Source organism: Caballeronia sp. GAFFF2 (assembly GCF_023631485.1).
Classification (GTDB): domain Bacteria; phylum Pseudomonadota; class Gammaproteobacteria; order Burkholderiales; family Burkholderiaceae; genus Caballeronia.
The window spans coordinates 57,672-165,386 of sequence record NZ_JALQDA010000012.1; the positions used below are offsets into that span (position 1 = coordinate 57,672).

Below are 107,715 nucleotides of genomic sequence, written 5' to 3' on the forward strand. Positions count from 1 at the left end.
GATTGATGCGGTACTTCGACAGCGCTTCGGCGCATGCCGGATGATCGCGCAGCAGCAGATGCCCGTTGTAATGGAAGTCGCCGACGAGCGGCACGGACACGCCCATGCGGTCGAGCTGATCGCGGATGTGCGGAACTTCCGCCGCCGCTTCCGGCGTATTCACCGTGATGCGCACGAGTTCGGAACCCGCCTGCGCCAGTTCCTTGATCTGGATGGCGGTTCCGATGGCGTCGGCGGTGTCGGTGTTGGTCATCGACTGCACGCGCACCGGTGAGTCGCCGCCGATGGTGACGAGCTGACCGCCCCAGCGCACGTCCACCGCATGCGATGCACGACGCTTCGACGAGCCGCCGAACACCGGTTCGGTCGAACAGATCTTGCTGCTAATCAGGGATTGAGCTTCGGATTGCATCGAAAAACCCTTTGGCCACCAGGCGCCGCGTGCAAGCGGCGCGACGGTGCGAATATGGAACCTTGAACGGGCATCACGGCAAAAGCCGGAATGCCCATGACTTGCACGCGCGCTGAACCTCCGACTCCGACACCGCTACGCGCCGCCGGTTCAGGGCAGCGTGAAGCGCGCGACGTTGCCGCGTGCGGAAACGTATTTCTTGGCGTCGACCGGCTGATCGTCAAACGAGATGGAATCGACGCTCTTCGCGTTGCCGACGGTCACCTTGAACGGCGCTTCGCCCTGCACGCGTTGCGTGCTTCCCGCGTGGACGAGACCGGAGAAAACCTCCTTGCCGTCCTTGCCGCGCACGCTGAACCAGCTATCTTCCTTCACTTTCAATTCGACTGCGCTCGCGCCCGTGCCGGCGACGACCGGCGCGGATGCGGCGGCGCCAGCGGCCGGCGCCTGCTTGGCTGCGGCCGACGCGCTTGCGCCCTGCAACGCCGCAATGGTCGACGACGAGGCCGGCAACGCGTTCGTGCCGAGCGGACGTGGCATCGGCTGTTCGCCGGGCGCGGCGGCCACTTCGGGCAGCGAGGCGGCTTCGCCGGTGTTCGCCGCGGCGGCTTCATCAGGCGTGGAAACGACGGAAGCGGACACCGTGTCGCCCGGCGCGGCCGTGCCAGCGCCCGTGCTCGACTTGAGGCGCGCGAGCCACGCCGACGAATCGCCGCCGGTATGCCACATCACGAGCGCGGCCAGCACCACGACGACCGCCGCGATGCCCCAGAGCCACGAGCGTTTCTTGCCCGACGAACCACCGAGTGGCACCGACACGCGCTGTCGCGGCAGACCCGTACCCGCCGAAGCCGGCACCTTCAGATTTTGCCCGACCGCCGCGCCCTCGCGACGAAAAGCCTGCGTGAAAGGCGCGGGATCGGTACCGAGAACCTTGGCGTAGCTACGCACGATACCCGCTGCGAACGTGCGATCGGGCAATTGACTGATGTCGCCCGCTTCCAGCGCGAGCAGCTTGTTCGGCGAGACCTTGAGACGCGCTGAAATGTCGTCGATCGACCATGACTTCGCGTGACGAAGCTGCGCGAGCCGCGCGCCGACGGCGGCAATCGAATCCAGAGGCCCCGTCTGGCTCGCGTTCGATGCCGCCCCGCCAGTGCCCGCCTGACTGTCATGCTCATTGACAGGAAGACCCCCGGTATGACTGCCAAAAGGCGTCGGGTGCTGCGGCTCACTCATCCCAATTTCCTCGCATCGATTCTTTTATATAGCGCGGCTAAGCCGGCGGATTGCATCAAAACGTGAACGATACAGCCCCGGCAATGTTGCAGACCGCTTTATAACAAAATGTTCGGCTTTGCGCGCCGGCCTGGCGCGACTTCCGTCTTTTCGGACTTGTTTTTCTTCGCTGTACGGCGGCAATGCGTCAGACCGCGCGCACCTCGATCACCTTGCCTGGCGCGCGACCCATGCGTTCCACGAGGCGCGTGCGATCCTTCACCTCGCCCGCCAGCTGCCCGCAAGCTGCGTCGATGTCGTCACCGCGCGTCTTGCGCACGGTGGTGACGATGCCCGCGTCCATCAGAACCTGCGCGAAGCGCTTGATCCGCTCGTTCTTCGAGCGAGTCAGACCTGATTCCGGGAACGGATTGAACGGAATGAGGTTGAATTTGCACGGCACGTCGCGCGTGACGGCCAGCAGTTCGCGCGCATGGGCTTCTGTGTCGTTGACGCCGTCGAGCATGCAGTATTCGAACGTGATGAAATCGCGCGGCGCAACCTTCAGATAGCGCTGGCACGCAGCCATCAATTCACGCAGCGGATACTTCTTGTTGAGCGGCACCAGCATGTCGCGCAGCGGGTCGTTCGGCGCGTGTAGCGACACGGCAAGCGCCACTGGCAGATCCGCGGCGAGGCGGTCCATCATGGGCACGACGCCGGAAGTGGATAGCGTCACGCGACGGCGCGACAGGCCATAGGCGTTGTCGTCGAGCATCAGACGCATGGCGGGCACGACGGCGTCGTAATTCAGCATGGGCTCGCCCATGCCCATCATCACGACATTGGTGATGACGCGCTCGCCCTTTCCCGGGCCGCCGACTTCGCGCCCGAGCGACTTGCGCAGCGCGAATTCGGCCAGGCGCAACTGCCCGATGATCTCGCCAGTGGTCAGATTGCGGGAGAATCCCTGCTTGCCCGTGGAACAAAACCGGCAGTTCACCGCGCAGCCTGCCTGCGAGGACACGCACAACGTGCCGCGCGTTTCCTCGGGAATGAACACGGTTTCGACAGCGTTACCGTTGCCTACGTCGATCAGCCACTTGCGCGTGCCGTCGGTGGAAACGTGATCGCGAGAGATGTCGGGCATAGCCAAACTGGCGCGACCCTTGAGTTTTTCGCGCAGCGATTTCGCGAGGTCCGTCATGCCGTCGAAGTCGTCGACGCCATATTGGTGGATCCAGCGCTGCAATTGCTTGGCGCGAAACGGCTTTTCGCCAAGGCTGTCGCAATAAGCGACGAGCCCGGCGGCGTCGAGATCGAGAAGATTGACGGTGCTGCTGTTCGTCATGTCGAGTCCTGCCATTTCAGATTGCGAAGCTCGGGAGCTTTTGCCCGAGACCGTTCGCGCCAATTCCTGCATGTTCCAGCTTTTCAAGCGATGCCGGCGCGACAGCCGCATGATCCGGCGCACTGCCTCGAGGCGCGGACCGATGCGGCAACCAACGCGCGACTTAACGCGAGTAGACGTTCACCTGCGGAAAGAAGAACGCGATTTCTTGCGCTGCCGTTTCCGGAGCGTCGGAACCATGCACGGCGTTTGCATCGATGCTGTCCGCGAAATCAGCGCGGATCGTGCCCTTGTCTGCCTTCTTCGGATCGGTCGCGCCCATCAGGTCGCGGTTCTTGATGATCGCGCCTTCGCCTTCCAGCACTTGGATCTGCACCGGACCGGAGATCATGAATTCCACGAGGTCCTTGAAGAACGGGCGTGCAGCGTGCACTGCGTAGAACTTTTCCGCGTCCGCGCGCGACAGATGCACCATGCGCGAAGCAATGATCTTGAGTCCAGCACTCTCGAAACGGCTGTAGATTTGGCCGATAACATTCTTTGCCACTGCGTCCGGCTTGATAATCGACAGGGTGCGCTCGATTGCCATGAAAAACTCCAAAAAATTAACGGTTTACGGATTAAAAGGAATCGACAATTGTAGCATGAAGCAGGGTATGATTGCGATTGAAACCTTACGGCGCCGTAAGGGTCGAACCGTCATACGTCAGCGTGCCTCAAGCGTGTATTGCGCCGAGAAACGTCGGCGCCATTGATTTCGGACCGTGCGGCAGTCATATTGGAGTCGAGCCGCGCTTTGCAACCGCCTCGCGACATCAGGCACTGCACGAAACCGGAATGGCGCGGGCAACGGCCTCATAATCGCTTAAGTATTCCTACCGTATCATTCGTGTATGACGGATGTAGCGCGGGTCGACGACAGACAATTTGAAGCAAGGAGAAACCATGAACGAATCACCCTACAGTTTTGGACGCAACGGCAGCGTCACTTCGGTCGAGGTGCGCAACCGCGTGCTACGCAACACTTACTGGCTGCTGGCGCTTTCCATGGTGCCGACGGTGCTCGGCGCATGGGTCGGCGTCGCGACGGGCTTTTCCCTGTTCGCGGCCACCAGCCCGGCAATGAGCTTCATCGCGTTCATGGCGATTGCGTTCGGCTTCATGTTCGCCATCGAGAAAACGAAGAACAGCAGCATGGGCGTGATCGTCCTGCTCGGCTTCACGTTCTTCATGGGCCTGATGCTCTCGCGTCTTCTGAGCTTCATCCTCGGTTTCTCGAATGGGCCGCAGCTCATCATGATGGCCTTTGGCGGCACGGGCGTGATTTTCGCGGCCATGGCGACCATCGCCACGGTCAGCAAGCGTGACTTTTCGGGCCTCGGCAAGTGGCTGTTCATGGGCGTGATGGTCATTCTGCTGGCTGCAGTCGCGAACATTTTCCTGCAACTGCCGGCGCTCATGCTGACGATCTCCGTGCTCGCCATCGTCATCTTCTCGGCTTACATGCTGTTCGACGTGCAGCGCGTTGTGAATGGCGGCGAGACGAACTACATCAGCGCGACGCTCGCCATCTACCTCGATCTGTACAACGTCTTCACGAATTTGCTGGCACTGCTCGGCATCTTCGGCGGCAACCGGAACTGATCGAACCGGTGCTTCAAACGAAAAACCGGCCTTCGGGCCGGTTTTTTTTTGCCTTCTTAAATAAAAGCGCTTCAGTCGCGTTCGAACAATGCAATGGATTCGACGTGCGACGTATGCGGGAACATGTTGACGACGCCCGCGCCCTTCATCCGATACCCCGCCTCGTGGACGAGCAGGCCGGCGTCGCGCGCGAGCGTCGCCGGGTTGCACGACACATAAACGATGCGCTTCGGCAGCGAACCCTCGCCGCTTTGAGCGATGTCCGCAAGCGCCTTCGCCACCGCGAGCGCGCCCTCGCGCGGCGGATCGATCAGATATTTGTCGAAGTGCCCGAGCGCGCGCAGATCGTCGGCAGTCACTTCGAACAAATTGCGGCAGGCAAACGACGTATGGCCGTCCACGCCATTGGCCTGCGCGTTTTCCAGCGCGCGCGCGGTCAGCGCTTCGCTTCCTTCGATACCCACCACTTCGCGCGACACGCGCGCAAGCGGCAGCGTGAAGTTGCCGATGCCGCAAAACAGATCGAGCACACGATCGTTCTGTTCCGGCGCGAGCAGGCTCAACGCGCGCGCCACGAGCACGCGGTTGATCTGATGGTTCACCTGCGTGAAATCAGTCGGCTTAAATGGCATGCGGATGTGAAACTCCGGCAGCGTATAAGCCAGTTCGCTCTCGAGCGGATAAAACGGATAAACCGTGTCGGGACCTTTCGGCTGCAGCCAGAATTGCACGCCGGCGTGTTCGTCGGCAAAGGCGCGCAAAAGCGCTTCGTCGGCGTCGTTGAGCGGTTCGAGAATGCGCAACACCAGCGCCGTCACGTCCGCGCCAACCGCAAGCTCGATCTGCGGCATGCGGTCACGAATCGACAAACCGGCTACCAGATGCCGCAGTGGCACGAGCATGGCGGAAACGTGCGGCGGCAGCACCTCGCAACTCGTCATGTCGGCGACATAGCTGCTCTTGCGTTCATGAAAGCCGACGAGCACGCCGCCCTTTTTCTCGACGTGCCGCACCGTCAGGCGCGCGCGATAGCGATAACCCCACGACGGCCCGTGAATCGGCCGGAACATGGTTTCCGCGCGCAGTTTCGACAAATGCTGGAGATTGTCCTCGAGCACCCGCTGCTTCACGGCAATCTGCGCGCGCACGTCGAGATGCTGCATGGAACAACCGCCGCACGTGCCGAAGAACTGACACTTCGGCTTCGTGCGGATGACCGCCTCGCGCAACACGTTCACCACTTGCGCCTGCTCGAAACTCGGCTTCTTGCGATAGCTCGAATAGCTCACTCGTTCGCCGGGCAGCGCGCCTTCGACGAAGATCACCTTGCCCGGCTCGCCGTTCTCGTTGACCGTGCGGCCGACGCCGCGCGCGTCCATGTCGAGTGACTCGATTTCGATTTCGGGCGCGGCGAATGACGGATCGGGCGTAACGGTTTTGGCCGGCGCGGCGCGGCGGCGATGCGAATTTTTTCGAGCGGCTTCAGACACCTGCGTACTTCCTGACTGACGTGTTGGCAAAGGCGAGATTGTAGACGAACGTCACGGCCTCGCACTCACCGGCCGAATGCGGCGAGATATTCGGCCCAATGCGGCGACGCTTCCAGCGCGAGCGCGTTCTTCACGAAGTTGATCTCGTCCGCGTACTCGTCCGGCGTGAGTCCGCCACGCATCATCTGAAAGCGGCAATACATAAGGTAAGTGTTGACGACATCCGTTTCGCAATAGTTGCGGATCTCGTCGATCTGACCATCGCAATAGGCGTCCCACACCTTGCCGCCGTCCATGCCCAGCTTGCCGGGAAAGCCGCACAGTTTGGCGAGTGCATCGAGCGGCGCGTTGGCGCGCGCCTGATACATCGCGAGCACGTCCATCAGGTCGAGATGCCGCATGTGATAGCGGCTGATGTAGTTGTTGAACCTGAACTCGCGATCGTCCTGGCCCAAGTCCCAGTAACGCGGCGCCGCGATGCCATGCACGAGCGCACGATAATGGAGCACGGGCAGATCGAAACCGCCGCCGTTCCACGAGACGAGTTGCGGCGTGTATTTTTCGATCACGCGATAAAACGACTGGATCAGCGATGCCTCGCCATCCGTCTTCGTGCCGAGCGAGCGCACGCGAAAACCGCTGTCGTCGCGAAAGACGCAGGAGATCGCGGCAATGCGTTGCAAATGATGCGGCAAGAAGTCGTTGCCTACGCGCTCGCGGCGCGCGGCGAACGCGTGTTCGGCGACTTCGCGCGCGGACAGATCGTCGGGTAAGTCTTCGAGACGGCGAATGCCGTCGACATCGGGAATGGTCTCGATGTCGAATACGAGAATCGGTGTCATTGAATTCTGGAAACGCGGCACTCTTTCGAACGCCGCTTTGGAGCGTTAAAGCACGGCGTCCTTGCGCACGCCGTTCGAGGCGAAGAAGCGTTTGAGCCGCACGAGCGCCTCTTGCTGGATTTGCCGTACGCGTTCGCGCGTGAGGCCCATTTCATCGGCCAGTTCTTCGAGCGTGGCGGGTTCGATATGGTTCAGCCCGAAACGCCGTTCGATCACATGCCGATGTTTGTCCGACAGACGCGAAAGCCAGAGCCGCGTGAGCGTTTCCAGTTCGCGGTGCTGAACTTCGGCATCCGGCGACTGGCTTTGATCGTCCGAAAGGAGATCGAGCAGGCTGCTGCCGGGGTCGAGGTCGAGCGGGGCATCGAGCGAAGCCGTGTGTTCGTTGAGCGCGAGGATATCGGTGACTTCCTCCGGCGTCTTGCCGGTGAGATACGCAATATCTTCGATGCTCGCGTCGCGGCGCTCGGGCGCGACGGGATCGGTCGAATTCGCCGAGTTCTTTTCCAGATGACGCTTCGCGCGCAACACTTGATTCAGTTCGCGAATCACATGCACCGGAAGGCGCACCGTGCGCGCCTGATTCATGATTGCGCGCTCGATGCTCTGGCGAATCCACCACGTGGCGTAAGTCGAAAAACGAAAACCGCGCGTGGGATCGAATTTCTCGATTGCGTGCATGAGACCGAGGTTGCCTTCCTCGATCAGATCGAGCAAAGGCACGCCGCGATTGAGATAACCCTTAGCGATACTCACCACCAGCCGCAAATTGCGCTCGATCATGACCTGGCGCGCCTCGAACTCGCCCGCCTTGGCAAGACGCGAATAACGCTGCTCTTCCTCTACGGTGAGCAGCGGTTTCACGCTGATGCGATTGAGGTAATGCTGAATGGTGTCGGCCGTCAGTTCGGCCTGCAAAAGAGAGCGAAAGTCGTCGGGTTCGGGCGCGGAATCGTTTGCGCCTTCTCCCGACTCGTCGCCACCCTTTTTACGGTTTTCGCCTTCTTCGTCGGAATCGATATCGACGTCGATGTTTTCGGCATCGTCGTCTCGGGTCGAAGCACCGTCTTCCACCGACACTTGCAACGGTCGGCTGATGGTCTCAGTCTCGGCTTGCGGCTGGCGGCGCTTCGTTTTTTGCATGATGGCTCGCTTTATTGCGGCGGCAAATACTTCAGTGGGTCAACAGGTTTTCCCTGCCGGCGAACTTCGAAATGCAACATCACACGGTCTGAATCGCTGTTGCCCATTTCGGCGATTTTTTGACCTTTGGTCACCGCGTCTCCTTCTTTTACCATCAAAGCGCGGTTGTGTGCGTACGCAGTGAGAAAAGTCGCGTCGTGCTTGATGATGATGAGATTCCCGTAGCCGCGCAAGCCATTTCCGGAGTAGACGACCCTGCCATCCGCCGATGCATTGACCGCATCTCCCGGTGCACCGCCAATGTTCAAACCTTTGTTCTTCGCGTCGTCGAATGTGCCGAGAATCGGACCACGCGCCGGCCAGATGAAAGCCGGTTGAGCCGTTGCCGCGCTGTCCACGCCCGGCGCCGGCGTGGTGCCCGCGAGCGCACCCGATGCAGCGCCCGGCGCGGCGCCCATGCCCGACGACGGACCGTAGTACGGCGGCTGCGTCGTTGCACCCGACTGCGGCGTACCATAGACCCCCGCGCCGCCGTTAAGCGGTTGCGTAGCCACCGCGCCACCCGCGATCGGTGCGGTCGACACGCCCGGCGTCGCCGCTGCCAGATTCGCACCCGGAGGCGCCACGCGCACCAGTTGACCGACTTCGATCTGGTTCGGGTTCGTCAGGTTATTCCAGGTTGCGATGTCGTGATAATTCTGACCGTTTTCCAATGCGATCCGATATAGGGTGTCGCCCGGTTTCACGCGAATATAGCCAGGCGGCGGCGGCTGGTTGGCAAGCGCGGCGGCATCCGTGGCGATAGGCGCGCCCGTTCTGTCGACCACCGGCGCTGAATCCATCCGCGACGCACAGGCCGCCAGCATGGACAGCGCAAGGACGCACACACCGCGCTGCGCCGCCGTCAGGCGAACGTCCGCACGCGTTTCTCGCAAAGCACGCAAGATACTCATCGGTTTCAAATCACTCCGGATTTTAAAGGTACAAAAAAAACGCGATCGAGCTGCGACTCCCGCCATTGCGTGGCCGACACGCGCGTGACGAGCGTGAGCACCTGCGACTGCGCGGCCTGCGAGCCCACCGGCGCGACGAGCCTGCCGCCTATCGCCAGTTGTTCGAGCAAGGCCTGCGGCACGTCGAGTCCCGCGCACGCGATCACGATGGCATCGAACGGCGCCGCGGCAGCCAGTCCGAGCCGCCCGTCGCCATAATGCAGCCGGATGTTCGGCACACGCAGCGGCCGAAGATTGAGCTTGGCGCGTTCGGACAACGGCCGCACGCGCTCGATCGAATAAACCTCGGTCGCGACCTGCGACAGCACCGCTGCCTGATAGCCGCAACCGGTGCCGATTTCCAGCACCTTGTCCAACGTGCGCCCGGCCGCGACCAGTTCGATCATGCGCGCGACCACCGACGGCTTGGAGATGGTCTGATGGTGACCGATCGGCAGCGCGGCATCTTCGTAAGCCTGCGCGGCGAGGCCGGGGTCGACGAACATATGGCGCGGCACGACCGACATGGCGTTCAACACGCGCGGGTCGGTCACGCCGTTCGTGCGCAGGCGTTCGACCATGCGCTCGCGCACCCGTTCCGAGGTGAGCGTCTGCGTGCTGGCGAATGCTACGTTGGGCGCGCCCTTTTTCGTGGCCGTCGATGCCGCGTTCAGATCGCGTCCGGCGGGACGCTGCGCGGTGCGCAATGCACTCGTTCGGGGATGCGGCGCCTGGGCCGGACTGCGATTCGCGCCCGGAACCGGTTTCGCGGTTCCACTTGCCGGTTTGGTAGCGGCCTTGGCGACGGAATTGACGACAGGCTGGGCCACCGAGCGCACCGGAAAAACCGTGGTCGCGGACTTGGCGGATGCCGCCGCGCTCGCCGGATTCTTGAGCGCTGAAGCCGCGCCGCGCACACTGCCCGGCTTCGCGGCAGCGGCTTTCGTGGTCGATACCGCCACTGACTTGGCGCGCGCGTCCTGCGTGCGGCCGGCCGGCTTGCGCGGCTCGCGCACGAGGTCCGCGAGCGCCAGCGGGAAGCGCTTGGCGCGCTCGTCGCTCATGAGCGACGGCTCCCGGCTTGCGCCCATTCGCGGGTCTCGGCCATGAGTTTCGTGTGAGTCAGGTCGAGCTGCAGCGGCGTGATCGAAACGAAGCCGTTCGCGACTGCGTGAAAGTCGGTGCCTTCGCTGGCGTCGAGCGCGTCGCCCGACGGGCCGATCCAGTAGATCGGGTTGCCGCGCGGGTCGGTCTGGCGAATCACCGGCTGCGACGGATGCCGCTTGCCCAGACGCGTGACCTTCCACTCGCGCAGTTGGTCGTACGGCAGGCTCGGAATATTGACGTTCAGAAGCGGATGACCCGGCATGGGGTGATCCAGAAAATGCGCGACGATTTCGGCGGCCACGCGCGCCGCATCTTCTAGATGCAGCCAGTCACGCCCGACGAGCGAAAACGCGATCGCCGGAATGCCGAACATGAAGCCTTCGGTGGCGGCCGCGACCGTGCCGGAATAGAGCGTGTCCTCGCCGACATTCTGGCCGTTGTTGATCCCTGACACGACGAGATCGGGCCGCGCTTCGAGCATGCCGGTGAGCGCGATATGCACCGAGTCGGTTGGCGTGCCGTTCACGAAGTTGAAACCGTTAGCCGACTGATGCACGCTCAATGGCCGCGACAACGTGAGCGAGTTGGACGAGCCGCTGCAGTTCTGCTCCGGCGCCATCACCGTTACTTCGCCGAGCGGCTGCAAGGCGTCGTGCAGCGCGTTGATGCCGCGCGCCAGGTAGCCGTCGTCGTTGCTGAGTAGGATTCGCATCCGGCGATTGTAACCGAGGAAACATGACGCGCCCACGCTTTGCGGGGTCGCGCACAGACAGCCGTCTGCCCTACACTTGGCGCCAGCCCATCAAGGAGGACACATGCGCGCCGTTCGATGCAACCAACACGGATTACCCGATACGCTCACCGTCGAAACGCTGCCGGATTTGCACCCCGAAGCCGGGGAAATCGTCATCGATGTGAAGGCCGCGAGCGTGAATTTTCCCGATGTACTGATCATCCAGAACAAGTACCAGTTCAAACCGCCGCTGCCATTTACGCCGGGTGCGGAACTCGCGGGAATCGTGCGTGAGGTGGGTGCGGGCGTCATGCGCGTGAAACCTGGCATGCGCGTCGCGGCTTACACCGCGCAAGGGGCATTCGCGCAACAGGCGCGTGCTCGGGAAACGGATTGCGTCGTGCTGCCCGACGACGTCGACCTCGCGCTCGCCGCGGCCTTCACGCTTGCCTACGGCACGTCCTATCACGCGCTCGTGGATCGCGGCGCGCTCAAGTCGGGCGAGACGCTCCTCGTGCTCGGCGCGGCGGGCGGCGTGGGCGTCGCGGCAATTCAGATCGGCAAGATTCTCGGCGCGCGCGTGATCGCGGCGGCATCGAGCGCGGAAAAGCTCGCGTTCTGTCGCGAGCAAGGCGCGGATGAAATCATCGACTATCGAAACGAAGACTTGCGCGAGCGCGTCAAGGCGCTCACCCATGGCCAAGGTCCCGATGTCATATTCGATCCGGTGGGCGGCGCCTACGCCGAACCGGCGTTTCGCAGCATCGGCTGGCGCGGGCGTTATCTCGTGGTCGGCTTCGCCAACGGCGAGATCCCGAAGCTGCCGCTCAACCTCGCGTTGTTGAAGGGCGCGAGCATCGTCGGCGTGTTCTGGGGCGATCACATGCGCCGCGAACACGCGATCGCCGATACCGAATTTGCCACCATGGTCGACTGGATCAAGGCCGGCAAGTTGCTGCCGGTGGTGACCAAACGCTATCCGCTCGATGCAACCGCGCAAGCCCTCGATGACATGATGAACCGGCGCGTGACGGGGAAGATCGTGATCGAGCCTTGAGGCGCTTCGAAGGTTGGTCGTGGGCCACGGTGCATGCGCGACGCCCTGCCCCATGCGCAAGCCGGCACCGGTGTCGCGGCCATCTTCGGGCCGCCGCGAGAGTTCGCGTTTTTTACGCGTAACGACTTCCTCAGATCACGTTCGCCGCACGCAACCGCGCGATGTCGTCCTCGGCATACCCAAGCGACCGAAGCACTTCATCCGTATGTTCGCCGAGTTGCGGCCCGAGCCAGCGCGTCTCGCCAGGCGTCTCGGACAGCTTCGGCGTCACGTTCGGCAGCGTGATCTCACGGCCGTCCTGCCACGGAAAACGCTGCAGCATTTGACGCGCGATGTACTGCGGATCGGTGAACATGTCGGCTACGCTGTAGATACGGCCAGCGGGTACATCGGCGGCGTTGAGCACGGCGAGCGCCTCGTCGATACTGCGCGTCGACAACCACGCGGCGATGGCATCGTCGATTTCCTGCGTGCGCGGCACGCGGCCATCGTTCGAAGCGAGCGCGGGATCGTCGGCGAGATCGGCGCGGTCGATTGCCGTCATCAACCGCTTGAAAATGGGATCGCTATTGCCGCCAATGACAATGCTGCCGTCGCGGCACGGATAGGTATTCGACGGCACGATGCCCGGCAGCGACGCGCCGGTGCGCTCGCGCACCATGCCATAGACGCCGTACTCGGGCACCACGCTTTCCATCATGTTGAAGACGGCTTCGTAGAGCGCGACATCGACCACCTGCCCTTTGCCGCCATTCACCTGCCGATGATGCAGCGCCATCAACGCGCCGATCACGCCGTGCAGCGCGGCAATGGAGTCGCCAATGGAAATGCCGATGCGCGGCGGCGGTAACTCGGGATAGCCCGTGATATGACGCAAGCCGCCCATCGATTCGGCGATCGCGCCAAAGCCCGGTCTGTCGCGATACGGCCCGGTCTGGCCGTATCCCGAGAGCCGCACCATCACGAGACCGGGGTTTTCGGCAGAAAGCACCTCATAGCCGAGCCCAAGTTTTTCGAGCAAGCCCGGCCGAAAATTTTCGACGACGATATCCGCTTCTTTCGCCAGCCGCCGCACGATCTCCTTGCCCTCTTCGGCCTTCAGATTGATCGTCACGGACTTCTTGTTGCGCGCCTGTACCGCCCACCAGAGGGACGTTCCGCCCACTTCAGGGTAAAGCTTGCGCCACTTGCGCAGCGGATCGCCGCCCTTCGGATCTTCGATCTTGATGACATCCGCGCCGAATTCGCCCATGAAGCGCGCCGCGAACGGTCCCGCGATGAGCGTGCCGAGTTCCAGCACCTTGACGCCGGCAAGCGGGCCCGTCGATGCGGTCATGTCGTTCGTCTCCGCCAATTTTTAAAGTGGGATGTCGAGTGGCTTGAAGCGCGGCGTGCCGTCGGCAAGCGTCTCGTTGAACATCGCGGCGGGCCGGACCCATAAACCGCGATCATGCGGCCAGAGATGCTCGTAGACGATCATGGCTTCCTCGGTTTCCGAGTGCCGCGCGACGCCGATCACGCGATACAGCCCGCCCTTGTAATGACGATGAGTCGCGAGCGCGAGTGCTTCGGTTTCTGTCATCGATGCAGTCCTTGATCTTTTCTCACACCGAGCGGCGGTCGAGCATCGCGCGGGCGATGGTGCCGGCATCGACGTATTCGAGTTCGCCGCCCACCGGTACGCCGCGCGCGAGCCGCGTGACCTTCAGCCCTTTAGACTTGAGCGTCTGTGCCAGATAGTGCGCGGTCGCCTCGCCTTCGTTGGTGAAGTTGGTGGCAAGCACCACTTCATTCACGGTGCCGTCGAGCGCGCGGTTGATGAGCCGCTCGAAGTGAATTTCCTTCGGCCCGATGCCGTCGAGCGGACTCAGCCGGCCCATCAACACGAAGTAGAGCCCGCGATACGTGAGCGTCTGCTCCAGCATGATCTGATCGGCCGGCGTCTCGACGACGCATAGAAGCGCGGAATCGCGTTCTTCGTCGCTGCATACTTCGCAGATGTCGGCTTCGGTGAAGGTATTGCACTTCTCGCAGTGCTTCAGATGCCCGGTCGCGAACAACAGCGCGTTGCCGAGTTTGTCGGCGCCCGCGCGGTCGTGCTGCATCAGGTGATACGCCATGCGCTGCGCCGACTTCGGGCCGACGCCGGGCAGCGCACGCAGCGCTTCGACGAGCGCCGACAAGGCGGATGGTTGTTTCATGTGTCCTCATGGGCGGGCCGAAAGCGCGGCAAACGCCGCGTGCGCCTTCGGCCACGCGCTTAAAACGGCAGCTTGAAGCCGGGCGGCATGGGCATGCCGGCCGTCATGCCGCCCATCTTTTCCTGCGTGGTGGCTTCGGCCTTGCGCACGGCGTCGTTGAACGCGGCGGCGACCAGGTCTTCGAGCATGTCCTTGTCGTCGGCGAGCAGGCTCGGGTCGATCTGCACGCGGCGCACGTCGTTCTTGCAGGTCATCGTCACCTTGACGAGACCGGCGCCGGACTGGCCTTCGACCTCGATCAGCGCGAGCTGATCCTGCATCTTCTTCATGTTTTCCTGCATTTGCTGAGCTTGCTTCATCAGCCCGGCGAGTTGGTTCTTCATCATGATTCGGCTCCTTGAAACGGATAGTGCGTATGACGGGCAGACGCTCAGGCGAAAATGCCCGTGCGCCCGGTTGATTCGTTCGCGGCGCGGCTTCTGACGGCGCGCCTCGCGGGATGGCTTATCTTACAGAAGACGCGCCCGAAGGATTCGCGCCCGTTGCGGCAACCGGCTTGATCGATCCCTGCACGATGCTCGCGCCGAAATCGCGAATGAGCGATTGCACGAACGGGTCTTGCCTGATTTCCTGCTCGGCTTGCTGCTGGCGTTTCGCGCGTTCGGCGGCGTCGAGCGCGGCGGCGGTGCGGCGTGCGGGCGCAACCGACACATTGACCTCGAGCGCGCGGCCGAGTTTCTCCGTGAGCGCGGTCTTGAGCTTGGCGACTTGCGCGGCGTCCGCGTATTGCGGCACGGGAACGACGAGCGTGAGCGAACTGGCGTCGCAGGCGGTCAGTTCGCTGTTGAACGCGAGCTGGTATGCAATGCCCTTGAGCGGCAGATCGACCGCGAGCGTCGCCCATTCTCCCGCGATGCCGATAGGGTCGAGCGGCACGGCGGGCGGCAGCGGCGTGGCGTCGATCTTCGGCGCGGGCTTCGCTGTGGGCGCGGGTTCGTTGCCGAAGCGCATGTCGTCCGGTGCGCTATCGAACGCGGGCATGTAGCCGTCGTCGGGAGCGGCGGAGAAGTATTCATCCTCCGATCCGGGCGGCGGGTAGTCGTCGGGCGGCATGTCTTCCCAAGGAGGGATGACCTTGGGGCTTGTTTTCGCGTTGGCGTCATTGCCGGCGCGAGCGGCATTGTCGACGCTGGCGTTCGTGTTGGTGTTGATGTGGGCGCTACCGTTGCCCTTGCTGTCGACGCCCACGCCGGTGCTGCGCCCGCGAACGCCATTGTCGAGGCCGACGTTGCTCCCGCCAATGGCATCAGCACCCGCGTTGTCTGCCGCAGGCGTCGCCTGTACGTCAGAGCCCGCGCTGGCGCGCGGCGCGACGCGGCGCGGCGTCGGCACGGGAACCGAGGGCTTCGGCACGGCAGGTTTCGTTGCAGCAGGAGCGCCCGCTGGCGCGGCCGCCGCGCCTCTTCCACCACGATCCGATGAAAGTCGCATGCCCGCACTACGCAATACTTCGAGCGCGTCCCTCGCGCCACCTGCGGCGCTGCGCGGCGCGACTGATCCGGCAGACGGCGACGCGGTTTCGGGCGCGCCATTATTAGAAGCCTCGTCTACAGCTTGCCGAGCCGCGGCAGAAAGCGGCGCCGATGCGACTGGCACTTCGTCAAACACAACGTCTCGTGCATTCCCGACAGCAGACGGCGTATTGGCCTGAACGATCTCTGCTGTGCCTTGCGCGAGCGGCGATTCGGCGGCCTCGGCTACAGAAGGCGAATCGGCAGAGTCGGCCTTCCGCACATCTGAAGATGCGGCGCTCGGCGTGGCCGAATCGAAGTCTTCCTGCGCCACTGCTGCATTGCTTGAAGATGCGATGGTGTTCAGAGGCGCGGCCGAATCGGCAGCGGCCGCGGCAATATCCCGCGCGCCTGGAGGCGTGGCGCTATCTGCAACAGGAGCGGGATTGGCAGTGGCCGTCTGCGCGTCTGAAGATGTGGCGCTGTTCGACACTAAAGCTGAATGACCGACGTCCGCTCTCGATGCGCTTGACAAGCCAGCCGTGTTTGCAAGCGCAGTCGAATCGCCAGAGGTCGCGTTCTTCGCGCCCGAAGGAGCGGCACTTCCTCCGGCGTCCCTCAAGTCCGCGGAACCGGCGTAAGCCGCACGCGATGCCGCATCCGCCATCGCCGATTCTCGTGCATCGGACGCGCCGACTGGCTTCGCGACTGGCTCCGCGACTGATTCAGCCGATTCGACGCTGCGCTTCGCTTCAGCGCCCGCAAGCTCGTCGGATGCGTCACGTGGCCCGACTTTCGCCGAGCTCGCAGACCGTGCGCCGTGCTTATCCAATGTCGAAACAGCCGCTTCACCCGACTCAGCCAACTTTTCAAAAGAACGGTCGCTAATCTGGTGCCGCGCGCCCGCTCGATCCGCCAAAACTCCATCGCGAGCCACCGGTGCCGGCGCCACGGCCCGCTCCGCCATAGCTCCCGCGAGCGCCGCATTGCGCGCGCCCTTCACGCTTTGCGGCGCGCTCACCACGAGCCCGCCACCGCCACCTCCGCCCGGACCGCCAGCGGGTTCGAACGCGAGCATGCGCAGAAGCGTCATGGTGAAGCCCGCGTATTCATCCGGCGCGAGCCCCAGTTCGCTGCGTCCGACGGTCGCGATCTGGTAGAACAACTGAACCTGTTCGGCCGACAAGCCCTCGGCGAATCGACGAATATCTCCCGCCTCCGGCCACTCGTCCAGCACCGATGCCGGCGCGAACTGCGCCCACGCAATCCGATGCAGCAAGCTCGCCAGATCCTGCAACGCGGTCGAGAACGATAGACTGCGCAAAGCCATTTCATCGGCGATGGCGAGCACGCCCGCGCCATCGCTTGCGGCGAGGGCATCGAGCAGGCGGATCAGATAGCTTTGATCCAGCGCGCCGAGCATGCCGCGCACGGCTTCCTCGGTCACCTGATTGGCCGAATAGGCGATAGCCTGATCGGTCAGCGAAAGCGCGTCGCGCATGCTGCCGTCCGCCGCGCGCGACAACAACCGCAGCGCCTGCACTTCGAAAGCAATGCTCTCTTGCTGGAGGATGTTCTCCAGATGCGACACGATATGTCCCGCGGGCATCTGCTTCAGATTGAACTGGAGGCAGCGCGACAGCACGGTGACCGGAATCTTCTGCGGATCGGTCGTGGCGAGAATGAACTTCACATGGGGAGGCGGCTCTTCCAACGTCTTCAACATGGCGTTGAACGCGTGGTTCGTGAGCATGTGCACTTCGTCGATCATGTAGACCTTGAAGCGCGCGTCGACCGGTGCATAAACCGCGCGCTCGAGCAGCGCCGCCATTTCGTCGACACCGCGATTGCTCGCCGCATCCATTTCGACGTAATCGACGAAACGGCCTTCGTCGATTTCCCGGCAAGCGCGGCACACGCCGCACGGCTTCGAGGTCACGCCGGTTTCACAGTTGAGCGCTTTTGCGAAGATGCGCGAAAGCGTGGTCTTGCCGACGCCGCGCGTACCCGTGAAAAGATACGCGTGATGCAGGCGTCCACCGTCGAGCGCGTGCGTGAGCGCACGAACGACGTGCTCCTGGCCGACGAGCGACTCGAACGATTTCGGCCGCCATTTGCGTGCGAGAACTTGATAGGTCATGCGCGAAATTGTATCAGCAACGACTAGCGGCAAACGCCGCCGAAAGCGGCTGTCCGGCGCATCCGGAGCACGCGTAAAGAAGCGGATTCAAGTCGCGTAGATGCGAGCGAATCGACTAAAAACTAGAGGAGAGTGAAGCAGGAAACCGCGGAGATTGAAGCCGGAAAAAGGCAAATAAAGCGGAAGGTGACGAGCCCGACCCTCGGCACTGGTGGAAAGCGGCTGTGGCTGCTTCGTTCCCGACCTGACCAGGTTGACCGCGCCACCATGCGAGGAGGCCCGTCACGTCGAATCATATCACGCCGATAGCCGCGCCCGATAGACCTCGCGAGCACGTCGCCGACTGCATGCGGCTCCGCTTGCATTTGCCCGAATGCGCCTCCAATTGAGCGATGAAGGGCTGCGCGACGGCGCCTATCGGCATCGGCGACAGATAGCAAATTAAGCTAAGATGAGCGTTGAATCACGTGCGGCGCATGCTTCATCGTCCATGCGGCCAGTCCGCAAGGCTCGTCAGACGTGGTAAGCCGGCTTCGTCTCGCCCAAGCGGCGACGAAAATCTTTTACTGTTTTGGTGTATCGTGGCGAGCATTCAAACGCGGGCCTCGAATCAATAGAGGTATTCAGACAATGAGCGAATCAATCAAGCACATCAGCGACGCATCTTTCGAACAAGACGTCGTCAAGTCGGACAAACCTGTTCTGCTCGATTTCTGGGCCGAGTGGTGCGGTCCGTGCAAGATGATTGCCCCGATCCTCGATGAAGTCGCAAAGGATTACGGCGATCGCCTGCAAATCGCGAAGATCAACGTCGACGAGCATCAATCGACGCCGGTGAAGTTCGGCGTGCGCGGTATCCCCACGCTGATCCTGTTCAAGAACGGCGCAGTGGCCGCGCAGAAGGTCGGCGCGCTGTCGAAGTCGCAGTTGACCGCGTTCCTGGACAGCAACCTGTAATAGCTCGACCGGTTCGGAGCCAGCATCGTCGGCCTTTGAACCGCGCTTGAACCACAGCGCCGATGTTGTCCACCGACAACATCGGCGCCAAAGCCCCGCCCCCGGCCAACCTAAGGCTCGCGTCGCGTGTGCTATGCTAGAATTACAAGAGTTCAAGAAGTACTAAGTCCTAGAGCGGTTCCGCTCACCTCTTCTCCCAAATCTTTCTGTCGTACCTCTTCTCCCTGGCGGGAAATCCGTATGCATTTATCCGAGCTCAAGTCTCAGCACGTGTCTGCACTGATCGAGATGGCCAATGGCCTCGAGATCGAAAATGCGAACCGCCTGCGCAAGCAGGAACTCATGTTCGCCATACTTAAAAAGCGCGCCAAGGGTGGCGACACGATTTTCGGCGACGGCACGCTCGAAGTGCTGCCCGACGGCTTCGGCTTCTTGCGTTCACCCGAGACTTCGTATCTCGCGAGTACGGACGACATCTATATCAGCCCGTCGCAGATTCGCCGCTTCAATCTGCACACCGGCGACACCATCGAAGGCGAAGTGCGCACGCCGAAAGACGGCGAGCGCTATTTCGCGCTGGTGAAGGTCGACAAAGTCAACGGGCAGCCGCCCGAGGCCTCGAAACATAAGATCATGTTCGAGAACCTCACGCCGCTGCATCCGAATAAGCCGTTGCCGCTCGAGCGCGAAATGCGCGGCGAGGAAAACGTCACCGGCCGGATCATCGACATGATCTCGCCTATCGGCAAGGGCCAGCGCGGTCTGCTCGTGGCGTCGCCGAAGTCGGGCAAGACGGTGATGCTTCAGCACATCGCGCATGCCATCAAGTCGAACCACCCGGATATCGTGCTGTTCGTGCTGCTCATCGACGAGCGTCCGGAAGAAGTCACGGAAATGCAGCGTTCGGTCAAGGGCGAAGTAATCGCTTCCACCTTCGACGAACCTGCCGCGCGCCACGTCCAAGTCGCGGAAATGGTGATCGAAAAGGCCAAGCGCCTGGTCGAAATGAAGCACGATGTCGTGATTCTGCTCGACTCCATCACGCGTCTCGCGCGCGCCTACAACACGGTCGTGCCGGCCTCTGGCAAGGTGCTGACGGGCGGTGTCGACGCCAACGCGCTGCAGCGTCCGAAGCGCTTCTTCGGCGCCGCGCGCAATATCGAGGAAGGCGGGTCGCTCACGATCATCGGCACCGCGCTGATCGAAACCGGCAGCCGCATGGACGACGTGATCTACGAAGAGTTCAAGGGCACCGGCAACATGGAAGTGCACCTGGAACGGCGTCTCGCGGAAAAGCGCGTGTATCCGTCGATCAATCTGAACAAGTCGGGCACGCGCCGCGAGGAACTGCTGATCAAGCCGGACCTGCTGCAAAAGGTTTGGGTGCTGCGCAAGTTCATTCACGACATGGACGAAGTCGAAGCCATGGAATTCCTGCTCGACAAGATCCGTCAGACGAAGAGCAATTCCGAGTTCTTCGACTTGATGCGGCGTGGTGGCAGCTGATTTGCCATTCGCTTATGCGTCGAGAAAAAACCGCCTGCCTTTGGTCAGGCGGTTTTTTTATGTCGTCGCTGTCGGCTGGTGTCGATTCGCGTTTGCCGGCCACTCTATCCGCGTGGCGACAGCTCCAGCCGATCCCGCAAGCAGCGCATTCTGCCCACGATCCTCCCCCATCCGTACAATCCGGTCTATCGCGCTTCCAACGCCTCGATCGATGACCAATCCCTTCACCCGCTGGTTCGGCGCGCAACGCCGCGAGCGCACGCTGCGCAAATACGCGATCGACGAAAGCCTGTGGCGGCGCACCCTCGATGCCTATCCGTGCTTCGGCCACCTGAATCCGGCCGACCTCGAACGTCTGCGCGAGACCGCGAGTCTCTTCATCGCGCAAAAGGAATTTTCGACCGCGCACGATCTCGAACTGACCGACGCCATGATCGTCTCCATCGCCGCGCAAGCCTGTTTGCCCGTCCTCAACCTCAGTCTCGACCTTTATCGCGGCTGGGTCGGCGTGATTGTCTATCCGGGCGAGTTCGTCATCAAAAAGACGGTGGAAGATCAGGACGGCGTCGTGCACGAAGTGGAACACGATGCCAGCGGCGAAGCATGGGAAGGCGGCCCGGTCGTGCTCTCGTGGGAAGATGCCCAGATGGCCGATGGCGCTGACGCCTACAACGTGGTGATCCACGAATTCGCCCACAAGATCGACATGGTGAACGGCGAGGCCGATGGTCATCCGCCGCTCTATCGACGCTGGCACGCGCCGCTCGACTCGACCGCATGGGCCGATGTCTTCGATAACGCCTATGACCAATTCTGCGCCCGCGTCGACGCGGTGCCGCAGCGCCGTTTCGGCCGCTTCGAGCGCGAATCGCTGATCGATCCCTACGCGACGGATCATCCATCCGAGTTTTTCGCGGTCTGCAGCGAGGCGCTGTTCGTTACGCCGAAACCCTTCGAAGCGGAGTATCCCGAGTTGTATCGCCTGCTTGCGCGCTATTACCGGCAGGACCCGGCGGGCGTCGGCGCCCTCTTCTAAAGCTTCCCAAAAAGATGTCAAGGGTCTGATTTTCTGGCATAATCGCCGTTTTTCGACCCTAGGCAAGTGACTCGCGAGCGCCTTGACTCAAGACGCAACGGGTTGGCTACCGCCAGATACCAGGAAAGACCATGAAAGAAGGCATTCACCCGAATTATCGCGAAGTTCTGTTCGTCGACATGTCGAACGACTTCCGTTTCGTGACCCGCTCGACCATCCAGACGCGCGAAACCGCCGAATTCAACGGTAAGTCGTACCCGCTCGCGAAGATCGAAGTGTCGTCGGAATCGCATCCGTTCTACACCGGTCAGCAAAAGATCATGGACACGGCAGGCCGCGTCGAGAAGTTCAACAACAAGTTCGCTCGCTTCTCCACCAAGAAGTAAGACGGACCACCGCTTCAGCAAAAAGGGCAGCTCTTGGCTGCCCTTTTTTGTCTCTGCCGTTTCCATGATGCTGCACGGCAAAACGGTAAGGGTTGTTGCACGGCGTTACCGCGAGCCCGTCGACACTGACGCACTCCGAGGCGCGCGTCTACAATGCCGGATGCTCTGGCCCCCGCCGCGCTTGCACGCACCTGGCAACCTACCCGCACGCACCAACGCACGGCGCACCGCCCGTTTCTCTCGATAAGCCCTCACGCATGCGATCTGTCGTTCGTCTGACCGCCTCCGCCACCAGCGCCCTGCCGCGCTGGCTACTGCTCGCCATCTGTATCGTCTACGCGTCGTTCGGGCTGTTCGGCCGCGACCCGTGGAAGAACGAGGACGCGGCGGGCTTCGGCGTGATGTGGACGATGGCCAACGGCGACGCGCGCGACTGGCTGCTGCCCAATCTCGTCGGCAAGGCGCTCACGGGCGACGGCCCGCTGATGTACTGGCTCGGGGCATCGTCGATCCGGATCCTGAGTCCGTGGGTCGATGCCAGCAACGCCTCCCGCGTGGTCACGGGCCTGCTCTTCACCATCGCGTGCGCGTTCGTCTGGTACACGGCCTATCTGCTTGGCCGGCGCGACGAAGCCCAGCCATTCAAATACGCGTTCGGCGGCGAACCCGAGCCGCGCGACTACGGCCGCACGCTCGCCGACGGCGCCCTGCTGATTCTCCTCGCCTGCTTCGGGCTCGCCGAGCGCGGTCACGAAACCACGCCGCAGCTCGCGCAGTTCGCCGGCACCGCGATGCTCATTTACGGCCTCGTTCGCAGCATCGACAAGCCGATTCACGGTGCGCTCGTGTGGGGCGCGGCAATCGGCGTGGTCGGCTTGTCGAGCTCGCCCGTGCTGGTGTTCGCGCTTTTGCTATGCACGCTTGCAATGACCATCATCGTGCGTCAGGTGCGCGCCGCGCCGCTGCTGATCTACGGCCTGCCCGTCGCCGTCGTGCTGATCGCCGCGTGGGTGCTGCCGACGCTGCATTTCTTCCCCGACGACGGCGAATGGTGGCTGCGTCAATGGTGGCGCAACAGCTTCGATACTTTCTCCGGGCCGCCGTCGCTCGTATTCGGCTACGCGATGAAGAACCTGCCGCTCTTCACCTGGCCCGCCTGGCCGCTTGCAATCTGGGCCTTCGTGAGCTGGGGCGGCATGCGCCGCTCGCCGCACGTCGCCGTGCCCTTGTCCGTGATCGGACCGCTGCTCGTGCTCGTCGTGCTGCAGGCGCGCGAAACCAATCGCCTCTTCTTGCTGCTGCTGCCGCCGCTGTCCGTGCTCGCGACTTTCGCGCTGCCGACCTTGAAACGCGGCGCGATCAACGCGATCGACTGGTTCGCCATGCTCAGTTTCACGATCATCGGCACGCTCGTCTGGCTCGTGTGGACGGCCGGCATGTTCGGCTTTCCCGCGCCCATGGCCCGCAATCTCGCGCGCCTCGCGCCCGGTTTTCATCCTGAATTCAAACTCATTTCGTTCGTCTGCGCGGTCGCGGTGACGGCGTGCTGGTTCCTGCTCGCGCGCTGGCGGCTTGCACGCCATCCGAAGGTGCTGTGGCGCAGTGTCGTGCTATCGAGCGCGGGCACCACGCTGATGTGGGTCTTGCTCATGACTTTATGGCTGCCGGTCGTCAACTACAGCCGGACGTATCGCGATGTCGCGGAGCAGATCGCCGATCATCTTCCGCCCGACTACAACTGCATCTCGCCCGCACGTCTCGGCGACGCGCAGATCGCCACCTTCGCGTACTTCGGCGGCATGCACTTCGCGTTCGACGAAGATTGCGACGTGGTGCTGCGTCAGGATCGCGCGGATTACGGCGATCCGCCGTCCATCTCGGCGTTCGAATGGAAGCTCGTCTGGGAAGGCCGGCGCGTGGCCGACCGCGACGAGCGCTTCCGCCTCTACGTGCGCATTGCGCGCCCCACGCCGCCGGTCAAGAAGCCGCTGCGTCCGAAAAGCCTGCGCCGGGTGCAATAGCGCATGGGCGCCGCCGTGTCTTCCAAAGCCGCCACGGGCATGCTGAGCGATGTCCGCAAGATCGGCGCGCTTGCCTGGCCCGTGCTGATCGGCCAGCTTGCGGTGATCGCGTTCGGCGTGATCGATACCGCGATGGTCGGCCGCTTCTCCGCCACCGATCTCGCGGCGCTCGGGCTCGGTTCGTCCGTCTATATCTCGGTGTATATCGGCTTGACGGGCATTCTCGTCGCGCTCCAGCCGATTGCCGGGCAACTCTTCGGTGCGGGCCGCGAGGCGGAAATCGGCGAGGAAACGCGGCAGGCGCTGTGGCTCGCTTCGGTACTCATGGTGATCGGCTTCGTGCTGCTCTACTTTCCCGAACCGCTGCTGAGTCTCGCGAAAGCGCCGCCCGCGCTACATGACCGCACGGTGGACTACTTGCGCATTCTCTCGTTCGGGCTGCCCGCGAGTCTCGTGTTTCGCGTGTATAGTTCGCTGGCGAACGCGGTCGGCAAACCGCGGCTCGTGATGTTTCTACAAGTCGGCGGGCTCGTGCTCAAGTTTCCGCTCAATACCTGGTTCATCTTCGGCGGTTTCGGCGTGCCCGCGCTCGGCGGTCCCGGCTGCGCGCTTGCGAGCACGCTCATCAACTGGGCGCTCGCCATCGTCGGAATCACGGTGCTGCTGCGCGTGGAGTTCTTCCGGCCGTTCGGCATCTTCGCGCGCTTTTGCTGGCCCGTGTGGAAGCGGCAGATGGCGCTGCTGCGTCTCGGCATTCCGATGGGGCTTTCGTATCTCATCGAAGTGACGTCGTACACGTTCATGGCGCTCTTCATCTCGCGCTTCGGCACGACCACGCTCGCGGGACATCAGATCGCGGGCAACCTCGGCGCGGTGCTCTACATGACGCCGCTTGCCATCGGGATCGCGTCGTCGACGCTGGTGTCGCAGGCGCTCGGCGCAAAGCGTCTGGACGACGCGGCCTCGATCTCGCGGCACGGCATCGGCATGGCGTGCGTGCTGGCGCTGGTGTACGGCGTGATCCTGCTTGCCGCGCGGCCGCAGATCATCGCCGCCTACACGCCCGACGCCCACGTGATCGCCGCCGCGATGCCGCTCGTCTTCATCATCTTCTTCTATCACCTCTGCGACGCGCTGCAGATCACCACGGCGTTCATCCTGCGGGCGTACAAGGTCACGCTCGTGCCGACCGTCATCTACGCGATCGCGCTGTGGGGCATCGGCCTCGGCGGCGGCTATCTGCTCGGCTTCGATGTCGGCGGCATGGTGCCCGAGTGGCTGCAAGGCGCGCGCGGCTTCTGGATAGCCAATACGGTGAGTCTCGGCGTGGCGGGCGTCGGCCTCTTTCTGTACTGGCGGCGCGTGAGTACGCGGCATCGCAACGTGGCGACGCGCTGAGAATCGCCGAAATGCGTCAACGCAACCGATTCGTCGCAAGAATCGCGTAGGGCTCCAGTAAAATCGCGCGGACAAGAATTACTCGGAACGAGTGGATGAGCCGCGTCATGAAAAAACAAAAATGGATTCTGGCCGCAACCACCCTCATCGCCGCTTTCGGCATGAGCGTCGCGATGTATCGGGCCGATGCCGCGCGCGTCGTGACCGTGTCGCCACAAGGCAAGGTCGCGCAAGTGCGTCAGGTCGTCGTGAAGTTCGACGAAGCCATGATCGCGTTCGGCAGTCCGAGCGCCGCCGCGCCCGGCAAGCTCGCCTGTAGCGGCGCGCCCGCCGCGGCCACCGCCGGCGGCGCGCGCTGGATCGACGAAAAAACCTGGGCCTACGATTTCAACGCGGACTTGCCGCCAGGAGTGCGCTGCGGCATCGACCTCAACAGCGGCCTGAAATCCAGCGCGGGCAACGCGCTGTCCGGTCCCAGCCACTTCGCGTTTCAGACGGGCGGGCCATTCGTTACACGCGTCGAGCCGAGTTACGGCGATATCGAGGAAGACCAGACCTTCGTGCTGCGGTTGAACGGCCCGGCCACGCAAGCGTCGGTGCTCGATCACGTCTGGTGCGAATCGAGCGCACTCGGCAACCGCATTCCCGTAAGGACGGCCGACGACGCCACGCGCGGCGCGCTTCTCAAACACTTCGGACTCGCTAAGGAAAGCGACCGCGTGCTCACGCTCGCATGCGGGCAAACGTTGCCGTCCGGCTCGAAAATGCAGCTCGTCTACGGCGCGGGCGTCACCGGGCCGAGCGGCATGCCCAACGATGTCGAGAAGCGCTTCGACTACAAGGTGCGCGATCCGTTTTCCGCGAGCTTCACGTGCGAACGGGAGAACGCGAACGCGCCCTGCACGCCGCTGCGCCCGCTCAGGCTCATGTTCACCGCGCCGATCAGCCGCGCCGACGCCCAGAAGTTCGCGTTGCGTGGTCCCAAAGGCACGGTCGCGCCGCACTTCGATGAAGACAGCAAGGACGCGGAAGTCGAAGCAGTAGAATTCGCCGCGCCGCTGCCGGAGCGCACCGATCTCACCATCGAGGCGCCCGCCAATCTCAAGGACGTGAGCGGCCGCACGCTCGCCAACGCCGACTTCTTCCCGCTCAAGACCGCGACCGCGCCCATGCCGTCGCTCGCGAAGTTCTCGTCGGGCACGTTCGGCATCATCGAGCGCTTTGCAGAGCCGGACATGCCCGCCATGTTGCCGGTCACGCTGCGCCATGTGGAAGCCGACCTGCACGTGCAAGGGCTCGACTCGGGCACCTCGCAGATCACCAAGCTCAGACTCGACGCCGACACCGACATCCGCCAATGGATGCGCAACGTCGATTTGTTCGACGGCATCGGCATGTCGCGCTCGTCGATCGAAGCGCGCATGCCCTCGCTTTTGAAGAACGGTATCGCGCCCGTCATCGTGCCGGAATCGGACGGCACCGTGAGCCGCGATCCGACCATCGACATTCGCTCGCTTTCGCTCTTGAGAAAGCGCGCGGGCGTCGAAACGCTCACGCTGCCCGCCGCCGATCCCAAGGCGCTGCGTCCCTTCGAAGTCGTCGGCATTCCGCTCGCGAAGCCGGGCTTCTATGTCGTCGAACTGGCGTCGCCGGCGCTCGGCGCGTCGTTGATGGGTCAGAACAAGTCGATGTTCGTGCGCACGTCGGTGCTCGTCACGAACCTCGGCGTGCACTTCAAGCAAGGGCGCGAGAACAGTCTCGTCTGGGTGACGACGCTCGACAAGGCCAAGCCCGTCGCCAATGCGGATGTACGCGTGACCGACTGCAACGGCGATCAAGTGGCCACCGGCAAGACCGATGCGCAAGGGCTCGCGACCATCGGCAAACCGCTCGCGGCCATCCGCGAATGCAACGAGAACAGCTTGTCGTACGGCGGCTTCTTCGTCTCGGCGCGCGTTACCGATCCGGTCACCGGACCCGACATGGCCTTCGTGACCTCGGACTGGAATCGCGGCATCGAATCGTGGCGCTTCAACGTGCCGACCGACATGAGCACGAGCCGCACGGTACGCGCGCACACCATTTTCGATCGCACTTTGCTGCGCGCAGGCGAAACCGTGTCGATGAAGCACCTGATGCGCGTCGAAACGCTCAAGGGTTTCGGCTTCCCGCCGAAGTATCCGACGCGCGTGACGATTCGTCATATCGGCAGCGGACAGACGTGGCACATGCCGCTCGCGTGGAGCGCCGATCACAGCGCCGACTCGAGCTTTGCCATTCCCGCCGCGGCCAAACTCGGCGAATACAGCGTGACGCTCGATAACGGCGCGGCCAGCGACACCAACGACGCGAGCGACGACGACGGCGAAGGCAGCAATGTCACGCAGTCGTACGAGACAGGCAGCTTCCGCGTCGAGGAATTCCGTCTGCCGGTGTTCAAGGGCACGGTCTCGGCGGGCGACAGCAAATCGGCCGGTCTGATCGCCGCGCAAGAAGCGCCGGTCGATGTCCACCTCGAATATGTGCAAGGCGGCCCGGCATCGAACCAGCGGGTGCAAGTGTCGGCGCTCGTGCGCGACACGTCGCCGCCCTTCGCTTCAGACTACGATGCATTCAGCTTCTCGCCGTATCGCAAACCCGCGGACGATGGCGCGAGCGCGCCCGCCGAGGACGAGGACAGCGAGCAGCAGACGGAGACCACGACGAAACTCGTCGCCGACAAGCTGCGCGTCACGCTCGATCGCAATGGCGACGGCAAGCTGATCGTGAAGCCGTTGCCCGCCGTCGATTCACCCAAGCGTCTCGCGCTCGAAGCGAGCTTCGCCGACCCGAACGGCGAGATCCAGACCATCAGCGGCAGCGCCACGCTCTGGCCCGCCGCGGTCGCCGTGGGCGTGAAGGCGGCACATTGGGCGTCGGTCGGCGGTTCGGTGCCGGTGCAAGCGCTTGCGCTCGATTTGCAGGGCAAGCCGCGCGCGGGCGTATCTGTCGAAATCAAGGGCATGGCGCGCGTGATGTCGAGTTCGCGCAAGCGCATGGTCGGCGGCTTCTACGCCTACGACAACCATTCCGAAACGAACGACCTGGGCACGCTTTGCAGCGGCAAGAGCGACGATCACGGCATCGTCTCGTGCGATGCCAAGCTCAAGACCGCCGGCAATATCGATCTGATCGCCGTCGCGAAAGACGGCGATGGCCGCACGGCCAACGCGAGCACGTCGGTCTGGGTCACGCGCGAAGACGAACTCTGGTTCGGCGGCGAGAACACGGACCGTATCGACGTGCTTCCTGAAAAGAACAGCTACGAGCCCGGCGAGACCGCGCGCTTCCAGGTGCGCATGCCCTTCCGCTCGGCCACTGCGCTCGTCGCGGTGGAGCGTGAAGGCATCATCGAAACCCATGTGGTCGAACTGAACGGCAAGGACCCGACCGTCGAACTGAAGGTCGAGCAAGCGTGGGGGCCGAACGTCTACGTGTCGGTGCTCGCGTTGCGCGGACGTATCCATGAAGTGCCGTGGTATTCGTTCTTCACGTGGGGCTGGAAAGCGCCGGTCGAATGGGCGCACGCGTTCTGGTATGAAGGCCGTCAATATCAGGCGCCGACGCCGCTCGTCGATCTCTCGAAGCCCGCGTTTCGTTACGGGCTGGCATCGATCAAGGTGGGCACGGCATCGCACAAACTGGCGGTGAGCGTCACGCCGGACGCGAAGTCGTACACGGTGCGCGCCAAGGCGCATGTGAAGGTCAAGGTCGCGTTGCCTGACGGCAAGCCCGCGCCCGCAGGCACGCAGATCGCGGTCGCGGCCGTCGATGAAGCCCTGCTCGAACTCATGCCCAACCAAAGCTGGAACGTGCTCGACGCGATGTTGCAGCAGCGCGCCTACGGCGTGGAAACATCGACCGCGCAGATGGAGATCATCGGGCGGCGGCACTTCGGGCGCAAGGCAGTGCCAGCGGGCGGCGGCGGCGGACATAGCGCCACGCGCGAACTCTTCGATACGCTCCTGCTGTGGAATCCGCGCGTTACGCTCGATGCAAACGGAGAAGCATCCGTCGATGTGCCCTTGAACGACGCGCTCACGCGCTTTCGCATCGTCGCCATCGCGGCGGTGGGCGCGGGACGCTTCGGCACGGGCAGCGCATCAATTCAAAGCACGCAGGACTTGCAACTCATCTCCGGGTTGCCGCCGCTCGTTCGTGTGGGCGACGCATTCCATGCGCAGTTCACGCTGCGCAACACGACGCAGCGCACCATGCGCGTCGTCGTCACGCCGCACGCCGGTTCGCTCGCGCTCGATGCACGCACGGTGGAACTCGCGCCGGAATCGTCGCGGGAAGTCGCTTGGGACGTGACCACGCCCGACGTGCTCGGCATGAACGCATCGGCGAGTCTCGCCTGGGACGTGAGCGCGGTGGAGCAAGGCAGCGCTTCGGCCACGAAGCCCGCGAGCGATGCCGTCAAGCTGCAGCAGCGCGTCGTCGCGGCCATTCCGGTCACGACGCAGCAAGCGACCATCGCGCAGGTGGACGGCACGTTCAGCGTGCCCGTCGCGCCGCCCGCCGATGCCAGCACGTCGAGCAACGGCGCCGTGCGCGGCGGTATCGCGGTGTCCTTGCAGCCGAAGCTCGCGGACGGCTTGCCCGGCGTGCGACGCTGGTTCGAACGCTATCCGTATAACTGCCTCGAACAGCAGACTTCGCGCGCGCTCGGCCTCATGGACGCAGCGCAATGGCAAGCCGTGCTCACGCGCATGCCGTCGTATCTGGATCGCGACGGTCTCGCGAACTACTTCCCGCCCTACGACGACGAACGTCCGACCGGCAGCCCGACGCTCAGCGCGTACTTGCTCGCGGTATCGGACGAAGCGTCGAAGCTCGACCGCCGTTTTGCGATGCCCGCGGAATTGCGCGATCAGCTCGCCGCCGGTCTCGCGAATTTCGTCGACGGCAAGCTCGAACGCAAGTTCTGGGCGCCGCGCAACGACCTCGACTTCGAAAAGCTCGCCGCCATCGAAGCGCTTTCGCGCTACGGTCTCGCCCAGCCGCGCATGCTCGGTTCGATCACCGTCGCGCCGGATCAATGGCCGACCTCGGCCGTGCTCGACTACTACGCGATACTTTCGCGCGTGGACGGTATCGCCGATCGCGAAGCGAAACGCGCGCAGGCCGAGCAGATCATCCGTGCGCGGCTCACGTATCAGGGCACGCGTCTCACGTTCTCGACCGAACGCGACGACGATCTCTGGTGGCTCATGACTGGCAGCGAAACCAACGCCGCGCGCACCGCACTCATCTTCGCAAACGCGCCCGCGTGGAAGGACGAGATGCCGCGCCTCGTGGCCGGCCTCCTCGCGCTGCAGAAAAACGGCGCATGGCAGACCACGACCGCCAATCTTTGGGGCTCGCTCGCGGTGGGACGCTTCTCGCAAATTTTCGAAAGCACGCCGGTCACGGGACGCACGAACATTGCGCTGGGCGCGGCGACACAGAGCGTGGACTGGAGCGCTGCCGCGCCTGCATCGGCGTCGTCGTCGGCGACCCCGATCACTAAGAGTGTCAACACGCGCAGCAGCTTGCTGCCGTGGTCAACCGGCTCGCTCACGTTGACGCAAGACGGCACGGGCAAACCATGGGCGACCATCGAAAGCCTTGCGGCCGTCGCGTTGAAGGCGCCGTTCGCGGCGGGCTATCGCATCGTGAAGACGGTGACGCCGGTCGATCCCGCCGTGAAGGGCGTGCTCTCGCGCGGCGACATCGTGCGCGTGCATCTCGACATCGACGCGCAAAGCGACATGACCTGGGTCGTCGTCAACGATCCGATTCCCGCTGGCGCGACCATTCTCGGCTCCGGTCTCGGACGCGACTCGGAAGCGGCGACTTCCGGCGAGAAGCCGGATCGCGGTTCGTGGCCGGCCTTCGTGGAACGCGGATTCGAAGGGTATCGCGCGTATTACGACTATCTGCCGAAGGGCAAGCTGCAAGTCGAATACACGATGCGGCTGAATAACGCCGGTTCGTTCGGCCTGCCGCCGACGCGTGTGGAAGCGCTCTACGCGCCGTCGTCGTTCGGCGCATTGCCAAACGCGACGGTCGTCGTGAAGCCGCTCGCCGCCAGCGCGAAGTGACGCCGTGAAGCGCGCCCTGTGCTTGCTGATCGGCTGCGTCGTGGCAACGGCGGCGTGCGCGTCGCCGAGCTTCGACGAGGTGCGCGCGAACTGGCGTAGTTCCGACTGGGTGCTGTTGTCGCGCGATGGCGAACCGCTGCAACGCACGCGTGTCGATACGCACGCGCGGCGCGGCGACTGGGTTGCGCTTGCGGATGTCTCGCCCGCGTTGCGTGAGGCCATCGTGGTTTCGGAAGACAAGCGCTTCTACGACCACGCGGGCGTCGACTGGCGCGGCGCGGCGGCGGCGGCATGGGCGAATCTTTGGAACACCCGCACGCGTGGCGCATCGACGGTGACGATGCAGCTCACCGGACTCATCGACGACGATAACGGCAAGCCGAACGGCCGCCGCAATATCGGCGAAAAGGCGCAGCAGACAGTAGGCGCGCTATGGCTCGAACGGAGCTGGCGCAAGGACCAGATTCTCGAGGCGTATCTGAATCTCGTGCCGTTTCGCGGTGAGATCGTGGGTTTATCGGCGTTGTCGCAGACGCTTTTCAACAAGGCGCCGTCCGGGCTCGATGAACGCGAGGCCGCGCTCGCCGCCGCGCTCGTGCGCGCGCCGAATGCGCGTTATGACAAGGTCGCGTCGCGCGCCTGCGTCATCTTGCGCGACATGCAGGCTTTGCATACGAGCGACAAGACGCACGCGAACGACCCGTGCGTCAACCTGGACAGCTATGTGCAACTGACGCTCACACGCACCGCGTCGGCGCCGGGCTTCGCACAAGGCGACGACGCGCTCGCGCCGCATTTCGCGCGGCGCGTTGCAAGCGAAACGCATCCCAAGGCGGGCGATCGCGTGCGCTCGACGCTCGATGCGCATGTGCAGCGCTTCGCGCGCGACACGCTCGCGCGCACGCTTGCCGAACTCAACGCGCGGGCTCATCCGCGCAATGTGCACGACGCGGCGGCGGTGGTGATCGACAACGCATCCGGCGATGTGCTCGCTTGGGTCGGTTCGGCGGGCGGCTTGTCGAACGCGCCCGAAGTCGATGCGGTGCTCGCCGGGCGGCAGGCCGGCTCGACGCTCAAACCGTTTTTGTATGCGCAGGCCATCGACGAAAAACGCCTGACCGCGGCCACGCTGCTCGACGACGCGCCGCTCGATCTCGCCACCGGCGGCGGCCTCTATATTCCACAAAACTACGATCACGACTTCAAGGGCTGGGTGAGCGTGCGTACGGCGCTCGGGTCGTCGCTCAACGTACCGGCAGTGCGCGCGCTCGTGCTCGTCACGCCGCATCGCTTTGCAAAGACGCTGGTCGCGCTCGGTCTGCCGCTTACGCAAGCGGGCGATTATTACGGCTTCAGCCTCGCGCTCGGCAGCGCGGATGTCACGCTGGCCACGCTTACCAATGCGTATCGCGCGCTGGCCAACGGCGGTGTCGCGCGGCCGTCGTTCGATCTTGCGAGCCACGCTGCCGCGCCTGCGGGAAAGCGCGTGTTCAGCCCGGAGGCGAGTTTCATCGTCACGGACATGCTCGCCGACAACAACGCGCGCACGCGCACCTTCGGTTTCGACAGCGTGCTCGCCACGCGCACTTTCAGCGCGGTCAAGACCGGCACCAGCAAGGACATGCGCGATAACTGGGCCGTCGGTTTCACTTCGCGATACACCGTCGGCGTGTGGGTCGGCAATGCCGATGGCGCGCCTATGTGGGACGTCTCCGGCGTCACCGGCGCGGCGCCCGCGTGGAATGCGCTCGTCGGCTATTTGCATCGGCGAGCCGCCAGCCACGCGCCGACTGCGCCGTCGGGCGTGAACGAAACGCAGGTCGCGTATCAGAACGATATCGAACCGAAGCGCGGGGAATGGTTCGTGCGCGGCACGCAGATGAGCGCTATCGGCATCACGGCGAACGCGGCGGGCTCAAGCGGAGCGAGCGGCAAAGGGGACAGCCAGGCGGCGCGCATCGGAGCGCCGACCAATGGCACCATCTTCGCGCTCGATCCCGACATTCCGCCCGCGCGCCAGCGCGTGTGGTTCGAACGCTCGGGCAATGGCGCGCTCGCGTGGCGCCTCGACGGCAAGCCGTTCGGCCGCGATGCGCGCGTCGCCTGGCTGCCATGGCCGGGACATCACGTCCTCGAACTCGTCGATGCGCGCGGCAACGCGGTCGATTCAATCGCCTTCGAAGTGCGCGGCGCGTTTCTCAAGACTGCTCAAAGGCCGTCGCGGTAAGGCCGAAGCATGCCTTGCAGCATGCAAAATATTGATGCGTCATCCAATCTGCATTGCGCGACGTTAAAGATTGTGCGCTCGTGTGGTGCGCGCGGCGGGGTCGTGCACAATGCGAACCGTCATCGTTCGGGACTTGTTTTTGCCCTATGCTTAACGGCAAAGTCGTTATTCTGTCGTAAGCCCGGACGCATCGATTCATCATTCTTTTCCATTGCCTGGAGTGCCGTCATGCTGAAAAAGCTGCTGATGCTGTGCTTTGCGTTGATGCTGTCCGTCGGAACCGCGTTTGCCGCGGTCGATGTCAATACGGCCGATCAAGCCGCGCTCGATTCCGTGAAGGGCTTGGGTCCGGTGAAGTCGAAAGCGATCGTCGACGAGCGCGCGAAGAACGGCCCGTTCAAGGACGCCGACGATCTAGCGACGCGCGTGAAGGGTCTTGGAACAAAGTCCGTGGCCAAGCTCGAGGAGAACGGCCTAACCATCGGCGGATCGTCGCAGCCGCCCACGGGCAAGACCACGAAGCCCGCCGTGAGCAGCACGCAAGGCGCCGCGCCGTCCAACTCGACGGTCAAATCGTCGACAGCCGCCACGGCGGCGACCTCGCCCGCGGCCACCACCGCGCAAACGCCAGCCGCCACGCCGCAAGCGCCGGCTACCGCCACACCTGCTTCGGCTACGAAAAAGAGTTCGCGCAAGTCCAAGGCCGCAAGCGCGGCGGCGGCTGCAAGCGCGGCGCCGGCAGCGACGACGGCACCCGCCGCGGCAAGCGATGCGAAGCCTTCGAAGCGCAAGAGCAAGAAAGACAAGGCCGCGAGCGCCGCGGCTGCCAGTCAATAAAAGTTAGAAAAGATCGAGGCGAGCAGGCGACGGCCAACCGCATCATGCCATCGCCCTTCAACCTCAAGTACTTCGTCTCAAAGCTCGCGTTTCGCTCTCTTCGCACGATGCAAGCGCGTCACGCGAGCCACCCCACCCCGCAACTTCTCGTAGTGAGACTGCCATGAGCCTAATCGATATCCTCGCCTCCACCCTCGGCAACTCGTCGCAACAAGGCGGCCAACCCGGTCAATCCGGCCAGGCTGCGCTGATCACGGCGGCGCTCGAATTCGTCAACAACCAGCCGGGCGGTATCGCGGGGCTGATCCAGCGCTTTCATCAGGCGGGCGCGGGCGACATCGTGTCGTCATGGATCGGCACGGGCGAAAACAAGCCCATCAGCCCGGACACGCTGAACAACGCGCTCGGCTCGGACAACGTCGGTGCGCTCGCGCAGAAAGCCGGCGTGTCGAGCGATCAGTTGTCGGGCATGCTCGCGGCGGTGCTTCCGCATATCGTCGACCGCGCGACGCCGAACGGCGAAGTGCCCGCCAATGGCCAGATGGATCTGTCGAGTGTGCTCGGATCGCTAGGCGGCCTGGCGGGTCTCTTCGGCAAGAACGAAGCGCCGAAACAAGGCTGAGTCTGATTCATCGCGTTTGTGTTGGACCCCGCGGGCGGTCGCCTTGCGGGGTTTTTGTTTTGCGGGCCGCGGCGTTGGCGTCATCGATCGTTTCCGCTGCCGCCAAACAAAAAGGGCGATGGATCACCCATCGCCCTTTAGAAATCGCCGCCGAAGAACAAGCAGCGATCAACCGCCTTTAGTGCACTACGCGGTCGAACACGAACTTCCCGTCCTTGATATCGACCGGAATGACGTCCTTGGGTCCGAACCTGCCAGCCAGAATCAGCTTGGCGACCGGATTCTCGATCTCCTGCTGAATCGCGCGCTTCAACGGCCGCGCGCCGAACACTGGGTCATAGCCGACCTTGCCGATCTGTTCGAGCGCCGCATCCGACACGTCGAACTGGATGTCGAGCTTGGCCAGGCGGTCGTGCAGACGCTGCAACTGAATCTTCGCGATCGATTCGATATTCGCGCGATCCAGCGAGTGGAACACCACCACGTCGTCGATCCGGTTCAGGAATTCCGGCCGGAAATGCAGCTTCACCTCTTCCCAGACGGCGTCCTTCACCGCTTCGTGCGGTTCGCCGACCATGCTCTGGATGACATGCGAACCGAGGTTCGACGTCATCACGATCACCGTGTTCTTGAAGTCGACGGTGCGGCCTTGTCCATCGGTCATTCGGCCATCGTCGAGCACTTGCAGGAGCACGTTGAAGACGTCCGGATGCGCCTTCTCGATTTCATCGAGCAGGATCACGCTGTACGGCTTTCTACGCACGGCTTCGGTGAGATAACCGCCTTCTTCATAGCCGACGTATCCCGGCGGCGCACCGATCAGACGCGCGACGCTGTGTTTCTCCATGAACTCGCTCATGTCGATACGAATGAGATGATCTTCCGAATCGAACAGGAACGCGGCCAGCGCCTTGCACAGTTCCGTCTTGCCGACGCCCGTCGGCCCCAGGAACAGGAACGAGCCATACGGACGGTTCGGATCGGACAGACCCGCGCGCGAACGGCGGATCGCGTCGGCCACCGCGCCGATGGCTTCGTCCTGACCGACCACACGCTCGTGCAGCTTGCCCTCGATCTGCAACAGCTTCTCGCGCTCGCCCTGCATCATGCGCGACACCGGGATGCCCGTGGAACGCGACACCACTTCCGCGATTTCCTCGGCGCCCACTTGCGTGCGCAAAAGACGCGGCCGCGTCGGATTGTTCTGCTCCTGCGACTCGGCCTGCGTCACTTGCTTGAGACGCGCTTCGAGTTCGGGCAGCTTGCCGTATTGCAGTTCGGCCACTTTCTCGAGCTTGCCTTCGCGCTGCAAACGCGCGATGTCCGCACGCGCCTTTTCGATCTCTTCCTTGAGCTGCGCGCTGCCCTGCACGGCGGCCTTTTCGGCGGTCCAGATTTCCTCGAGATCCGAATATTCGCGATTGAGCCGGTCGATTTCTTCCTCGATGAGTTGCAGACGCTTCTGCGATGCCTCGTCCTTCTCCTTCTTCACGGCCTCGCGTTCGATCTTCAACTGGATGAGACGGCGGTCGAGCTTGTCCATCTCTTCGGGCTTCGAATCGATTTCCATCTTGATGCGCGACGCCGCTTCGTCGATCAGATCGATCGCCTTGTCCGGTAGAAAACGGTCCGTGATATAGCGATGCGACAACTCCGCCGCCGCGACGATAGCCGGGTCCGTGATCTCCACGCCGTGATGCAACTCGTACTTTTCCTGCAAGCCGCGCAGGATCGCGATGGTCGCTTCCACCGAAGGTTCGTCGACCAGCACTTTCTGGAAACGCCGCTCGAGCGCCGCGTCCTTCTCGATGTATTTGCGATATTCGTCGAGCGTGGTCGCGCCGATGCAATGCAATTCGCCGCGCGAAAGCGCCGGCTTCAGCATGTTGCCCGCGTCCATTGCGCCTTCGGCCTTGCCCGCGCCGACCATCGTATGAATTTCGTCGATGAAGACGATGGTCATGCCTTCGTCCTTGGCGATATCGCTCAGCACGGCCTTCAGGCGCTCCTCGAACTCGCCGCGGTACTTCGCGCCCGCGAGCAGCGCCGCCATGTCGAGCGACAGCACGCGCTTGCCCTTGAGCGTTTCGGGCACTTCGCCGTTGACGATACGCTGCGCCAGTCCTTCGACGATAGCCGTCTTGCCGACGCCCGGTTCGCCGATCAGCACCGGATTATTCTTGGTGCGGCGTTGCAGAATCTGGATCGAGCGGCGGATTTCGTCATCGCGGCCGATCACCGGATCGAGCTTGCCTGCGCGGGCGCGCTCGGTCAGGTCGACGGTGTACTTCTTGAGCGCCTCGCGCTGACTTTCGGCGTCCTGGCTATCGACCTGCGCGCCGCCGCGAACCGCGTTGATCGCGGCTTCGAGCGCCTTGCGCGTAAGACCATGCTGGCGGGCTACGCGGCCCACTTCGCCTTTGTCGTCCGCGACCGCGAGCAGGTACATTTCGCTCGCGATGTAGGTGTCGTTGAGTTTCTGCGCTTCCTTATCGGCGTTGTTGAGCAGGCCCGCGAGATCGCGGCTGACCTGGACGTTGCCGTCCGTGCCTTGCACTTGCGGCACACGATTCATTGCGTCGTTGAGCGCGTTTTGCAGTGCCTGAACCTGCACGCCCGCGTGCGACATGAGCGAGCGCGCGGAACCGTCCTGCTGCGCGATCAGCGCGGCAAGCAAGTGAACTGGCTCGATGTACTGGTTGTCGTGACCGACCGCCAGACTTTGCGCGTCTGACAGCGCTTCCTGAAATTTGGTGGTGAGTTTGTCGATTCTCATTATTGAAAGCTCCAATTCGAATACGACCAAAATGAGGCGCTTTTGGCCGGTTTCAAGCCTCGCTTAGCCGTTTGCGCGCACCTTTTCGCTTGATTTCGAGAAAGCCCGCGCGAGCGTCGGCGCATGAGAATGACCTGTCCGTCCGGTTTTCGTTCACCGTCCGGCCGCGTGCAAAGACTGAACCGCGCGTCAGGCAGACGAGCTTTGCATGCGCTCGACCGATACCGGAATCACGCTCACGATGCCAAGCAACTGCGAGAGCTCATCCGCCGGACGCGCGAGTTCGCCGACCGTATGCTTGTCGAGTTCCGCAAGGAAGGCATCGCGCGCCGTCGCGAAGACGCCGCGCAACAAGCAGGCCGACTGAATCACGCATTGCCGGTGTGCCTTGTCACGCGAAAAACAACCGACGATGTCGAAGTCGCTTTCCATTGTGCGCACGATCTCGCCGATCGTCAGATAAGGCGTGCGCTCGCCAAGCCGCAGTCCGCCATGACGCCCTCGCACCGTTTCCACCCAGCCGAGTTCGCCCAATTGCTGGACTATTTTCATCAGATGATTTCGCGAGATGCCATACGCCTTGGATATCTCGCCGATGGTCGAAAGGCGGGACGGGCGCACGGCAAGGTAAAGCAGGACGCGCAGGGTGTAGTCGGTGTAGTCGGTCAGTCGCATGATGTCACGATGATTTTGTGCGCGGAACACGCGCATCGAGAACAACGGAGCCAGAGGCACGCGGGCAAACGAAGAGCAGACGGCGAAAGCGGCGCGACGCGGGATGCGCGGAAAAACACCGCGCGTGCGCCAGCGACAATGACCTCAACGCGCACATAAGGTCTAACATCCTGACGCGGCCCGCCACGAAAAATTGAACGACCGGTCGGATTATCGCTGTTCAAGACGCGACATTTTGCGACAAAACAGCGCCTATCGTCAGCATAATGTGCTGACGCTTGCGTGTAAGCATCCGCATAACATTTATTTGCCATGACCCTTCACGAATCATCTGCCCGCCCGGCTCGCTTTGCGGAACCGGACGAAGCCAACATCCGCACGCTCGTGGAGACGTTTTATCGCCGTGTCGATGACGATTCCCTGCTCGGCCCGATCTTTTCGCGCGAACTGACGGGCCGCTGGGACGAGCATCTCGCCAAAATGACGACCTTCTGGTCGAGCCTCGTGTTGGGAACGAAGCAGTATCGCGGGAATGTGCAAGAGGCGCATCGGCCGCTCGAAGGTATCGCGCCCGAGCATTTCGCACGCTGGCTTACGTTTTTTCTCGACACCGTGGACGCGCGTTACGAGCCGGCCGCCGCCGTGCAGTTCATGGAACCGGCGCTGCGGATCGCGCACAGTTTGCAATTGAGCAAGTTCGGCTGGGATTACAAGATTCCCGACGCGCAGCAGGAACTTCTCGCGGCGCTCAAACGGCAGCGCACCGGCGGCCGGGAAGAGCCGCGTTTCGCAAAGCGGCCATCGGCGGAAGCGTTTCCAGCGAGATTCGTGGGACGTTCGGCGGATACGAAGTGACGCTCGCGGCGTTCTTCCTCGCCGATCACGCTTGTCTTGCCGCCCAAGGTTTTTGGCTTTTACCCGTTTGCGAGCGCTCTTAGCGCGATTTCGCGTGCCGCTTTTGTCTCGCCAGTCACGCGGTAAGCGGTTTGACTTATCCGCGGATCGTCGCCTTTTCCTATGACCATCGCCGCGCTTTAGCTTTTCGGCTTTTGCCAGCGAGCCAGCGCCGTATCATCCGATTCGCGCGCATCGACCCAGCGCTCGCCCGCGTCGGTTTTTTCCTTCTTCCAGAACGGCGCCCGCGTTTTCAAGTAGTCCATGACGAAGGCGCACGATTCGAACGCCTCGCCGCGATGCATCGCCGTGGTTGCGACCAGCACGATCTGATCGAGCGGCTTCAGTTTTCCCACGCGATGCACGATCAGCACGTCCGACCCAGGCCAGCGCGCACGCGCCGACTCGGCAATCTCGTGCAGCGATTTCTCCGTCATGCCGGGATAGTGCTCGAGCTCCATCGTCTCGACCGCGCTGCCTTCGTTCAAGTCGCGCACCGTGCCGACGAAGCACGCCACCGCGCCCACTTTCGGATTGCCCGCTCGCAGCGCGGCGACTTCCGCGCCGAGATCGAAATCCGCCTCCTGTACGCGCACGATCGTCATGTCAACCGCCCGTGACCGGCGGGAAAAACGCCACTTCGCAGCCATCCGTGATGCGCTGCGACGGGTCCGTCATGACGTGATTGCAGGCCATGCGCAACGCACGGCCTTCGGCGAGCGTTTCGGCCCACGCGCCGCCGCGCATGCGCAGCCAGGCGCGTACATCGCCGACATTCACGACGGTGTCCGGCACGCTGACCGTCTCGTTCGCGACACCCAGCGCTTCGCGCACGCTGGCAAAAAATCTCAGTTCGATATGCATTTGATGGCCTTCTACCGCATCAACTCTGAAAAGGGAATGAAGCGCACCGTCTCCCCCGCGCGGATGGCGTGATCCGGCGGATTGTCGATGAGGCCGTCGCCCCACACGGTCGAAGTCAGCACGGCGCTGCTTTGATTGGGAAAGAGATCGAGGCCGCCTGCGTCGTTCACGCGCGCGCGCAGGAACTCGTTGCGGCGGTCGCCCTTCTTCTGGCTGAAGTCGGCACGCATCGAGTAGACGCGCGGCGCGACGTCGCTCGCGCCTGCCAGCCGCAGCAGGAACGGCCGCACGAACAGCAAGAAGGTGCAAAAGCTCGACACCGGATTTCCCGGTAGGCCAATAAAATACGCTTCGCCGAGCGCGGCATCCGAACGTCGCACGTTGCCGAACGCGAGCGGCTTGCCGGGCTTCATCGCGATCTGCCACATGGCGATGCGTCCTTCGGCTTCCACCGCCGGTTTCACGTGATCTTCCTCGCCGACCGATACCCCGCCGCACGTCAGAATCAGATCGTGTTCCCCGGCCGCGTGGCGCAGGGTTTCGCGCGTTGCGTCGAGACGATCCGGCACGATCCCGAGGTCGGTCACGTCGCAACCGAGTTTCGCAAGCAGCGAGCGCAGCACGAAGCGATTCGAGTTGTAGATGGCGCCGGGCGCGAGCGGCTCGCCGGGCATGCGCAGTTCGTCGCCGGTAAAGAAGATGGCGACGCGCACGCGCCGCACGACATCGAGCGCGCCGCAACCGACCGATGCCGCGAGACCCAACGCTTGCGGCGTGAGGCGCGTGCCCGCAGGCAGGATCGCCGAACCGCCGCGGATGTCCGCGCCTTGTTGCGTGATCCATTCGCCAGCTGCGGGCGCGTGCGCGAACGCGACGCTGCCGTCGTCCGCCGCACGCGCCATTTCCTGCATGACGACGGTATCGGCGCCCGGAGGCACCGTCGCGCCGGTGAAGATGCGCGCGGCCGTGCCTGCCGTGAGCGGCGTGGCGGCGTGGCCAGCCGGAATGCGTTGCGACACCGGCAGCGCGCGCGGCGCGGCCTCGCTTGCGCCGGCGAGATCGGCGGCGCGGACGGCGTAACCGTCCATCGAGCTGGTGTGCATTGGCGGAACGTCTAGCGGCGACGTGACATCGGCGGCAAGGACGCGGCCGAGCGACGCCGCGGCATCGAGCGTATCGATGCGCTCGGTGCCATCGACCCGATGCGCGGCGTCGAGGAGAAGACCGAGCGCTTGCGCGGTCGCGAGCATCGGGGGACGAGGAGAAGTGGACATGGAGTTCGTACGGAGCGATGCGCCCGTCAATCGTGAATGGGGAGTAGCTGGCAACGTCAGCCAACCATTGTAGCGAGATGGGCGGTGAGGCGAAGCGCTCTGGCGTTCGCGGTCGTTCGCGTCGTTCGCGTCGTTCGCGTCGTTCGCGTCGTTCGCGTCGTTCGTGTCGTTCGCTTCGTTCGCTTCGTTCGCTTCGTTCGCTTCGTTCGCGTCGTTCGCGTCGTTCGCGTCGTTCGCGTCGTTCGCGTCGTTCGCGTCGTTCGCGTCGTTCGCTTCGTTCGCTTCGTTCGCTTCGTTCGCTTCGTTCACTTCGTTCGCGTCGCCTGCGCGAGTTCCGCCCGACCAACCGATCACGCCCCCGCTTTCCGCCTCACCCGCCCTTCATGACGACCCCCAAGCCGGTGATACACTCGCACCACACTTCCCACGTCCATTTCCATGAAATTCTGTTCCGTCTGCGGCCACGAGGTCGCCCTTTCGGTCCCGCCTGGCGACAACCGCGAGCGCTTCGTCTGCGGCAGTTGCGGCACCGTTCACTACCAGAATCCGCGCAACGTCGTCGGCACGGTGCCGGTGTGGGACGACAAGGTGCTCTTGTGCCGCCGGGCAATCGAGCCGCGCTACGGCTACTGGACCTTGCCGGCAGGCTTCATGGAAATGGACGAGACCACGAGCGAAGGCGCATCGCGCGAAACGCTCGAGGAAGCAGGCGCGCGCGTCGAGATTCAAAGTCTTTTCACGCTGCTCAACGTGCCGCACGTGCATCAGGTGCATCTGTTCTATCTCGCGCGTCTGCTCGATATCGAAATCGACGCCGGCGAGGAAAGTCTCGAAGTGCGTCTCTTCGAGGAAAGCGAGATTCCGTGGGACGAAATCGCCTTTCCGACCGTCGGCCAGACGCTGCGTTTCTTCTTCGCCGACCGCGCCGCGGGCAACTTCACGCTGCACACGGGCGACATCTTCCGCACGCTGCGCGAAGGCTGAGCGCCTCGCGCATCGACTGCTTCGACCATGGTTCCCTGGCTCGCCGACGACGATCCGTTCCCGCCCGTCGAGCGCGCGCTCGGCGCATCGAGCGGCGCGCCGGGTTTGCTCGCCGCGAGCGCGGAGCTCTTGCCCGCGCGTCTCGTCGATGCCTACCGGCGCGGCATCTTTCCGTGGTATTCGGACGGTCAGCCCGTGCTGTGGTGGAGTCCCGATCCACGCATGGTGCTGGTTCCGGACGAGTTCAAGGTTTCCGATTCGCTGCGCAAGACGCTCAAACGCGTGTCGCGCGAGCCGCTCTGGGAAGTGCGCGTGGACGACGACTTCGCCGCCGTGATGCACGCGTGCGCCGACACGCCGCGCGACGGTCAGCGCGGCACGTGGATCACTTCCGAAATCGTTGAGGCGTACTCGACGCTGCATCGCGCGGGCAAGGCGCACAGCGTCGAAACGTGGTTCGACGGGCGGCGCGTCGGCGGGCTTTATGGCGTGTCGTTCGGCAAGATGTTCTTCGGCGAATCGATGTTCGCGCACAAGACCGATGCCTCGAAAATCGCCCTCGCCGCGCTCGTCGCGCACTTGCGCCGCCATAAAATTGGGATGATAGACTGTCAGCAGAATACGGCGCATCTGGCGTCGCTGGGCGGCCGCGAGATCGGCCGCCGCGCGTTTGTCATGCATCTGCGTCACGCGGTCGAAGATGCGCCGATTCCCTGGCGCTTCGATAAATCGGTTCTCGCGGAACTGATCGAGCGCTAGACGACGACGCAAGGACACCGGAACGGAACCAGGCACCGGACAGGCATCAACCAGGCAACCAGAAACCAGCAACGACGAGACGCCCGCGAGACGAGAGCCGCCAACGTGACACATCCGAACGAGCTGCCGCTGTCACCGCTTTCCGCGCTGCAATTCTATGCAACAGCGCCCTATCCTTGCAGTTATCTGGAAGGACGCGTGGCACGCTCGCAAGTCGCGACGCCCAGCCATCTCATCAATTCCGACGTCTACACCGAACTTGTCAAAGCCGGCTTCCGGCGTTCCGGCGTGTTCACGTATCGCCCGTATTGCGACGGTTGCCGTGCCTGCGTGCCGGTGCGCGTGCCGGTGGCGCGCTTCGCCCCGAACCGCACGCAACGGCGCGTCTGGAAGCAGCACGGCAATCTCGTCGCGAGCGTCGCGCCGCTGCATTACGACGAAGAGCACTACGCGCTTTATATGCGCTATCAATCGGCGCGGCACGCGGGTGGCGGCATGGATCGCGACAGCCGCGACCAGTACGAACAGTTTTTGCTACAAAGCAGGATCAATTCGAGGCTCGTCGAATTCCGCGAGCCGGGCAACGCGGACACGCCCGGCGCATTGCGCATGATCAGCATGATCGACATTCTCGGCGACGGGCTTTCGTCCGTGTACACGTTCTTCGAGCCGGGCCTGCCGCACACGAGCTTCGGCACGTTCAACATCCTCTGGCAGATCGAGCAGGCGAAGAGCCTCGACTTGCCGCACGTGTATCTCGGCTACTGGATTCGCGAAAGCGAAAAGATGGCATACAAGGCCAACTTTCGGCCGCTGGAAGGGCTGATCGATGGCCGCTGGTCACCGCTCGATCCCGCAACGACGCTTTCCGCCGGAACCCTGCCGATGCCGGGCCGCATCCACAACGTGAGTCAGCCGAAGTAGCCAGCGCCTCGCGCGCGGCAACCTTGCGCTTGACGTTCGGAAAGCCCCATCGGCAGGAAACAACCGCTTCCCCGGATCGCCGCACCTCGCCGACAAAAACTCGCGCCGCAACCATCCACTCCGGCGCCCTCTTCAAAGCCGCTAAAATAGCGGGTCTCAAAAAACTCGCCGTCGGAGGCGTTCACTTCGTGTTCAGCTCCCTTTACCCGCTCGCGCGCTCGCATCTGTTCAAGATGGACGCGGAAGACGCTCATCACCTCACCCTGCGCATGCTGGGCGCGGCCGGCCGCACCGGACTCGCCGGCATGCTTGCCAAACGCGGCCCCGACTCGCCGCGCAACGTGATGGGCCTCGCGTTCCGCAATCCCGTCGGTCTCGCGGCGGGACTGGACAAGGACGGCGCGTGCATCGACGGACTGGCGGCGCTCGGCTTCGGCTTCATCGAAGTGGGCACGGTCACGCCGCGCGCGCAGCCGGGCAACCCGCGGCCGCGCATTTTCCGGCTGCCGGAAGCGGGCGCGCTGATCAACCGCATGGGCTTCAACAACGGCGGCGTCGAACAGTTCGTCGCCAACGTGCAGGCGGCGCGCTATCGCGGCATCCTGGGGCTCAATATCGGCAAGAACGCCGATACCCCGATCGAACGCGCCGCCGATGACTATCTGTACTGCCTCGAACGCGTCTATCCGTTCGCGAGCTACGTGACGATCAATATCTCGTCGCCGAACACGAAGAATCTGCGGCAGCTACAGGGCGCGGGCGAACTAGATTCGCTGCTCGGCGCGCTCAAGGACAAGCAGCAGCGTCTGTCCGATCTTCACGGCAAGCTCGTGCCGCTCGCGCTCAAGATCGCGCCCGATCTCGACGACGAGCAGATCAAGTCGATCGCCGGAACCGTCCTCACGCACGGTATCGACGGCGTGATCGCCACCAACACCACGCTCTCGCGCACCGCCGTCAGCGGCATGCGGCACGGCGAGGAAACCGGAGGCCTGTCGGGCCGCCCCGTCTTCGATGCGTCCAACGAGGTGATCCGCAAGCTGCGCGCCGAACTGGGCGCGGATGTACCGATCATCGGCGTGGGCGGAATTTTCTCGGGCGAGGACGCGCGCGCGAAGCTCGCGGCGGGAGCATCGCTCGTGCAGATTTATACGGGGCTGATCTACAAGGGACCGGCGCTCGTGCGCGAGTGCGTCGAAGCCCTTGCGTAGGAATATGGAAATAAGCAAACGATCTTACGCATCGCTTGCCTTTTATCTATGATGCCGCACCTGCAAAGCACGGCTCGCCGTCGCGATGAAATTCAAGAGGAATAAAACACGATGAAACTGTCCACGCTCAAGAAAGTGCTCGTCGCCGGTCTGATCGGCGCGTCCCTGTCGGCTGCGGCGCATGCCGAAGACCTGCTCGATTCCGTCAAGCAACGCGGCACGCTGCGCGTCGGTCTGGAGGGCACCTTCCCCCCGTTCAACTCGAAGTCGCCGCAAGGCGAGCTGGTCGGTTACGACGTGGATATCGCCAAGGCGGTTGCCGCCAAGCTCGGCGTAAAGCCCGAGTTCGTGACGACAGAGTGGAGCGGCATCATCGCGGGTCTGCAGGCTGGCAAGTTCGACGTGATCGTGAATCAAGTCGGTATCACCGATGCGCGCAAGGCCACGCTCGACTTCTCGCCCGCCTACACGTACTCGAACGCGCAGCTGATCCAGCGCGCGGATGACAAGCGCGAATTCAAGTCGCTCGACGAACTGAAGGGCAAGAAGCTCGGCGTCGGTCTCGGCACGAACTACATGGACATGGCGAAGTCGGTGCCGGGTATCGATGTGAAGACGTATCCAGGCGCGCCCGAATATTTGCGCGATCTGGCAGCCGGCCGTCTGGACGCCGCGCTCAACGACCGTCTGATGCTCGCCTATCTGCTGAAGAACTCGCAACTGCCGCTGCGCACGGGCGCGAATCTCGACAAGGGCAGCCCGTCCGGCATTCCGTTCAAGAAGGGCAACCCGAAGTTCGCCAAGGCGATCGACGACGCCATGACCCAGCTCGAACAGGACGGCACGTTCACGAAGATCTCGCAGAAGTGGTTCGGTATCGACGTGACCAAGCCCGCAAAGTAAGCCTCGTTCCTGCGCGCCGAAAGGCGTTGCGGACGTTACGAGCGTAACGCGCGGCTCGAGGGCGGCATCGTCTGACGGTGTCGCCCTTGTCTTTTTCGCGCGCGGTTTATGATGTGCGCTTTGCGCGGCAACCTGCCCGCTCTCCTTCCTGCTTCCCCGTTCATGTCCACGACCTCCCTGCTCGTTCAATCGGCCCCGGTGCTGGCGCAAGGCGCGCTACTGACGATCAAGTTCGCGCTTTATTCGATGTTCTTCGGACTCATCGCGGGCGTCGTCCTGGCGTTGATGGGCATCAGCCGCAGCCGCGCGCTCGTCGCCATCGGCCGCTGCTATGTGAGCGTGATGCGCGGCACGCCGCTGCTCGTGCAGATCTTCGTGATCTACTACGGCCTGCCGAGCCTCGGCATCTCGCTCGACCCGACGCCCGCAGGCGTGATCGCGCTGTCGGCGAACGTGGCGGCGTATCTTTCGGAAAGCATGCGCGGCGCGATTCTCGGCATATCCAACGGGCAATGGCTCGCCGCCTACAGTCTCGGTTTGTCGCGCGCCCAGACGCTGCGCTACGTGGTCGGGCCGCAAGCCTTGCGCATTGCGGTGCCGAGTCTGTCGAACAGTCTCATCAGCCTGATCAAGGATACGTCGCTCGTCTCGGTCATCACCGTGACGGAGTTGCTGCGCAGCGCGCAGGAAGTGATTGCGGCGACGTATCAGCCGTTGCCGCTTTATCTCGCGGCGGCGTTCGTCTATTGGGTGCTCTGCAGCGTGCTGGAATTCGTGCAGCGCAGGTTCGAAAGACGCCTCGCGCTGCCGGGCCGGCATTGAGCTGCATGGGCGGCGAACGCTAATCTGCCTCGAACGGGAAGCGCACGTTCAGATCGCGCCGCGCGGCATCGATGATGGCGATCATGCGCATCGACATGGCGTGCGGCATGATCGGGCTTTCGGTGGCGCCCGCGCGCAGCAGCTCGCAGAAGTGCGCGGTCTCGTAGTTCAGGCCGCCGCCGCTGAAAGGCTCGTCGAGTTCGACGCGGCGTCCGTCCGTATAAACGATGCTTGCGCGCGCCGGGTTCCACCAGTTCTCGTGGATCGTCACCGTGCCTTGAGTGCCGCCGATGAGCGCATCGCCACGACCTTGCAGATCGAGCCCGCAGAATATCTGCGCGATGCCGCGCTCGTGGCGCACGTTGAGGCTCGCGAAGACATCCACGCCCGTTTCGCCCACGCGGCCGATCGTCTGCACGTCGAGCGCCTCGCCGAGCCAGTCGACCGCCAGAAACGCTTCGTAGACGCCGATATCGAGCAACGCGCCGCCGCCCGCTTCGAGTGAGAACGACGGATGATCGAGCGGCACGCCGGCTATCGAACAGCCCGCGCGCACGAGTCCGATCTCGCCGATGGGATCGCGCGCAAGATGCTCGCGCAAACGGCGATAAAGCGGATAGAACGGCGGCTTCATCGCTTCCATGAAAAGCAGCTTGGACGCGCGCGCGGCGTCGATCATGGTCTGCAAGGTGCGCGCGTTCACGGCGGCCGGTTTCTCGCAGAGCACGGGCTTGCCCGCCGCCAAGGCACGCAGCGCGTATTCGGGATGACTGTCCTGCATGGTTGCGACATAGACCGCGTCGATCTCGCCGAACATGGCGTCGAGGTCGTCGAAGGCGCGCGCGCCATGCGGTGCCGCCAGCGCGCGAGCGGGTTCGGCGCGTCGTGACCAGACGCCCGCGAGTGCCGCGCCATCGACATGCCCCAGGCTTTCGGCAAAGCGCCGTGCAATGCGTCCCGCACCCACGATGCCCCAGCGGATCGCGTTCGTCTTTCCCGTGTTCGTCGTCGTGTTCGTTTCGGTATTGCTCAAAGCCGGTCTCCCGCGAGATGTTCATCGTGGGAGGCATTGTGCCTCAAGGAACCGCGCGGCCAAATGCAAAAAGCCGGGACAGGTCCCGGCTTTTCACGCGATACGGACGCCGTTACGCGCCTGCCGGAGCATTCACGCTCGGCGGCTGCGCCGGATACTGCGGGCTCGAGCGCTCGAGCGAGAACGCGCGGCCCACTTCTTCCGCCGCGAGATCGACGAGTGCGCGCGTCGCGCGTTCGGCTGCATCGGTATCTTTCGATTCGATGGCTTCGACCACGAGCCGCTGCGCCGCAAGCGTCGCTTCACGCACCGACTCGATGCCGTCGACGATCGGATTCACCGTGACGAGCGCACCGCGCACGATCGCCGTCATCTGGCGAAAGAACTGATTGCCGCTCGCCGCCACGATACGCGTATGCAGCACTTCGTCGGCGGCCTGATATTCCGGCTCGCCAACCTGCAATTGCGAAAGCGCGTCGAAGGCATCGCGAATGCCGGCGATCTCATCGGGCGTCGCGCGGGCTGCTGCCAGCGCGGCGGCACGGGGTTCGATCAGCATGCGGAATTCGATTACATCGCGCAGAAACGTCTGATCGGGCTTCGCGCGAAAACGCCAGCTCACGACATCTTCGTCGATCAGGCGCCAGTCGCTCATCGGCCGGATGCGCGTGCCGGTTTTCGGCCGCACGTCCAGCATATGCCGCGCGAGCAGCATGGAGAGCGCTTCACGCATGACGGTCCGACTTACGTCGAACTCCTTCGAGAGGATGTCCTGCGGCGGCAATATCGCCCCATATTTCTGCTCGACGATCCCTGAGACGAGTCCGTCCATGACCTTCGCCACCAGCGATCGCTCTTTGTTTTCATCCATCTCGCTTCTCCCCTTTGTCGCCTGTCCGTAGCCATGTGTGTTCGTCGTGAACACGCTGTTTGCTCAGAGGCGCCGAGGCACGGCGACAACCGACTGGTCCGGTCGTCGTGCCTGATACGTTGCGTCTTCGTTGCACCGAAAACCAGTTGGGAATTTCCTGACAGGGTATTCCCTCTGACGGGGTGCAATCGCCACGTCGCCGCCCTTCTTGCTGCATGCCCTGAGTGCTGCACTCGCGCCGCGCGCGCGCCGGCATTCGTCAGGGAAACTGAAGAATGGCGACGTCGCAGCGCGGCGCGAGCGTTTTTTTGCGGTCCGTCCGAAATGCGAACCGGTCATGCAAGCATTTGAGCAAGCATCTCGTATGCGTTCTGTGCGACCGCGAACGCTCGCCCGATTCGATACCCCTTTTGTATGACACTCGCGCGCTTTATGCGGTACGTATGCGCGTTTTCGTCGTGCACCACTTAGTTCATTCGTCGGTCTATTCGCTCATACGGCGCCATCGGGCGCGCGCGTGCGACGCGGGCCGACCGGCATCGCGCGCGGCCGTTGCGAAGCGCGTTCCGCGAGCGTTTCCTGATAGATCGTCAGGTATTCGTTGCTTACGCGCTCGACTGAAAGCTGATGCAGATTCTGTCGCGCGCGCGCCGACAGTTGGCCGCGCGCCTGCGAGTCGAGCAGCAGCCAGCGCAGTTTCGCCGCCGCCTCGGCCGGATTGCCATCGGGCACGAGCACGCCCGCCGCGCCGCCATCGAGTAATTCGGGGATACCGCCGATACGCGTGGCAACGATTGCGCATCCTGCCTCGCGCGCCTCGGCGATCACGAGCGGACTCGGGTCCTGAAGCGACAGCAACGCGAAGACATCGGCTTCGGCGAGATACGGACGCGGGTCCGCGACGAAGCCGGTGAAATGCACCGTCGCGCCCAGATCTAGCTCGGCGGCGAGCGTTTCCATCGCGCTGCGATCGGGCCCGTCGCCTACTAGGTACAGATGCGGCTCCGGTATGAATTCCCGGTCGTGCATCGATTGCTCGCGCAACAGCGCGAATGCATGCAGCAAATCGGTAATACCCTTTCTTCGATACATCCCCGCCACGCAAACCACATTCGGATGCTTCAAACGCAGGGGTTTCGGCGCGGGACGGCACACGAGCCGCGGCGCGCCTATCGCACCATTGCGCACGACCGAAAGCCGCTCGGCCCCGATACCGCGGGCGACGAGATCCTTCGCGACCGCATCGCTCACGGCGACCATGCGATCGCCCGAGCGCACCAGCGACGCGCTCTTCTGCAATTCATGGTGCACGGTCGTGACGAGCGCGAAGCGGCGGCGCATGCTGCCAAACCGCGAGATCAATGCGCCCGTCATCATGTGCGCGTGCACGATATCGGGATCGAATCGGTCGATAAGGCGATTGAAGCCCGCGATCATCGAAGGGACGCGCCAAGGCTGGCGCGACTGTTGCAACGGAATATGCGTGATGCCGTGACGTCGCAAGAGCGGCTCGAATCCGCCGCCGGATGACGCCACGATTACCTCCTGCCCCATGCGCGCCTGCATGCAGGCGAGATCCACCATCATGTTGACGGTGCCGTTGCCAATCGTCTGTGCGTGGTTGGCTAGATGGACTATTCGCATGTGGGTTCGGCACGCGCGACCTTGGTCGGCCCGCGTGTCCTGGATTGCCTTTCGTTTTTACAGCGTGGAATTCGTTGGATCGCGCGCGCCGCCTTAACGGCCAAGCAGCGCGCGCAAAGCTGCTTACAGCAACTCGTAGGTGTTGGCGTGCAGTTGCGCCTTGCTGGCGCTCGCCGTTTCGCGCGCCGTCTGACGGCTCTTTCGCGTCAGGCCGATGTACGGCATGCCGTGTTCGAGGAACGGACCTTCGGTCTTGCGAAAGCCGAACGCTTCGTAAAAGCCGCGCAGACTCACAGGCGCCGTGAGACGCACGCCGCGTCCGGGCCAACGTTCCGCGGTCACTTCGAGCACGCGTTCGATGAGCGCATGCGCGGTGCCATCGCCGCGACGCAGCGGGCTCGTCAAGATCTTGTCGACGACGACTTCCGGGTCTTCGGCATCGCCTTCGTGAATGCGCGCATAGGCGAGCACGGGCATCGAACGAGTCATGTCTTCGGCTGCGAAGACATGCACGCCGCTTTCATCGCGGCCATCGGGATCGAGGTGCACATGCGACTGTTCGACGACGAACACCGCACTGCGTGCGCGCAGAATCAGATAAAGCTCTCGCGCAGTGAGCTGTTCGAAATCAAGGGCTTTCCAGTTCATCGTTTTATTCTCCATGCTCGGGCCGGATAAAACCGGCGTGGCGACCATCACACGTTACGTCCCGGTGAGCCAACATTCCGTGCGGCGGCGCACCGACGATAGCCCTTGCAGCCCCGTCAAATAAGGCCAACCGCACGCAAGGCGTCTCGGGGAAAAAGACGCCTTCGAACCTAAAACCGCATACACGGGCCGCGATGCACCGTTCGCCGCCCATAAGTGCATGCAACCGTGCACCCGGCGCGATTTCGTGCATTCGCATGCACCGATAGCGCTCGCTTCATGCGGCACCTTCATGGGAAAATCGAGATGCTTACCGCCGTCGACCGCGACTCGGGCGCGCAAAAAAACGAAAGCAAAAATGACTGCATGCCCGGCCGCACGGGCGGTATCGGACGCCGTCCTTACTGCTCAGAGGTCAACGCATGAGCGCGTTCCACACCGGCGGTGTGACGGGTTCCGACGCAGGCCGTTCGCGCGTCGTGCAACTCGACCCCTTGCGCCTGCGCGCGCGGCGGCATCACGCGCATGCGTTGCATCGTGGCGAGCGCATCTGGCGCGACGGCGCGGGACCCGTCGATCTCTGGATCGAGCTTCTGCATGGCAATGGTCTCGAACCGCGCGCGGCACTCGCGTATAGCGTCGCGCAAGACTTCGAGGACGACCAGTTCACGCTCGGCCGCATTACACCGGAAGACATCGAAAAGCTTTACGGCCTGCAAGTACAGGAGCTTTCAATCTTCCATTCGCTCGAAGAACGCGCGCTCGTGCAGACGCGCCGCGCAAACACCGTGCTGATCGAAACGGATGCGTTCTTCTTGCCCGACACGCGGTCGGCTTCCTACCATCGCGAGCATGCGAAGACGACTATCGGCATCGATGTGATCGATCCCAATGCGCGGCGTCTCGGCTACTTTCATCACACGGGCTACCATCTGCTCGATGGCGATGACTACAACGGCGTGCTGGGCTTGCCCGCCAGCGACGCAAGCACCTTGGCCGCGACACTTTTCCCGCATGTCGAGTTCGTCAAGCGTGTACGTGAACCGCTTACCGGAACGGCCTTGGCGGAAGCATCGGCCGATCTGTTGTGCGCGCATTTGCTGCGACGTCCTTTGCACAATCCGATCACGCGCTGGCGTGCTGCCTTTCCCGAACATGTCGATGCCATACTCGCGCGCGGTGACGCTTACACGCAGCTCTACTTCGCAAACGTAATGCGACAGCTCGGCGCGAACTTCGAACTGCTTGCGCACTACCTGCAATGGATGCGCGAGCAAGGCTTCGACATACCCGTGCAAACGCATACCAGCGCCCGCAAGATCGCAAGCGAGACCATGGTCATGCAATGCCGTCTCGCTCGCTCGCTTTCACGACAACATCGCGAGCTTTGCGAAGCCTCTTTCGATGTTCTCGAAGATGCGTATTCGCGCGTAGTGCCGCCTCTCGCCGCTATCGTCTGTTGAACATTTCATAGCATGATTCATGAGATGCGCCCTTTGCGGCGCCCTCATTTCGAGCCTTATTTCAAGGGGTTTTCTGCTTGCTCCAATCTCTCGGCGACATGGCACGCCAAGTGTGTTAGTCAAATCTCACGCTGCTTTGCGCTGTGTTCAACGCTTCACGCGACACACAAGCGCTCGAAGTTGTCCTCGATGAAACATTTCTGAATTCTTCCCTCCGCGTAATCCGGCGTTGTCGCAAAGCACCAAACCATCAATTGTCACGCAAACGTTTTACGCTGAATCATCGTGATGATGTTCGTTGAAGCATGCTGTGCAAGCCTCGTATGGGCCGATGTAAGCCATCACGGCCGACATGAAGATCGTTCACCGTGATGCTTATCGCGTGAGGTTTCCACATCGCGCAAGAGCCGCAACGTTTTGCCCTTGAACGCGAATCACGACCATGCACGGCTTGCATGTCGCAAAGACATACGCAGCAAGGCTTTGCGGATAAGCAAGCGAATCATCCACGAATGCACGTTCGCTTGCCCACGAAGCCGATGGAACACGGATGAATCAATTTTCAAACTCCCTACGAAAGAGGGAAGGTTTGCAACCTGATGTCTCCTCAAGAGCCCTGTCGCGCGGTAATGCGATATGACCAATCCTTCATTCGGGGGGATCGCAACAATGCTACGTATTGGGTCGCATACGTATTCCTAAGACCAGCAATGTTCAAAACTGAAACAAAAACGCTTCGCTGCACTGCATCACAAACGGCGGATTTGCACTGAGGCCCCGCCCACATTGACGCTCGCCGCATTGGCACAGTCCTCGCTAAAAGAGTGTCGCCACCCGATCGACGCAATCAACCAAATCAACTCATGCGCGACACAGGAGCTACGGGGCTGATGTGAAGGACGGAATGTGTTGGATAACGTTCACATCAGTAAATAAAAGAGTGAAGCGCACTGCGCGAGCTACGAGAGAACAACCATGCTGACCCTCCAGTCCGACCTGCACGGCAACCATTTGCTTGGCGCGCTTCCGGCGCACGAATGGCAAGCACTGACTCCGCATCTCGAGCTCGTTCAATTGCGCACCGAACAGCTGCTGTGCGATTCCGGCCAGCGCATTCATCACGTCTATTTCCCGACGACGGCCATCATCTCGTTGCTGCATACCATGGAAGATGGCGGTTCTGTCGAAATCGCGGCGGTCGGCCGCGAAGGCATGACGGGCGTGCCGGTGCTCACGGGCGGCGAAACCATGCCGACGCGCGTGCAAGTGCAGTGCCCCGGCTTCGCGTATCGCATGAGCGCGCAAGCCCTGCGCGACCAGTTCGCGCGTTCCGACTTCCTGCGCCGCCTGATGCTTCTCTATATGCAAGCGCTGCTCACGCAAGTCGCGCAGACGGCCGCATGCAACCGCCATCATTCGCTCAATAAGCAACTTTGTCGCTGGCTTCTGATCGAAATCGATCGTACGGCGTCCAACGAACTACAAGTGACGCAACAATTAATTGCCGATATGCTGGGCGTACGCCGTGAAGGCGTGACCGAAGCAGCCGGCAAGCTGCACGATGCGGGCCTCATCCATCACAGCCGCGGCTGTATCAAGGTGGTGGACCGCGAAGGGCTCGAAGCCCGCGCCTGCGAGTGCTACGGCCTCGTGAAGCGTGAATTCGACCGCCTGCTGCCGCGCATGCGCGTGCAGGAAAACGTCTCCGTTCCCAGCGCCTGATAATGCAGATGCAAACTAAAAATCGCGATATGTTCGCCCGCTCGGCACGTTGTCTCGACGTGTTCCTGATCATCGCAGGCGGGGTGATTGCGCACTTCATGCGCTTCTCCTCGCTCGATTTCAGCGATGTCGAAAAGTTGCTGATCGCGTTCAATTGCGTGCTCGCCCTCTTGCTGTTTCCGGCGTTCGGCGTGTACGAAGCCTGGCGCGGCAAGCCGTTGCCGGTGATGCTCGCACGCGTGACGCTCGCCTGGGTCGCGGTGGCGGCGGCGGCGCTTTTGCTGGCGTTCACGCTGCATCGGATGGATCTGGTCTCGCGTCTGTGGTTCGCTTATTCCACGCTGATTTCCGGCGCGCTGATCGTCGTCGCGAAGTGCGCGGTCTATCTGAGCCTTAGAGCCATGCGTGGCCGCGGCTTCAACCAGCGCACGGTGGCGATCGTCGGCGCGCAGGGTTTCGCGCGCACCTTGCTCGCGCACCTCAGCAGCACGCCCGAACAGGGTTTTACGCCGGTTTGCCTGCTCGATACGACCGGCGACGAGGAATTGCACGCGAGCGGCGTAGGCAGCACGCTGGGCGCTTCCATGCGCATGCCGGTGCTCAACGACTTCGACGAACTCGTCGAGAAAGTGCGCCGTGAAGAGATCAACGAAGTGTGGCTCGCGCTGCCGCTTTCGCAAGAGCACACCATCTACCGCTTCGTTCACGCGCTGCGCCATGACTTCGTGAATCTGCGTTTGATTCCAGACACCCGCAGCATCTCGCTCTTCAATCATTCGATGACGGATATCGCCGGGCTCGCCACCATCAACCTGACGACCTCGCCGGTCAGCACGCTGCAAATGTGGCCGAAGATGCTGTTCGACCGCCTGTTCGCGGCCGCCGCGCTCTTGGCGCTGTCGCCGCTCATGATCGGCATATCGATCGCGGTGAAGGCTACCTCGAAGGGACCGGTTTTCTTCACGCAGAACCGCAAGGGCGCTGACGGACGGCCGTTCCGCATCTACAAGTTCCGTTCGATGGCCGTGCACAAGGAAACGAGCGGCCACGTGACCCAGGCAACGCGCAACGACCCGCGTGTGACGAAGATCGGTGCATTCCTGCGCCGCACGAGTCTGGACGAGCTGCCGCAGTTCCTGAACGTACTGTTCGGACATATGTCGGTGGTGGGCCCGCGCCCGCACGCGCTCGAACACGACGACTTGTACAAGGATCTCGTCTACGGTTATATGTTCCGTTACCGCATCAAGCCGGGCATTACGGGTTGGGCGCAGGTGAACGGCTATCGTGGCGCGACAGAAAAAGTCGAGAAGATGCAGAGCCGCGTGAAGTTCGACCTGTTCTATATCCACAACTGGTCGTTCTGGTTCGACATCAAGATTGTCGCGATGACCATGTTCAAGGGCTTTATCGGACGTAACGCGTTCTAATTTTGCCTTTGGATAAAAAATGGCCCGGACATTCCGGGCCATTTTTGTTTGAGCGTGCTGCCTTCGAGCGGTTTTTTATGCCGCGTAGTCGATACGTTCGACGCCCTTCTCCGTGCCCAGCAAACACACATTCGCGCCGCGCGCCGCGAACAGTCCGACGGTCACGACGCCCGGCCACGCGTTGATCTGCGCTTCGAGCGCGCGCGGGTCGGTGATGGAAAGCCCCTTCACGTCGATGATCTCGTTGCCGTTGTCCGTGATGAAGGGTGAACCGTCCAGCGTCACGCGCACGATCGGCACGCCCCCGAGCGTCACGAGCTTGCGGCCGATAGCCGTGCGCGCCATCGGCACGACTTCGACGGGCAGCGCGAACTTGCCCATTACGTCGACGCGCTTGCTTGCATCGGCGATGCACACGAACACGTCCGACACCGACGCGACGATTTTCTCGCGCGTGAGCGCGCCGCCGCCGCCCTTGATCATCGCGCCGCTGCCGTCGATTTCATCGGCGCCGTCCACGTACACGGGCAAGTTTTCGATTTCGTTGAGATCGAACACCTTGAAACCATGCGCTTCGAGGCGCGCCGTGGTCGCGAGCGAACTCGATACCGCGCCGCGATAACGCGCTTTCGACTTTGCGAGCGCATCGATGAAGCAATTAGCGGTGGACCCCGTGCCAACGCCGATGATGCAGCCTTCGGGCGCCTGCGCGTCGACATAGTCGGCGGCGGCCTGGCCGACCAGTTGCTTGAGTTCGTCCTGAGTCATGATGGTGTTGCTGCTTTCGAGGTGAGAATTCGAGTCCAAGGGAGCATCTTGCTCCGCTAAGCGAACGCGTGCAGGAAACCGAGCGGATCGTGCGTGCGCGCCACCGAAGCGATGAACGCGAAGACGACGATGGCGAGCACGCCGAAGATTGCCCGCGAGGTTTTGGTGCGGCCGCGTTTGAGCGCAAACGTCCCGAGCACGATATAGACGACGAGGCCCGCGATCTTCGCTGCGAGCCACGCGGCATTCGCGTCGAAGCCGATGATGACGACGAGCGCGATGGCCGAGATGAGCAGCACGGTATCGACGATGTGCGGGACGATTTTTACCGCGCGCTTTTGCAAGAGACGCGAATCCGCGAGCATCCAGATCCAGCGCAGCAAGAAACCGGCGATGCTCAGTCCCGCGCAGGTCATATGGAGCGCGCGAAGCGGCAGAAAGTAGTCGCTCATGTCAGGGCAGATATTTGTCGATGAGCGCGGACGCGATGGCGTCGCTTTCGGCATCCGCGTCGCCCGCATAGTCCGACGGGCGAAAGTGCATCTGGAACGCGCCGAAGACGCGGCGCGTTTTTTCGTCGAGGACACCGTCGGTGGCGACATCGTAGCCGTAACGTTTGAGCTTTTCCTGAAGCGCGCGGACATCCGTGGGCGCCTTCGGCGCACGGCCGGCGAGATGCGCGGCGACCGTGGCATCGTCGGGCCATGCGCCGATGCCCACCTGGTAAAGCGTGTGCCACGGAAAAAGCGGACCGGGATCGATCTTGCGTTGCGGTGCGATATCGCTATGGCCGACGACGCGCGTCGGCGGAATGCGATAGCGCGTGACGATATCGCGCGACAGCTCGATGAGCGCGTCGATCTGCGCGGGCGGATAAGGTTGCCATCCGCGGCCGGACGGCGTGTCGATGGGCCCGAGATTCACGTTCTCGATCCCGATGGACGAAGCGTTGAGTTCCGTCGCGCCTTGCCAGTAACTCAGCCCGGCGTGCCACGCGCGCTGGTCTTCCGGCACGAGTTGATAGACGACCGGCTCGCCTCGTTCGATACGCGGGGCATCGGGGACGACGTAATGCACGCTCACCTGATCGCCGGTCAGGACCGAGAGAGACTTCGCTTCGTCGATCTCGGTGTAGTGCATGACGAGAAAGCGCACGCGAGAGTCGGCGCCTTTTGCGCGGTGCTGAGTGTCGGCGAGGTAGGTGCCGCGGTCGATCATGGTGGTGGTGCAGGCGGTGAGCGCACAGGCGCAGATCAGGGCGGTCAGGCGGGACAACATTGGCACGTTACTTCTTCACACTTCTCTGCCGCACGGCCTCGAATAAACAAACCCCGCTCGCCACGGACACATTGAGACTTTCCACCGCGCCGGCCATCGGGATATTCATGATCTCGTCGCACGTCTCGCGCGTGAGACGGCGCATGCCTTCGCCTTCCGCGCCCACCACAATAGCCACCGGGCCGTCCAGCTTCGTTTCAAAGAGACTCGCTGACGCTTCGCCCGCCGTGCCGATCACCCACACGCCCGCATCCTTCAATTCGCGCAGCGCGCGCGCCAGATTCGTCACGGTGATGTAGGGCACGCTGTCCGCCGCGCCGCTCGCCACCTTCGCCGCCGTTGCGTTCAGCCCGGCGGAACGGTCGCGCGGCGCGATCACGGCATGCGCGCCCGCCGCATCGGCGACACGCAGACACGCGCCGAGATTATGCGGATCGGTGACGCCATCGAGCACCAGCAGAAGCGGCGTGCCGGTCACGCCATCGAGCAATTCGGCCAGATTCTGCGCGAGCGGCAAGTCTTGCCCGCGCGCCACCACGCCCTGATGCTGAATGGTGCCCGCGAGCCCGAACAAGCGCGATTCCTCGGCTGCGATCAGGCGAACGCCCGCTTCCTTCGCGGTCCGCAGAAAATCCTGCATGCGCCGGTCCTTGCGCGAAGGGTCGTACAAGACCTCTTCGATCGACGATGCATCCGCACGCAAACGCGCGGTCACTGCGTGAAAACCGTATAGAACCTTGAGACGTGACATGACTGATCCAAACCTTCGTGAAATCCATAAAAGCATGACGCGGTCCGAAGCTCGTGGCGTCGGACCGCGCGATTGCCAGCTAGCGCCCTGAAGCGCGTCTTATCGTTTCTTGCGCGCCGGCCTGCCCTGCGCCGATGACTTCGACGCCACGCCACGCTTTCTGGCCGCGCCACCGCGCGTGGCCGACGCCACCGCCGCGCCCTTCTTCGTGCCGCCACGCGCACGCGTGCCGGTGACGTCGTCGTCGAAAGCGCGGATGCGCGGACCGCCCGCATCGCCGCCCGATGCATGCTCGGCGCCCGCATTCGCGGACGGACGCGGCGCCGGCGGTTTCACCGGCGTGTCGCGCACGAGACGGAAGTCGATCTTGCGCGCATCGAGATCGACGCGGCCCACCTGCACGCGCACACGATCCGACATGCGATACCGGATACCCGTGCGTTCGCCGCGCAGTTCGTTCTTGATCTCGTCGTACTGGAAGTAATCCGAGCCCAGTTCGGTGATATGCACGAGCCCTTCGATAAACAGCGAATCGAGTTGCACGAAGATGCCGAACGACGTCACGCCGTTCACCATGCCGCCGTATTCCTCGCCGAGCTTGTCGCGCATGAAATAGCACTTGAGCCAGGCTTCGACATCGCGAGAGGCTTCATCGGCGCGACGTTCGTTCGACGAACAATGCAGCCCGAGTTCTTCCCAAATCGCGACGTTGTTGCGCGAACGGCCGCGGGACTGATCGTCGTTCTTCTGCATCTCGCGCGCGGCTTTCGTGAGGCCGGTGCTGAGCGATGTGTCGTGACCCACTTCGGGCAGATACTTCTTGCCCTGCAAAATGGCGTAAATGGCGCGATGCGTGAGCAAGTCGGGATAGCGGCGAATCGGGCTCGTGAAGTGCGCGTACGCCTCGTAAGCCAACCCGAAGTGACCGATGTTGTCCGGGCTATACACCGCTTGCTGCATGGAGCGCAGCACCATCGACTGGAGCATCTGCGCGTCGGGCCGGTCGCGGATCTGCGCGATCAGCGCGGCGTAATCGCTCGCGTGAGGCTTCGCGCCGCCCGTCAGCGTGAGACCGACGCCACGCAGGAACGTGCGCAGGTTTTCGAGCTTCTCCTCGGTCGGTCCCGCATGCACGCGGTAGAGGCCCGGATGCTTGTTGCGCTTCAAAAAGTCCGCCGCGCAGACGTTGGCCGCCAGCATGCATTCCTCGATCAGCCGATGCGCGTCGTTACGATGACGCGGCACGATCTGCTCGATCTTGCCCTGCGAGTTGACGACGATATACGTCTCGGTGGTGTCAAAATCGATTGCGCCGCGCTTCTGACGCGCGGCGTGCAGCGCCTTGTAGACGCCGTAGAGATCCTGCAATTGCGGCAGGATCTCGGCGCGGCGCGCGGCTTCCGGTCCCTTGGTGTTCGTGAGCACCGCGGCGACTTCGGTGTAGGTGAGACGCGCGGCCGAATGCATCACGCCAGGATAAAACTGATATGCCTTGATTTCGCCGCGCGCGGTGATGACCATGTCGCACACGAGCACGCAACGGTCGACGTCCGGGTTCAGCGAACACAAGCCGTTCGAGAGCTTTTCCGGCAGCATCGGGATCACGCGACGCGGAAAGTACACCGACGTGCTGCGGTCGAGCGCGTCGACATCGAGTGCTTCGTTCGGGCGCACGTAATGCGACACGTCCGCAATCGCCACGAGCAGCCGGAAGCCCGAACCGCGGCCCACGGAGATGGGCTCGCAATACACGGCATCGTCGAAGTCGCGGGCGTCTTCGCCGTCGATCGTGACGAGCGGCACATCGCGCAAGTCCACGCGATGGCGTATGTCCACCGGACGCACTTCGTCGGGCAGCTTCGCGGCGGCGGCAAGCGCGGCGTCGCTGAATTCGTGCGGCACACCGTACTTGCGCACGGCGATCTCGATCTCCATGCCGGGATCGTCGATATCGCCGATCACTTCGGCCACGCGGCCGAGCGGCTGCGAATGACGGCTCGGGAAATCGGTGAGATCGACGGACACCACTTGCCCGACCTTCGCCTTCTTCGGGTTCTGCGTGATGAGAATGTCGTGACCGATGCGCTTGTCTTCCGGCACGAGAATCAACGCGCCATTCTCGTTGATGAGCCTACCGATGATGCGCTTGTTCGCGCGGTCCGTGACCTCGACGATATGCCCTTCCGGCCGGCCGCGCCGGTCGAAGCCGACGATGCGCGCAAGCACGCGGTCATTGTGCATGACCTTCTGCATTTCGCCGTTGGGAAGGAAGAGATCGTCCTGGCCGTCGTCGCGGATCAGGAAGCCGAAGCCATCGCGATGACCTTGCACGCGGCCTGCAACGAAGTTCGAAGGATGCGTGAGCTGGTAGTGACCGCGCTTGTCGAGGCGGATTTGCCCGTCGCGTTCCATGGCCGCCAGTCGCTTGAAAAATCCTTCGCGCTCCTGGCGCTTGATCGACAATGCCTCGGCGATGTCGTTCGCGGCATGCGGAGTCTCGCTCGTGCGCAGCACGCCGAGAATCTCTTCGCGGCTGGGAATCGGATACGGATATTTGCTCAAGGGCTTGATCGTCTTTCTTCTCGTTTAGATGGACTTTCGCGGAACTTTGCAGCCTTCAGTGGCGGGCATCGTTGCGGATCATTCTAACACCCGTATTCGGGCCCTCATGAGGCTCGCAGGCGCTTGAGCATGCCGCGGCGAGGATCACGCTCGCGCTGCGAATCGTCGAATGGAAATGCTTGACAGACGCAATCCGGTCGATATAATGGCGTTCTTTGCTGCTCACGAAGCACAAAACGCAGTACACGCACCCTTGCCCAGGTGGCGGAATTGGTAGACGCACTAGGTTCAGGTCCTAGCGGTGGCAACACCGTGGAGGTTCGAGTCCTCTCTTGGGCACCAAGATGTTTGAAAAAGCCACCTTCGGGTGGCTTTTTCTTTTTATGCGGAAGTCCTGCTTCCGGCGGCGCTCCATAAAAGCGCAGTTGGTTGACACGGCGACCGTTACCGCTAGAATAGCGGGCTCGCTGTACCCCTTGGCCCAGGTGGCGGAATTGGTAGACGCACTAGGTTCAGGTCCTAGCGGTGGCAACACCGTGGAGGTTCGAGTCCTCTCCTGGGCACCAAGGTCTCTTTCAGCGTTTTGCAAACAACCCCACGAATCAACGCGTGGGGTTTTTTGTTTCCGCGCCTTTTCTTTTCAAATCCTATTCAATTTTCTTACGTCGTCTATTCGATCTTCTGTTGAATCGAATCGATTCGAATCATTCGCGCTTACGATCACGATTTAATCGCGCTTATTCGTGCCACGCGCTTTCTTGACCTCCTGCAGCTAATTAAACACGGGCGTACACTCAGCTTGCCTGCGGCCGTGCCTGTCCGGCCTCGCCGCTCGCCAGGCAAGCCAATCAATTAATCGAACGGAGACCACGGCAATGAGTTGGACGCGCGAACAACGAAACGTAACGATTGCGGCTTACCTGGGCTGGACACTCGACGCATTCGACTTCTTTCTGATGGTCTTCATATTGAAGGACATCGCCGCCGAATTTAATACCGGCATTCCCAAGGTGGCCTTTGCCATTACGCTTACGCTGGCGGCACGTCCGCTTGGCGCGTTGATCTTCGGGCGGCTTGCGGACAAATTCGGCCGCCGTCCGACATTGATGATCAACATCGCGATTTATTCGCTGCTCGAATTGCTCTCGGGTTTATCGCCGAATCTCACGACTTTGCTGATCTTGCGCTTTCTCTTCGGCGTCGCGATGGGTGGCGAATGGGGCGTCGGCTCCGCGCTGACGATGGAAACCGTGCCGCCTTCCTCGCGCGGCTTCGTCTCGGGCTTGCTGCAGGCGGGATATCCGAGCGGCTACTTGCTCGCGTCGATCGTATTCGGCGTGCTTTATCAGTTCGTCGGCTGGCGCGGGATGTTCTTTGTCGGCGTCGCGCCCGCGCTGCTCGTGCTCTATGTGCGCGCGCACGTGCCGGAATCGCCCGCGTGGCGCGCGCTCGAAAAGCGCAAGCGGCCGGGTCTGCTCGCCACGCTCAAGCAGAACTGGAAGCTCTCGCTTTACGCGATCGTCCTGATGACCGCGTTCAACTTTTTCTCGCATGGCACGCAGGATCTGTATCCGACCTTCCTGCGCGAACAGCATCATTTCGACCCGCACACGGTTTCGCTGATTACCATCGTGCTCAATATCGGCGCGATTGTCGGCGGACTCTTTTTCGGGTCGCTTTCCGAGAAGATCGGACGGCGCGTGGCGATTTTCATCGCCGCGCTGATCGCGTTGCCGGTTCTGTATTTATGGGCGTTCTCGACAGGCCCGGTGATGCTCGCTATCGGCGCGTTCCTCATGCAGATTTCCGTGCAGGGCGCGTGGGGCGTGATTCCAGTGCATCTGAACGAGATTTCGCCGGATGAGATTCGCGCGACGTTTCCGGGGCTCGTTTATCAGCTCGGCAACCTGCTGGCGGCCGTCAATGCGACGATGCAGGCATCGATCGCCGAGGCACACGGCAAGGACTACGGCACGGCAATGGCGATCGTTGCGGGAACCGTCGCTGTCGTGATCGCCGCGTTGATCTTCTTCAGCCGCGAGCGTAGGGGTATCGATATGACGCGCTCGGCGGAGGAAGTGGCGGCGCAGACGTAAGCGAACCATCGGGCGCCACAAGCTATTTTAGAGGGCGATGCCGACGCATTCGGCACGCCCCGTGCTGCTCCTCCGAACCACCGCCGCTTCGGAGACCCGTGATGCTCGCCCTCTTCGTCATCGCTTTCCTCCTTGTCGCTGGCGCGTTGACCTTCGTGCAAGCGTCTGCCGTCGCCTGGCTCGCGGCGCTCGCGATCTGGGTTGCGGCGGGCGCGTTCACCGGCATCGTCGGGCCGATAGTCACCGCGCTGCTGGCCATCGTCTTCGTGCTTCCGGCGCTTCTCCTCTCCATCAAGCCGTTGCGCCGCGTGCTCATCAGCCGGCGGGTGCTGGGCGTATTTCAAAAGATCCTGCCGCAGATGTCGGCCACCGAACGCGACGCCATCGAAGCGGGCACGGTCTGGTGGGACGCCGAACTCTTTTCCGGCCGCCCGCACTGGGACTCGCTCCTCGCTCACGGCGCGCCAAGACTCACGCCGGAAGAACAAAGCTTCATCGACAACGAATGCGCCCATCTCTGTGACATCGCCAACGACTGGGACACCACGACGATCTGGCAGGATCTGTCGCCGCAAGCCTGGGCCTTTATCAAGGAGAAGGGCTTTCTCGGCATGATCATTCCGAAGCAGTACGGCGGAAAGGCGTTCTCCGCTTACGCGCACTCGCAAGTCATCATGAAGCTGTCGACGCATTCGTCGGCGGCGGCGGTCTCGGTGATGGTGCCCAACTCGCTCGGACCCGCCGAATTGCTGCTGCATTACGGCACCGAAGAACAGAAGAACTACTACTTGCCACGCCTCGCGCGCGGCGATGAAATCCCCTGCTTCGCGCTGACGAGTCCGTATGCCGGCTCCGACGCCGCTGCGATTCCCGATGTCGGCGTCGTCTGCCGCGCGATGCACGAAGGCCGCGAGACGCTCGGCTTTCGCGTCACCTGGAACAAGCGCTACATCACGCTCGGACCGATCGCCACCGTGCTCGGCCTTGCCTTTCGCGCGCTCGATCCCGAACGTCTGCTCGGCGGCAACGAAGCGCCCGGCATCACCTGCGCGCTCATTCCGACGACGCATCCCGGCGTGCATATCGGCAGACGTCACTGGCCGCTCAACGCCGTGTTCCAGAACGGCCCGAACTGGGGAACAGACGTTTTCATCCCGATGGAATGGGTTATCGGCGGACGCGAACAGGTCGGACGCGGCTGGCGCATGCTGATGGAATGTCTCGCGGCGGGCCGCGCGATCTCGCTGCCGTCGTCGAATGTCGGCATGGCCAAACTCGCCGTGCGCGGCACCGGCGCCTATGCCGCCGCGCGCCGCCAGTTCCGGACGTCAATCGGACGCTTCGAGGGCATTCAGGAAGCGCTCGGCCGCATGGGCGGCAATCTGTACGTGATGGATGCGGCGCGCCGCCTGTCGGCACAGGCCGTCGATCTCGGCGAAAAGCCCTCGGTGATTTCGGCGATCGCGAAATATCACATCACCGAGCGCGCGCGCAAAGTGATCAACGACGGCATGGACGTGGTCGCGGGCAAGGGCATCTGCATGGGGCCGTCGAATTTTCTCGCGCGCGCGTATCAGCAGATGCCGATCTCGATCACCGTCGAAGGCGCGAACATTTTGACGCGCTGCCTGATCATCTTCGGACAGGGCGCGATTCGCTGTCATCCGTATGTGCTCAAGGAGATGGCGGCCACGCGCGAGCCCGACGCAAAACGCGCACTCACCGACTTCGACGCGGCCTTCTTCGGTCATGCGAGCTTTCTCGCGTCCAACGCGATCCGCAGCCTCGTCTACGCGCTCGGCGGCGGCGTGTCGATCCGCAAACCCGCACAGGCCGACGCGCGCCTCGTCCCGTACTATCGCGCCGCGACACGACTGTCGAGCGCGTTCGCCCTCTTCGCCGATATCTCGATGCTCGCGCTCGGCGGCGAGCTCAAGCGTCGCGAGCGCCTGTCCGCGCGCCTGGGCGACATCCTCGCGCAGCTTTATCTGATCTCCGCGACGCTCAAGCGCTTCGAGGACGACGGCCGCCCGGAAAGCGACCTGCCGCTCGTGCGCTGGGGCGTGGAGGACGCGCTGTATCAGGCGCGGCTCGCCTTCGACGGCTTGCTCGCCAACTATCCGAACCGTGCCGCCGCAGCCTTCTTGCGCGTCTTCGCGTTCCCGTTCGGCCTGCCGCACGCACCCAGCACGGACGCGCTCGGCAACGACGTCGCGCTCCTGATGCAGACGCCCGGCGATGCCCGCAGCCGCCTCGTCGAAGGCTCGCACGTGTCCGCGCTCGAGGACGATCCGATCGCGGTCGGCGAGAAATTGCTCGCGCTCACGCCCGCCGTCGTCGCACTCGAAGCGCGCCTGCGCGACGCCGTGAAATCCGGCAAGACCGCTCCTCTGCCGCAAAGCCCGGACGAGATCGAAGCGTGGGCGCGGCAGGCGACCGCGCTCGGATTGATCGATACGAGCGAGGCGGCTCTGCTCAAAGAATGGGCATCGCTTGCGCGCGAAGCCGTGAAAGTCGATGATTTTTCCGCAGACTTCGGTATCCTCGAAGCATTGCAAAAGCGCAGCGCCGAGATCGAGCAACAAATGCCCGAAACGGTCGCCTGATTTCGAAGCACACCACGCTGCCGACGACCGCTCGCCAATCGATGAAAGACCGCTACCTCGACTTCGTCAATTCGCCCTTCGGCACGAGCATCGCCCGCTCGCTCGGGCTGCCGCGCCCCGAAGCATTGCGCCGCCTGCGCGCAGGCGAAGCCGAGTTCGGCGGTATGGCGGCCATCGGCGCGGGACCGTCGCCGGCACTGTTCGACGACCTCCTCGCGGTGTTGTCCGGCATCGGCATGACGGGCATCGCGCATGACAGCGCGTCCGGATGGCTCGCCGTGGCAAGCCGTCAAGGCGCGATGAGCGGGCGTTTCGAGGCGCGCGCCACCGATTCCAGCCCCGCCAACCGCGTTCAGGCGCTGATCTTCGATGCCACCGGCATTGTCGAAAGCAGCGAACTGCATGCGCTCTACGCCTTCTTCCACGACGCGCTGCGCTCGCTTGCCAGAAGCGGCCGAATCGTCGTGCTCGGCCGCCCGCCCGGCGCTTTGAGCGATCCGCGTGCGGCGACCGCGCAGCGCGCGCTCGAAGGTCTCACGCGCTCGCTCGGCAAGGAAGCGCGCAACGGCAGCACGGCAAATCTGCTGCACGTGAGTCCGCAGGCTTCCATCGAAGGCGCGCTGCGCTTCTTTTTGTCGCCGCGTTCGGCATATGTGTCGGGGCAAGCCGTGCATCTCGAAGGCGCGGCGCCCTCGCCCGCGAACTGGGCCGCGCCGCTCGCCGGAAAGCGCGCGCTCGTGACGGGCGCGGCGCGCGGCATCGGCGCATCGATTGCGGCGGTGCTCGCGGCGCACGGCGCCATCGTTACCGGGCTCGACGTGGCCGCCGCGCGCGACGCGCTCGATCAGACCATGCTCGGCATAGAAGACGCGTCGCCTTCTAACGGCGCGCATACCGCGCTCTATGCCGATATCGCATCGCCCGAAGCGCCCGCCGAACTCGCGGCCGCGCTTGCGGCGTCGGGCGGCATCGATATCGTCGTGCATAACGCGGGCATCACGCGCGACAAGACCATCGCGCGCATGAGCGCAGAGATGTGGGACAGCGTGATCGACATCAATCTGCTCGCGCAGGAACGCATGGACGAAGCCCTGCTCGCGCAGAGCGTGATCGGCGCGGGCGGGCGCATCGTCGCGGTGTCGTCGATCAGCGGCATTGCGGGCAATCGCGGCCAGACCAATTACGCCACCTCGAAAGCCGGCGTGATCGGGCGCGTGCAGAGCATGGCGCCGATACTGCATGCACGCGGCATTACCATCAACGCGGTGGCGCCGGGCTTCATCGAAACGCAAATGACCGCGCGCATGCCATTCGGCGTGCGCGAGGCCGGACGAAGGCTCAACTCGATGGGCCAGGGCGGCTTGCCGGTCGATGTCGCCGAAACCGTGGCATGGCTCGCGAGTCCCGGCAGCGCGGGCGTGACCGGCCAGGTGGTGCGCGTCTGCGGCCAGAGCCTCGTCGGAGCCTGACGGATGCACGTCTCCACGATGCCCCGCCCGCGCACCGTCGTCGTCGATACGCTGCCGTCGCCTGCAAAGCTCTATGGCCGCTTGCTGCCGGGCCTATTCCGGCGCGGCCACGCAACCGATCTGCCCGCGCTACGCCTGATTCGCCCCGACGTGCGGCTCGACCCCGAACATATCGGCCGGTATGCGCGCGTATGCGGCTTCATCCCCGAGCACGGCGTGCCGCTCACGTTCCCGCATGTGCTCGCGTTTCCGCTGCATCTGATGATGCTTACCGATCCGTCATTTCCCTGGTCGGCGCTCGGCGTCGTGCATCTGTCGAACAGCGTGCATCTTCGCCGGCCGCTGCTCGCGGGTCAGGGCTTGCGGATCGAAGTGGAATGCGGACCGCTCGTGCCGCATCCGAAAGGCCAGGCGTTCACGCTGCATACGCGCATCTACCGGCGCGGCGAGGCCGTGTGGGATGGCGACAGCGTCTATCTGAAACGCGGCGTGAAGACCGAAGCCACCGCGCCCGCTGCCGATGCCATCGAGACCAGTACGCCGCTCCTCGTACGCGAAGCGCGCTGGCAGCTTCCCGCGCAACTGGGCCGCGACTACGCGAAGGCTTCCGGCGACTTCAATCCCATTCACCTGCATGCGTTGAGCGCGAAGGCGTTCGGCTTTCAGCGCGCCATCGCGCACGGCATGTGGACGCTTGCGCGCACGCTCGCGGCGCTGCATCCGGTGAAGACGCTCGCATCCGGTCACGCGCACAGCGACTTCAAGCTGCCGCTCTTTCTTCCGGGCGACGCGACGCTGTGGAGCGCGGCGCCCTCGTCCACCGCGCGCGCCTTCGAAGTGCGCGATCTCGCCGGCGACCGGCCGCATTTGCGCGGCGAGTTCGAATGGGAGCTGCCATGAGCACGTCTTCGAACCTCGGGCGCAGAGTCGCGATCATTGGCAGCAACCGGATTCCGTTCGCGCGTTCGAATACGGCTTACGCGACGGCATCGAATCAGGACATGCTGGCCTTCGCGCTGCAAGGTCTCGTCGATCGTTATGATCTACACGGCCTGCGTCTCGGCGAGATCGCGGCGGGCGCGGTCGTCAAGCATTCGCGCGATTTCAATCTCACGCGCGAAGCCGCGCTCTCGACCACGCTGGCGAAGGAAACGCCCGCCTACGATGTTCAGCAGGCCTGCGCCACCGGCCTCGAAACGGTGATTCTGGTCGCCAACAAGATCGCGCTCGGACAGATCGACGTGGGGATCGCAGGGGGCGTGGATACGGCGTCGGACGCGCCCATCGGCGTGAACGAGCGCATGCGCAAGATTTTGCTCGAAGCCAATCGCAGCCGGACGGCGGGCCAGCGCGTGGGCGCGCTCGCGAAGCTGCGGCCCGGCATGTTCTTCAGGCCGACGCTGCCGCGTAACGCCGAGCCGCGCACCGGTCTTTCGATGGGCGAGCATTGCGAACTGATGGCCAAGCGCTGGAAGGTTTCGCGCGAAGCGCAGGACGCGCTCGCGCGGGAAAGTCATCTCAAGCTCGCGGCGGCGTATGAACGCGGCTTCTTCAACGACCTGATGACGCCGTACAAAGGCCAGACGCGCGACAACACGCTGCGGCCCGAGCTTTCGCTCGATCAGCTCGCGCAACTGAAGCCTGTCTTCGATCGCGATGCGGGCACGCTCACCGCCGGCAACTCGACGCCGCTCACCGATGGCGCGTCGGCCGTGCTGCTCGCATCGGAACAATGGGCCGCCGAACGCGGCTTGCCGGTGCAGGCGTACTTGAGTTTGTCGGCATCGGCGGCAGTCGATTTCTTCGACAAGCGCGAAGGTCTCTTGATGGCGCCCGTCCACGCCGTCCCGCCGCTGCTTTCGCGCGCCGGCCTCGCCTTGCAGGACTTCGACTTTTACGAGATTCACGAAGCCTTCGCCGCACAGGTGCTATGCACGCTCGCCGCATGGGAAGACCAAGAGTATTGCGAAACCGTGCTCGGACTCGGGCAGGCGCCAGGCGGCATCGACCGCGCGCGTCTGAACGTGAACGGCAGTTCGCTCGCGACCGGGCATCCGTTCGCGGCGACAGGCGGACGCATCGTCGGCACGCTCGCGAAGATGTTGAGCCATGCGCCCGCTCGCGGCGATGGCCGTCCCACGCGCGGGCTGATCTCGATTTGCGCGGCGGGCGGACAAGGCATCGTCGCGATACTGGAACGCTGAAGCCGCGAGACGCTCGCGGCCCTCAACGCACGTAGCCGACGCAACGCGAGCACGAAGCACACAGCAGAACACAAAGCAGCATGACAAACATAAGGCGCATATAACCCGCGCCAACGGAGACTAAACATGAGTCCGGCACCGGCATCGCCGCGCGGGGCTGTCGAGCCGCATTGCACGGATGGCATCTGGCATGCCTCGTATCCGGCGGGCGTGCCGCGCGATATCGATCCGTCGCGTTACCGTTCGCTCACGCATTTCTTCGATCAAGCGGTCGAGCGCTTTCGCGATCGCGTCGCTTATGTGAGCCTCGGCTCCGAACTCACGTTCGGTGCGCTGCGCGACAAGGCGCTGGCGTTCGCTTCGTATTTGCAAGAGCTCGGCGTCAAACCCGGCGATCGCGTCGCGCTCATGATGCCCAATTCGCTGCCCTATCCCGTGACGCTCTTCGGCGCGCTTGCGGCGGGCGCGATCGTCGTCAACGTGAATCCGCTCTATACGGCGCGCGAACTCGCGTATCAGTTGAAGGATTGCGGCGCGCAGACCATCGTCGTCGCGGAGCCTTTCGCGAAAACATTGCAGGACGCGCAGCGCGGCACGCGCATCCGCCATGTGATCGTGAGCACGCTCGGCGACTTGCTCGGCGACGGCCTTAACCTCAAGGGTCAGGCAATCGATTTCTTTCTGCGTCACGTCAAGAAGAGCGTGCCCGCGTACTCGCTGCCCGAGGCGGTCGGCTTGCGGCAGGCACTCGCGCGCGGCGCCAGGCGCAAGTTCGAGCCGGTGCGCATCGGGCACGGCGATATCGCCTTCATCCAATATACCGGCGGTACCACGGGCGTGGCGAAGGGCGCGATGCTCACGCACCGCAATGTCATCGCCAACGTGATGCAGGCGCTTGCGTGGGCGCGCGCGAGGCTCGTCGATGGCGCCGAAACGGTGGTCACGCCGCTGCCGCTCTATCACATCTATTCGCTGACGATGAATGCGCTCGTGTTCCTCGGCATCGGCGCGCGCAATGTGCTGATCGCCAATCCACGCGATCTCAGCACGTTCATGCGCGCGCTGCGCCGTGAAAACTTCACCGCGATCAGCGCGCTCAACACGCTCTACAACGCGCTGCTCGACAACGACGAATTCCGCGCGCGCGACTTCTCCGCGCTCAAGCTTGCGATGTCGGGCGGCATGGCCACGCAACGCGGCGTCGCCGAACGCTTCGCGAAGCTCACGGGCCTGTCGATCACCGAGGGTTACGGGCTCACCGAATGCTCGCCGCTCGTGTGCGCGAGTCCCATCGGTGTCGAAGACAACATGGCTTTCGATGGCAGCATCGGTCTGCCCGTGCCTTCCACGCTCGTGCGCATGCGCCGCGAAGACGGCGTATGGGCCGACATCGGCGAACGCGGCGAGCTTTGCGTGTGGGGCCCGCAAGTGATGAAAGGCTACTGGAATCGGCCTCTCGAGACCGCGCGGATTATCGGCGCGGACGGCTGGCTCGCCACCGGCGACATCGGCGTGATGGACGCGCGCGGGTTCGTTCGTATCGTCGATCGCAAGAAGGACATGATGATCGTGTCCGGGTTCAACGTGTATCCGAACGAGATCGAGGACGTGCTCGCGGCGCATCCGAAAGTACATTCGGCGGCGGCTATCGGCGTGCCCGACGCGGTGACGGGCGAACGCGTGAAGGTGTTCGTCGTGCGGCGCGACGCCACGCTCACCGTGGAAGAAGTCCTCGCCTTCGCCCGTTTACATCTGACGGGCTACAAGATGCCGGCGTTCGTGGAGTTTCGGGATTCGCTGCCGCTTTCGACCATCGGCAAGGTTTTGCGACGCGAATTACGCGACGCTGAACGCGCGAAACTTAAGGAGTAGCATCACTGGTCCAATCGGAGAACTCATGCCGCCAGTGCCGTCAGTGCAATTGCGCCGCATCACGAACTGGCGGCTCGCCTGTGCGAGCCTGTGTTTTCTGCTGCTCGCGATGTTCGCGCTGTTCGAATCGCACGCGTACGCACAGGTTGCCGCGGACCGCGTCGCCACGCTCGATGCCGATCAGCAGGTTGCGTGGCTGACCGGCGCAGCGGCGAGCGGCGAGCTTGCGGCGCTCGACGACGAGCAACTCGTCACCCTCTTCCAGTCGCTCGATCCTCACACGCTGCCGCGTTACTTGAGCGCGGGCACGCACCGCTTTGCATCGTGCGAATTCACCATGTGGCGGCGCGAACGCGTGAAGGGAAAATGGCCGAAGCGCGCCGACCACATGCTCGTGCGCGTGACGCGCGAACCGCTGCGCATCTACGCGAAATGGCTGCCCGACGGCGCGCATGCGGGCCAGGAGATCATCTACGACGATTCGACGCGTCCCCGTGAGCTATACGGGCATCTGGGCGGGCTGTTCGGCGTGGTGCCCATGTGGACGAAGATCGACGGCGCCTTTGCGCGCGCGCAGTCGAATCATTCGATCCGCGAACTCAGCATCGACGCCATCACGCAGCGTTTCATCGACGAAGGCCGCCGCTTCATCGAAGCGGGCATCACGCGGCCGGCCAGCGTCGATGTGCGGACCGTCGACGGTGTGCGCGTCGTCGCCCTCACCTACGATACGCCGAGCGGCCAGCCCGACTTCTACGCCAAGCGCGAGGTGCTCGGTCTCGATCTGACGCGTCCGCTTTTGCGCAGCATCGAATCGTTCGATAACGACGGCGAGCAGTTCGAAAGCATCGTGCTCGAACGCATCGATCCCAAGCCCTTCGACGACCTGACGTTCGACCCGAAAAATCCCGACTATCGCTTCTGATGGCGGCGCTCTGAAGTGCTCGCTGACTTGACGACACACGCTGTAACGAGCGCGATTTCCCGGCATCGGTTGATTTTAAGTTTCGCCTAAGAATCGGCTTCTAACCTTGCCGGACTTCATCGACATCAACGTCGGCTGCCGGATGTCACCGGCGCCCAGAATCGTCATGTAACAACCAAGGAGTTCGGTCCATGAACCTCCGTTTAGCTTCCGCTTCGGCGCCCGTGCGGGCCATCAAACGGCTGCTCAGCCATCACGAAATCGCCACGCTGCTTTTGCTTTTGCACGCGCCGATCGACGCCATGGCCGCGACGCCGGATGTCGCTTCGTTGCAGGAATATGGCTACGTCGAAATCGTGTCCCCCGAAGCGGGCGCACCGAAAGTCCGGCTGACCGAAGACGGCAATGCCGTATTGCGTGGGTTGGGCGTTCGCTAAAGACGCGCGCTTGGCACGCGCTTGGCACGCGCTCGACACTCATTCGGCGTCGCAATCTCTGTAATAATCGGTTGATCCCATTCACAACCGACCAAGGAGTGATTCGCGATGTCCGCTACTGAACCCATCGTTCAACGTGTGCTGCTCACCAACGACGACGGCATCGACGCCCCCGGCCTTGCCGTGCTCGAAGCCGTCGCCCGCGAAATCGCGCACGAAGTCTGGGTGATCGCACCCGAGCACGATCAGAGCGGCACGTCGCACTCCATCAGTCTTCATTCGCCGTTGCGCGTGTCGCGTCAGGGCGAACGGCGCTTTGGCGTGCAAGGCACACCCGGCGACTGCGTCGTGATGGCCGCGCGCCATCTCATGAAAGATGCGCCGCCCGATCTCGTGCTTTCTGGCATCAATCGCGGTGCGAATCTTGGTGTCGAGACCATGTTCTCCGGCACGGTCGGCGCAGCCATGACAGGCTTGCTGCTCGGCTTGCCGTCCATCGCGTTGAGCCAGACGTTTTCAGATCGCAACAACGTGCGCTGGGACACGGCGAGCGCGCTCGCGCCCGGCGTGATCCGTCAGTTGCTCGCCATCTCGCACGACGCGCCGACGTGTCTCAACGTCAATTTCCCCGATTGCGATGCAGAAGCCGCCGGTCCGCTTACCGTGACGCGGCAAGGCGTCGGGCTCGTGGAAGGTATCGACGTCATCGCGGAAGTCGACCCGCGCGGTCTCGATTACTACTGGCTACGCTTTCAACGCGGCGCACGTGAGAATGCGCCCGACAGCGAGACGGCGAACGTGGCGGCCCGACGCATTGCGGTGACGCCGCTCAATTTCGATCGCACCGACGCCCGCACTTTCGCCACGCTCGAAGCCGGCTTGCGCGGCGCACGGTAGCGCGTTGTTGACTAGAACGTTTCCTCTCAGACGCAAATACGGCTTTCTCGTATGCTGACGCGACCCGCCGTACCAGCGCGCGGGATGACGATTAGAAAAAGGAGACACCCTATGAAGCGTGCGATCAGCCGCGCATGCGCCGCTGCGCTCTTCGCGTTGTCGGCGGCAAGCGCGTTTGCGCAAGCGCCTACGCCCGTTGGCACATGGCAGACTATCGACGATGCCACGGGCAAGCCGAAGGCGATCATTCAGATCGTCGACGACGGCAGCGGCCAGTTGTCGGGACGCGTGGTGCGCGGCATCGGCGAATTCGATCATCCGGAGCGGCGCTGCACGGCCTGCACCGACGAGCGGCGCGATCAACTGGTGAAAGGCATGACCATCATCACCGGTCTTAGGCAGAACGGCGACACCTGGGAAGACGGGCAGATTCTCGACCCTGAAAACGGCAAGCTCTACAAGTGCAAGATGAAGCTCGAGGACGGCGGACAGAAACTCGTGGTGCGCGGGTATATCGGCGTGTCACTCTTGGGGCGCTCGCAGACATGGTTGCGTCAGTGATCTCGCTCAAATGAAAAAACCGGCCAAGGCCGGTTTTCGTTTTGCATCCTCTTTGCAGACGCTTTGCAGACGCTTCGCACGTGGCCGATGTCACGCAGCGCGGCGTTCCGCTTCGACGCTCTCTTCCATGAGCGATGGAAGCTCTGCCGGAACGCGCATGCGAGAAGTCATCAACGCGTAAAGGGACTCGCCTGCCGGGCCGAACAACTGCGTCATCACGCGCAGCAGCACGCCCGATTCGTGCCACGCCTTGAAGCGCCGGTGACACGTCTGATACGACGGGTATTTGCGCGGCATGGTGGACCACGACGCGCCGCTATACATGACCCAGAGCACGCCATTGAGCACGGCGCGGGTGTTGGCGAGCGGCCGACCGCGCAGTTCGGAACGCGGCCTCAGCTCGGGGAGCAATGGCGCCACCATTTGCCATTCTTCGTCGGACATGTCGCGGTAGGGCTTCACGTTAATTTCTCCAATTTACTGTACCCGGCAACGATACCGAGCGCACCAAAGCGGGGAAATAAGAGTCCTCCTAATCTTGAAAAAGCCCGACAAGCCTTACGCCAATTGGCTGAACGGCTATTTTTGGTTTCTCGGTATTAGGTCAGTGAGATATCCGATAGACGGCGCGGCGACTCCAGATATTCCTTCGACTGCATTTCCACGATGCGCGATACCGTGCGCGCGAATTCATTGGCCATCGGTCCTTCCACGTACAAGTCTTCGGCGGGCACCGCCGCCGACATCAGCAGCTTGACCTTGTGGTCGTAGAACACGTCGATGAGCCACGTAAAGCGACGCGCTTCCGATGCCATGCGCGGCGACATCTGCGGCACGTCCGACAGAATCACGGCGTGAAAGCGGCTCGCGAGTTCGAGGTAATCGTTTTGCGAACGCGGTCCGCCGCACAAGGTCGCGAAATCGAACCAGACGACGCCGTCCGCGCGACGCAGTGCCTTGAGCTCGCGCTTCTCGATATGCAGCAGCGGGCTTTCGTCCGGCACGGCGGCGAGCTTCGCGAAGTCGTCGCGCAAGGCTTTATCCGCGGCTGCGCCGAGCGGCGTGTGATAGGCCTGCACGGTCGAAAGCGTCAGTCTGCGATAGTCGGTGCCGGCATCGACATTCAGGACGTCGAGATGCTTCTTGATGAGTTCGATAGCCGGCAGCAGCCTGTCGCGATGCAGGCCTTCCGGGTACAACGTGTCCGGCTCGTAATTGGACGTCATCACGAACTGCACGCCGTTGGTGAAGAGGCGATCGAGCAGGCGATAAAGAATCATCGCGTCGGCGATATCGGAGACGTGGAATTCGTCGAAGCAGATCAGCCGGTAACGCTTCGCGATGCGCCGCGCGAGTTCGTCGAGCGGATCGGCCTGGCCCTTAAGGTCTTCCAGTTCGCGATGCACCTCGCGCATGAACTCGTGAAAATGCAAACGCGTCTTGCGCTGCACCGGCACGACCGCATAGAAGCTGTCCATCAGAAAGCTCTTGCCGCGCCCGACGCCGCCCCACAGATACACGCCGCGCGGCAGCTCCGGATGCACGAGAAACTTCATGATCGCGTTCGAGCGGCGCGACTTATAAGAGATCCATTCGTCGTAACAGCGCTGCAGCCGCGCGACCGCCGCGAGCTGCGCCTCGTCCGATCGATAGCCCCGCGTGCGCAGCTCGTTTTCGTAGTATTCGGTGACGTTCATGATGCGGCTTGTAGCGCTGATGCCGTTGAATGTGACGAAGGCGAACGGTTTGATCCGCTCGCCTTCGTTGCGATGCCGGCCGAGCCGGGCCGAGTCCGACCGGGTCCTTCCAGACCCGGCGAACTTACATGTTCAGCGCGCGTTTATCGACTGCGAGCGCCGCTTCGCGCATGACTTCGGAAAGCGACGGATGCGGATGGCAAATGCGGCCGATGTCTTCGGCGGCCGCCTTGAACTCCATCGCCACCACGGCTTCCGCGATCAGGTCCGACGCGTCGGCCGCGATGATATGCACGCCGAGAATCTCGTCGGTCTTCGCGTCCGCGATCATCTTGACGAAGCCATCCGCACGGCCGATACCCAATGCGCGGCCATTGGCCATCATCGGGAACTGGCCGGACTTGAACTCGCGCCCTTCCGCCTTGAGTTGCTGCTCGGTCTTGCCGACCCACGCGATTTCCGGTTCCGTGTAGATGACCCACGGAATGCAGTTGTAGTCGATATGCGGCTTCTGACCGTCGATGATCTCGGCCACCGCCACGCCTTCGTCTTCCGCCTTGTGCGCGAGCATCGGGCCGCGCACCACGTCGCCGATTGCGTACACGTTCGGCACGGCGGTCGCGCAGTGTTCGTCCACGTCGATGAAACCGCGCTCGTTGGCCTTCAGGCCGATTGCTTCCAGACCGAGATTGTCCGTGTTCGGCACGCGGCCGATGGACACGATCAGGCGGTCCGCTTCCAGCGTCTTTGCATTACCCGTGCTGTCCGTGTACGCGATGGAAACGCCGCTCTCCGTGGTCTTCACTTCGCCGATCTTCACGCCGAGGTGAATGTCGAGGCCCTGCTTCTTGAACTGCTTCGCGGCTTCACGCGCGAGCGCTTCGTCCGCTGCGCCGAGGAACTGCGGCAGCGCTTCGAGCACGGTCACGTCCGCGCCGAGACGGCGCCACACCGAACCCAGTTCCAGACCGATCACGCCCGCGCCGATCACGGCGAGCTTCTTCGGCACGGCGTCGAAGGACAACGCGCCTTCGTTGTCGGCGACGATCTTGTTGTCGACCGGGATATTCGGCAGATGACGCGCCTTCGAACCCGTGGCGATGATCACGTTCTTCGCCGTGACCGTTTCCGTTTCGCCTTCGCCCGACACTTCGATCTGCACGCCGGCCTCGGTCTTGCCGGCGAACTTGCCGTGACCCTTGAGCCACGTGATCTTGTTCTTGCGGAACAGGAACTCGATGCCCTTCGTCATCTTCTCGACGATGCCGTCCTTGCGCGCGAGCATCTTCGAGACATCGAGCTTCACGTCCGACACGCTGATGCCGTGATCGCCCAGATGCTTCGCCGTGTTCTCGAACTCTTCCGACGACGCGAGCAGCGCCTTCGACGGAATGCAGCCCACGTTCAGACACGTACCGCCGAGCTTGAGCGTGCCCGCCGGATTCTTCCACTTCTCGATACACGCAACCGACTTGCCGAGCTGCGCTGCGCGAATGGCCGCGATATAGCCACCGGGGCCCGCGCCGATCACGACGACATCAAATTCCTTGGACATGACTTTCCCTTGATATGACTCCGCTCATGCGGAGACGCCCTTCACGGTGCGCGCGAGCCTATCGCGCGCACCAGGGCAACATGCGTTCTACGCTTACAGGTCGAGCAGCAGACGAGCCGGATCTTCCAGCGCGTCCTTCATGGCGACGAGCGACAGCACGGCCTCGCGGCCGTCGATGATGCGGTGATCGTAAGACAGCGCCAGATAGTTCATCGGGCGGATCACGATCTGGCCGTTTTCCACCACGGCGCGTTCCTTCGTGGCGTGCACGCCGAGAATCGCGGACTGCGGCGGGTTGATGATAGGCGTCGACAGCATGGAGCCGAACACGCCGCCATTCGAGATTGAGAACGTGCCGCCCGTCATTTCGTCGATGGACAGCTTGCCGTCCTTCGCCTTCTGACCGAATTCGGCGATCTTCTTCTCGATGTCGGCGAGACTCATCTGATCTGCATTACGCAGAATGGGCACGACGAGACCACGCGGCGAACCGACCGCGATACCGATGTCGAAGTAACCGTGATAGACGATATCGTTACCGTCGATCGACGCGTTCACGAGCGGGAACTTCTTCAGCGCGTGCACGGCGGCCTTCACGAAGAACGACATGAAGCCGAGCTTCACGCCATGTTCCTTCTCGAAGCGGTCCTTGTACTTGTTGCGCAGATCCATGACCGGCGCCATGTTGACTTCGTTGAACGTCGTCAGGATGGCGTTGGTCTGCTGCGATTCGAGCAGACGCTCGGCGATACGCGCACGCAGACGCGACATCGGCACGCGTTGTTCCGGGCGATCCTTGAGCCACTGATCCGCCGATGCGGGCGCCTTCACGTCCGGCAGCGACGGCTTCGCGGCGCGTGCGGCAGCCGGAGCCGGTGCGGCGGCGGGCGCCGGAGCAGCAGCCTTGGCGGGCGCGCCAGCGGAGGATGCCGAAGCGCTGAGTGCATCGCCCTTCGTGATGCGGCCGTCGCGGCCGGAGCCTGCAACCTGGTCCGCGGATACGCCCTTCTCGGCCAGAATCTTCGTGGCCGAAGGCGATGCGGCACCGCCCGTGGCTTGCGCCGAACCTTGCGCGGCCGCCGGAGCAGCAGCCGATGCGGCGGCAGGCTCGGCTTCGGGCGCCGGTTTCACTTCCGCGTCGCCAGCGGCGGCGGCGGCCGGTGCTTCACCGGCCTTGGCTTCGGTGTCGATCTTCGCGATGATTTCATCGGCGGCGACGATATCGCCATCATGCTTGATGACTTGCGCCAGCACGCCGGCGGACGGTGCGGGCACTTCGAGCACGACCTTGTCGGTCTCGATTTCGATGAGGATTTCGTCCTGGGCGACAGCCTCGCCCGGCTTCTTCTTCCACTGCAGCATGGTCGCTTCTGAAACCGACTCCGAAAGCTGGGGAACCTTGACTTCTACGATAGCCATTTCTGTTTTGTCCTGATACGTGTCTGTATGAATGCGAGCGACGCGATGCACGGCGACCTGACGCCGCATTCGATGCGCGTTTCGCGTACGGGACCGGCGAGCCTTGCCCGCGCGGTCCCGTCAAGCCGTGTTACTTCGCGATCACCTGCGCGCCCTTGAGGCGGCCGAACGCGCCTTCCACGAGCGCCTTTTGTTGCTCGTAGTGCTTCGCGTAATAACCGACCGCGGGCGAAGCCGAAGCCGGACGGCCGCTATATGCGAGCTTCATGCCGTCCTTCATGCCTTCACGCAGATGGTGCTCGATGTAGAACCAGGCGCCCTGGTTCTGCGGCTCGTCCTGCACCCAGACCACTTCGGTCGCGTTCTCGTATTTCTTGAGTTCCGCGTCGAACTGCTTGTGCGCGAACGGATAGAGCTGCTCGATACGCACGATGGCGACGTCGTTGCTCTTCGCTTCGCGGCGATGCGCGACGATGTCGTAATACACGCGGCCCGAGCAGACGACCACGCGCTTGACCTTCTTCGCGTCGATGGCTTCGTCCACTTCGCCGATGACCGGCTGGAACGAACCCTTCGCCAGTTCCGACAGGTCCGACACGGCTTCCTTGTGACGCAGAAGCGACTTCGGCGTGGCGATGATCAGCGGCTTTCTGAACAAGCGGATCATCTGGCGGCGCAACAGATGGAAGATTTGCGCCGGCGTGGTGGGCTGCACCACTTGCATGTTGTGATCCGCGCACAACTGCAGGAAACGCTCGATACGCGCCGACGAGTGCTCCGGACCTTGGCCTTCGTAGCCGTGCGGCAGCAGCATGGTGAGACCCGAGACGCGGCCCCATTTCACTTCGCCCGACGAGATGAACTGGTCGATCACGACTTGCGCGCCGTTCACGAAGTCGCCGAACTGCGCTTCCCACGCGACGAACGTGTTCGGCTCGGCGGTCGAATAACCGTATTCGAAACCGAGCACGGCTTCTTCGGACAACACGGAGTCGATCACCGAGAACTTGGCCTGACCTTCGGCAATGTTCTGCAGCGGAATGTACGTGCCGTCGTTCCAGCGCTCGCGGTTCTGATCGTGCAGCACCGCGTGACGGTGCGTGAACGTGCCGCGGCCCGAGTCCTGACCCGTCAGACGCACCGCATAACCCGACGCGACCAGCGACGCGAACGCGAGATGCTCGCCCATGCCCCAGTCGAGCTTGGCTTCGCCACGGCCCATGGCGCGGCGATCGTTGATCACGCGCTCGACGAGCGGATGCACCTTGAAGTTTTCCGGGATCGTCGTGATGCGCTCGGCCAGCCGCTTGAGTTCGGCGAGCGGCACGGCGGTGTCGGCCGCGTCGGTCCACTTGCGATTCAGGAACGGCACCCAGTCGACCGCGTACTTGCTCTTATAGTTCGAGAGCACCGGGTCGATGGTGTGGTGACCTTCGTCCATTGCCGTGCGGTACGCCTTGACGTATTCGTCCGCGACTTCGGGCGTGATGACGCCTTGCTGCACGAGCTTTTCGGCATACAGCGCGCGCGTGCCCGGATGCTTGGCAATGGTCTTGTACATCAGCGGCTGCGTGACCGCCGGCGTGTCCTGCTCGTTGTGACCGAGCTTGCGGAAGCAGACGATATCGACGACCACGTCCTTATGGAACTTCGTGCGGAAGTCGATCGCGAGCTGCGTGGCGAGCACCACGGCTTCGGGATCGTCGCCGTTCACGTGCAGCACCGGCGCTTCGATCATCTTGACGACGTCCGAGCAGTACAGCGTCGAGCGAGAGTCGCGCGGGTCCGAGGTCGTGAAGCCGATCTGATTGTTGATGACGATATGCAGCGTGCCGTGCGTGCCGTAGCCGCGCGTCTGCGCGAGGTTCAGCGTTTCCATCACGACGCCCTGGCCCGCGAAAGCGGCGTCGCCGTGAATCTGCACCGGCAGCACTTGCAGGCCTTCTTCGTCGCCACGGCGATCCATCCGCGCCTTCGCCGACCCTTCGACCACCGGGTTCACGATTTCCAGATGCGACGGGTTGAACGCGAGCGACAGGTGAACCGGGCCGCCATCGGTCGAGACGTCCGACGAGAAACCCTTGTGATACTTGACGTCGCCAGCCGGCAGGTCATCGACGTGCTTGCCTTCGAATTCGGCGAAGAGGTCGGCGGGCATCTTGCCGAGCGTATTGACCAGCACGTTCAGACGCCCGCGGTGCGCCATGCCGATGACGATTTCCTGCACGCCGTTCGCGCCTGCGTGACGGACGACTTCGTCCATCGACGCGATGAAGCTCTCGCCGCCTTCCAGCGAGAAGCGCTTCTGACCGACGTACTTGGTGTGCAGGAAACGCTCGAGGCCTTCGGCGGCCGTCAGGCGATTCAGGATGTGCTTCTTCTTGTCGTTCGAGAAGTTGGGCGTCGAGCGCGTCGACTCGAGCTTCTCTTTCCACCAGCGCTTTTGTTCGGGGTCGCTGATGTACATGTATTCGGCGCCGATCTTGCCGCAATACGTGTCACGCAATGCCTTGACGATCTCGCGCAGGCTCGCGCGCTCGAAACCGAAATACAGGTTCGTGGCGCTGAACGTCTGGTCCATGTCGGCTTCGGTGAAGTCGTAGAACGCAGGTTCGAGTTCAGGAATATGCGGACGCTCGCGGCGCTTGAGCGGATCGAGGTCGGCCAGTTGCGAGCCGAGGAAGCGATATGCGCCGATCAGTGACTGGACGTAGACCTGCTTGCGCGCGGTGGCGAGATCTTCGCCGCCGCCTTCACGAGGAACGAAGGCGTTGGACTTCGCGCGCTGCGCAAAGGATTCGACGATAGGGCCGTGAGCCACGTCGCTCTGAGCCGTGCCGTCGGATGCTGGCACGTTCTGAAGCGCGTCGAAATAGGTACGCCAAGTCTCGGGGACCGACGCCGGGTTGTCTAGATATTGCTCGTACAGTTCTTCTACGTACGGAGCGTTACCGCCGAACAAATAGGAGTTCGACTGGAATTGCTTCATCATTTTACGCTCACCTTTCTTCGAGTTTCTCGAGGAAGTGCGGGTTAAGAAACCTTCCGCGCCACGGCCTGACCGTTTAGCGGATTGCGCGAATCAAGTCTGCTTGGAAGGACCTAAAAAGCGACAGCTAATCCGATTAGCATAGCACAGAACCAATCGTCATATGACAGGTGGTCGCACCTTGGAGCCTCGGCTTCGCCCTTCTGCAACGCAGATGTGCGGGCATTCGCGCGATAAGCAAGCGATGTTATTGCGCGCGCGTCGGCAGCACTTTCGGAAGCTTTAGCGATGAGATAAAAAAAGCCGCCCGAAGGCGGCTTTGTCACTTGCATGCGAACGAACGCATTAGTCGGTTGCGCCTTCACGGCTCGCGCGACGACGCTCGTGTTCCTTCAGATGACGCTTGCGCAGGCGGATGGACTGCGGCGTCACCTCGACGAGTTCGTCGTCGTCGATGAACTCGACCGCGTATTCCAGCGACAGCTGAACCGGCGGCACGAGACGCACGGCTTCGTCCGTACCCGATGCGCGCACGTTGGTAAGCTGCTTACCCTTGATCGGGTTCACGACCAGGTCGTTGTCGCGGCTATGGATACCGATGATCATGCCTTCGTACAGCGCGTCGCCCGGCGTCACGAACATGCGGCCGCGATCCTGCAGCTTCCACAGTGCGTAGGCGACAGCGGCGCCATCGTCTTGCGAGATCAGCACGCCATTGCGACGTTCGCCGACCGAACCTTCCTTCACCGGCGAGTACGAGTCGAACGTATGGCTCATCAGACCCGTCCCGCGCGTAAGCGTCAGGAATTCGCTCTGGAAACCGATCAGACCGCGCGCCGAAATCTTGTATTCGAGACGCGTACGGCCACGGCCGTCGGACGTCATGTCGAGCATTTCGCCCTTGCGACGGCCGAGTTCTTCCATCACGCCGCCCTGATGCTGGTCTTCGATATCCACCGTCAGGTTTTCATACGGCTCGTGCTTCACGCCGTCGATTTCTTGCAGCACCACGCGCGGGCGCGACACGGCGAGTTCGTAACCTTCACGGCGCATGTTCTCGACCAGAATGGTCAGATGCAGTTCGCCGCGACCCGACACTTCGAACGTGGTTTCGTCGCCCGTGTCTTTCACGCGCAGCGCCACGTTGTGGTTCAGTTCCTTCGTGAGACGGTCGCGAATCTGGCGGCTCGTCACGAACTTGCCTTCCTTTCCCGCGAGCGGCGACGAGTTCACGAGGAAGTTCATCGTGAGCGTGGGTTCGTCGACGGTGATCATGGGCAGCGCTTCGGGATTTTCCGGCGCGCAGATGGTCACGCCGATACCGATTTCCTCGATACCGTTGATCAGCACGATGTCGCCCGCCTGCGCTTCCTCGACCTGCACGCGCTCGAGGCCGTGGAACGACAGCACCTGATTGATCTTGCGATTGATGATCGCGCCGTCCGGACCCGAACGCACGGCCACTTGCATGCCCGGGCGAATACGGCCGCGCGCCACGCGACCCACGCCGATACGGCCGACATACGAGTTGTAGTCGAGCGAAGTGATCTGCAGTTGCAGGGGACCATCGGGGTCCGACGGGCGCACCGGCACGTGTTCCAGAATGGCTTCGAAGAGCGGACGCATGGTGCCTTCGCGCACTTCCGGGTCGAGACCGGCATAGCCGTTCAGGCCCGACGCGTAGACGATCGGGAAGTCGAGCTGCTCTTCGGTCGCGCCCAGCTTGTCGAACAGATCGAACGTCTGGTTGATCACCCAGTCGATACGCGCGCCCGGACGGTCCACCTTGTTGATGACGACGATGGGCTTGAGACCGAGCGCGAGCGCCTTCTTGGTCACGAAGCGCGTTTGCGGCATCGGGCCTTCGACGGCGTCGACGAGCAACAGCACGGAATCGACCATGGAGAGCACACGCTCCACTTCACCGCCGAAGTCGGCGTGTCCCGGCGTGTCGACGATATTGATGTGCGTGCCTTCGTATTCGACCGCGCAATTCTTCGCCAGGATCGTGATGCCACGTTCTTTTTCGATGTCGTTCGAGTCCATGACCCGTTCGGCGACCTGTTGGTTTTCCCGGAACGTGCCCGATTGACGGAGCAACTGGTCGACGAGCGTGGTCTTGCCGTGGTCGACGTGGGCGATGATTGCGATATTGCGTAGGGCGCGAGTCATAGAAGGTATCTTGGTTATGCGCCGTCGAAGCAGGCCTGAGTCCATCCAGAACATTCTGGATAAGGAGGCGTCGTGGCTCGGCAGGCCGTCTTTGACGCAATGCTGTTCCGACTGAGCTTGTCCGGCAGCGCGCAAGTTCCTTGTGCGCTGCATTCCGTCCGGATTATGTCTTTTGGACGTAGTTCTTGTACTTCGCGGGTACTTCGTCTTGTACTTCGCGGGTACTTGGCTCGTTACTTCGGACGGCTCGTCAGTCGGCGCAGTTGCATGTGAATCACGGTCCCGGCGCGGTGAGAACCGTAAATTATAGCACGCACGGAAGTCACTTTCTGACAATAGGCCGCGACCCGTAATTGCGATGTTGCGCCGCCGCCGCGTCATCTATGTGAAAAACGCGCTTGGCTTAGTGCGGCGGGCCGCCCCGGCCGATTATTAAGCGTTCTTGGAAAAGATTCTTGCAGCGACATGTTGCCCTACCTATAATACTGCCTAGTCAATTATTGCGACCGCACAAGAATTTACAATGAGTGAGGCTCCAAAACCCGCTGGCATCGGCGATTACGTCCTGAGCGAAAGCGTGGGCTACCTCATCAGCCGGGTGCGCTCGACCATGTGGAACATGGTGACGCAGCACACCTCCTCCGAGCTCGGCATTACCGGAACGCAGGCGAGCATTATGTTCATGCTGGCGGTGGGCAAATGCGCGACGGCGGCGGATATTGCACGTGAGTACGGTATCGACGCAAGCGCGGTCACGCGTCTGATCGACCGGCTGGAGAAGCGCGGCCTGCTGTCACGCGTGCGCAGCGAGGCGGACCGGCGCGTGGTTCGACTCGCGCTCACCGAAGACGGCCGCGTGATGGCCGAACAAGTGCCCGCCATCTTCACGAGCGTCCTGGACAATCTTCTTGCAGGCTTCACGCCCGAGGAAGTCGGCTTTCTCAAGAGCATGCTGCGACGCGTACTGGCAAACTCGTGCGACTCCGCTGCGGCCCACGCGTTGAACGCGAACGACAAGCCTGCGACGTCATTGCGATGACAAGCAAATTCGCCGCTGCGGCGCAAAAAAAATGATTGCAACGTCCATCTTTAATTCTCATCTCAAGAGACGAGCGATGAAACACCTATCCTTGCCGGCGCTCCGAGGCATTGGGCTGCCGGGAAGCGCGAAGACCGCGTTGGCGGCCGCCGCCGCCGCGCTGGCAATCGCCGGATGCGCGAACTATTCGGGCATTTCGAGCGACAAGACGATCGCCACACCCGACAACTACAGCGCCACGCAAAGCGTGCCGGGACAAGGCGGCCAGTGGCCGTCGCTCGACTGGGCAAAGCAGTTCGGCGACCCGCAATTGCCGCAACTCATCGACGAAGCGCTCGCGGACAATCCGAGCATTGCGCAGGCGCAATCGCGAATTGCAAAGGCATCGTCGTATATCGAAACCTCGCGTTCGGCGCTGTCGCCTAAGGTCAACGGTTCGTATTCGTGGACTCGCGAGCTCTACTCCGCCAACGCGCTGTTCCCGCCGCCCTACGGTGGAACGTGGTTCAGCGAGAACAACGTGCTTGCCAGCGCGTCGTGGGATCTCGACCTCTGGGGCAAGAATCGCGCGCGTTTGAATCAAGCGGTCTCGCTGGAAAAGGCGGCCGAGGCCGACATGCAGCAGGCGCGCGTGACGCTCGCGGCGTCGGTGGCGCGCACATATAACCAGCTTGCGTTGCTTTACGCACTGCGCGATGTCACCCAGCGCGAGATTTCGAATCGCGAGAACGTCGGCCGCATCACGAACGGACGCGTAACCGCCGGTCTCGATACCAACGTGGAACGCCGCACCGCCGAAGGCAACACCGCGACGAGCCAGACCAACCTCAGCGAACTCGACGGCCAAATCGAGTCGGTGCGCTATCAGCTCGCGGCGCTGCTGGGCAAGGGTCCGGATCGCGGCCTGCAGATCGCCAATCCGGTGATCAATTCGAACGTCACCGTCGCGCTGCCCGACAACGTGCCCGCCGACCTCGTCGCGCGCCGTCCGGACATCGTCGCGGCACGCTGGCAGGTCGAGTCGGCAACGCACAACATCAAGGAAGCGAAGGCCGAGTTCTTCCCGGACATCAACCTCGCCGCGGGCTTCGGTTTCGACGCGTTCGGCTGGGGCCGCTTCCTCACTTCGAGCAGCCGTCAGGTCCAGGCCGGTCCGGCCATCCATCTGCCCATCTTCGATGCCGGCGCACTGCGCGCCCAGTTGAAGGGCCGTTACGCCGACTTCGAAGGCGACGTCGCCAACTACAATCAGACGCTCATCAACGCGATGAACGACGTGGCGACCAATATCTCGGCCATCCGCTCGCTCGACCGTCAGATGGGCGACGCCCAACGCGCGCTCGCGGCGGCGTCGAACGCCTACGAGCTCGCGGTGATCCGCTACAAGGCCGGGCTGTCGCCGCAACTGCAAGTGCTGACGGCCGACCAGAACCGCCTCGCCAACGAGCAGACCGTGACCAATCTGCGCTTGAGGCGCAGCGACCTGCAGATCGCGCTGATCAAATCGCTCGGCGGCGGATTCGACGCGACCGATTCGAATCTTGCGATCGACGGCAGCGGACAGCCCAAGGGCACGCAACAGACGGCAAGCCAACCGGCGCAGTCGAACTGAGCCGCGCCCAAGTACAAGAACACGCATCAAGATAAATACGAAACATTCGGAGCCTTCAATGAGCGACCCTCAACAAAACGCCGCCGCAGCCGCCGCCGCTCCCGCGCCCAAGCAGCGCAACGGCAAACGCCGCGTGCTCATGACGCTGATCGTGCTCGTCGTCATCATCGCCGCCGTGGCGTACGGCCTTTACTACTTCCTCGTCGCGCGCTTTCACGAGTCCACAGACGACGCCTACGTGAACGGCAACGTCGTGCAAATCACGCCGCAAGTGGTTGGCACGGTCATTTCGGTGAACGCGGACGATACCCAGACGGTGAAGGTCGGCGACCCGCTCGTCGCGCTCGATCCCGCCGACTCGAAGGTCGCGCTCGATCAGGCGGAAGCGAATCTCGCGCAGACCGTGCGTCAGGTACGCACCTTCTTCGTCAACAACAACCAGTACGAAGCGCAGATCGCGCTGCGTCGCTCCGACCTCTCGCGTGCCCAGGACGATTTGCGCCGCCGCATGACGGTCGCGCAAACGGGCGCGGTATCGCTGGAAGAAATCTCGCACGCTCGCGACGCCGTGCGCGGCGCGCAGGCGGCGCTCGACTCGGCCCAGCAGGAACTCGCGTCGAACCGTTCGCTGACCTCGAACACGACGATCGCCGATCACCCGAACGTGCTTGCCGCCGCCGCCAAGGTGCGCGACGCGTACATCAACTACGCGCGCAACACGCTGCCCGCGCCGGTGACGGGTTATGTCGCGAAGCGTTCGGTGCAGGTCGGCCAGCGCGTGGCGCCGGGCAATCCGCTGATGGCCATCGTGCCGCTCAACGGCGTGTGGGTCGATGCCAACTTCAAGGAAGTGCAGCTCAAGCACATGCGCATTGGCCAGCCGGTCGATCTGACGGCCGACCTGTACGGTTCGAGCGTGGTCTATCACGGCAAGGTCGTCGGCTTCTCGGCCGGCACGGGTTCGGCCTTCTCGCTTTTGCCCGCCCAGAACGCGACCGGTAACTGGATCAAGGTGGTGCAACGGCTGCCGGTGCGTATCGCGCTCGATCCGAAGGAACTGGAGCAGCATCCGTTGCGTATCGGCCTGTCGATGGATGTCGACGTGACCATCAAGGATGAACAAGGCGGCCAGCTCGGCCAGGCGCCGAACACGGTTTATCAGACCAACGTGTTCGACAAGTACGGCGATCAAGCCGATCAGGAAATCGCGCGCATCATCCAGCAGAACGCGGGCAATGGTCCGCAGGCTTCGTCGGGCGCTTCGTCCTCGCGCGGCAACGGCGCGGCGGCGAAGTCCGCCTCGGCCGCCAAGCTGATGTAAGCGGACACGGACCTCATCGATGTCTCAAGCCAACGTCGTTCATCCGCCGCTGACGGGCGGGAAGCTCGTCATCGGGACGATCGCCGTGTCGCTCGCCGTGTTCATGAACGTGCTCGACACGTCGATCGCGAACGTCTCGATTCCGTCGATCTCGGGCGATCTCGGCGTCTCGTCCGATCAGGGCACGTGGGTCATCACGTCGTTCGCGGTCGCCAACGCCATCTCGGTGCCGCTCACCGGCTGGCTTACGCAGCGCATCGGGCAAGTGAAGCTGTTTCTCGGCTCGATCATTCTCTTCGTGATCGCTTCATGGCTGTGCGGACTCGCGCCGACGCTGCCCTTCCTGCTCGCCGCGCGCGTGCTGCAAGGCGCGGTCGCCGGCCCGATGATCCCGCTGTCGCAAACGCTCCTGCTCGCGAGCTACCCGCGCGAGAAAGCGCCCATCGCGTTATCCATGTGGTCGATGACCACGCTCATTGCGCCTGTCGCCGGGCCGATTCTCGGCGGCTGGATCTCGGACAACATCTCATGGCCGTGGATCTTCTACGTGAACATTCCGGTCGGCTTCATTGCGGCCATCGCGACGTTCATGATTTTCCGCGACCGCGATTCCGCCATCCGTAAAGCGCCCATCGATTCGGTCGGGCTCGGCTTGCTCGTAGTCTGGGTCGGCTCGCTGCAGATCATGCTCGACAAGGGCAAGGATCTCGACTGGTTCAATTCGACGACCATCGTCGTGCTCGCGCTGGTCGCGGTGATCGCGTTCGCGTTCTTCATCGTTTGGGAGCTGACGGCGGAGCATCCGGTCGTCGATCTGTCGTTGTTCGCGCTGCGCAACTTCTCGGGCGGGACCATTGCGCTCTCGGTCGGCTATGGACTCTACTTCGGCAATCTCGTGTTGTTGCCGCTGTGGCTGCAAACGGTGATCGGCTACACGGCCACCGACGCCGGGCTCGTGATGGCGCCCGTCGGATTGTTCGCGGTGCTGCTCTCGCCGATCACGGGCAAATTCCTGCCGCGCACCGACCCGCGCCGGATTGCAACCGCCGCGTTTCTCGTGTTCGCGCTGTGCTTCTGGATGCGTTCGCGCTACACCACGGGCGTCGATACCTGGTCGCTCACGCTGCCCACGCTGATTCAGGGTATCGCGATGGCGGGCTTCTTCATTCCGCTGGTGTCGATCACGCTGTCGGGTTTGCCGGGGCATCGCATTCCGGCGGCGTCGGGCTTGTCGAACTTCGTGCGGATCATGTGCGGCGGTATCGGCACGTCGATTTTTTCGACGGCCTGGGAGCATCGATCGATCGTTCATCACGTGCAACTGGTGGAGCAGGCGAATTCGTTCAATCCGAACTTCACCAATTCGATGCAGCAGATGGGCGCAATCGGCTATTCGCACGATCAGACTTACGGTCTATTCAACAGCATGGCGACGCAGCAGGCCGCGCAGCTTGGCGTGAACGACATGTTCTATATCTCGGCGGGTATTTTCGTCGCGCTGATCGCTTTGATCTGGATCACGAAGCCCGAACGCTCGGGCGGCGGAGATTCAGCGGCGGCGGCATCGGCGGCGCATTGATCGTTGCGGTTCGTTTGGCACGGACGTAAAAAAGCCCAGACTTCTCGTCTGGGCTTTTTTTCGTTGCGCAGGTTGTAACTCTGGCGTCGCTGGCTCGCTCAGCCCGCCGTGACGATCAACCGTTCCGGCGCAAGCACGCCCTCGCCCGCTTTCGCCACGCCAAGCAGCCGTCCGCCTTCTTGCGTGTACACGCGCACGCGGCCCGCTTCGAGCATGTCCGTCGATACATCCGACAGCTTGAGGCGCTGGCCATGCAAAAAACGCCGGGTGGCATCGTCGTCCAGACGCACTTCCGGGAACGTCGATAGCAGCGCATCCACCGGCTGAAGCCACGCATCGCGCGCGATTTCGTCGATGTTCGCCAATGCATCGAGCGTCACCGCATGGTCGAGCGTCAACGCGCCCACGCCCGTCCGCCGCAACGCCGTCAGATGCGCGCCGCATCCCAACGTCTCGCCGATATCCTCAGCCAGGGTGCGTACATACGTGCCCTTGCTGCAGGTCACGCGAAACGTGACGAGCGGCAACGCACACGCGATCATCTCCAACGCGTGGATGGTGACGTTGCGCCCTTCGCGCTCCACGGTCTGTCCCGCGCGCGCGTATTCGTAGAGCGGCTTGCCGTCACGTTTGAGCGCGGAATACATCGGTGGAATTTGCACGATCTCGCCGAGAAAGCGCGTCATGGCATCTCGCACAGCCGCTTCGTCGCACGTCACCGCGCGCTCGTCGATGGCTTCGCCTTCCGCGTCGCCCGTCGTCGTGCGCATACCGAGGCGCATCGTCGCTTCGTAGGTCTTGTCGGCTTCGAGCAAATCCTGCGAAAACTTGGTTGCTTCACCGAAACAAAGCGGCAGCAAACCCGTCGCGAGGGGATCGAGCGTACCCGTGTGTCCCGCCTTCTTCGCGAGAAAAAGCCGCTTCGCCTTGATGAGCGCGTCGTTGCTGGACAAACCGAGCGGCTTGTCCAGCAGCAACACGCCATCTAGCGCGCGCCGGGCAATCTTCGGGCGCGGCGAGTCCTTCGTTGCACCGCTCATCGCTCAGGCGCCTTCTTCGTCGTCTTTGGCGCGCGAGGCGTTCGCTTCGTCGATCAGACGCGACATCTCCACGGCCTTCTCGATCGTCTGGTCGTAGTGAAAGTGCAGCGTCGGCACCGTATGAATGTGCAGGCGCTTGAACAATTGGTTATGCAGATGCCCGGCCGCGTGGTTCAACGCTTCCTCGGTTTCCTTCGGGTCGCCGGTGAGCGTCGTGAAATAGACCTTCGCGTGCGCGTAATCGGGCGTGAGTTCGACGCTCTGCATCGTCACCATGCCGATGCGCGGATCTTTCACCTCGCGCATCAGCTCGGAGAGATCGCGCTGAATCTGATCGGCGATCTGCACGTTGCGATTCGGGGAAGTACGTTTTTTAGCCATGATGTTTTCCGTATATTCGTCGCGCGCCGCACAAAAGAAAAAGGGCGGAGCGAGCCGCGCGGCCCGCTCCGCCCTCTCGCCTTGGCGGCTCGCTGCAAGTTACCGCTTTACAGCGTACGAGCCACTTCGGTCACTTCGAAGACTTCCAGTTGGTCGCCTTCGACGATGTCGTTGAAGTTCTTCATCGAGATACCGCACTCGAAGCCCTGACGCACTTCCTTGACGTCGTCCTTGAAACGCTTGAGCGAGTCGAGTTCGCCGGTGTGGATCACGACGTTGTTGCGAATCACGCGCACCGAAGAGGAACGCTTGACCACGCCGTCCGTGACCATACAACCTGCGATAAGGCCGATCTTCGGCACGCGGATGACCTGGCGCACCTCGACCATACCCGTAACCGTTTCGCGCTTCTCCGGCGAGAGCATGCCGGACATTGCCGCCTTCACTTCATCCACAGCGTCATAGATGATGTTGTAGTAGCGAATGTCGATGCCGTTGGATTCCGCCAGCTTGCGGGCTTGCGCATCCGCACGCGTGTTGAAGCCGATGATGACCGCCTTCGAAGCCGTCGCCAAATTGACGTCCGACTCGCTGATCGCGCCGACCGCGCTGTGCACGATTTGCACGCGCACTTCGTTGGTCGAAAGCTTTTGCAGCGATTGCACCAGCGCTTCCTGCGAACCCTGCACGTCGGCCTTGACGATGAGCGGCAGATTCTGCACTTCGCCTTCGCCCATTTGCTCCAGCATGTTCTCGAGCTTCGCGGCCTGTTGCTTGGCGAGCTTGACGTCGCGGAACTTGCCTTGACGGAACAGCGCGATTTCGCGCGCCTTGCGCTCGTCCGGCAGCACGATGACTTCTTCGCCCGCAGCCGGCACTTCCGACAGACCCTGAATTTCCACCGGGATCGACGGACCCGCCGTCTTGGTCGGCTTGCCGGTTTCGTCCAGCATGGCGCGAACGCGACCGTACGCGCTGCCCGCCAGAACCACGTCGCCGCGATTCAGCGTGCCCGACTGCACCAGGATGGTTGCGACCGGACCCTTGCCCTTGTCGAGCTTGGCTTCGATCACGAGACCCTTGGCCGGTGCGTCGATCGGTGCCTTCAGTTCCAGCACTTCAGCCTGCAGCGACACGTTTTCCAGTAGGTCGTCGATACCCTTGCCGGTTTTCGCCGACACTTCGATGAACGGGGAATCGCCGCCGTACTCTTCCGGCACCACGCCTTCCGCGACGAGTTCCTGCTTCACGCGGTCGGAATTGGCTTCCGGCTTGTCGATCTTGTTGATCGCCACGACGATAGGCACGCCACCCGCCTTCGCGTGGGCGATGGCTTCCTTCGTTTGCGGCATCACCCCGTCGTCGGCCGCGACCACCAGAATGACGATGTCGGTTGCCTTCGCACCGCGCGCACGCATGGCCGTGAAGGCCTCGTGACCCGGCGTGTCGAGGAAGGTGATGACGCCACGCGGCGTTTCGACGTGATATGCGCCGATATGCTGCGTGATGCCGCCCGCTTCGCCCGCCGCCACCTTGGCGCGACGGATGTAGTCCAGGAGCGAGGTCTTGCCGTGGTCAACGTGACCCATGACGGTGACGACCGGCGGACGCGGCAGACGCTCTGCCGTTTCTTCCGTGGTTTCGCCTTCGACCAGCAGCGCTTCCGGATCGTCCAGCTTCGCCGCGACCGCGCGATGGCCCAGTTCCTCGACGATGATCATCGCCGTTTCCTGATCCAGCACTTGGTTGATCGTGACCATCTGGCCGAGCTTCATCATGATCTTGATGACTTCGGACGCCTTCACCGCCATCTTGTGCGCGAGATCGGCCACCGAGATGGTTTCCGGCACGTGCACTTCACGGATGATCGGCTCGGTCGGCGCCTGGAACGTGGTCTGTTCCTGATGCTTGCCGCGACCTTTCGGGCCACCGCGCCAGCCGCGATCTACGCCGCCGCTCGTGTCGCCGCGCGTCTTGATGCCACGGCGCTTGGACGCGTCGTCCTGCCAGCCGCCCTTGCCGCCGGCCTTCTTCTTGTCGCCCAAGGGTGCGGTCGTGGCGGGTGCCGCCGTGCCGCCCGCTGCCGGCTTCTTCGCCACGGCAGGACGTGCCGCCGTCGCGCCTTCCGGACGCGCCGGCTTGTGCAGCGTGCCCTTCGCTTCCGCAGCCTTGGCTGCTTCGGCCGGCTTGGCGACCACGGGCGCCGGCTCCGGCGCCTTGACTTGCGCCTTGCGCGGCGTATTCATCATCTCGCGGATGGCGCGTGCCTCGGCTTCCGCTGCCGCGCGACGTTTCGCGATCTGTTCCTGTTCGACACGCGTTTTTTCAGCAGCGGCGCGCGCGGCGTCCTCCGCCTTCTTGGCGGCTTCGCGTTGCGCGGCGCGCTCGCTGGCAGCCTTCTCTTCGGCAGCCTTTTCGGCGGCTTCGCGTTGCGCGGTGTCGTCGACCTTCGGCTCGGGCTTCACTTCAGCCTTTGCATCGACCGTCGGCGGCGTGCGCGCTTCCTGACGCGCAGCCGATGCCGCGCGCGAGATTTCCGCTGCCTGCGCGGCAGCAGCCGCACGGCGCGCCGCTTCGTCTTCCTGACGACGACGCTCGGCTTCAGCCGCTTCCTCACGCTGACGACGCTCGCTTTCCTCGCGTTCGAGCTGAGCCTGACGCTCCTTCAGCTCGCGCTCTTCGCGCTCGAGCTGCTCGGCGGCGCGACGCGCTTCTTCCTCGCGGCGCTGCAATTCGGCTTCGTCGACTTCTTCCTCGACCGGAGCGGGCGCCTCGGCGGCTTGTTCCACGCCGGCCTCGTCGCGCTTCATGAATACACGCTTCTTGCGCACCTCGACCTGAATGGTGCGAGCTTTACCCGTTGCGTCAGATTGCTTGATCTCCGACGTATGCCGGCGGGTCAAAGTGATCTTGCGTTTGTCGGCGTCGGCGGAACCGTGCGACTTGCGCAAATGATCGAGCAGACGCGCCTTGTCCGTCTCGGACAGGTCGTCGTTCGCGCTTGCTTTCTGGACGCCAGCCGCCTGCAACTGCTCGAGCAGGACGCCCGCAGGCATTTTGAGTTCCGCGGCAAATTGGGCTACGTTGTTACTCGCCATTCATTCCTCTTGATGCAAGGACATATCCTTGCGGTTAGATCGGGGTCACGCGGCCAAACCGGCCGCCAAATATCAGTGCGCCATGGTCATTTCTCACTGGAACCAGTGTTCACGTGCTTTCATGATCAACGCCTTAGCGGCATCCTCTTCCACACCGGTCATTTCGACCAGTTCATCCACAGCCAGCTCCGCAAGTTCGTCGCGGGTCTGGATCTGGTGTTCAGCGAGCTTCGCGAGAAGCTCGTTGTCCATTCCTTCGAGACTCTTCAGATCGAGCGCGACGCCTTCGACCTTCTCTTCATTGGCGATCGCCATGGTCAGCAACGCGTCGCGCGAACGGTTACGCAGTTCGTGCACCGTGTCTTCGTCGAAGGCTTCGATCTCGAGCATTTCGTTGAGCGGCACGTACGCGATTTCTTCGAGGCTCGTAAAGCCTTCGTCGATCAGGATGTCGGCGACTTCCTCGTCCACATCCAGACGCGCCATGAACAGATCGCGCAACTTGCCACGTTCTTCGTTCTGCTTCAGCGCCGATTCGTCCGGCGTCATGATGTTGATCTGCCAGCCGGTGAGCTCGCTGGCGAGTCGAACGTTCTGGCCGCTTCGGCCGATGGCAACCGCGAGTTCGTTTTCGTCTACGACGACGTCCATCGAATGCTTTTCTTCATCCACGACAATCGACTGGACGGCTGCCGGCGCGAGAGCGCCGATCACGAACTGGGCGGGGTCTTCCGACCATAGCACGATGTCCACGTTCTCGCCACCAAGCTCGTTGCGTACGGCCTGCACGCGCGAACCGCGGATGCCGACGCAAGTGCCGATCGGGTCGATACGCTTGTCATAGGCGATCACCCCGATTTTCGCACGCACGCCAGGATCGCGCGCGGCCGCCTTGATCTCCAGCAGGCCTTGCTCGATTTCCGGCACTTCCAGCTCGAACAGTTTCATCAGAAACTCGGGCGCAGTGCGCGAAAGCTCGATTTGCGGGCCGCGCGCCGTGCGGTCGACCTTGGCGATGTACGCGCGCACACGGTCGCCCACCCGCAAGTTTTCCTTCGGAATCAATTGGTCACGGCGCAGCAGCGCTTCCACGCGACCGGATTCGACGATGAAATTTCCCTTGTCCAAACGCTTGACCGAGCCGGTCATGATCTTTTCGCCGCGCTCGAGGAAGTCGTTCAAGATTTGCTCGCGTTCGGCGTCGCGCACTTTCTGCAGGATGACCTGCTTCGCTGCCTGCGCGCCGATACGGCCGAACTCGATGGACGGAATCGGTTCTTCGATGAAGTCGTCCACCTGTGCGTCGGGCTGTTGCTCCTTCGCTTCGAACAGCAGGATTTCCTGATCCGGCTCTTGCAGGCCGGCCTCGTCCGGCACCACGCGCCAGCGGCGGAAGGTTTCGTGCTCGCCGCTTTCACGGTCGATCGCCACGCGAATGTCGACGTCTTCCTCGAACAGCTTTTTCGTTGCCGATGCAAGCGCAGCCTCCAGGGCTGCATACACCACGTCCTTGTTGACGTTCTTTTCGCGCGCCAGCGCATCCGCCAGCATCAAAACTTCGCGACTCATTGTTTGCGGCTCCTAAAGTCAACTTTGGGGACGAGACGTGCTTTGTCGAGGTCCGCGAGCGTGAAATCGAGCATCGCGGCGCCGTCCTTCCCTTCAAATTCCAAACCGATCGTGTCGCCGTCGGGGGCATGCAAAATGCCACGGTACGACTTGCGCCCGTCCAACGGCTTTTTCAATGTGATGACGACTTCGCTCCCCGCGAAGCGTTCGAAATCCGCCAGCTTCTTGAGCGGACGGTCGAGACCCGGCGACGAGACTTCGAGCCGGTCGTAATCGATATTCTCGACTTCGAGCACATACTGGAGCTGGCGTGTGACTTTCTCGCAGTCCTCGATGGCGATACCGCCCGGATGGTCGATATATATACGCAGCATGCCGCCTCCCGAACGCTCGAGATCGACAAGCTCGTAGCCTAAGCCCGAGACCGTGGTTTCAATCAGTTCCGTCAGTTGCACAGTCACTCCAAGGTGTTCGCGCGCTCCACGCCGACAACACCTGCGGGCATGCGCCATAAGCGGGCGCGCACCCTTCTTCCCCGAGATGCCGAACCGAAAAGCCAAAAAAAAATGGGCGCAACGCCCATCTTCTTCAACCGAGATCGCACTCAGGGCAGAGAGAAAAACTACGTGCCCAGCGACTTCATGATTTTAGCCATTTTTCGGGATAAACGCAAACGTAGACGGCCCGTTCAGGCTCGTTTCGTGCCGGAAGACAGACTTTTTGTCTTGCATTTGCAAAAAACGGTCGACGCCATGAAGAAGCCTGTCGACCGTTACTTGCGAATCCCGCAATGACGCGGATTCGACGACGGCTAGCGCCCGCGCGTCCGATTTCGCGGACCGCCGCGCGCCGGACCGCCCGGCTTGCCTTGTCCCGCGTTTTGCTGGCCGCCCGGACGATTGCCGCGCGGACCGTTGCCATTCGCGGCTCGCTTGGCCGGACCCGCCGCGCCCGGCGCACCACTTTGAGGACGCGCGCTGCGGGGACCGCCACGGCCGCCCGGTGCGCGATTGCCGTTAGCCTCGCCGCCGCCCGCGCGGTTGCCGTTAGCCTCGGCGCTGTTGCGTCGGCCTGTGCCATTGCCGCTCCGGTTGCCCGGGCCGCCGCCAAAACCAGCACCCGCGCCGCCCATGCCGAAGCCGCCCGACATGCCGCCCGCCGCGCCGCGCCGACCGCCGCCGTTGCGTCCCGGTGTTTGCGACTGCGCGATGCGCGCATGCGACATCAGCACCGGCTCACGCGTGATGATGCCCATCGACGTCTGCATCGGATCGGGCTGCACGCGCGGTGCGGAACTACGGCCACCCTTCTCTTCGGTCGGCAGCTTGAGACCCACCGCCGCGAGCAGGCTGCGCACCTGGTTATCTTCGAGCTCTTCCCAGCGGCCACGCTTGAGACCGCGCGGCAACGCGATCGGACCGTGACGCGTGCGGATCAGGCGGCTGACCATCAAGCCCGCGGCTTCGAACATGCGGCGCACTTCGCGATTGCGGCCTTCGGCCAGCGCGACGTGATACCAGTGATTCGTGCCTTCGCCGCCACCATCTTGAATGCGCAGGAAGTTCGCGGGACCGTCGTCGAGTTCGACGCCCTTCAAAAGCTTCTGCTTCATCCCTTCCGACAACTGGCCGACCACGCGCACCGCGTATTCGCGCTCGACGCTATAGCGCGGATGCATGAAGCGGTTCGCCAGATCGCCCGAGGTCGTGAGCAGCAGCAAGCCTTCGGTATTGAAGTCGAGGCGGCCGACCGCGAGCCACTTGGCGGTTTTCATCGACGGCAGCTTGTCGAACACGGACGCGCGGCCTTCCGGGTCGGCGTGACTGACGATTTCGCCTGTCGGCTTGTGATAGAGCAAGACGCGCGGCGGTTTGCTCGCCAGCTTGCGCTTGAGCGGCTTGCCGTTGATACGCACCTGATCGGTCGGCATGATGCGCTGGCCGATATGCGCCGGCTCGCCGTTCACCGATACACGGCCCGCGATGATCAATTCTTCCATGTCGCGCCGCGAACCCATGCCGGCATCTGCAAGAACCTTGTGCAGCTTGGGCGCGTCGTCGTCCGGTTCGAGCACGCGCTTTTGCTGGGGCGCGTTGCGGCCACGGCGGAGCATCGGCGCGCGCACGCCGCTCACGCCGTTGTCGGCGTCGAAGGCGGGGGACGTGACGTAGGCGAAAACGTCGTCGACATTGGCGGCTGCGGCGCGTTCGCCCGTTGCCGGTGCGGCTTCGGCACGCTTGCCGCGCGCTTGCTGCGGATTCTTGCGCCGGCCGCCTTCGCGCGGCGTGGCTTGAGGCGCGGCATCGGCGGCGACGGGCGCCTCGGTTGCATCGACCGGTTCGCTTGCACCGGCTTCCGCCAAATCACGGCGCGGATTCCTGCGGCCGCCCTTTGCCGCGGTGGCGCGCGGCGCGCGGCTGCCCGCTTCCTTGCGCGGCTTTGCGACCGGTTCCGCGACGACGCCATCCGGCGTTGCCTCGGTCGCGGTGTCGGGTGAACCCGGCGCGCCTTCGGCGCCCTTGGTCTTGGCGACAGCGCGGCGCCGCGCGATCAGACTGCGTGGCCCGCGGCGCAGGCCGCGGCGCGGACGATCGTCGCCTTCGCCATTCTCGTCGCTGCGCGTGCGTTCGCCGGCGTCGGCCGGTTCATGGGCGTCCGCGGCGTGCACGGGGCGCGCGGAATCAGGCGAATCGCTGTCGTGGGAATGTGTCAAAACAACCTCAAATGTCGAATCGCGCGTCTCGTGAGGCGCGTCAAAAATTTCCGCTGATCGGTTCGGCCGGTCGTCTCGAAATGATCATTTTGGCGAGCCGAAGCGGATCAGGGGCCATGCAAAATTGCGTCAGGCGCGGCGCGCCGTAGGTTCTTCGGAGTCGTCGTCATCCGAAGCGAAGTCGTTCAATGCACGCGTGTCCCGTTCATGGCCGTCTTGCGCGCCATCGGGCGGAGCGGGAACGGCTGAATCGTCGACTTCGTGCGCTTGCGTGCCGTCGGGATGCGCGTGCAGTTCAGGCGCGGCTCTCAGTGGCTGCGCGTGAATTGCGGCGTCCGGACCGGCATCGCGGGAGTCACTCGCGTCGGCGCTTTCGGGTGTTGCTTCAGGCTGTGCCGCGGTTACGTCCGCGGGCTGCACCGGCTCGGTGAGCGCGATGACGGACTCGGACACTTCATTCGGGTTGACTGGCGCACTTGCGGGATGTTCCCCGGCGGCAGTCGATTCATCCGCAATGCTGGCTGTGGGCGGTGTATCGCCGGCAACGCGATCCGGAAACTCGATCGAATGCTGCGACAACAACGACGCTTCCAGTTGCGCCGACGGATTATCCAGCGCGGGCAATTCATCGAGCGCGGTCAGCCCGAGGTCATCCAGAAACTGCTTCGTCGTGGCGTAGAGCGCCGGACGTCCGGGCACGTCGCGATGGCCGATCACTTCGATCCAGCTCCGATCCTCAAGCTGCTTTACCACTTGCGTGTTGACGGTCACGCCGCGAATCTCTTCGATATCGCCACGCGTTACTGGCTGCCGGTAAGCAATGATCGCAAGCGTTTCAAGCACGGCGCGCGAATACTTCGGCGGCTTTTCCGGATGCAAGCGGTCGAGATAAGTCCGCATCGCCGGCTTGCTCTGAAAGCGCCAGCCCGTTGCGAGCGCGACCAATTCGACGCCGCGGCCCGACCAGTCGGCCTGAAGGCCTTCGAGCAGCGTGCGAAGGGTGTCCGCCGATACGTCGTCGGCGAACAGCTTGCGCAATTCACTCAGTCGCAGCGGTTCCTGCGCGCAAATCAATGCAGTCTCGAGGACGATCTTCGCCTCTTGAGTATTCATGCAGCTTGGGTCAACCCTAAATGGTCAATGAGTGGTCAATGAACGGCCAATGATTCGATTCAAACCGGACTTGCGCAGGTTCGAACGCCACCGAAACGGTGCGGACGATAAAGCTGGACGCTGAGTTTCAAGACGCGCTCGCCCGATTTTGGTCGGTCATATTGACTGGGAGCACGCACCGGGGAGAGGCGATATCGGGCGTTCGATCGAGCGAAGCGCCGGGCCATCCAGCCGGACGAGGTGGCGCTTTCCTGGATGAAAGCGCATGACTGAGCGCCATATTACGCAAAAAGAACCGGTGCGTAAAGATGAATACGGGCGAACACGCAATCGGCGCGCTCCTTACTTCGCGCGCCGCCGAGATCCTCGACCTCAGACGCGCGTCGAAAGAAAGACGCGCAAACGCTCGACGCCCTTGTCGAGCCGCGCGGGATCGCACGCGTAGCACCAGCGCACGAAGCCTTCGCCCTCTTCACCAAACGCGCTGCCGGGCGCAAGCCCGAGACCGGCGTCGCGCACCAGCGACTTGCAAAGCTCGAGACTGCGCGACGCGCCGGGCAGCGAGAAGAACAGGTACATCGCACCGTCCGGCGCGCGCACGTCGACGCCGTCGATGGTCTGCAGCGCCTTGACCAGATGATCGCGACTCGCGTGCAGGTCCGCGACGAGCGATTGCGTGAAACGCTCGCCCTCCTCGACTGCGACGATGCCCGCCTGCTGCACGAACGACGGCGCACACGACGTGTTGTATTCCACGAGCTTGCCGAGGTCGTCCATGAGACGCTCGGGCGCGACGATCCAGCCGAGCCGCCAGCCCGTCATGAGCCAGGCCTTCGAAAACGAATTCACGGCGATCACGCGTTCATCGCGCGATGCGAGGTCGAGGAACGACGGCGCAACCTTGCCGTTTCCGCCGTAATACAGGCGCTCGTAGACTTCATCCGCGACGATCCAGATGCCGTGGCGGCGGCAATGCTCGAGAACGGTGCGCTGCTGATCGCGCGTCATCGTCCAGCCGGTCGGGTTGTTCGGCGAGTTGATCATCAGCATGCGCGTCGACGGCGTGAGCGCGGCGAGCAGCCGGTCGAGATCGAGCGTCCAGCCGTTTTCGCCGTAACCGAGCGAAACCGTTTCGACGCTCGCGCCGAGAATCTTCGGAATCTCGACGAGATTCGGCCACAACGGCGTCACCGCGACCACGCGATCGCCCGCGCCGACGACGAGTTGCGCCGCCAGCATCAGCGCGTTCACGCCAGCGCTCGTCACCGCGACGTGCGCGGCCGACGTATCGCCATGCAAGGCCGTGACGTAGCGCGCGAGCGCCTCGCGCAAAGACGCGACGCCCAGGTTATGGGTGTAGAACGTTGCGCCATCGGCGAGTGCGCGACTCGCGGCATCGCGAATGAACGGCGGCGTCACGCGATCCGATTCGCCGAACCAGAACGGCAGCACGTCCGGCACGCCGAAACCGGCATTCGCCACTTCGCGAATTTGCGACGGACGCAACGCCCGCACGGCATCGCGTGCGTTGGGCGCATGAGGCGCAGGCGGCGCACCGCTGTCGCGCGCGCCCGTCAATTCGCTCAGTTCTGCGCTCACCGCGCCTTCCGATTCACTCATTGCACGCCTCGTCGAATAAAGAACGCAGTCTAACGCTCCCGGCACATTTTCGAGACAAGCGGCCCGTCAGGTCAGTTGCTCGGCGCGCGGAGGCAGCGCGGCGATCAGCGACCAGACCGACTCCGCCGCCGGAGACAGCGAGCGGTCGCGCCTTCGTACGAGTTCCACGGTGCGCTCGGCGCGCGGTTCCAGCGGCAGCGCGATCAACGAGGAATTCGCGGGCAAAGGCAGCGCGAGCCAGGGCAACACGCTCACGCCGACACCCGCCTCGACCAGTCCGAACACCGTCGCCGGATGGCCGAGCTCTTGCACCACCTGCGCCTGAACGCCGTGCCGCTGCATGACGGCATCGATGATTGGCCGGCTTCCCGAAGCCTGATCGAGCATCACGAGCCGCTCTCCCGCGAGCGCTTCCCATGGCGCCGCAGACTCGTGCGCGAGCGGGTGATCGCGGCGTGCGACGAGACAAAACGAATCGGTCATCACGGGCTGGCCGTGAAGGGCGTCGTCGGCCAAAGGCCCGATCACGACGCCGAAATCCGCTTCGCCCGACTTGACCTGGCGGAGCACGTCGGATTGGACATCGTCTCGCAGAATCAATGTGACGAGCGGAAATTCTCGCAGACACGACGCAATCACGCGCGGCATCAGCCGGCACGCGACTGTGGGGCTCGCCGCGACGATCACCCGGCCGCGCTTTTGTTGCCCCAATTCGCGCACTTCGTGGAGCGCGGAGTCGAGGTCGGCAATCAGCCGGGACACCGTGCCGACGAGATTGACGCCGACATCCGTCAACTGCACTTCGCGCGTCGTCCGGTCGATGAGCTTCAGCCCGATTTCCCCTTCCAGCTCGCGCACGCATCGGCTGACCGCCGACTGCGTCAGGCCGATTTCATCGCCCGCGCGGCTGAAACTACGCAACCGCGACACCTCGATAAAGACGCGCAACTGGCGCAGCGTCACGTTCAGCGATCCGTTCATTCCCGACGTTCATCAATAAGCCCGTTTCATACGGATTATAGCGGCGGCAATCACGCGAATCCTCCGAACGTACGTTTCGCTGCGGTGCAGCATAATTGCGAAAACGCACGCTGGATGGGCTCTCTGCACAGGATTGGTGATTGTCCCGATTTCTTATCCGGCTCGTTTCGGGTCTGATACGGGCCATGCTGGCGTTGCGTCAGCCTACTGCCATGCGGGTTTCCCGGATTTTGCGACGCGCATGGCACGGTTCTCGCATTTCATTGCGCACAGAGGTCGGGCGACGTGGCATTCAGAAACAATCGTCTGCCGCACCGTTCCGACTCTCTCCTGGTAATTCGTTCATCGGATTCCGACCAGAGTGCGCGGCGCGGGGCAGCGCACCGGGGTTAGCTTCGCTGAGGTGAGATATGGTGCTGTTCGACGATTTGAGAGATAACGAGTGGGCGCTGGTTGAGGCTTTGTTCTGTTCCGAGCCAGCGCGCAGTGAGCGGCGCGGCCGTCCGCGCGTCGAAGCGCGTTCGGTGGTCAACGCCGTGCTGTGGGTGCTCTCGACGGGTGAAGGCTGGTCGAAGCTGCCCGGGCGTTATCCTTCGCCCCCTACTTGCCGCCGCCGTTTCGACGAATGGCAGGCGGACGGCACGCTTGCCGAAATCGTGAAGCGTTTGTCGAGCAATGGCCGCGAGGTCTCGCTGCGCGGACGCATTGGTTCGAGCGCAGCCAAGCCGCCCGCGCCGCCGAGCCGCGATCGCCTGCGCGGTGCATTCTGGACCAACCCGGAATCGTGGCGCGCCCCGGCCAAGATGGCCTGATCTAGCTGTTCCGCTCGAAGCAGGCTAATTTCTACACATTTCCTGTTTCGGCTCAGTTTCGCTTCATTCCCTGCACGCGGGCGTTCGGCCCGCGAGGCATCACCTTCCGCCGATGTTCGCCGCGCACGCCCTTCTTTGCGTGCCGGCCTTTCTCGCCGGTCATAGTATGGCTCGCCAAAAAAACTGGCGAGGCTCAGCTAAAACGGCGGAGAAACAACTCTTTACCATTGCTTACAGCGTGTTGGCTGCGCAAAGCATAGTTTGGTGAGTGGACTAACAGGCCCGGTTTGGGTTTGAGGGGACTCGCCATGAAGGTATCGATACTGCTCGCTTGCGGTGCGCTCGGCGCGCTGACGAGCGCGGCGGCATCTGGGCAAGCCCGGCCGCCGCCGGGGTCGGATTTGCATCTGAATACGAGAGCGGCCATGAGTGCACCGCAGGATATTGCCCGGACGCGCGATGTGACGCCGCCCGCTCCGCGTGGCGATCTGCGCGGCGATATCGCGAGCAATGTGCGCGCGCGTCCCGATTCCGAAAGGGAGAGCCAGGGACGGCATCATTGACGGATGCACGTTCGCGTAACAAAAAGTGTTGGGCCATTCCCGTGCGAAACGGGATTTTTTTTGCCCGCGCCGGTGTCAAGCCACAGGAAAGACCAGACGCCCGGAGATGCCCGGCGGACAAGACTGACGACGACGATCCCTCGGCCCGTCAGCCGATCAGTCTCAGCTCCAAGCACTCGCCGTTCAGGCTCTCGCCTCGACTACGACTTCCTGGCCGCCGAACGAATAAGGTTCGCTGCGTCTCAAGTCCCAGTCGATCGAACGTTCGTCGCGGCAAAGCCGGTTGAATTCGTTTTTCCCGCGCTCGGTTACAACAGCGATATCCACGGGTGCATGAAAACCCGGCGCTGGCGCAACGGTGCGCTGTCTCGTGAGTTCGAGCAGCCCGAGTGCGCGCAGAAGGTCGAAACCTTTGGGACGTTTTGCCCAGGGAACCTGACGATACTGCGCTCGGCGAAGTGCTTCGAGTACGGCTTCGTTAGAATACGTGGTCATCTCGTTCTGTCTTCCTGTGCAGCCATGACGACGCTCGTGACGGTCGCAAGACGGTCCGCGACGTCGACTAAACGCGGCGCGCCGAATTTCGCGTTGCCAAGCATGATCAGCTTGCTGGCGAATGTTTGGCCGCCGCTTGCGTTAGGTGCTGCTTTCTATTACAAGCCCCCGTTGAGAGCGCGCTAATCACGCGCTTTACTGCGACACCCGCCGATGCGTTCCCGAAGTCCGCGATGACGGAACGAATTGTCCTCAAACCAATACGTTACCCCAATCAAATTGGTTCTATTTACTTTATTGCTGCTTTTTTTTGCATTATTTGCGCTTTGGCGACGCCGCCGCGTCCAGATTGCCGTTCTCACCGTCATTTTGGCGTGGGCGTGCGGTAGCGGATGGTTCGCCGGGCCTTTGCTCAATCTGGCGCAACAGGGCTTTGATCAGACGATCACGCCGGACTTCGCACCCAAGACCGACATCGTTCTGATGGGCGGCGGAACGGACAGGGAAGGCACGGGGCTCATCCCGAAAGCGGATTCGATCCCGCGCATTGCGGCGGCGGCGAAGTTGTACCGGGAGTGCCGTGCGTCCGGTGCGTCGTGTCGATTGATCCTGAGCGGCGGCGACCCGCAAAACCACGGTCAGGCCGAAGCAGACAATTACGCGCCTTACGTGCTTGCGCAGGGCGTCGCGCCCGGCGATCTCATCCGCGAAAATCAAAGCCTCAACACTTATCAGAACGCGCGTAATGTCGCCGCCATTCTGGGTGATGCACATGACAGCGATTTGATCGTCATTACGTCGGCGTACCACATGCGACGCTCGCTGGCCGCGTTCGACGCATTCGGTTATCGTCCGCAGGCCTACGTTTCAGATGTGCGACATAACTCCGTCACACTGCTGCCCCGCATCCGCAGCTTCGAGAACAGCGAGCTTGCGGCGCACGAACTCGTGGGCATGGCGCGCTTCGAGGTGTATCGCTGGCTGCGTCTTTATTAAAGGCGCTGGCCGAATGCGTGAATCGATTGCGCGAGGTTTAGTCAGGACTAGCTAGCAACGAGCCGCACCTGTAAGATCGCGCACCGGCTTTTCGAGGGCCGGCCAGGAATCGTGATTCGACACGTCGTTGCCCGAATCGGGGTCTACGATGGGTACGGTCCGAAGCGCATTGCCGAAGACGTTCGGGTAGCGAAGCACCTCAGTGCGATGCGGGACTGGATTTTGCTCCGAACTATGCGGCAATACCCGGATCGGACAGGCGATTCCCGGATTCAACTGTCACCAGGAGGTTAAAAATGAAGAAAGTGTCCGTGGCTGTTCTGTTGTCGTTGAGCGCGATTGCATCGGTGGCCTATGCTCAAAGCGAGCAAGGCGTGACGATGAGCACCGATCCCGCGAAGATCGCGGACGTCGAATCGCGCGCACAAGCTCTGCAATCGTCGCAGCAAGACAGTATGCAAGGCATGCATTCGCAGCCTATGCATAAGTCGGGTAGTCATCACAAGAAGTCGCACGGCAAGTCGACGACTGGTTCGAGCCAGTAAGTTCGCTTCCGGCCGCACGGCTAGTTCTGCCGCGCTGCGCTCTGGTGCGTGAGCACTTCGGGCGCAGCGTAATCAGCGAACGAGCCAATCGCCGCTTGATATCTTCGGTAGTCCTGCAACTGATTGCGCCGAGACGGGGTACATCAGGCAATCGATGCGCGTTCTCGTGCCATCCAGTTCCACTTCGACATGCATCCGGTGCGAGCGAAACAGTCCTTCCACACCGGGATACACCTCTTCGATTTCATCGAGCACAGGCACAAGCGATTCTTCGATTCGAAAGATATCGCCACGAATCGGCGCACCGGTATCGTCATCGAGCACTAGTCCGGGATAAGCGCCGAAATCGAAAAGATGACCGCGCACGTGCGCCGCGCCCAGATACTCCGGTGTCGCCAGATCATGGCGCTCTGCCGCGCGATTGATATCATTGGCTTCGCCCGCGCGCAGGGTGCCGTACACAAAGACGTATTGCATCGGAGAATGCCGCTCCATTCGTGGCGTTGAACGATCCGCGCATTATGCCCCGCGAAAATACGCTGCCGGCGGGCCGTCCAAGCTTCCGCCCGAAAGGCGATCCATGACTACGTTCGTCGACACGAATCCAGCCAGCGAGAATGTCGAGCACCTCGACATTCCGGTCGAACATTCGCCGACCCGCGATCATCCGATCCGCGTGCGCTCGCGGCCCGTGCCGTATGGCGTGCGAATCGCGCTGCATACACATCCGTGGGCGCAGGTTGCGTACACGTCACGCGGCGTGCTGCGCGTGGCAACCGCCGATTCGACGTGGATGGTGCCGCCTTCCCGTGCGATCTGGGTGCCGCCGAACGTGACGCATGAAGTCGTGATCGTCGAGGACGCGTATCTACGCACCCTTTACGTCGATGCCAGCGTCGTGCCGCCCGGCCTCGGCGCGTGCCGCGTGGTGGAAGTGTCGCCGCTGCTGCGCGAAGTGATCGCCGCACTCGACGAAGACGCGATTTCCCGCCAGCGTGAGCGGCTGCTCGGCACGCTTGCGCTCGATGAAATCATTCGCTCGCAGCCACTTCCGCTTTCCGTGCCGATGCCCAATGACAAGCGCCTGCGCGCGCTCTGCGACGCCGTGCTGAGCGACCCGTCGCATTCGGATCTGGAACGATGGTCGTCGGAAGCCGGGGCGAGCACGCGCACCATCGCGCGGCTCTTCAGGCGCGAGCTCGGCGTGAGCTTTTCGCAATGGCGCCAGCAGGCCGTGCTCGCACGCGCCATTCCGCTTCTGAGCCAGGGACGACCGCTGGCGCAAGTCGCACGGGAATTGGGTTATCAAAGTCAGAGCGCGTTTTCGGCGATGTTTCGCCGCGCTTTCGGGCAAAGTCCTCGCGCGTTTTTTTCGCGTGATGCGGGAACGGGCCACGACGAACGCCCGATGGACGACGCCTAAACGCGGCGCACCATGTGCCGGATCGAACCGAGCAAGGCGAGTCGCGGTCCCGCCGGACGATAGCCCAGACGCACGTAGAGACGCGCGGCGGGGTTGTCGACGAATACGCGCAACTGGCATTCGGCGAGCCCTCGCGCACGCGCCCAGCGATGCGCCGTGTTCAGCAGGAAGGTGCCTGCGCCGCGTCCGCGAAAGCCCTGCGCGATCTGCACGTCACGAATATGCAGCGAGTCGTCTTCCTCCGTCACGCGCATGACACCAATAGGCACGCCGTCCGCCTGCAGGATGAAGTTCTCCGACTCGCGCCAGCTCGACAGAAACAGGTCGCCCCGCCACACGAGATTGTGACGACGATAGTAGCCGACCATGTTGTCGTGCGTGAGCGCTTCGGCGAAAGCGAAATCCGCCATCGACGCCTGGCGCAACTGGAACAGAGAGAGGTCTTCGGTCGGGTCGAGCATCGCACGCGGGACGGGCACGAGGAGGTGCCCTAAACACTATGACAGTGCGCGCCTGCTGGCAATCGACAAATCGATGTTTGCGCAGGATTCGGTGCGCGGGACCTGACGCAAGCGAAAAAACGAGCCCAAAAAAAATCCAGCCCGAAGGCTGGATTTTCTCAACTAGCTGGCGGAGCGGACGGGACTCGAACCCGCGACCCCCGGCGTGACAGGCCGGTATTCTAACCAACTGAACTACCGCTC

The 107,715-nt window shown here is 63.0% G+C and carries 89 protein-coding genes, 2 tRNA genes and 1 other RNA gene (1 of these 92 cut by a window edge); 44 read left to right on the forward strand and 48 right to left on the reverse strand.

The genetic code is table 11. From position 1 onward, the window contains the following. From ispG to ndk, 4 genes are all read right to left on the reverse strand, one after another. Positions 1 to 412: the beginning of a flavodoxin-dependent (E)-4-hydroxy-3-methylbut-2-enyl-diphosphate synthase gene (gene ispG, locus NCT04_RS08410; protein ID WP_244825337.1), read on the reverse strand. 917 nt of this gene lie to the left of the window's left edge; only the first 412 of its 1,329 coding nucleotides appear in the window; the start codon lies at positions 410 to 412; the stop codon falls past the left edge of the window. Positions 413 to 562: 150 nt separating this feature from the next. Next, positions 563 to 1,651 carry a helix-turn-helix domain-containing protein gene (locus tag NCT04_RS08415; RefSeq protein ID WP_250464963.1) on the reverse strand — a complete coding sequence of 363 codons (1,089 nt, stop codon included), beginning with the start codon at positions 1,649 to 1,651 and terminating at the stop codon, positions 563 to 565. Between the two features lie 187 nt (positions 1,652 to 1,838). Further along, positions 1,839 to 2,981 (reverse strand): dual-specificity RNA methyltransferase RlmN, encoded by a 1,143-nt coding sequence (gene rlmN / locus NCT04_RS08420; RefSeq protein WP_250464965.1) that lies wholly within the window; start codon positions 2,979 to 2,981, stop codon positions 1,839 to 1,841. 163 nt (positions 2,982 to 3,144) lie between these two features. After that, entirely contained in the window at positions 3,145 to 3,570 is a 426-nt protein-coding gene (gene ndk / locus NCT04_RS08425) for a nucleoside-diphosphate kinase (protein WP_244825340.1), read from the reverse strand. A 356-nt stretch (positions 3,571 to 3,926) separates the two neighbouring features. Here ndk and NCT04_RS08430 point away from each other — a divergent pair, with 356 nt between their 5' ends. Then, positions 3,927 to 4,625 carry a Bax inhibitor-1/YccA family protein gene (locus NCT04_RS08430; RefSeq protein ID WP_244825341.1) on the forward strand — a complete coding sequence of 233 codons (699 nt, stop codon included), beginning with the start codon at positions 3,927 to 3,929 and terminating at the stop codon, positions 4,623 to 4,625. A gap of 71 nt (positions 4,626 to 4,696) precedes the next feature. On the opposite strand, the gene rlmD is transcribed toward NCT04_RS08430, so the two are convergent. From rlmD to surE (NCT04_RS08460), 6 genes are all read right to left on the reverse strand, one after another. After that, complete coding sequence (gene rlmD / locus NCT04_RS08435; RefSeq protein ID WP_250464968.1) at positions 4,697 to 6,115, reverse strand: 23S rRNA (uracil(1939)-C(5))-methyltransferase RlmD; 1,419 nt, start codon at positions 6,113 to 6,115, stop codon at positions 4,697 to 4,699. Positions 6,116 to 6,180: 65 nt separating this feature from the next. Further along, entirely contained in the window at positions 6,181 to 6,957 is a 777-nt protein-coding gene (locus tag NCT04_RS08440) for a 3'-5' exonuclease (protein ID WP_250464970.1), read from the reverse strand. Between the two features lie 45 nt (positions 6,958 to 7,002). Next, positions 7,003 to 8,100, reverse strand: a complete 1,098-nt coding sequence (gene rpoS / locus NCT04_RS08445) for an RNA polymerase sigma factor RpoS (protein WP_250464972.1) — start codon at positions 8,098 to 8,100, stop codon at positions 7,003 to 7,005. An 11-nt stretch (positions 8,101 to 8,111) separates the two neighbouring features. Continuing rightward, complete coding sequence (locus NCT04_RS08450) at positions 8,112 to 9,053, reverse strand: peptidoglycan DD-metalloendopeptidase family protein (protein WP_244825345.1); 942 nt, start codon at positions 9,051 to 9,053, stop codon at positions 8,112 to 8,114. A gap of 5 nt (positions 9,054 to 9,058) precedes the next feature. Beyond that, entirely contained in the window at positions 9,059 to 10,156 is a 1,098-nt protein-coding gene (locus NCT04_RS08455) for a protein-L-isoaspartate(D-aspartate) O-methyltransferase (RefSeq protein WP_250464973.1), read from the reverse strand. Beyond that, complete coding sequence (gene surE / locus NCT04_RS08460) at positions 10,153 to 10,911, reverse strand: 5'/3'-nucleotidase SurE (RefSeq protein WP_250464975.1); 759 nt, start codon at positions 10,909 to 10,911, stop codon at positions 10,153 to 10,155. Before surE (NCT04_RS08460) ends, NCT04_RS08455 begins: the two co-directional genes overlap by 4 nt. Before the next feature lie 103 nt (positions 10,912 to 11,014). On the opposite strand from surE (NCT04_RS08460), the gene NCT04_RS08465 reads away from it, so the two are divergent. Continuing rightward, positions 11,015 to 11,989: an NADPH:quinone oxidoreductase family protein gene (locus tag NCT04_RS08465; protein ID WP_250464977.1), complete on the forward strand. Its 975-nt coding sequence runs from the start codon at positions 11,015 to 11,017 to the stop codon at positions 11,987 to 11,989. A gap of 130 nt (positions 11,990 to 12,119) precedes the next feature. On the opposite strand, the gene NCT04_RS08470 is transcribed toward NCT04_RS08465, so the two are convergent. The 6 genes from NCT04_RS08470 to ffs all read right to left on the reverse strand — a co-directional run bounded on the left by NCT04_RS08470 (position 12,120) and on the right by ffs (position 18,125). Next, complete coding sequence (locus NCT04_RS08470) at positions 12,120 to 13,325, reverse strand: CaiB/BaiF CoA transferase family protein (RefSeq protein WP_244825349.1); 1,206 nt, start codon at positions 13,323 to 13,325, stop codon at positions 12,120 to 12,122. Positions 13,326 to 13,346: 21 nt separating this feature from the next. After that, positions 13,347 to 13,571: a DUF1653 domain-containing protein gene (locus tag NCT04_RS08475; RefSeq protein WP_045450705.1), complete on the reverse strand. Its 225-nt coding sequence runs from the start codon at positions 13,569 to 13,571 to the stop codon at positions 13,347 to 13,349. Between the two features lie 22 nt (positions 13,572 to 13,593). Next, a complete protein-coding gene (gene recR / locus NCT04_RS08480) occupies positions 13,594 to 14,190 on the reverse strand; it encodes a recombination mediator RecR (RefSeq protein ID WP_244825350.1) in 597 nt (198 codons plus the stop codon). Positions 14,191 to 14,249: 59 nt separating this feature from the next. After that, positions 14,250 to 14,576 carry a YbaB/EbfC family nucleoid-associated protein gene (locus tag NCT04_RS08485; protein WP_244825351.1) on the reverse strand — a complete coding sequence of 109 codons (327 nt, stop codon included), beginning with the start codon at positions 14,574 to 14,576 and terminating at the stop codon, positions 14,250 to 14,252. A gap of 118 nt (positions 14,577 to 14,694) precedes the next feature. Then, positions 14,695 to 17,841 (reverse strand): DNA polymerase III subunit gamma/tau, encoded by a 3,147-nt coding sequence (gene dnaX, locus NCT04_RS08490; RefSeq protein ID WP_250464979.1) that lies wholly within the window; start codon positions 17,839 to 17,841, stop codon positions 14,695 to 14,697. A 185-nt stretch (positions 17,842 to 18,026) separates the two neighbouring features. Next, positions 18,027 to 18,125, reverse strand: an RNA gene (ffs, locus tag NCT04_RS08495) — signal recognition particle sRNA small type. Positions 18,126 to 18,471: 346 nt separating this feature from the next. On the opposite strand from ffs, the gene trxA reads away from it, so the two are divergent. The 10 genes from trxA (at position 18,472) to NCT04_RS08545 (ending at position 34,956) form a co-directional block, all read left to right on the forward strand. Further along, the gene (trxA, locus tag NCT04_RS08500; RefSeq protein ID WP_008349330.1) at positions 18,472 to 18,798 is read left to right on the forward strand and encodes a thioredoxin TrxA; all 327 of its coding nucleotides are present in this window, start codon (positions 18,472 to 18,474) and stop codon (positions 18,796 to 18,798) included. 240 nt (positions 18,799 to 19,038) lie between these two features. Further along, on the forward strand, positions 19,039 to 20,304 hold the full coding sequence (gene rho, locus NCT04_RS08505; RefSeq protein WP_244825353.1) for a transcription termination factor Rho: 1,266 nt from the start codon (positions 19,039 to 19,041) through the stop codon (positions 20,302 to 20,304). 211 nt (positions 20,305 to 20,515) lie between these two features. Further along, complete coding sequence (locus NCT04_RS08510; RefSeq protein ID WP_250464981.1) at positions 20,516 to 21,340, forward strand: M90 family metallopeptidase; 825 nt, start codon at positions 20,516 to 20,518, stop codon at positions 21,338 to 21,340. 131 nt (positions 21,341 to 21,471) lie between these two features. Then, positions 21,472 to 21,726, forward strand: coding sequence for a type B 50S ribosomal protein L31 (locus tag NCT04_RS08515; protein WP_016345518.1), 255 nt, complete (start codon positions 21,472 to 21,474; stop codon positions 21,724 to 21,726). A 257-nt stretch (positions 21,727 to 21,983) separates the two neighbouring features. Continuing rightward, on the forward strand, positions 21,984 to 23,747 hold the full coding sequence (locus tag NCT04_RS08520; RefSeq protein WP_250464983.1) for an ArnT family glycosyltransferase: 1,764 nt from the start codon (positions 21,984 to 21,986) through the stop codon (positions 23,745 to 23,747). A gap of 39 nt (positions 23,748 to 23,786) precedes the next feature. After that, complete coding sequence (locus NCT04_RS08525) at positions 23,787 to 25,145, forward strand: MATE family efflux transporter (protein ID WP_250465062.1); 1,359 nt, start codon at positions 23,787 to 23,789, stop codon at positions 25,143 to 25,145. 95 nt (positions 25,146 to 25,240) lie between these two features. Further along, the gene (locus tag NCT04_RS08530; RefSeq protein WP_250464984.1) at positions 25,241 to 31,270 is read left to right on the forward strand and encodes an Ig-like domain-containing alpha-2-macroglobulin family protein; all 6,030 of its coding nucleotides are present in this window, start codon (positions 25,241 to 25,243) and stop codon (positions 31,268 to 31,270) included. A 4-nt stretch (positions 31,271 to 31,274) separates the two neighbouring features. After that, positions 31,275 to 33,497, forward strand: a complete 2,223-nt coding sequence (gene pbpC, locus NCT04_RS08535) for a penicillin-binding protein 1C (RefSeq protein ID WP_250464986.1) — start codon at positions 31,275 to 31,277, stop codon at positions 33,495 to 33,497. A 228-nt stretch (positions 33,498 to 33,725) separates the two neighbouring features. Continuing rightward, complete coding sequence (locus NCT04_RS08540) at positions 33,726 to 34,334, forward strand: ComEA family DNA-binding protein (protein ID WP_250464988.1); 609 nt, start codon at positions 33,726 to 33,728, stop codon at positions 34,332 to 34,334. Positions 34,335 to 34,383: 49 nt separating this feature from the next. Beyond that, positions 34,384 to 34,956, forward strand: a complete 573-nt coding sequence (locus NCT04_RS08545; RefSeq protein WP_409014978.1) for a YidB family protein — start codon at positions 34,384 to 34,386, stop codon at positions 34,954 to 34,956. A 178-nt stretch (positions 34,957 to 35,134) separates the two neighbouring features. Here the strand turns inward: NCT04_RS08545 and clpB are convergent, their stop codons facing one another. Together clpB and NCT04_RS08555 are read right to left on the reverse strand one after the other, a co-directional pair. Then, entirely contained in the window at positions 35,135 to 37,732 is a 2,598-nt protein-coding gene (gene clpB, locus NCT04_RS08550) for an ATP-dependent chaperone ClpB (RefSeq protein ID WP_250464990.1), read from the reverse strand. A gap of 189 nt (positions 37,733 to 37,921) precedes the next feature. After that, a complete protein-coding gene (locus NCT04_RS08555) occupies positions 37,922 to 38,407 on the reverse strand; it encodes an Rrf2 family transcriptional regulator (RefSeq protein ID WP_250464992.1) in 486 nt (161 codons plus the stop codon). 312 nt (positions 38,408 to 38,719) lie between these two features. Here NCT04_RS08555 and NCT04_RS08560 point away from each other — a divergent pair, with 312 nt between their 5' ends. Beyond that, positions 38,720 to 39,262: a group III truncated hemoglobin gene (locus NCT04_RS08560; protein ID WP_250464994.1), complete on the forward strand. Its 543-nt coding sequence runs from the start codon at positions 38,720 to 38,722 to the stop codon at positions 39,260 to 39,262. A 179-nt stretch (positions 39,263 to 39,441) separates the two neighbouring features. Here the strand turns inward: NCT04_RS08560 and moaE are convergent, their stop codons facing one another. The 3 genes from moaE to NCT04_RS08575 are packed head-to-tail and all read right to left on the reverse strand — an operon-like array spanning position 39,442 to position 41,415. Continuing rightward, the gene (moaE, locus tag NCT04_RS08565) at positions 39,442 to 39,906 is read right to left on the reverse strand and encodes a molybdopterin synthase catalytic subunit MoaE (RefSeq protein ID WP_250464996.1); all 465 of its coding nucleotides are present in this window, start codon (positions 39,904 to 39,906) and stop codon (positions 39,442 to 39,444) included. 1 nt (position 39,907) lies between these two features. Further along, positions 39,908 to 40,165, reverse strand: coding sequence for a molybdopterin converting factor subunit 1 (moaD, locus tag NCT04_RS08570; protein ID WP_244825364.1), 258 nt, complete (start codon positions 40,163 to 40,165; stop codon positions 39,908 to 39,910). A gap of 11 nt (positions 40,166 to 40,176) precedes the next feature. After that, positions 40,177 to 41,415 carry a molybdopterin molybdotransferase MoeA gene (locus NCT04_RS08575; protein ID WP_350029292.1) on the reverse strand — a complete coding sequence of 413 codons (1,239 nt, stop codon included), beginning with the start codon at positions 41,413 to 41,415 and terminating at the stop codon, positions 40,177 to 40,179. 462 nt (positions 41,416 to 41,877) lie between these two features. Between NCT04_RS08575 and NCT04_RS08580 the strand changes: the two genes are divergently transcribed. The 6 genes from NCT04_RS08580 (at position 41,878) to NCT04_RS08605 (ending at position 47,042) form a co-directional block, all read left to right on the forward strand. After that, positions 41,878 to 42,423, forward strand: coding sequence for an NUDIX hydrolase (locus tag NCT04_RS08580; protein WP_244825366.1), 546 nt, complete (start codon positions 41,878 to 41,880; stop codon positions 42,421 to 42,423). A 27-nt stretch (positions 42,424 to 42,450) separates the two neighbouring features. Then, positions 42,451 to 43,182 carry a leucyl/phenylalanyl-tRNA--protein transferase gene (gene aat / locus NCT04_RS08585; RefSeq protein ID WP_250464998.1) on the forward strand — a complete coding sequence of 244 codons (732 nt, stop codon included), beginning with the start codon at positions 42,451 to 42,453 and terminating at the stop codon, positions 43,180 to 43,182. A gap of 105 nt (positions 43,183 to 43,287) precedes the next feature. Beyond that, positions 43,288 to 44,106 carry an arginyltransferase gene (locus NCT04_RS08590; protein ID WP_244825368.1) on the forward strand — a complete coding sequence of 273 codons (819 nt, stop codon included), beginning with the start codon at positions 43,288 to 43,290 and terminating at the stop codon, positions 44,104 to 44,106. Between the two features lie 188 nt (positions 44,107 to 44,294). Further along, on the forward strand, positions 44,295 to 45,317 hold the full coding sequence (locus NCT04_RS08595; protein ID WP_250465000.1) for a quinone-dependent dihydroorotate dehydrogenase: 1,023 nt from the start codon (positions 44,295 to 44,297) through the stop codon (positions 45,315 to 45,317). A 111-nt stretch (positions 45,318 to 45,428) separates the two neighbouring features. Continuing rightward, positions 45,429 to 46,220 (forward strand): transporter substrate-binding domain-containing protein, encoded by a 792-nt coding sequence (locus tag NCT04_RS08600; RefSeq protein WP_250465002.1) that lies wholly within the window; start codon positions 45,429 to 45,431, stop codon positions 46,218 to 46,220. A 162-nt stretch (positions 46,221 to 46,382) separates the two neighbouring features. Next, a complete protein-coding gene (locus tag NCT04_RS08605; protein ID WP_250465004.1) occupies positions 46,383 to 47,042 on the forward strand; it encodes an amino acid ABC transporter permease in 660 nt (219 codons plus the stop codon). Between the two features lie 19 nt (positions 47,043 to 47,061). Here the strand turns inward: NCT04_RS08605 and NCT04_RS08610 are convergent, their stop codons facing one another. The 4 genes from NCT04_RS08610 to NCT04_RS08625 form a co-directional block, all read right to left on the reverse strand. Next, positions 47,062 to 48,075, reverse strand: a complete 1,014-nt coding sequence (locus NCT04_RS08610) for a Gfo/Idh/MocA family protein (protein WP_250465006.1) — start codon at positions 48,073 to 48,075, stop codon at positions 47,062 to 47,064. A 112-nt stretch (positions 48,076 to 48,187) separates the two neighbouring features. Further along, entirely contained in the window at positions 48,188 to 48,946 is a 759-nt protein-coding gene (locus tag NCT04_RS08615; RefSeq protein ID WP_244825373.1) for a FadR/GntR family transcriptional regulator, read from the reverse strand. 492 nt (positions 48,947 to 49,438) lie between these two features. After that, complete coding sequence (locus tag NCT04_RS08620; RefSeq protein ID WP_250465008.1) at positions 49,439 to 50,590, reverse strand: glycosyltransferase family 4 protein; 1,152 nt, start codon at positions 50,588 to 50,590, stop codon at positions 49,439 to 49,441. A gap of 123 nt (positions 50,591 to 50,713) precedes the next feature. Then, positions 50,714 to 51,238: a GNAT family N-acetyltransferase gene (locus tag NCT04_RS08625; protein ID WP_244825375.1), complete on the reverse strand. Its 525-nt coding sequence runs from the start codon at positions 51,236 to 51,238 to the stop codon at positions 50,714 to 50,716. Between the two features lie 422 nt (positions 51,239 to 51,660). Here NCT04_RS08625 and NCT04_RS08630 point away from each other — a divergent pair, with 422 nt between their 5' ends. From NCT04_RS08630 to NCT04_RS08640, 3 genes are all read left to right on the forward strand, one after another. Further along, a complete protein-coding gene (locus NCT04_RS08630; protein WP_250465010.1) occupies positions 51,661 to 52,701 on the forward strand; it encodes a DUF1839 family protein in 1,041 nt (346 codons plus the stop codon). 975 nt (positions 52,702 to 53,676) lie between these two features. Continuing rightward, the gene (locus NCT04_RS08635; protein ID WP_244825377.1) at positions 53,677 to 54,423 is read left to right on the forward strand and encodes a Crp/Fnr family transcriptional regulator; all 747 of its coding nucleotides are present in this window, start codon (positions 53,677 to 53,679) and stop codon (positions 54,421 to 54,423) included. A 29-nt stretch (positions 54,424 to 54,452) separates the two neighbouring features. Beyond that, the gene (locus NCT04_RS08640; protein ID WP_250465066.1) at positions 54,453 to 55,853 is read left to right on the forward strand and encodes an undecaprenyl-phosphate glucose phosphotransferase; all 1,401 of its coding nucleotides are present in this window, start codon (positions 54,453 to 54,455) and stop codon (positions 55,851 to 55,853) included. Between the two features lie 75 nt (positions 55,854 to 55,928). On the opposite strand, the gene rpiA is transcribed toward NCT04_RS08640, so the two are convergent. The 5 genes from rpiA to rnr all read right to left on the reverse strand — a co-directional run bounded on the left by rpiA (position 55,929) and on the right by rnr (position 61,212). Further along, on the reverse strand, positions 55,929 to 56,621 hold the full coding sequence (gene rpiA / locus NCT04_RS08645) for a ribose-5-phosphate isomerase RpiA (RefSeq protein WP_250465012.1): 693 nt from the start codon (positions 56,619 to 56,621) through the stop codon (positions 55,929 to 55,931). Between the two features lie 56 nt (positions 56,622 to 56,677). Then, positions 56,678 to 57,073, reverse strand: coding sequence for a SirB2 family protein (locus NCT04_RS08650; protein ID WP_250465014.1), 396 nt, complete (start codon positions 57,071 to 57,073; stop codon positions 56,678 to 56,680). A 1-nt stretch (position 57,074) separates the two neighbouring features. Next, positions 57,075 to 57,899: an N-acetylmuramoyl-L-alanine amidase gene (locus tag NCT04_RS08655; protein WP_250465068.1), complete on the reverse strand. Its 825-nt coding sequence runs from the start codon at positions 57,897 to 57,899 to the stop codon at positions 57,075 to 57,077. A 7-nt stretch (positions 57,900 to 57,906) separates the two neighbouring features. Further along, on the reverse strand, positions 57,907 to 58,650 hold the full coding sequence (gene rlmB, locus NCT04_RS08660; RefSeq protein WP_244825380.1) for a 23S rRNA (guanosine(2251)-2'-O)-methyltransferase RlmB: 744 nt from the start codon (positions 58,648 to 58,650) through the stop codon (positions 57,907 to 57,909). A 99-nt stretch (positions 58,651 to 58,749) separates the two neighbouring features. Then, positions 58,750 to 61,212, reverse strand: coding sequence for a ribonuclease R (rnr, locus tag NCT04_RS08665; protein WP_250465015.1), 2,463 nt, complete (start codon positions 61,210 to 61,212; stop codon positions 58,750 to 58,752). Positions 61,213 to 61,467: 255 nt separating this feature from the next. Here rnr and NCT04_RS08670 point away from each other — a divergent pair. The 12 genes from NCT04_RS08670 to NCT04_RS08725 all read left to right on the forward strand — a co-directional run bounded on the left by NCT04_RS08670 (position 61,468) and on the right by NCT04_RS08725 (position 74,279). Continuing rightward, a tRNA-Leu gene (locus NCT04_RS08670) sits at positions 61,468 to 61,554 on the forward strand. Positions 61,555 to 61,691: 137 nt separating this feature from the next. Continuing rightward, positions 61,692 to 61,778 (forward strand) — tRNA-Leu (locus tag NCT04_RS08675). 309 nt (positions 61,779 to 62,087) lie between these two features. Further along, positions 62,088 to 63,308, forward strand: coding sequence for an MFS transporter (locus tag NCT04_RS08680; protein ID WP_244825382.1), 1,221 nt, complete (start codon positions 62,088 to 62,090; stop codon positions 63,306 to 63,308). Positions 63,309 to 63,409: 101 nt separating this feature from the next. Next, positions 63,410 to 65,914 (forward strand): acyl-CoA dehydrogenase, encoded by a 2,505-nt coding sequence (locus tag NCT04_RS08685; protein WP_250465017.1) that lies wholly within the window; start codon positions 63,410 to 63,412, stop codon positions 65,912 to 65,914. A gap of 41 nt (positions 65,915 to 65,955) precedes the next feature. Next, entirely contained in the window at positions 65,956 to 67,383 is a 1,428-nt protein-coding gene (locus NCT04_RS08690; protein ID WP_250465019.1) for a 3-oxoacyl-ACP reductase, read from the forward strand. A 3-nt stretch (positions 67,384 to 67,386) separates the two neighbouring features. Next, the gene (locus NCT04_RS08695; RefSeq protein ID WP_250465021.1) at positions 67,387 to 68,283 is read left to right on the forward strand and encodes a MaoC/PaaZ C-terminal domain-containing protein; all 897 of its coding nucleotides are present in this window, start codon (positions 67,387 to 67,389) and stop codon (positions 68,281 to 68,283) included. Beyond that, positions 68,280 to 69,587, forward strand: a complete 1,308-nt coding sequence (locus NCT04_RS08700) for an acetyl-CoA C-acetyltransferase (protein WP_250465023.1) — start codon at positions 68,280 to 68,282, stop codon at positions 69,585 to 69,587. Before NCT04_RS08695 ends, NCT04_RS08700 begins: the two co-directional genes overlap by 4 nt. A gap of 126 nt (positions 69,588 to 69,713) precedes the next feature. Continuing rightward, positions 69,714 to 71,459: an AMP-binding protein gene (locus NCT04_RS08705; RefSeq protein WP_250465025.1), complete on the forward strand. Its 1,746-nt coding sequence runs from the start codon at positions 69,714 to 69,716 to the stop codon at positions 71,457 to 71,459. Between the two features lie 25 nt (positions 71,460 to 71,484). After that, positions 71,485 to 72,384, forward strand: coding sequence for a DUF1571 domain-containing protein (locus NCT04_RS08710; protein WP_250465027.1), 900 nt, complete (start codon positions 71,485 to 71,487; stop codon positions 72,382 to 72,384). 191 nt (positions 72,385 to 72,575) lie between these two features. Next, the gene (locus NCT04_RS08715; protein WP_244825389.1) at positions 72,576 to 72,821 is read left to right on the forward strand and encodes a hypothetical protein; all 246 of its coding nucleotides are present in this window, start codon (positions 72,576 to 72,578) and stop codon (positions 72,819 to 72,821) included. Between the two features lie 108 nt (positions 72,822 to 72,929). Next, the gene (gene surE / locus NCT04_RS08720) at positions 72,930 to 73,718 is read left to right on the forward strand and encodes a 5'/3'-nucleotidase SurE (RefSeq protein WP_250465029.1); all 789 of its coding nucleotides are present in this window, start codon (positions 72,930 to 72,932) and stop codon (positions 73,716 to 73,718) included. Positions 73,719 to 73,829: 111 nt separating this feature from the next. Continuing rightward, entirely contained in the window at positions 73,830 to 74,279 is a 450-nt protein-coding gene (locus NCT04_RS08725; RefSeq protein WP_244825391.1) for a DUF2147 domain-containing protein, read from the forward strand. Between the two features lie 90 nt (positions 74,280 to 74,369). Here the strand turns inward: NCT04_RS08725 and NCT04_RS08730 are convergent, their stop codons facing one another. From NCT04_RS08730 to typA, 6 genes are all read right to left on the reverse strand, one after another. After that, on the reverse strand, positions 74,370 to 74,741 hold the full coding sequence (locus tag NCT04_RS08730) for a transposase (protein ID WP_244825392.1): 372 nt from the start codon (positions 74,739 to 74,741) through the stop codon (positions 74,370 to 74,372). 137 nt (positions 74,742 to 74,878) lie between these two features. Beyond that, a complete protein-coding gene (zapE, locus tag NCT04_RS08735; protein WP_244825393.1) occupies positions 74,879 to 75,976 on the reverse strand; it encodes a cell division protein ZapE in 1,098 nt (365 codons plus the stop codon). A 124-nt stretch (positions 75,977 to 76,100) separates the two neighbouring features. After that, positions 76,101 to 77,531 (reverse strand): dihydrolipoyl dehydrogenase, encoded by a 1,431-nt coding sequence (gene lpdA, locus NCT04_RS08740; protein WP_244825394.1) that lies wholly within the window; start codon positions 77,529 to 77,531, stop codon positions 76,101 to 76,103. Positions 77,532 to 77,624: 93 nt separating this feature from the next. Further along, positions 77,625 to 78,950 carry a 2-oxoglutarate dehydrogenase complex dihydrolipoyllysine-residue succinyltransferase gene (gene odhB, locus NCT04_RS08745; protein WP_250465031.1) on the reverse strand — a complete coding sequence of 442 codons (1,326 nt, stop codon included), beginning with the start codon at positions 78,948 to 78,950 and terminating at the stop codon, positions 77,625 to 77,627. A 130-nt stretch (positions 78,951 to 79,080) separates the two neighbouring features. Next, positions 79,081 to 81,942 carry a 2-oxoglutarate dehydrogenase E1 component gene (locus NCT04_RS08750; RefSeq protein ID WP_244825396.1) on the reverse strand — a complete coding sequence of 954 codons (2,862 nt, stop codon included), beginning with the start codon at positions 81,940 to 81,942 and terminating at the stop codon, positions 79,081 to 79,083. Positions 81,943 to 82,284: 342 nt separating this feature from the next. Further along, the gene (typA, locus tag NCT04_RS08755) at positions 82,285 to 84,111 is read right to left on the reverse strand and encodes a translational GTPase TypA (RefSeq protein WP_244825397.1); all 1,827 of its coding nucleotides are present in this window, start codon (positions 84,109 to 84,111) and stop codon (positions 82,285 to 82,287) included. 523 nt (positions 84,112 to 84,634) lie between these two features. Between typA and NCT04_RS08760 the strand changes: the two genes are divergently transcribed. The 4 genes from NCT04_RS08760 to NCT04_RS08775 all read left to right on the forward strand — a co-directional run bounded on the left by NCT04_RS08760 (position 84,635) and on the right by NCT04_RS08775 (position 89,662). Continuing rightward, complete coding sequence (locus tag NCT04_RS08760) at positions 84,635 to 85,150, forward strand: MarR family winged helix-turn-helix transcriptional regulator (RefSeq protein ID WP_250465033.1); 516 nt, start codon at positions 84,635 to 84,637, stop codon at positions 85,148 to 85,150. Positions 85,151 to 85,226: 76 nt separating this feature from the next. Then, on the forward strand, positions 85,227 to 86,762 hold the full coding sequence (locus NCT04_RS08765; protein WP_250465034.1) for an efflux transporter outer membrane subunit: 1,536 nt from the start codon (positions 85,227 to 85,229) through the stop codon (positions 86,760 to 86,762). A 58-nt stretch (positions 86,763 to 86,820) separates the two neighbouring features. After that, the gene (locus NCT04_RS08770; RefSeq protein WP_244825400.1) at positions 86,821 to 88,083 is read left to right on the forward strand and encodes an HlyD family secretion protein; all 1,263 of its coding nucleotides are present in this window, start codon (positions 86,821 to 86,823) and stop codon (positions 88,081 to 88,083) included. Positions 88,084 to 88,102: 19 nt separating this feature from the next. Next, positions 88,103 to 89,662: a DHA2 family efflux MFS transporter permease subunit gene (locus NCT04_RS08775; RefSeq protein ID WP_244825401.1), complete on the forward strand. Its 1,560-nt coding sequence runs from the start codon at positions 88,103 to 88,105 to the stop codon at positions 89,660 to 89,662. 98 nt (positions 89,663 to 89,760) lie between these two features. On the opposite strand, the gene truB is transcribed toward NCT04_RS08775, so the two are convergent. The 5 genes from truB to rimP all read right to left on the reverse strand — a co-directional run bounded on the left by truB (position 89,761) and on the right by rimP (position 96,205). Next, positions 89,761 to 90,702: a tRNA pseudouridine(55) synthase TruB gene (gene truB, locus NCT04_RS08780; RefSeq protein ID WP_250465036.1), complete on the reverse strand. Its 942-nt coding sequence runs from the start codon at positions 90,700 to 90,702 to the stop codon at positions 89,761 to 89,763. Positions 90,703 to 90,705: 3 nt separating this feature from the next. Beyond that, complete coding sequence (gene rbfA / locus NCT04_RS08785; protein WP_244825403.1) at positions 90,706 to 91,083, reverse strand: 30S ribosome-binding factor RbfA; 378 nt, start codon at positions 91,081 to 91,083, stop codon at positions 90,706 to 90,708. A 107-nt stretch (positions 91,084 to 91,190) separates the two neighbouring features. Continuing rightward, the gene (gene infB / locus NCT04_RS08790; RefSeq protein WP_250465038.1) at positions 91,191 to 94,181 is read right to left on the reverse strand and encodes a translation initiation factor IF-2; all 2,991 of its coding nucleotides are present in this window, start codon (positions 94,179 to 94,181) and stop codon (positions 91,191 to 91,193) included. Positions 94,182 to 94,274: 93 nt separating this feature from the next. Then, complete coding sequence (nusA, locus tag NCT04_RS08795) at positions 94,275 to 95,750, reverse strand: transcription termination factor NusA (RefSeq protein ID WP_244825405.1); 1,476 nt, start codon at positions 95,748 to 95,750, stop codon at positions 94,275 to 94,277. Next, on the reverse strand, positions 95,747 to 96,205 hold the full coding sequence (rimP, locus tag NCT04_RS08800; RefSeq protein WP_250465040.1) for a ribosome maturation factor RimP: 459 nt from the start codon (positions 96,203 to 96,205) through the stop codon (positions 95,747 to 95,749). Before rimP ends, nusA begins: the two co-directional genes overlap by 4 nt. Here rimP and NCT04_RS08805 point away from each other — a divergent pair. Then, positions 96,200 to 96,544 carry a hypothetical protein gene (locus NCT04_RS08805; RefSeq protein WP_250465042.1) on the forward strand — a complete coding sequence of 115 codons (345 nt, stop codon included), beginning with the start codon at positions 96,200 to 96,202 and terminating at the stop codon, positions 96,542 to 96,544. The genes rimP and NCT04_RS08805 overlap by 6 nt on opposite strands. A gap of 17 nt (positions 96,545 to 96,561) precedes the next feature. Here the strand turns inward: NCT04_RS08805 and rluB are convergent, their stop codons facing one another. From rluB to NCT04_RS08825, 4 genes are all read right to left on the reverse strand, one after another. Next, on the reverse strand, positions 96,562 to 98,463 hold the full coding sequence (gene rluB, locus NCT04_RS08810; RefSeq protein WP_250465044.1) for a 23S rRNA pseudouridine(2605) synthase RluB: 1,902 nt from the start codon (positions 98,461 to 98,463) through the stop codon (positions 96,562 to 96,564). 129 nt (positions 98,464 to 98,592) lie between these two features. Continuing rightward, positions 98,593 to 99,576 (reverse strand): SMC-Scp complex subunit ScpB, encoded by a 984-nt coding sequence (gene scpB, locus NCT04_RS08815; RefSeq protein WP_250465046.1) that lies wholly within the window; start codon positions 99,574 to 99,576, stop codon positions 98,593 to 98,595. Positions 99,577 to 99,948: 372 nt separating this feature from the next. After that, positions 99,949 to 101,196, reverse strand: a complete 1,248-nt coding sequence (locus tag NCT04_RS08820; protein ID WP_250465048.1) for a pyridoxal phosphate-dependent aminotransferase — start codon at positions 101,194 to 101,196, stop codon at positions 99,949 to 99,951. Between the two features lie 66 nt (positions 101,197 to 101,262). Next, positions 101,263 to 102,165 carry a LysR family transcriptional regulator gene (locus NCT04_RS08825; RefSeq protein ID WP_250465070.1) on the reverse strand — a complete coding sequence of 301 codons (903 nt, stop codon included), beginning with the start codon at positions 102,163 to 102,165 and terminating at the stop codon, positions 101,263 to 101,265. A gap of 422 nt (positions 102,166 to 102,587) precedes the next feature. Here NCT04_RS08825 and NCT04_RS08830 point away from each other — a divergent pair, with 422 nt between their 5' ends. Further along, a complete protein-coding gene (locus NCT04_RS08830; protein WP_050454634.1) occupies positions 102,588 to 102,989 on the forward strand; it encodes a transposase in 402 nt (133 codons plus the stop codon). Between the two features lie 308 nt (positions 102,990 to 103,297). Then, on the forward strand, positions 103,298 to 103,552 hold the full coding sequence (locus tag NCT04_RS08835) for a hypothetical protein (RefSeq protein WP_250465050.1): 255 nt from the start codon (positions 103,298 to 103,300) through the stop codon (positions 103,550 to 103,552). Positions 103,553 to 103,735: 183 nt separating this feature from the next. Here NCT04_RS08835 and NCT04_RS08840 read toward each other — a convergent pair whose 3' ends face one another. Further along, positions 103,736 to 104,047, reverse strand: coding sequence for a hypothetical protein (locus tag NCT04_RS08840; RefSeq protein WP_244825411.1), 312 nt, complete (start codon positions 104,045 to 104,047; stop codon positions 103,736 to 103,738). Positions 104,048 to 104,455: 408 nt separating this feature from the next. Between NCT04_RS08840 and NCT04_RS08845 the strand changes: the two genes are divergently transcribed. After that, a complete protein-coding gene (locus NCT04_RS08845) occupies positions 104,456 to 105,043 on the forward strand; it encodes a YdcF family protein (protein WP_250465052.1) in 588 nt (195 codons plus the stop codon). A gap of 296 nt (positions 105,044 to 105,339) precedes the next feature. Continuing rightward, positions 105,340 to 105,588 carry a hypothetical protein gene (locus NCT04_RS08850; protein WP_250465054.1) on the forward strand — a complete coding sequence of 83 codons (249 nt, stop codon included), beginning with the start codon at positions 105,340 to 105,342 and terminating at the stop codon, positions 105,586 to 105,588. A gap of 72 nt (positions 105,589 to 105,660) precedes the next feature. Here NCT04_RS08850 and NCT04_RS08855 read toward each other — a convergent pair whose 3' ends face one another. Then, positions 105,661 to 106,065: a gamma-glutamylcyclotransferase family protein gene (locus tag NCT04_RS08855; protein ID WP_250465056.1), complete on the reverse strand. Its 405-nt coding sequence runs from the start codon at positions 106,063 to 106,065 to the stop codon at positions 105,661 to 105,663. Positions 106,066 to 106,168: 103 nt separating this feature from the next. On the opposite strand from NCT04_RS08855, the gene NCT04_RS08860 reads away from it, so the two are divergent. Beyond that, positions 106,169 to 107,011, forward strand: a complete 843-nt coding sequence (locus NCT04_RS08860; protein ID WP_244825415.1) for an AraC family transcriptional regulator — start codon at positions 106,169 to 106,171, stop codon at positions 107,009 to 107,011. On the opposite strand, the gene NCT04_RS08865 is transcribed toward NCT04_RS08860, so the two are convergent. Continuing rightward, on the reverse strand, positions 107,008 to 107,490 hold the full coding sequence (locus tag NCT04_RS08865) for a GNAT family N-acetyltransferase (protein ID WP_244825416.1): 483 nt from the start codon (positions 107,488 to 107,490) through the stop codon (positions 107,008 to 107,010). The two genes, NCT04_RS08860 and NCT04_RS08865, sit on opposite strands and share 4 nt — an antisense overlap. Positions 107,491 to 107,715 lie beyond the last annotated feature (225 nt).

Excerpts from the sequence above, each read along its gene's own strand:
- NCT04_RS08415 (WP_250464963.1), bottom strand. The coding sequence starts at position 1,651 with ATGAGTGAGCCGCAGCACCCGACGCCTTTTGGCAGTCATACCGGGGGT.
- rlmN (WP_250464965.1), bottom strand. The coding sequence starts at position 2,981 with ATGACGAACAGCAGCACCGTCAATCTTCTCGATCTCGACGCCGCCGGG.
- ndk (WP_244825340.1), bottom strand. The coding sequence starts at position 3,570 with ATGGCAATCGAGCGCACCCTGTCGATTATCAAGCCGGACGCAGTGGCA.
- NCT04_RS08430 (WP_244825341.1), top strand. The coding sequence starts at position 3,927 with ATGAACGAATCACCCTACAGTTTTGGACGCAACGGCAGCGTCACTTCG.
- NCT04_RS08440 (WP_250464970.1), bottom strand. The coding sequence starts at position 6,957 with ATGACACCGATTCTCGTATTCGACATCGAGACCATTCCCGATGTCGAC.
- rpoS (WP_250464972.1), bottom strand. The coding sequence starts at position 8,100 with ATGCAAAAAACGAAGCGCCGCCAGCCGCAAGCCGAGACTGAGACCATC.
- NCT04_RS08450 (WP_244825345.1), bottom strand. The coding sequence starts at position 9,053 with ATGAGTATCTTGCGTGCTTTGCGAGAAACGCGTGCGGACGTTCGCCTG.
- NCT04_RS08455 (WP_250464973.1), bottom strand. The coding sequence starts at position 10,156 with ATGAGCGACGAGCGCGCCAAGCGCTTCCCGCTGGCGCTCGCGGACCTC.
- surE (WP_250464975.1), bottom strand. The coding sequence starts at position 10,911 with ATGCGAATCCTACTCAGCAACGACGACGGCTACCTGGCGCGCGGCATC.
- NCT04_RS08465 (WP_250464977.1), top strand. The coding sequence starts at position 11,015 with ATGCGCGCCGTTCGATGCAACCAACACGGATTACCCGATACGCTCACC.
- NCT04_RS08470 (WP_244825349.1), bottom strand. The coding sequence starts at position 13,325 with ATGACCGCATCGACGGGCCCGCTTGCCGGCGTCAAGGTGCTGGAACTC.
- NCT04_RS08475 (WP_045450705.1), bottom strand. The coding sequence starts at position 13,571 with ATGACAGAAACCGAAGCACTCGCGCTCGCGACTCATCGTCATTACAAG.
- recR (WP_244825350.1), bottom strand. The coding sequence starts at position 14,190 with ATGAAACAACCATCCGCCTTGTCGGCGCTCGTCGAAGCGCTGCGTGCG.
- NCT04_RS08485 (WP_244825351.1), bottom strand. The coding sequence starts at position 14,576 with ATGATGAAGAACCAACTCGCCGGGCTGATGAAGCAAGCTCAGCAAATG.
- dnaX (WP_250464979.1), bottom strand. The coding sequence starts at position 17,841 with ATGACCTATCAAGTTCTCGCACGCAAATGGCGGCCGAAATCGTTCGAG.
- trxA (WP_008349330.1), top strand. The coding sequence starts at position 18,472 with ATGAGCGAATCAATCAAGCACATCAGCGACGCATCTTTCGAACAAGAC.
- rho (WP_244825353.1), top strand. The coding sequence starts at position 19,039 with ATGCATTTATCCGAGCTCAAGTCTCAGCACGTGTCTGCACTGATCGAG.
- NCT04_RS08510 (WP_250464981.1), top strand. The coding sequence starts at position 20,516 with ATGACCAATCCCTTCACCCGCTGGTTCGGCGCGCAACGCCGCGAGCGC.
- NCT04_RS08515 (WP_016345518.1), top strand. The coding sequence starts at position 21,472 with ATGAAAGAAGGCATTCACCCGAATTATCGCGAAGTTCTGTTCGTCGAC.
- NCT04_RS08520 (WP_250464983.1), top strand. The coding sequence starts at position 21,984 with ATGCGATCTGTCGTTCGTCTGACCGCCTCCGCCACCAGCGCCCTGCCG.
- NCT04_RS08525 (WP_250465062.1), top strand. The coding sequence starts at position 23,787 with ATGCTGAGCGATGTCCGCAAGATCGGCGCGCTTGCCTGGCCCGTGCTG.
- NCT04_RS08530 (WP_250464984.1), top strand. The coding sequence starts at position 25,241 with ATGAGCCGCGTCATGAAAAAACAAAAATGGATTCTGGCCGCAACCACC.
- NCT04_RS08540 (WP_250464988.1), top strand. The coding sequence starts at position 33,726 with ATGCTGAAAAAGCTGCTGATGCTGTGCTTTGCGTTGATGCTGTCCGTC.
- clpB (WP_250464990.1), bottom strand. The coding sequence starts at position 37,732 with ATGAGAATCGACAAACTCACCACCAAATTTCAGGAAGCGCTGTCAGAC.
- NCT04_RS08555 (WP_250464992.1), bottom strand. The coding sequence starts at position 38,407 with ATGCGACTGACCGACTACACCGACTACACCCTGCGCGTCCTGCTTTAC.
- NCT04_RS08560 (WP_250464994.1), top strand. The coding sequence starts at position 38,720 with ATGACCCTTCACGAATCATCTGCCCGCCCGGCTCGCTTTGCGGAACCG.
- moaE (WP_250464996.1), bottom strand. The coding sequence starts at position 39,906 with ATGACGATCGTGCGCGTACAGGAGGCGGATTTCGATCTCGGCGCGGAA.
- moaD (WP_244825364.1), bottom strand. The coding sequence starts at position 40,165 with ATGCATATCGAACTGAGATTTTTTGCCAGCGTGCGCGAAGCGCTGGGT.
- NCT04_RS08575 (WP_350029292.1), bottom strand. The coding sequence starts at position 41,415 with ATGCTCGCGACCGCGCAAGCGCTCGGTCTTCTCCTCGACGCCGCGCAT.
- NCT04_RS08580 (WP_244825366.1), top strand. The coding sequence starts at position 41,878 with ATGAAATTCTGTTCCGTCTGCGGCCACGAGGTCGCCCTTTCGGTCCCG.
- aat (WP_250464998.1), top strand. The coding sequence starts at position 42,451 with ATGGTTCCCTGGCTCGCCGACGACGATCCGTTCCCGCCCGTCGAGCGC.
- NCT04_RS08600 (WP_250465002.1), top strand. The coding sequence starts at position 45,429 with ATGAAACTGTCCACGCTCAAGAAAGTGCTCGTCGCCGGTCTGATCGGC.
- NCT04_RS08605 (WP_250465004.1), top strand. The coding sequence starts at position 46,383 with ATGTCCACGACCTCCCTGCTCGTTCAATCGGCCCCGGTGCTGGCGCAA.
- NCT04_RS08615 (WP_244825373.1), bottom strand. The coding sequence starts at position 48,946 with ATGGATGAAAACAAAGAGCGATCGCTGGTGGCGAAGGTCATGGACGGA.
- NCT04_RS08620 (WP_250465008.1), bottom strand. The coding sequence starts at position 50,590 with ATGCGAATAGTCCATCTAGCCAACCACGCACAGACGATTGGCAACGGC.
- NCT04_RS08625 (WP_244825375.1), bottom strand. The coding sequence starts at position 51,238 with ATGAACTGGAAAGCCCTTGATTTCGAACAGCTCACTGCGCGAGAGCTT.
- NCT04_RS08630 (WP_250465010.1), top strand. The coding sequence starts at position 51,661 with ATGAGCGCGTTCCACACCGGCGGTGTGACGGGTTCCGACGCAGGCCGT.
- NCT04_RS08635 (WP_244825377.1), top strand. The coding sequence starts at position 53,677 with ATGCTGACCCTCCAGTCCGACCTGCACGGCAACCATTTGCTTGGCGCG.
- NCT04_RS08640 (WP_250465066.1), top strand. The coding sequence starts at position 54,453 with ATGTTCGCCCGCTCGGCACGTTGTCTCGACGTGTTCCTGATCATCGCA.
- rpiA (WP_250465012.1), bottom strand. The coding sequence starts at position 56,621 with ATGACTCAGGACGAACTCAAGCAACTGGTCGGCCAGGCCGCCGCCGAC.
- NCT04_RS08650 (WP_250465014.1), bottom strand. The coding sequence starts at position 57,073 with ATGAGCGACTACTTTCTGCCGCTTCGCGCGCTCCATATGACCTGCGCG.
- NCT04_RS08655 (WP_250465068.1), bottom strand. The coding sequence starts at position 57,899 with ATGTTGTCCCGCCTGACCGCCCTGATCTGCGCCTGTGCGCTCACCGCC.
- rlmB (WP_244825380.1), bottom strand. The coding sequence starts at position 58,650 with ATGTCACGTCTCAAGGTTCTATACGGTTTTCACGCAGTGACCGCGCGT.
- NCT04_RS08680 (WP_244825382.1), top strand. The coding sequence starts at position 62,088 with ATGAGTTGGACGCGCGAACAACGAAACGTAACGATTGCGGCTTACCTG.
- NCT04_RS08685 (WP_250465017.1), top strand. The coding sequence starts at position 63,410 with ATGCTCGCCCTCTTCGTCATCGCTTTCCTCCTTGTCGCTGGCGCGTTG.
- NCT04_RS08690 (WP_250465019.1), top strand. The coding sequence starts at position 65,956 with ATGAAAGACCGCTACCTCGACTTCGTCAATTCGCCCTTCGGCACGAGC.
- NCT04_RS08695 (WP_250465021.1), top strand. The coding sequence starts at position 67,387 with ATGCACGTCTCCACGATGCCCCGCCCGCGCACCGTCGTCGTCGATACG.
- NCT04_RS08700 (WP_250465023.1), top strand. The coding sequence starts at position 68,280 with ATGAGCACGTCTTCGAACCTCGGGCGCAGAGTCGCGATCATTGGCAGC.
- NCT04_RS08705 (WP_250465025.1), top strand. The coding sequence starts at position 69,714 with ATGAGTCCGGCACCGGCATCGCCGCGCGGGGCTGTCGAGCCGCATTGC.
- NCT04_RS08710 (WP_250465027.1), top strand. The coding sequence starts at position 71,485 with ATGCCGCCAGTGCCGTCAGTGCAATTGCGCCGCATCACGAACTGGCGG.
- NCT04_RS08715 (WP_244825389.1), top strand. The coding sequence starts at position 72,576 with ATGAACCTCCGTTTAGCTTCCGCTTCGGCGCCCGTGCGGGCCATCAAA.
- surE (WP_250465029.1), top strand. The coding sequence starts at position 72,930 with ATGTCCGCTACTGAACCCATCGTTCAACGTGTGCTGCTCACCAACGAC.
- NCT04_RS08725 (WP_244825391.1), top strand. The coding sequence starts at position 73,830 with ATGAAGCGTGCGATCAGCCGCGCATGCGCCGCTGCGCTCTTCGCGTTG.
- zapE (WP_244825393.1), bottom strand. The coding sequence starts at position 75,976 with ATGAACGTCACCGAATACTACGAAAACGAGCTGCGCACGCGGGGCTAT.
- lpdA (WP_244825394.1), bottom strand. The coding sequence starts at position 77,531 with ATGTCCAAGGAATTTGATGTCGTCGTGATCGGCGCGGGCCCCGGTGGC.
- odhB (WP_250465031.1), bottom strand. The coding sequence starts at position 78,950 with ATGGCTATCGTAGAAGTCAAGGTTCCCCAGCTTTCGGAGTCGGTTTCA.
- NCT04_RS08750 (WP_244825396.1), bottom strand. The coding sequence starts at position 81,942 with ATGATGAAGCAATTCCAGTCGAACTCCTATTTGTTCGGCGGTAACGCT.
- typA (WP_244825397.1), bottom strand. The coding sequence starts at position 84,111 with ATGACTCGCGCCCTACGCAATATCGCAATCATCGCCCACGTCGACCAC.
- NCT04_RS08760 (WP_250465033.1), top strand. The coding sequence starts at position 84,635 with ATGAGTGAGGCTCCAAAACCCGCTGGCATCGGCGATTACGTCCTGAGC.
- NCT04_RS08765 (WP_250465034.1), top strand. The coding sequence starts at position 85,227 with ATGAAACACCTATCCTTGCCGGCGCTCCGAGGCATTGGGCTGCCGGGA.
- NCT04_RS08770 (WP_244825400.1), top strand. The coding sequence starts at position 86,821 with ATGAGCGACCCTCAACAAAACGCCGCCGCAGCCGCCGCCGCTCCCGCG.
- NCT04_RS08775 (WP_244825401.1), top strand. The coding sequence starts at position 88,103 with ATGTCTCAAGCCAACGTCGTTCATCCGCCGCTGACGGGCGGGAAGCTC.
- truB (WP_250465036.1), bottom strand. The coding sequence starts at position 90,702 with ATGAGCGGTGCAACGAAGGACTCGCCGCGCCCGAAGATTGCCCGGCGC.
- rbfA (WP_244825403.1), bottom strand. The coding sequence starts at position 91,083 with ATGGCTAAAAAACGTACTTCCCCGAATCGCAACGTGCAGATCGCCGAT.
- infB (WP_250465038.1), bottom strand. The coding sequence starts at position 94,181 with ATGGCGAGTAACAACGTAGCCCAATTTGCCGCGGAACTCAAAATGCCT.
- nusA (WP_244825405.1), bottom strand. The coding sequence starts at position 95,750 with ATGAGTCGCGAAGTTTTGATGCTGGCGGATGCGCTGGCGCGCGAAAAG.
- scpB (WP_250465046.1), bottom strand. The coding sequence starts at position 99,576 with ATGAATACTCAAGAGGCGAAGATCGTCCTCGAGACTGCATTGATTTGC.
- NCT04_RS08820 (WP_250465048.1), bottom strand. The coding sequence starts at position 101,196 with ATGAGTGAATCGGAAGGCGCGGTGAGCGCAGAACTGAGCGAATTGACG.
- NCT04_RS08830 (WP_050454634.1), top strand. The coding sequence starts at position 102,588 with ATGGTGCTGTTCGACGATTTGAGAGATAACGAGTGGGCGCTGGTTGAG.
- NCT04_RS08835 (WP_250465050.1), top strand. The coding sequence starts at position 103,298 with ATGAAGGTATCGATACTGCTCGCTTGCGGTGCGCTCGGCGCGCTGACG.
- NCT04_RS08840 (WP_244825411.1), bottom strand. The coding sequence starts at position 104,047 with ATGACCACGTATTCTAACGAAGCCGTACTCGAAGCACTTCGCCGAGCG.
- NCT04_RS08850 (WP_250465054.1), top strand. The coding sequence starts at position 105,340 with ATGAAGAAAGTGTCCGTGGCTGTTCTGTTGTCGTTGAGCGCGATTGCA.
- NCT04_RS08855 (WP_250465056.1), bottom strand. The coding sequence starts at position 106,065 with ATGCAATACGTCTTTGTGTACGGCACCCTGCGCGCGGGCGAAGCCAAT.
- NCT04_RS08860 (WP_244825415.1), top strand. The coding sequence starts at position 106,169 with ATGACTACGTTCGTCGACACGAATCCAGCCAGCGAGAATGTCGAGCAC.